Annotated in this window: 99 protein-coding genes, 2 tRNA genes and 2 pseudogenes (1 of these 103 running past the window's edge); 23 read left to right on the forward strand and 80 right to left on the reverse strand. The window is 61.3% G+C overall.

Annotation, left to right across the window (positions count from 1 at the left end; translation table 11 throughout):
• The 36 genes and pseudogenes from B149_RS0113455 to B149_RS18090 all read right to left on the reverse strand — a co-directional run.
• A pseudogene (locus B149_RS0113455) lies at window positions 1-259 on the reverse strand (DUF7483 domain-containing protein) (it extends 2,756 nt beyond the left edge of the window).
• Window positions 259-1,425, reverse strand: coding sequence for a hypothetical protein (locus B149_RS0113460; protein ID WP_018125691.1), 1,167 nt, complete (start codon window positions 1,423-1,425; stop codon window positions 259-261). The pseudogene B149_RS0113455 and the gene B149_RS0113460 overlap by 1 nt, the downstream one beginning before the upstream one ends.
• Before the next feature lie 9 nt (window positions 1,426-1,434).
• The gene (locus tag B149_RS0113465; RefSeq protein ID WP_018125692.1) at window positions 1,435-3,216 is read right to left on the reverse strand and encodes a phage tail protein; all 1,782 of its coding nucleotides are present in this window, start codon (window positions 3,214-3,216) and stop codon (window positions 1,435-1,437) included.
• Window positions 3,216-3,665, reverse strand: coding sequence for a DUF6950 family protein (locus B149_RS17300; RefSeq protein ID WP_018125693.1), 450 nt, complete (start codon window positions 3,663-3,665; stop codon window positions 3,216-3,218). The genes B149_RS0113465 and B149_RS17300 overlap by 1 nt, the downstream gene beginning before the upstream one ends.
• On the reverse strand, window positions 3,641-4,237 hold the full coding sequence (locus B149_RS0113475; protein WP_018125694.1) for a hypothetical protein: 597 nt from the start codon (window positions 4,235-4,237) through the stop codon (window positions 3,641-3,643). Before B149_RS0113475 ends, B149_RS17300 begins: the two co-directional genes overlap by 25 nt.
• A complete protein-coding gene (locus B149_RS0113480; RefSeq protein ID WP_018125695.1) occupies window positions 4,225-4,914 on the reverse strand; it encodes a hypothetical protein in 690 nt (229 codons plus the stop codon). The genes B149_RS0113475 and B149_RS0113480 overlap by 13 nt, the downstream gene beginning before the upstream one ends.
• A 1-nt stretch (window position 4,915) precedes the next feature.
• Window positions 4,916-7,456, reverse strand: a complete 2,541-nt coding sequence (locus B149_RS0113485) for a phage tail tape measure protein (protein ID WP_083909237.1) — start codon at window positions 7,454-7,456, stop codon at window positions 4,916-4,918.
• Window positions 7,431-7,673, reverse strand: a pseudogene (locus B149_RS0113490) (DUF1799 domain-containing protein); the annotation flags it as partial. The pseudogene B149_RS0113490 and the gene B149_RS0113485, both read right to left, overlap by 26 nt.
• A 101-nt stretch (window positions 7,674-7,774) precedes the next feature.
• Window positions 7,775-8,047, reverse strand: coding sequence for a hypothetical protein (locus B149_RS0113495; protein WP_018125698.1), 273 nt, complete (start codon window positions 8,045-8,047; stop codon window positions 7,775-7,777).
• The gene (locus tag B149_RS0113500) at window positions 8,048-9,454 is read right to left on the reverse strand and encodes a phage tail tube protein (protein WP_018125699.1); all 1,407 of its coding nucleotides are present in this window, start codon (window positions 9,452-9,454) and stop codon (window positions 8,048-8,050) included.
• A 9-nt stretch (window positions 9,455-9,463) separates the two neighbouring features.
• Complete coding sequence (locus tag B149_RS0113505) at window positions 9,464-9,901, reverse strand: hypothetical protein (RefSeq protein ID WP_018125700.1); 438 nt, start codon at window positions 9,899-9,901, stop codon at window positions 9,464-9,466.
• Between the two features lie 3 nt (window positions 9,902-9,904).
• The gene (locus B149_RS0113510) at window positions 9,905-10,576 is read right to left on the reverse strand and encodes a hypothetical protein (protein WP_018125701.1); all 672 of its coding nucleotides are present in this window, start codon (window positions 10,574-10,576) and stop codon (window positions 9,905-9,907) included.
• On the reverse strand, window positions 10,573-10,920 hold the full coding sequence (locus B149_RS0113515; protein WP_018125702.1) for a hypothetical protein: 348 nt from the start codon (window positions 10,918-10,920) through the stop codon (window positions 10,573-10,575). The genes B149_RS0113510 and B149_RS0113515 overlap by 4 nt, the downstream gene beginning before the upstream one ends.
• Window positions 10,921-10,924: 4 nt before the next feature.
• Window positions 10,925-11,107, reverse strand: coding sequence for a hypothetical protein (locus B149_RS0113520; RefSeq protein WP_156816836.1), 183 nt, complete (start codon window positions 11,105-11,107; stop codon window positions 10,925-10,927).
• A 22-nt stretch (window positions 11,108-11,129) separates the two neighbouring features.
• Complete coding sequence (locus tag B149_RS0113525; RefSeq protein WP_018125704.1) at window positions 11,130-11,705, reverse strand: hypothetical protein; 576 nt, start codon at window positions 11,703-11,705, stop codon at window positions 11,130-11,132.
• A complete protein-coding gene (locus B149_RS17305) occupies window positions 11,705-12,247 on the reverse strand; it encodes a glycoside hydrolase family 108 protein (RefSeq protein ID WP_018125705.1) in 543 nt (180 codons plus the stop codon). Before B149_RS17305 ends, B149_RS0113525 begins: the two co-directional genes overlap by 1 nt.
• The gene (locus tag B149_RS17310) at window positions 12,244-12,720 is read right to left on the reverse strand and encodes a phage holin family protein (RefSeq protein WP_018125706.1); all 477 of its coding nucleotides are present in this window, start codon (window positions 12,718-12,720) and stop codon (window positions 12,244-12,246) included. The genes B149_RS17305 and B149_RS17310 overlap by 4 nt, the downstream gene beginning before the upstream one ends.
• Before the next feature lie 71 nt (window positions 12,721-12,791).
• A complete protein-coding gene (locus B149_RS0113540; RefSeq protein WP_018125707.1) occupies window positions 12,792-13,124 on the reverse strand; it encodes a hypothetical protein in 333 nt (110 codons plus the stop codon).
• 2 nt (window positions 13,125-13,126) lie between these two features.
• A complete protein-coding gene (locus B149_RS0113545) occupies window positions 13,127-14,128 on the reverse strand; it encodes a major capsid protein (protein WP_018125708.1) in 1,002 nt (333 codons plus the stop codon).
• A gap of 9 nt (window positions 14,129-14,137) precedes the next feature.
• Window positions 14,138-14,509, reverse strand: coding sequence for a head decoration protein (locus B149_RS0113550; RefSeq protein WP_018125709.1), 372 nt, complete (start codon window positions 14,507-14,509; stop codon window positions 14,138-14,140).
• A gap of 8 nt (window positions 14,510-14,517) precedes the next feature.
• Complete coding sequence (locus B149_RS17315; RefSeq protein ID WP_018125710.1) at window positions 14,518-15,774, reverse strand: S49 family peptidase; 1,257 nt, start codon at window positions 15,772-15,774, stop codon at window positions 14,518-14,520.
• Complete coding sequence (locus B149_RS17320; RefSeq protein ID WP_018125711.1) at window positions 15,764-17,239, reverse strand: phage portal protein; 1,476 nt, start codon at window positions 17,237-17,239, stop codon at window positions 15,764-15,766. The genes B149_RS17315 and B149_RS17320 overlap by 11 nt, the downstream gene beginning before the upstream one ends.
• Window positions 17,236-17,460 (reverse strand): hypothetical protein, encoded by a 225-nt coding sequence (locus B149_RS0113565; RefSeq protein ID WP_018125712.1) that lies wholly within the window; start codon window positions 17,458-17,460, stop codon window positions 17,236-17,238. Before B149_RS0113565 ends, B149_RS17320 begins: the two co-directional genes overlap by 4 nt.
• A gap of 118 nt (window positions 17,461-17,578) precedes the next feature.
• Window positions 17,579-18,979 carry an ATP-binding protein gene (locus tag B149_RS0113570; protein ID WP_018125713.1) on the reverse strand — a complete coding sequence of 467 codons (1,401 nt, stop codon included), beginning with the start codon at window positions 18,977-18,979 and terminating at the stop codon, window positions 17,579-17,581.
• A 30-nt stretch (window positions 18,980-19,009) separates the two neighbouring features.
• Window positions 19,010-19,324 (reverse strand): hypothetical protein, encoded by a 315-nt coding sequence (locus B149_RS0113575; RefSeq protein ID WP_040372888.1) that lies wholly within the window; start codon window positions 19,322-19,324, stop codon window positions 19,010-19,012.
• A 136-nt stretch (window positions 19,325-19,460) separates the two neighbouring features.
• Window positions 19,461-19,661: a helix-turn-helix transcriptional regulator gene (locus tag B149_RS18585; protein WP_018125715.1), complete on the reverse strand. Its 201-nt coding sequence runs from the start codon at window positions 19,659-19,661 to the stop codon at window positions 19,461-19,463.
• A gap of 2 nt (window positions 19,662-19,663) precedes the next feature.
• Complete coding sequence (locus tag B149_RS0113585; protein WP_018125716.1) at window positions 19,664-21,649, reverse strand: terminase gpA endonuclease subunit; 1,986 nt, start codon at window positions 21,647-21,649, stop codon at window positions 19,664-19,666.
• Window positions 21,642-22,181, reverse strand: a complete 540-nt coding sequence (locus B149_RS0113590) for a hypothetical protein (protein ID WP_018125717.1) — start codon at window positions 22,179-22,181, stop codon at window positions 21,642-21,644. Before B149_RS0113590 ends, B149_RS0113585 begins: the two co-directional genes overlap by 8 nt.
• A gap of 145 nt (window positions 22,182-22,326) precedes the next feature.
• A complete protein-coding gene (locus tag B149_RS18385; RefSeq protein WP_018125718.1) occupies window positions 22,327-23,124 on the reverse strand; it encodes a BRO-N domain-containing protein in 798 nt (265 codons plus the stop codon).
• Window positions 23,117-23,398, reverse strand: coding sequence for a hypothetical protein (locus tag B149_RS0113600; RefSeq protein ID WP_018125719.1), 282 nt, complete (start codon window positions 23,396-23,398; stop codon window positions 23,117-23,119). The genes B149_RS18385 and B149_RS0113600 overlap by 8 nt, the downstream gene beginning before the upstream one ends.
• A 694-nt stretch (window positions 23,399-24,092) precedes the next feature.
• Window positions 24,093-24,971: an FxLYD domain-containing protein gene (locus B149_RS0113605; protein WP_018125720.1), complete on the reverse strand. Its 879-nt coding sequence runs from the start codon at window positions 24,969-24,971 to the stop codon at window positions 24,093-24,095.
• Between the two features lie 95 nt (window positions 24,972-25,066).
• Window positions 25,067-25,489 carry a DUF2335 domain-containing protein gene (locus B149_RS18080; protein ID WP_018125721.1) on the reverse strand — a complete coding sequence of 141 codons (423 nt, stop codon included), beginning with the start codon at window positions 25,487-25,489 and terminating at the stop codon, window positions 25,067-25,069.
• 421 nt (window positions 25,490-25,910) lie between these two features.
• Window positions 25,911-27,335, reverse strand: coding sequence for a hypothetical protein (locus tag B149_RS18085; RefSeq protein ID WP_018125723.1), 1,425 nt, complete (start codon window positions 27,333-27,335; stop codon window positions 25,911-25,913).
• A gap of 323 nt (window positions 27,336-27,658) precedes the next feature.
• On the reverse strand, window positions 27,659-29,260 hold the full coding sequence (locus B149_RS0113625) for a DNA primase family protein (protein WP_018125724.1): 1,602 nt from the start codon (window positions 29,258-29,260) through the stop codon (window positions 27,659-27,661).
• Between the two features lie 400 nt (window positions 29,261-29,660).
• Window positions 29,661-29,737 (reverse strand) — tRNA-Arg (locus tag B149_RS0113630).
• 60 nt (window positions 29,738-29,797) lie between these two features.
• Window positions 29,798-30,226 (reverse strand): pyridoxamine 5'-phosphate oxidase family protein, encoded by a 429-nt coding sequence (locus B149_RS18090; RefSeq protein WP_018125725.1) that lies wholly within the window; start codon window positions 30,224-30,226, stop codon window positions 29,798-29,800.
• Window positions 30,227-30,320: 94 nt separating this feature from the next.
• Here B149_RS18090 and B149_RS0113640 point away from each other — a divergent pair, with 94 nt between their 5' ends.
• From B149_RS0113640 to B149_RS0113670, 7 genes are all read left to right on the forward strand, one after another.
• Entirely contained in the window at window positions 30,321-30,998 is a 678-nt protein-coding gene (locus B149_RS0113640) for a phosphoadenosine phosphosulfate reductase family protein (RefSeq protein ID WP_018125726.1), read from the forward strand.
• A gap of 229 nt (window positions 30,999-31,227) precedes the next feature.
• Window positions 31,228-33,120: an NADH-quinone oxidoreductase subunit 5 family protein gene (locus B149_RS0113645; protein WP_018125727.1), complete on the forward strand. Its 1,893-nt coding sequence runs from the start codon at window positions 31,228-31,230 to the stop codon at window positions 33,118-33,120.
• Window positions 33,120-33,968 carry a respiratory chain complex I subunit 1 family protein gene (locus tag B149_RS0113650; RefSeq protein WP_018125728.1) on the forward strand — a complete coding sequence of 283 codons (849 nt, stop codon included), beginning with the start codon at window positions 33,120-33,122 and terminating at the stop codon, window positions 33,966-33,968. The genes B149_RS0113645 and B149_RS0113650 overlap by 1 nt, the downstream gene beginning before the upstream one ends.
• A gap of 4 nt (window positions 33,969-33,972) precedes the next feature.
• Entirely contained in the window at window positions 33,973-34,416 is a 444-nt protein-coding gene (locus B149_RS0113655) for an NADH-quinone oxidoreductase subunit B family protein (RefSeq protein ID WP_018125729.1), read from the forward strand.
• 22 nt (window positions 34,417-34,438) lie between these two features.
• On the forward strand, window positions 34,439-34,828 hold the full coding sequence (locus B149_RS0113660; protein WP_018125730.1) for an NADH-quinone oxidoreductase subunit C: 390 nt from the start codon (window positions 34,439-34,441) through the stop codon (window positions 34,826-34,828).
• A complete protein-coding gene (locus B149_RS0113665; protein ID WP_018125731.1) occupies window positions 34,828-35,904 on the forward strand; it encodes a hydrogenase large subunit in 1,077 nt (358 codons plus the stop codon). The genes B149_RS0113660 and B149_RS0113665 overlap by 1 nt, the downstream gene beginning before the upstream one ends.
• A 13-nt stretch (window positions 35,905-35,917) precedes the next feature.
• The gene (locus B149_RS0113670) at window positions 35,918-36,286 is read left to right on the forward strand and encodes a 4Fe-4S binding protein (RefSeq protein ID WP_018125732.1); all 369 of its coding nucleotides are present in this window, start codon (window positions 35,918-35,920) and stop codon (window positions 36,284-36,286) included.
• 1,158 nt (window positions 36,287-37,444) lie between these two features.
• On the opposite strand, the gene B149_RS0113675 is transcribed toward B149_RS0113670, so the two are convergent.
• A complete protein-coding gene (locus B149_RS0113675; protein WP_018125733.1) occupies window positions 37,445-38,476 on the reverse strand; it encodes a DUF1786 domain-containing protein in 1,032 nt (343 codons plus the stop codon).
• A gap of 167 nt (window positions 38,477-38,643) precedes the next feature.
• Between B149_RS0113675 and B149_RS17350 the strand changes: the two genes are divergently transcribed.
• Window positions 38,644-39,393 (forward strand): esterase/lipase family protein, encoded by a 750-nt coding sequence (locus B149_RS17350; protein WP_169332925.1) that lies wholly within the window; start codon window positions 38,644-38,646, stop codon window positions 39,391-39,393.
• Here B149_RS17350 and B149_RS0113685 read toward each other — a convergent pair.
• From B149_RS0113685 to B149_RS0113695, 3 genes are read right to left on the reverse strand one after another with little or no spacing between them, the layout of a single operon-like run.
• A complete protein-coding gene (locus B149_RS0113685; protein WP_018125735.1) occupies window positions 39,384-39,566 on the reverse strand; it encodes a hypothetical protein in 183 nt (60 codons plus the stop codon). The two genes, B149_RS17350 and B149_RS0113685, sit on opposite strands and share 10 nt — an antisense overlap.
• Complete coding sequence (locus B149_RS0113690) at window positions 39,559-40,047, reverse strand: hypothetical protein (protein ID WP_156816837.1); 489 nt, start codon at window positions 40,045-40,047, stop codon at window positions 39,559-39,561. The genes B149_RS0113685 and B149_RS0113690 overlap by 8 nt, the downstream gene beginning before the upstream one ends.
• A 46-nt stretch (window positions 40,048-40,093) precedes the next feature.
• Complete coding sequence (locus B149_RS0113695; RefSeq protein WP_018125737.1) at window positions 40,094-41,413, reverse strand: malic enzyme-like NAD(P)-binding protein; 1,320 nt, start codon at window positions 41,411-41,413, stop codon at window positions 40,094-40,096.
• A 175-nt stretch (window positions 41,414-41,588) separates the two neighbouring features.
• Between B149_RS0113695 and B149_RS0113700 the strand changes: the two genes are divergently transcribed.
• Entirely contained in the window at window positions 41,589-42,341 is a 753-nt protein-coding gene (locus B149_RS0113700; protein ID WP_018125738.1) for an RNA methyltransferase, read from the forward strand.
• 33 nt (window positions 42,342-42,374) lie between these two features.
• On the opposite strand, the gene B149_RS17355 is transcribed toward B149_RS0113700, so the two are convergent.
• The 15 genes from B149_RS17355 to B149_RS0113775 all read right to left on the reverse strand — a co-directional run bounded on the left by B149_RS17355 (window position 42,375) and on the right by B149_RS0113775 (window position 56,432).
• Window positions 42,375-43,127, reverse strand: coding sequence for an FkbM family methyltransferase (locus tag B149_RS17355; RefSeq protein ID WP_018125739.1), 753 nt, complete (start codon window positions 43,125-43,127; stop codon window positions 42,375-42,377).
• A gap of 31 nt (window positions 43,128-43,158) precedes the next feature.
• On the reverse strand, window positions 43,159-44,046 hold the full coding sequence (locus B149_RS0113710; RefSeq protein ID WP_018125740.1) for a DMT family transporter: 888 nt from the start codon (window positions 44,044-44,046) through the stop codon (window positions 43,159-43,161).
• Between the two features lie 127 nt (window positions 44,047-44,173).
• Window positions 44,174-44,437, reverse strand: a complete 264-nt coding sequence (locus B149_RS0113715; RefSeq protein WP_018125741.1) for a hypothetical protein — start codon at window positions 44,435-44,437, stop codon at window positions 44,174-44,176.
• 95 nt (window positions 44,438-44,532) lie between these two features.
• On the reverse strand, window positions 44,533-45,027 hold the full coding sequence (gene yjgA, locus B149_RS0113720) for a ribosome biogenesis factor YjgA (protein ID WP_018125742.1): 495 nt from the start codon (window positions 45,025-45,027) through the stop codon (window positions 44,533-44,535).
• A gap of 94 nt (window positions 45,028-45,121) precedes the next feature.
• On the reverse strand, window positions 45,122-45,592 hold the full coding sequence (locus tag B149_RS0113725; protein WP_018125743.1) for a ferritin-like domain-containing protein: 471 nt from the start codon (window positions 45,590-45,592) through the stop codon (window positions 45,122-45,124).
• Window positions 45,593-46,676: 1,084 nt separating this feature from the next.
• Window positions 46,677-47,513 (reverse strand): FAD/NAD(P)-binding protein, encoded by an 837-nt coding sequence (locus tag B149_RS0113730; protein WP_018125744.1) that lies wholly within the window; start codon window positions 47,511-47,513, stop codon window positions 46,677-46,679.
• Between the two features lie 3 nt (window positions 47,514-47,516).
• The gene (locus tag B149_RS0113735) at window positions 47,517-48,557 is read right to left on the reverse strand and encodes a 4Fe-4S dicluster domain-containing protein (protein WP_018125745.1); all 1,041 of its coding nucleotides are present in this window, start codon (window positions 48,555-48,557) and stop codon (window positions 47,517-47,519) included.
• A complete protein-coding gene (locus B149_RS0113740; RefSeq protein ID WP_018125746.1) occupies window positions 48,558-49,514 on the reverse strand; it encodes a 4Fe-4S dicluster domain-containing protein in 957 nt (318 codons plus the stop codon).
• Between the two features lie 12 nt (window positions 49,515-49,526).
• Window positions 49,527-49,982: a hydrogenase iron-sulfur subunit gene (locus B149_RS0113745; RefSeq protein ID WP_018125747.1), complete on the reverse strand. Its 456-nt coding sequence runs from the start codon at window positions 49,980-49,982 to the stop codon at window positions 49,527-49,529.
• Window positions 49,949-51,931: a CoB--CoM heterodisulfide reductase iron-sulfur subunit A family protein gene (locus tag B149_RS0113750; RefSeq protein WP_018125748.1), complete on the reverse strand. Its 1,983-nt coding sequence runs from the start codon at window positions 51,929-51,931 to the stop codon at window positions 49,949-49,951. Before B149_RS0113750 ends, B149_RS0113745 begins: the two co-directional genes overlap by 34 nt.
• Complete coding sequence (locus B149_RS0113755; RefSeq protein ID WP_018125749.1) at window positions 51,932-52,813, reverse strand: CoB--CoM heterodisulfide reductase iron-sulfur subunit B family protein; 882 nt, start codon at window positions 52,811-52,813, stop codon at window positions 51,932-51,934.
• Window positions 52,810-53,376, reverse strand: a complete 567-nt coding sequence (locus B149_RS0113760) for a 4Fe-4S dicluster domain-containing protein (protein ID WP_018125750.1) — start codon at window positions 53,374-53,376, stop codon at window positions 52,810-52,812. The genes B149_RS0113755 and B149_RS0113760 overlap by 4 nt, the downstream gene beginning before the upstream one ends.
• A 198-nt stretch (window positions 53,377-53,574) precedes the next feature.
• Window positions 53,575-54,279, reverse strand: coding sequence for a hypothetical protein (locus tag B149_RS0113765; RefSeq protein WP_018125751.1), 705 nt, complete (start codon window positions 54,277-54,279; stop codon window positions 53,575-53,577).
• Entirely contained in the window at window positions 54,276-55,661 is a 1,386-nt protein-coding gene (locus B149_RS0113770) for a hypothetical protein (RefSeq protein ID WP_156816838.1), read from the reverse strand. Before B149_RS0113770 ends, B149_RS0113765 begins: the two co-directional genes overlap by 4 nt.
• 33 nt (window positions 55,662-55,694) lie before the next feature.
• Entirely contained in the window at window positions 55,695-56,432 is a 738-nt protein-coding gene (locus B149_RS0113775; protein WP_018125753.1) for an SIR2 family NAD-dependent protein deacylase, read from the reverse strand.
• 138 nt (window positions 56,433-56,570) lie between these two features.
• On the opposite strand from B149_RS0113775, the gene icd reads away from it, so the two are divergent.
• The 3 genes from icd to B149_RS0113790 all read left to right on the forward strand — a co-directional run bounded on the left by icd (window position 56,571) and on the right by B149_RS0113790 (window position 58,987).
• Window positions 56,571-57,710, forward strand: a complete 1,140-nt coding sequence (gene icd / locus B149_RS0113780) for an NADP-dependent isocitrate dehydrogenase (RefSeq protein WP_018125754.1) — start codon at window positions 56,571-56,573, stop codon at window positions 57,708-57,710.
• Between the two features lie 51 nt (window positions 57,711-57,761).
• The gene (locus tag B149_RS0113785; RefSeq protein ID WP_018125755.1) at window positions 57,762-58,391 is read left to right on the forward strand and encodes a LysE family translocator; all 630 of its coding nucleotides are present in this window, start codon (window positions 57,762-57,764) and stop codon (window positions 58,389-58,391) included.
• An 83-nt stretch (window positions 58,392-58,474) separates the two neighbouring features.
• Window positions 58,475-58,987 (forward strand): hypothetical protein, encoded by a 513-nt coding sequence (locus tag B149_RS0113790; RefSeq protein ID WP_018125756.1) that lies wholly within the window; start codon window positions 58,475-58,477, stop codon window positions 58,985-58,987.
• Here the strand turns inward: B149_RS0113790 and B149_RS17360 are convergent.
• From B149_RS17360 to B149_RS0113875, 17 genes are all read right to left on the reverse strand, one after another.
• Window positions 58,966-60,033 (reverse strand): TRAP transporter substrate-binding protein, encoded by a 1,068-nt coding sequence (locus tag B149_RS17360; RefSeq protein ID WP_018125757.1) that lies wholly within the window; start codon window positions 60,031-60,033, stop codon window positions 58,966-58,968. The two genes, B149_RS0113790 and B149_RS17360, sit on opposite strands and share 22 nt — an antisense overlap.
• A 38-nt stretch (window positions 60,034-60,071) precedes the next feature.
• The gene (locus B149_RS0113800) at window positions 60,072-61,700 is read right to left on the reverse strand and encodes a radical SAM protein (RefSeq protein WP_281109918.1); all 1,629 of its coding nucleotides are present in this window, start codon (window positions 61,698-61,700) and stop codon (window positions 60,072-60,074) included.
• A gap of 102 nt (window positions 61,701-61,802) precedes the next feature.
• Complete coding sequence (ftsZ, locus tag B149_RS0113805) at window positions 61,803-63,071, reverse strand: cell division protein FtsZ (RefSeq protein WP_018125759.1); 1,269 nt, start codon at window positions 63,069-63,071, stop codon at window positions 61,803-61,805.
• A gap of 36 nt (window positions 63,072-63,107) precedes the next feature.
• The gene (gene ftsA / locus B149_RS0113810) at window positions 63,108-64,343 is read right to left on the reverse strand and encodes a cell division protein FtsA (RefSeq protein ID WP_018125760.1); all 1,236 of its coding nucleotides are present in this window, start codon (window positions 64,341-64,343) and stop codon (window positions 63,108-63,110) included.
• A gap of 44 nt (window positions 64,344-64,387) precedes the next feature.
• Window positions 64,388-65,215, reverse strand: coding sequence for a cell division protein FtsQ/DivIB (locus B149_RS0113815; protein ID WP_018125761.1), 828 nt, complete (start codon window positions 65,213-65,215; stop codon window positions 64,388-64,390).
• Complete coding sequence (murB, locus tag B149_RS0113820; protein ID WP_018125762.1) at window positions 65,212-66,090, reverse strand: UDP-N-acetylmuramate dehydrogenase; 879 nt, start codon at window positions 66,088-66,090, stop codon at window positions 65,212-65,214. The genes B149_RS0113815 and murB overlap by 4 nt, the downstream gene beginning before the upstream one ends.
• Window positions 66,091-66,092: 2 nt before the next feature.
• The gene (gene murC, locus B149_RS0113825; RefSeq protein WP_051069583.1) at window positions 66,093-67,523 is read right to left on the reverse strand and encodes a UDP-N-acetylmuramate--L-alanine ligase; all 1,431 of its coding nucleotides are present in this window, start codon (window positions 67,521-67,523) and stop codon (window positions 66,093-66,095) included.
• A 12-nt stretch (window positions 67,524-67,535) separates the two neighbouring features.
• A complete protein-coding gene (gene murG / locus B149_RS0113830; protein ID WP_018125764.1) occupies window positions 67,536-68,618 on the reverse strand; it encodes an undecaprenyldiphospho-muramoylpentapeptide beta-N-acetylglucosaminyltransferase in 1,083 nt (360 codons plus the stop codon).
• The gene (gene ftsW, locus B149_RS0113835; protein ID WP_018125765.1) at window positions 68,615-69,742 is read right to left on the reverse strand and encodes a putative lipid II flippase FtsW; all 1,128 of its coding nucleotides are present in this window, start codon (window positions 69,740-69,742) and stop codon (window positions 68,615-68,617) included. Before ftsW ends, murG begins: the two co-directional genes overlap by 4 nt.
• Entirely contained in the window at window positions 69,743-71,026 is a 1,284-nt protein-coding gene (murD, locus tag B149_RS0113840; protein ID WP_018125766.1) for a UDP-N-acetylmuramoyl-L-alanine--D-glutamate ligase, read from the reverse strand.
• 3 nt (window positions 71,027-71,029) lie between these two features.
• Window positions 71,030-72,106 (reverse strand): phospho-N-acetylmuramoyl-pentapeptide-transferase, encoded by a 1,077-nt coding sequence (mraY, locus tag B149_RS0113845; RefSeq protein WP_018125767.1) that lies wholly within the window; start codon window positions 72,104-72,106, stop codon window positions 71,030-71,032.
• The gene (locus B149_RS0113850; RefSeq protein WP_018125768.1) at window positions 72,103-73,467 is read right to left on the reverse strand and encodes a UDP-N-acetylmuramoyl-tripeptide--D-alanyl-D-alanine ligase; all 1,365 of its coding nucleotides are present in this window, start codon (window positions 73,465-73,467) and stop codon (window positions 72,103-72,105) included. Before B149_RS0113850 ends, mraY begins: the two co-directional genes overlap by 4 nt.
• Window positions 73,464-74,969: a UDP-N-acetylmuramoyl-L-alanyl-D-glutamate--2,6-diaminopimelate ligase gene (locus B149_RS0113855; protein ID WP_040372922.1), complete on the reverse strand. Its 1,506-nt coding sequence runs from the start codon at window positions 74,967-74,969 to the stop codon at window positions 73,464-73,466. The genes B149_RS0113850 and B149_RS0113855 overlap by 4 nt, the downstream gene beginning before the upstream one ends.
• Window positions 74,944-76,911: a penicillin-binding transpeptidase domain-containing protein gene (locus tag B149_RS0113860; RefSeq protein ID WP_018125770.1), complete on the reverse strand. Its 1,968-nt coding sequence runs from the start codon at window positions 76,909-76,911 to the stop codon at window positions 74,944-74,946. Before B149_RS0113860 ends, B149_RS0113855 begins: the two co-directional genes overlap by 26 nt.
• An 18-nt stretch (window positions 76,912-76,929) precedes the next feature.
• A complete protein-coding gene (locus B149_RS0113865; protein ID WP_018125771.1) occupies window positions 76,930-77,211 on the reverse strand; it encodes a hypothetical protein in 282 nt (93 codons plus the stop codon).
• Complete coding sequence (gene rsmH / locus B149_RS0113870) at window positions 77,208-78,179, reverse strand: 16S rRNA (cytosine(1402)-N(4))-methyltransferase RsmH (RefSeq protein WP_018125772.1); 972 nt, start codon at window positions 78,177-78,179, stop codon at window positions 77,208-77,210. The genes B149_RS0113865 and rsmH overlap by 4 nt, the downstream gene beginning before the upstream one ends.
• An 11-nt stretch (window positions 78,180-78,190) precedes the next feature.
• Window positions 78,191-78,637: a division/cell wall cluster transcriptional repressor MraZ gene (locus B149_RS0113875; protein WP_018125773.1), complete on the reverse strand. Its 447-nt coding sequence runs from the start codon at window positions 78,635-78,637 to the stop codon at window positions 78,191-78,193.
• Window positions 78,638-78,921: 284 nt separating this feature from the next.
• Between B149_RS0113875 and pyk the strand changes: the two genes are divergently transcribed.
• A complete protein-coding gene (gene pyk, locus B149_RS0113880) occupies window positions 78,922-80,346 on the forward strand; it encodes a pyruvate kinase (RefSeq protein ID WP_018125774.1) in 1,425 nt (474 codons plus the stop codon).
• A gap of 2 nt (window positions 80,347-80,348) precedes the next feature.
• On the forward strand, window positions 80,349-81,365 hold the full coding sequence (locus B149_RS0113885; protein ID WP_018125775.1) for an HD-GYP domain-containing protein: 1,017 nt from the start codon (window positions 80,349-80,351) through the stop codon (window positions 81,363-81,365).
• 120 nt (window positions 81,366-81,485) lie between these two features.
• On the opposite strand, the gene B149_RS0113890 is transcribed toward B149_RS0113885, so the two are convergent.
• Entirely contained in the window at window positions 81,486-81,971 is a 486-nt protein-coding gene (locus tag B149_RS0113890; RefSeq protein ID WP_018125776.1) for a CBS domain-containing protein, read from the reverse strand.
• Window positions 81,972-82,107: 136 nt separating this feature from the next.
• Between B149_RS0113890 and B149_RS0113895 the strand changes: the two genes are divergently transcribed.
• From B149_RS0113895 to bioD, 3 genes are read left to right on the forward strand one after another with little or no spacing between them, the layout of a single operon-like run.
• Window positions 82,108-82,881: a DUF3108 domain-containing protein gene (locus B149_RS0113895; RefSeq protein ID WP_026167618.1), complete on the forward strand. Its 774-nt coding sequence runs from the start codon at window positions 82,108-82,110 to the stop codon at window positions 82,879-82,881.
• A gap of 26 nt (window positions 82,882-82,907) precedes the next feature.
• Window positions 82,908-84,212, forward strand: a complete 1,305-nt coding sequence (gene bioA / locus B149_RS0113900) for an adenosylmethionine--8-amino-7-oxononanoate transaminase (protein ID WP_026167619.1) — start codon at window positions 82,908-82,910, stop codon at window positions 84,210-84,212.
• Window positions 84,209-84,880: a dethiobiotin synthase gene (gene bioD / locus B149_RS17365; RefSeq protein WP_018125779.1), complete on the forward strand. Its 672-nt coding sequence runs from the start codon at window positions 84,209-84,211 to the stop codon at window positions 84,878-84,880. Before bioA ends, bioD begins: the two co-directional genes overlap by 4 nt.
• Here the strand turns inward: bioD and B149_RS0113910 are convergent.
• Window positions 84,869-86,194 (reverse strand): sodium:solute symporter family protein, encoded by a 1,326-nt coding sequence (locus tag B149_RS0113910; RefSeq protein ID WP_018125780.1) that lies wholly within the window; start codon window positions 86,192-86,194, stop codon window positions 84,869-84,871. The two genes, bioD and B149_RS0113910, sit on opposite strands and share 12 nt — an antisense overlap.
• A 244-nt stretch (window positions 86,195-86,438) precedes the next feature.
• Between B149_RS0113910 and B149_RS0113915 the strand changes: the two genes are divergently transcribed.
• A complete protein-coding gene (locus B149_RS0113915; RefSeq protein ID WP_026167620.1) occupies window positions 86,439-87,701 on the forward strand; it encodes a radical SAM family protein in 1,263 nt (420 codons plus the stop codon).
• 15 nt (window positions 87,702-87,716) lie between these two features.
• Here B149_RS0113915 and B149_RS0113920 read toward each other — a convergent pair whose 3' ends face one another.
• The 3 genes from B149_RS0113920 to B149_RS0113930 are packed head-to-tail and all read right to left on the reverse strand — an operon-like array spanning window position 87,717 to window position 91,813.
• The gene (locus tag B149_RS0113920) at window positions 87,717-87,956 is read right to left on the reverse strand and encodes a hypothetical protein (RefSeq protein WP_018125782.1); all 240 of its coding nucleotides are present in this window, start codon (window positions 87,954-87,956) and stop codon (window positions 87,717-87,719) included.
• A 55-nt stretch (window positions 87,957-88,011) separates the two neighbouring features.
• The gene (locus tag B149_RS0113925) at window positions 88,012-89,109 is read right to left on the reverse strand and encodes a glycosyltransferase (RefSeq protein ID WP_018125783.1); all 1,098 of its coding nucleotides are present in this window, start codon (window positions 89,107-89,109) and stop codon (window positions 88,012-88,014) included.
• A gap of 1 nt (window position 89,110) precedes the next feature.
• On the reverse strand, window positions 89,111-91,813 hold the full coding sequence (locus B149_RS0113930) for a bifunctional acetate--CoA ligase family protein/GNAT family N-acetyltransferase (RefSeq protein ID WP_018125784.1): 2,703 nt from the start codon (window positions 91,811-91,813) through the stop codon (window positions 89,111-89,113).
• Between the two features lie 146 nt (window positions 91,814-91,959).
• Here B149_RS0113930 and B149_RS18095 point away from each other — a divergent pair, with 146 nt between their 5' ends.
• Window positions 91,960-92,739: a substrate-binding periplasmic protein gene (locus B149_RS18095; RefSeq protein ID WP_018125785.1), complete on the forward strand. Its 780-nt coding sequence runs from the start codon at window positions 91,960-91,962 to the stop codon at window positions 92,737-92,739.
• A gap of 77 nt (window positions 92,740-92,816) precedes the next feature.
• On the opposite strand, the gene B149_RS0113940 is transcribed toward B149_RS18095, so the two are convergent.
• Together B149_RS0113940 and B149_RS0113945 are read right to left on the reverse strand one after the other, a co-directional pair.
• Window positions 92,817-94,130: a citrate synthase gene (locus B149_RS0113940; protein WP_018125786.1), complete on the reverse strand. Its 1,314-nt coding sequence runs from the start codon at window positions 94,128-94,130 to the stop codon at window positions 92,817-92,819.
• Window positions 94,131-94,370: 240 nt separating this feature from the next.
• Window positions 94,371-95,783: a sigma-54 interaction domain-containing protein gene (locus B149_RS0113945; RefSeq protein WP_018125787.1), complete on the reverse strand. Its 1,413-nt coding sequence runs from the start codon at window positions 95,781-95,783 to the stop codon at window positions 94,371-94,373.
• Window positions 95,784-95,973: 190 nt separating this feature from the next.
• Here B149_RS0113945 and B149_RS0113950 point away from each other — a divergent pair, with 190 nt between their 5' ends.
• From B149_RS0113950 to B149_RS0113965, 4 genes are all read left to right on the forward strand, one after another.
• Window positions 95,974-96,951, forward strand: coding sequence for a 4Fe-4S dicluster domain-containing protein (locus B149_RS0113950; protein ID WP_018125788.1), 978 nt, complete (start codon window positions 95,974-95,976; stop codon window positions 96,949-96,951).
• Complete coding sequence (locus tag B149_RS17375; RefSeq protein WP_018125789.1) at window positions 96,941-97,423, forward strand: hypothetical protein; 483 nt, start codon at window positions 96,941-96,943, stop codon at window positions 97,421-97,423. Before B149_RS0113950 ends, B149_RS17375 begins: the two co-directional genes overlap by 11 nt.
• Before the next feature lie 126 nt (window positions 97,424-97,549).
• Window positions 97,550-97,888, forward strand: coding sequence for a tRNA-binding protein (locus tag B149_RS0113960; RefSeq protein ID WP_018125790.1), 339 nt, complete (start codon window positions 97,550-97,552; stop codon window positions 97,886-97,888).
• A gap of 111 nt (window positions 97,889-97,999) precedes the next feature.
• Window positions 98,000-98,086: transfer RNA gene (locus B149_RS0113965), tRNA-Leu, on the forward strand.
• A gap of 697 nt (window positions 98,087-98,783) precedes the next feature.
• Here the strand turns inward: B149_RS0113965 and B149_RS0113970 are convergent.
• The coding region (locus B149_RS0113970) for an integrase core domain-containing protein (RefSeq protein WP_018125791.1) at window positions 98,784-99,000 on the reverse strand (217 nt) is incomplete at its 5' end.

Raw genomic sequence — 99,000 nt, forward strand, 5'->3', positions numbered from 1 at the left:
CGNTNATCAAGCTGCCGCCGCTGCTGCGATACAGCCGGGTGCGGTTGCTGGCATCCTGAGCCGCCTCAAGGATGGTCACCGCCCCGGATGCGGCAAACTTGAGCAGCGCGCGAAACGTCCACGGCCCGCTCCAGTCCTTGGCAAAGGTCCGGCTCAGATAGTCGTTGGTGCCGACGAGGATGCTCGCGGAGATCTCGCGCGGAAAAACGGGCCGCACGCCGCCCAGACCGGTCAGAGGATGGATGATCGGATCAAACATCAGGCCACCGCCTTGAAATTCTGCAGGGCCGTGCCGCGCAGCACGCCGTCGCGCTCGACGAAGGTGACCACGTCCTCGGCGCCGGGCTCGGGCGTCACCTCAGGGGCCCTGCCGCCGGGCCAGCGGATGGACGCGGGCCACGCAACGGACCGCCAGCCGGTGGCGTCCTGCACCAGCGTCAGTTCGCCCGGTCCGGGGTTGGTGATGATCATGGCCGTCACGTCCTCGGTGAGCGTCAGCAGCGCCCGGGGCGCGGCGGCCATGTCCCACGTCACCGTCCCGGCGTCGATGACCAGTGCGGTCTGCTCGTATTCCTGCGGCGCGGTCCAGAGGTTGGGTGATGCCATGCGGGCCCGTGCATCAAGCGCCGATTGCAGCCCCTGCACGTCCATTATCTGCAACCCCGCACCGGCCTCGGCCAGAGAGTGGGCAATCTGGACGGACTGCTCCGCGGGCGAGAGCACCGTACCGAGCAGACGGGCGAACTCGCGCCAGACCCCGGCAGACTCGTCCCAGCGCAGCACGAGCTTGTCGCCGGGACCCTGCAGAACAAGGTCGGCAGCATCGCGCAGGCTGATGTTCCCCGCCGCGTGCCGGACCGTGATCGCATCCCCGTCGCGGATCGGGGAGAGCAGGACGCGACGGTCGTCCGTCGGCGCGGCGGCGATGTCCGTCAGGGCATCTGTAGTCCGGGACTCGGATGACTCGGGCAACAGGTAGCCCTGCCCGGAGGTCACGGTGATTGCTCCGGCGGCAATGTCCTCGAACGACGCTCCGGCATCGACGAACCAGCCCGGCAGCCAGACGCCCCCAGCGGCCTGCACGGTGCCGGAACCGGAAAAGACCCGCGACTCGGTCCACGCCCCGAACTGTCCCGACACGTGGAGATGCGCGCCGGGACCGATGAACAGGCTCGCGCCGGGCGTGGCCAGCACTGCGCTGGCTGCCGGAATGGTCAGGTCCCCGTTCAGGGCGTAATCGCCTTCTGGCAGGCTGAAGCGCCCGGCTTCGCCCAGCTCGGCAACGGCCGCGAGAAACATGGCTGAAAAGTCCATGGCTGCCAGCTCGTCCCATCCTTGCAGGTTGACCAGATTGAGCAGTCCCTTGCGCAGGGTGTCCTTGTCCGGGCGCTGCCCCACGGTCAGAATGTCCATGACGTGTTTCACGGTATCCTCCTAAGTGACCACGGCGCTGACGGCCACGCCGTACTCGCTGCGGTTTTCGGTTTCGTCCTCGGTGCGGACCCAATAGTAATAGGTTCCGGCGGCCAGCCCGGTGTCGGTCCAGCCGGCGTTTTCGCCGGGCAGGGAGTAGACGAGCCCCGCCAGCTCGGCCGCGGCATAGTCGTCGGCGGTGTGCCGGTAGACGCGGCTGCGCTCGAAGTCCTCGTCCATGGGGCATATCCACGTGATGGTTGCCTGACCGCTGCCGCCGGACACAGCCAGTTCCTCCACCGGCGACGGCGGCGTGGTGTCCGCTCCGTTGGGGGCCTCCACCTCCGGAGCCTCGGGCATGTCCTGTTCATCCACTTCGGGGTCCCACTGGTAGGCGCGGTCGTCATCCTGCTGGAGCGTGAGGTCCACGCCGAGGCCGTCGTCCGCCAGACGCCATTCGGCAATGCGGTACTTGGCGCCCCCTTCCCAGCACTCGGGCAAGTGTAGGTTGACCGGCTCCCCCGGCACCAGCGGCAACAGGGACAGGTTTCCCGGAAAATCGACGGTGGACTGGAGGCGGTGCCGCTCCAGATACATCTTGGCCAGCCGCTGCGCCGTGGCGGGGTAGCGGGTAAACGGCAGGTCGAGCTCGGTGTAGATCACGTGCCCGCCGTCCTGCTGCACGTACTCGTCGTTGGTCACGAACGGGTAGTCCGTGGGCTGCCACTTCTGTTCGACGCAGATGAACGTTCCGCGCACCGCATTGAACAGGTCCGTCCTGTTGCGGCGCGGCTGTACGCTCACGCTGGCGCGCGCCATGCTCTGGCGCACATCGGCCACCACGGGGCTTGCCGAGGCAACGCGCAGATTCCATCTGCCGCCGGCCACGTCGAGTGATCCCCCGCAGGAACTGAGCATGTCGCTCAGAATCTGGAAGGGTTCGCCTTCGGTGTCCACCACGCCGTTGCAGGTGTACCGGGGCTCCGTGCCGCCGTTCTTGAGAGGCACTTCCTCGTCGCAGATGTTGGCGGCCGCGCGGAAGGAATCTTCGTTGATCCGATCCGGAGGTACGCCGTAGCCGCCCAGCTCTTCGGGCGTGAGCAGGTAGTCGCGGATGCACAGGGCCGCGTTCTCGGTCCACAGGGTGGTTCCGCTGCGGGGGTCCAGTACCTTGCGGCCGCGATAGACCACGGTGGGGTTCGGGATGCCGCCGGGAAACATCTTCTGGTCGTAGACCAGCTTCAGCGCCGCGTAGGCAATGCCGCGCATCCGGTGGTCCACGGTCCACTTGCCGTCGCATTCGTCCATGAACCGCTGGTTCGCGGTCTGGTCCGGGGCGCCGAGGTGGAAGTCGCAGAAGACGTGGGCGCTGCCGTCCTTGAGCCACCGGCTGTTGGTAGCGGCGCCGTCCTCGCTGAGTTCCACGAGCTCGTCGTCGAGGTACAGCTCCTCGACCGCGTCGATTTCCCCGGCGGCAAGGGGAAAGATGATGTAGAGGTTCTTGTTCTTGTCGCCGTTGGAGTGGATGAAGGTCATGGGGCCGGACGTCCGCACGCGTCCGTAGGCGTATTTCCAGCTCGTGACGGGCTGGCGCACCATCTGCGACATGCCGCCGCCCCGTTCGTTGAAGCTCGGCATGTCCATGTTCGGCTTCTTGCCGGAGCCGAGCAGGGCGGAACCGGCAAACGTGACCGCCGCCGTGACCACCCCGCCCACAACGGCGGAAAGGACCGCGCCCGAAACCGCGGACGCCGCAGCGGTCCCGGCCACGGACGCGGCCACCGCAATGACTGCACCGCCCATCAGCCGACCCTCCATGCGCGAAGCGTCAGCGCGCCGGGCAGCATGGCCACTCCGGCGGGCAGGGCGGCCACGGCCACCTCAGCCCCCATGCAGATGCCGAAGCTGGGGATGCCGTTTGTCTGCCGCAGAAACACCGCGTCGCCGCGCCGGGCATACGCGGGCGCAACCTCCGGCGCGTTCAGATCATGGGCGATCCGGACCATGGCTTCTTCAAGCCCCCCGTCGCAGAACCGGCGAAGCGACACGACCGCCCCGTGCCTGTCGGAATATCGGCCCCGGAACCACTCGCCCGGGTCCACGCCCGTGATGGCCTCGATGGCGTCGCACGCGAACAGGCAGCAGTCGTGTTCGCCCCATCGGAACTGCGCCGTGCTGCGGGACTCCACGAACGAAACGAGGCGGGCCTCCCAGTCCGGACGGCGAATCAGTCGTACTTCTGTTTTCCCCATAGCACCAATATCTCCTGTAGCGATGAAACAAACTCCAGTCCCTTGTCCCCGGGCGCGCGTTCGCGCAGATCCACGTCGGAGTAGTGGCGCACGCGCGGGCGTGTGAGCGAGGCAAACTCGTGCTCGGCAGACAGGCTCACGGTTATCCCGCTGCCGTCCAACGTGATCGTCGGGGCGTCCATACGTCCGAGCCACAGGCTCACGGGATCCGGCACCAGCGCCCAGTCCTCGGTGAAGACCGCGTAGAAGAACTCCACGGCCCGCCCCTGATAGTGCTGCGTGAAGGTGGTCGAGATCGTGTCGAAGAGCGGAGCGCCCGTTTCGTCCTTGAGCGGGATGCCGCTGAGGCTGATGTCCACGGTCTGGCTCTTGAGGTCCAGTGTGTCGGTGATGCCCGAGACCCCACCGAACTGGCCCACGCCGTGCCAGACGTGTCCGCCCCAGTGCAGGGAGCCGACGCCGGACCATGCGCGGACGGGATCGTCGGGAAAGTCAAGGTACACGAGCAGCGCGGGATACACGGTGCCGCCGGCGAGATGCGCTTCGACCTCGGGACTCATCAGGCGGGGCATGGGACCTCCTGGCGGAATTCGAGTTGGAACGAACTGAACAGGCCGGGCTCGGTGGGGTTGCGCGCCAGCTGGTCGTCCTTGGCGCGGAACACACCCGTGCAGCCGGTCCAGCCGACGACCTGACCGGAGGCCAGCGGGTACGTGGCCGGGATCCTGGGGCGCACATGCAGCAACCCTGCGCCCCATTGGTCGGTATTCAGATCGTGGGTGAGGATGTGCAGTCGGTTCTCCCCGAACTGCACGTAGTCCCCGGCCAGCAGCAGACCGGGAACCGAAGGCATCCAGCCCGCCGTCGGAATCACGCTGCCGTACACGTTTTCGGTGACGCGCGGCGGCCGGGGAGGCGTGTCCAGAAAGTCGGTGTCATCCGCGAACAGCGTGCCGTCCGCAAACGGGAACAGGAACGGGTCACGGATGCGTCCGGCAGGGGTGAAGCGTCGGAAGTCCGGAATCCGGATGCGTCCTGCACGGCCCCCGAGTTCCGCCAGCAACGCGTCGAGCCGGGCGCTTGTCCGCCGATTCTTGCGGGAAAAGCGCATGACGCAGACCCAGCGGTCGCCGGGCAGAACGTACACCTGTTGCTGCCGCGTGAACGGGCTGGTGTTTTCGGCGGTGTGCGGCTCCAGCCAGAACTCGGAGCGGGAGGGGCGCAGGTCTGCGGGCCAGTCTATGATCATCCTATCCTCCCATTGCCCAGCGGCGTTTGCCGGGGTCGGTGCGCAGACGCTTGAGCGCCAGCTCCGCACCGTCCCGGGCGGCCCGATTGCTGGCCGCCTGAATCAGCGCCATGTTTTTTTCGGACACGTCGCCCGCGACATGCACGCTGGAGTCGATGTTGAAGACCACGCCGCCACCGCCGCCCGAGCCGCGAATGGTGACAGGGATGGTGCGACCGTCCGGAAGCGGCACATGCGCCTCCTTGCGGTAGCGGCCTTCGGAGACCCATGCCAGCTGCGGGCCGACGGAGACGCCGCCGTTGGCGTAGGCGGCATCCGCGCCGGCGAGTTTGGTGGACTGGTTGCCGCCCCCGGAGGCGTCGCCACCGCTGAACAGGTCTCCGAAAAAGCTGCCTACGCCGGAGGCAAGGCTGCTGGTCAGCGGCTTCATGACGTTGATGCGAAATATTTCCTGCGCCACCTGCTTCACCAAATTGGTCAGGTCGCTCAGGTCTCCTTTCATATTGAAAACCATGTCGGTGCCGAGCTGTTCAACACGGCGAAACGCTCCTTCGTAAACGTCCGCGATGCTTTCCGCGGCGGTCTGTGAATAGCGTTCGTATCGCGACGCCCCGAGGATGAGCCCGTCAATCATGCTGTCCGACTCCGCCAGCTGCATTTCGTGCTGACGCTTTTGCGCTGCGGCCCGTTCGTCCTCGATCTGGAGAATCTGTTCGGAAGCCCAGCGGTTCACCTTCACCTTGTCGGCCCCGGCCTGCTCAAAGCGCTTGGCTTCATCCTCGATGAGCTTCATTTCGTAGTCGTATCTGCCCAGAGACATGCGCTGATACTCGACATTGAACTCGGTCAGCACCTGCTTGCGCTGCTCCAGTGCGGCCTTCTGCGCGGCCAGCGCGCTGGCGCTCGGTCCGGACCGTTCCACGTTGGTGGGAGTCGGCGACGGATGGGGGGGAGGGTCGTTGGTGGGGGCGGGGGTGTCCCTGTCTGCCTGCCCGCTGCGGTTGTCCAGCACCCGGAAATCATGTTCGGCCTGCCGGCGCTCTTCACCGGCCTTGCGGCGCATTTCGGCCAGCCTGTCGGTGAGGCGCTTGATCCGCGCTTCCGACTCGGCAATCTGTTTGCGGATGGCGGGGCCTTGGGTTTCCAGGGACTGGCCGCTCAGCTCGGCCAGCCGCTTGCGGCGGTTGGCCAGAAAGTTCATCTCCTGCCGCATGACGGCATTGATTTTATCCCGGTCCGTGACCTTCTTGCCTTCATCGAAGGTATCCTTGATCTGCCCGATGGCGGCGGAGACAAGCACAATGGCGGCCCGGGCCTTGGCCCCGCCCACGATGGCGCCGATGAGGCCGATCTCCTGCACCACGTCGGGCAGTTGGTTCCACCCCGTAATGGTTTTGTCGAACACCCTGCCCACGATCTCGGCAAAGTCGCCGGCGTGGCGGGCTGCACCGCCGAGCGTGGTCACGAGCTTGTCGCCGTTCTGGTCCAGCCAGTCGGACAGGCCGTTCAGGGTCTGTTTGAGGTCCGGCGCAATGTCCTCGCCCAGATCAAGCATGGTGGCGTCGAGGGTATTCTGAAAACGTTCGCGGCTGGCGCGAAGGGTTTCTTCAAAGTCGTGGAACGCCCGGGCGGCGCGTCCCTGTCGTCGTTCCATCTGGTCAAGAGCCTGCCCGTAGGTTTCGAAGTCATCGGCAAGCATAGGGGCCATGCCGGTCAGGGCCTCGGACGATTCGAACAGACGGCCCATGCTCATGCCGCTGGCGTCGGCGCGCTGCTTGACCTCCCGCAATGCCCCGGCAAGGCCGTATTGTTGGACAAGCGCCTCGCCGCTGGCCACGTTCATGGATTCGAGCAGATCCCGCATGCGCTCCTGCGGCTTGATCAGTCCCATCAAAATGGCGCGGTACTGAGTGGCGGCCTGCGAGGTGGTTCCGGCGGTCTGGGAGATGGCTGCCAGCGCCGCGCCCATCTCTTCCGCCTTGACGCCGAGCAGGCCGGAGATGGCGGCCACGTCGCCGATGACCGGCACGAGCTCCGCAAAACTGGTCTGCCCCTCCTTCTCGATGGAGAACAGCAGATCCGCCGCGTCCGAGGCATCCCGGAATTCACCTTCCAGGCCCTTCATGACCTTGGTGAGCGCCTTGATGGTCTTGGACTGCGAAACGTGCGCTCCCTTGGAAGACTGCGCCGAAGCGGTGAGCATCTCCATGGCGGCGGCCGGCTCCTTCACTCCCGCCGAGATGGTCTGGTAGTATCCCTGCACCAGCTCGGTCATGGTGCCGAGCGAGTGCGGCAGTTCGCCAAGCTGCGAGTCGATCTCCTGCAGCGACTGGTCGGTGACCTTGGACATGTCGCGCAGGCTCACCTCGTACTGCTCGAACCGCTGGGTCACGTCCCGCAGGAACATGGCGCCGCCCGCAGCCACGAACGCGTTCTGCAACGTCATGGCCCGGCGCGTGAGCGCATCAACGGCCAGCCCCGCCTTGCGGAGCTGGCTCGTTGCCATGTCTTTTGCGCTAATAATTATCTGAGTTTCCGGCATCGTTCCTCCGGGCCATCCGGTTCAGTTCGAATTGCTCAAGGTGCTTGAGTCTGCGAAAAACCCCGGCATCCACGTCCAGTGGCGGGTCCTGCCTCTTGGCCACCCATTCCACGGCGGGCCAGTCCAGCCCGACAGGACCCAGCGGCCCGACCCGCCACTGGTTGTTGCAGTCTATCCAGAGGCGCCAGACCGCACGGTTTTCGGGCATGAGCTCCGGGCTGTCCGCGCGGACCTCGCATTCGGCGCACTCTGCGGCGGTGCCGTTACATGTGTCGCAGTAGGCAGCTCGGTCCGGGTCCGCGACCCAACGCCAGACCGCTAGGAGTTTTCCGCCAGCTCGGGCAGGGTGAACGTGTGGCGCTGGGTCTCGGACACCAGCAGCATGACGTCGCGGTTGGACTGGCGGATCTCCTCGAACAGCTCCTCGCCGTACAAATTCTCCACCATGCGCCGCACGTTTTCGCGCGCTTCGAGCACATCGAGTTCGGCCTCGTCCTCGCGGCGGCGCAGGATTTCCGTGGCCTCGTCAAAGCCGAGCCCCTTGAGTTCAACGGTCTTGCCGCAGTCCGGCAGCAGAATGGTCTTGGGCATCTATTCCTCCCAGGTCTTGATTTCGTTGCGCAGCCGCACCACGAGCCCGCTGCCTTCGGAGGCAACGTCGTGGAAGGCGCTGTAACTGAATTCTTCCTTCACGCCCTTGGGACCGGAGATAGCCGGAGTGTTTCGCTGATACAGGCATTCGGGCAGCAACAGGGACAGCTGATAGCCGTTGTTCACCAGCAGGATCTCCAGCCGCTTGCGGTCGCCGGTGTTCGATGCTTCAAGAAACCGCGTATCCTTGAACAGGGCGGTCATCTGTCCGGACAGCGTCATGAGGCCCTCGGAGAGAGAGCCGCGACGGCCGTCGGCGCCGATGGTGTAGCCGTCCTCGGTGTCCAGATCGTTTGATACGTCCAGCGAAAACGTCTTGAGCCGGTCAGCGAGCAGCACGCCGTCTTCAAGAATCCGCGCCTGACGCTGCTGGAACTTGTGCAGCGGCAGGCGGACGGCGGAGGCGTCATAGGGCTGGGTGGAGTCGCTTTCGCCGCGGCCGACGATATCCAGACTGGCCGACATGGCGCCTGATTCGCCCACGCTCAGGCCCAGCGAGTTGAGCTTGAGGCCTTCGCACACGGCGTAGAGCGGCAGGTCCGGAAAAGCCTTCTCGGCGAGGAAGCTGGGCATGTCGTCAACCACCACATAGGTGTGATCGAAGAAGCCGGCGCTGGCGGTCGGGGTGTCGTCGAACGCTTCTTCGACGTAGGCGGCCGTGATCACGATTGCATCCAGACCGGATCCCCGGCGCACGACGTGCGTGCCGTCATAATTGACCGTGCCGGAGATGACGACTTGCGCGCCGACCGGCAGGCCGTGCCCCTTGCTGGGCAGCGCCACCGTGCCGTCGCCGCGATCCGCCGCATCGCCGAGCAGCGTCACGACCCGGGCCAGCTGGACGGTTTCGGTGCCGTCAAACACTTCGGCGGCATACGGGGCGGCAATCACCAGTTCGTTGTCCGTGGTCTCGGTGGCCAGCGAGTACGCGCCGTCGTAGCCGGTGGTGCCGGAGATGAGTACGGGAGCGCCTGCGGCGAGGCCGTGTCCGGTGGCGGGCAGGCCCACCTTGCCGGAGCCTTTGTCCACGGCGTTGCCCGCGTCCAGCGTCAGGGCTGGGACGGGCTCGGTGGCCGGCAGGCCGAACAGGCCGCGCAGCCAGATGCCGAAGGAATGCGCGTCAACGGGGACGTCGGCGCTGCCGCGCTCGTCGGTGAGCCCTTCGTCCGGCGCCACCGGGTTGCGTGAGCCGGTCAGGATTTCGTCCGGCGTCTGGTCGCGCGACTCGGCCACCTCAAATGATCGGATCGGGACCCGAAACGCCCTCTTGACGCCGGGCCGCACGCCGTAGGTGGCTTCGAAGTCCACCGTCACCGCGCTTTTGTATCCTCTTGCCTGTCTACCCATAGTGTCCTCCTAAATGGTGTTGTCCTCGACCACCTCGAAAATCAGGTGGCGTTCAAAGAGATGCTTGCCCGGGCGCGAGGTCTCTCCCTCCCAGGACGATGGTGCGGCTTCGCACCCTTCCAGCGCATCAAGCGCCAGCGATTCGAAGCGGCGGATCAGGCCGTAGCCGCGAACCTCGTATCCGTTCGCCAGTTCGTCGCGTTCACGGCAATTCAGGCCGAGCGCCATCAGCACGGTCCTGCGGGCCGTGCTGCGCTCGAAACCGTCGCGGTCGGCGAACGGGACCACGGCAATGTACGGCGCGTCTGCGCTGCCGTGGGGCGCTCTGGGATCAAAGCCCAGAATCAACACGGGCTCGCCGCCGAGCGTGTCCCGGCAGAAGTCCTGCAGCGCAGGAGAATCCTGCAATGCTGCGACCCATTCTTTGGCGATTTCGTAGCTGTCCATGCGTTACCTCAAAGCGAAAGCCCGGCTGGATTTGCCGAGGTAGTAGGAAATCTTCTGCTCGATCCGTTCGAAAACCTCGTCGCGCGACCCCTCGTAGACCGGGGTGATCAGATCGCGGGGCGGGCTCTCGATGGTGTCCTCCGCCGGAATAGGCAGCCCGGCCGCGCCGAAGAACCGTCGCATCTTGTCCGTGACGCGCGTGCTGAAACCGCGCTGCAATGACCACGCGCGGCGGGCCGCTGCCGGAGAGAGCCAGCCGACGCGCACGCGCATGAGCCGCTTGTCGCGGCGGTAGCCGACGGCCTTGACCAGCTGGCCGTATGCGTGGGTGGCGGGCTGCCGGAAGTGCCCCTTCGCATCATCGAGAACGCGCTGCTGCTGAATCTCGGACAGTTCGGGCCAGTTCTCGCCGGGCGGATCCTCGTCGTAGACCGTGTTCTTGATTTCCTGCTGCAACCACCAACCCGCAGACCCGAGAGCGCGGTTGAACTCGGACGGGAAGGTGCGCACCAGAAAGGCCATGAACGGAGCCGTGGTGTCCCGGATGGCCACGCGGGCCCCGCCCCGGTGGGACGAGTAAAAGGGATAGGTCCGGAGCACGGTCTTGCCCTGATGGCCCTTGACCGGGAAACGGACCGTGCCTTGGTATCCCTCGAAATCGCTCCAGCTGCTCATGCCGGACTGCTCCCACGTTGTTCGGCCACGCAGCGCAGGCGCCACCATATCGGCGTCGATGTGCGGGGCAGGGCATCCACCTGACGGATTTCGTACAGCCGGGTTTCGAACGCGATTTCGTCGCCGTACACGGGAGGTTCGGGATGATCCGACACGGCGAGGCGAAACGAAGCGTGGTGTCCCAATCCGTCGAACAGGTCGGCGTCGAACCCCGACGGGGCGGAACCGAACCCGAAGACGGTGACCACCGCACGGGTGGGCACCGCTTCACCGGTCTCGGCCACGTAATCGACCGCGCGGCCGCATTCGTCGAGCATGGACCGGGCATGGTCTGACGTCAGCATGGCATCAGTCCTCGCGTTCCGAGGCAGGCAGCTCTTCCAGGTCGGGCAGGGCTTCCAGCTCGCGGGTACGGGCGTTGTATTCCTCGGGCGTTGGCACGGTGTAGCCGTCGTCGGTCAGGGCTGCGGCTATCTGGGCGAACGTGGCCCCGACCCTGAGTGCGCCCTTGATCATCAGCAATACTTCCATGGTCCTGTCCTCCGACATCGTCTTATCCTCCGAGGATTCGGTTCATCGCCGCCTTGGCCTGCGTCAGCAGGGACCGGGCCTTGTCCAGCAGGGCGGGCCAGTCTCCGGGACGCGTGCGGGAGTACCGCCACGTGTCGGTGGCGTTGCGCAGCAGCACGAGGACGGTCTTTGTCCGGTTGAGCAGCGGGGCCACATCCGTCTTGAGCTGTTTGCGGGTGTCGGGTTCGACCTGCGGCAGCAGCTGGCGGTATTGCGTATCGACACTTTCAAAGGCCGTGGTGATTTCGTCGGTCACGGCCACGGCCTGTTCGTGAGGCGGCAGGTTCTTGAGCGCGCAGCCGGACAGGGCGGGCCCCAGCGTGACGATAAGGAGCACGACGCCGAGTCCGGTCTTGTCGGGCTTGCCCGCCACCACCTTGTCCCTGGCCTTGATGCGGCCGTAGATCGTCCCGACGGTGGTCGCCACGGCTGCCAGCAGCGTCAGGATTTTTTCCAGCTCGCCCGCCTGCACATCGAGGCCGAACAGGCTGAACAGCAGCACACCCATTCCGGCGAGGCTGGAAATGACGGTTTTCGATTGCAACAGATTCTTTTGCATCAGACCTCCTGCAGTCTGCGGTTGAGCTCGGTGACGCGTCCCGTCCACCCGAGCAGGTATTTCATGCTTGCGGGCCGCTTCCGGCAGATGTCCCGGTAGTGGTCCATTCGGTTGACCAGAATGTCCTTGGCCAGCAGCAGCGAGCGGGTGCGGGAGCTGCCGACGTAGAAGTCCATGGTGCCAATGGTGCGGGTGCCGGTCACGCCGTCCACCACCAGCGACGGGACTACTTCGCCGTCGATGAACAGGGCGTTGATGCTTCGCTGGAGGATCCGACCGGCCGGACGGAGACCGAGGTTGACCGCCGTGTCGAACATGACCAGCGCCACATGGGCGGGCATCTGGTCGCAATTCTGGGCGTGCCAGTAGTCGCGGCGATATATTTCCTTGGCGCCCGCACGGGTCAGGGCCGCGATATCCACGTCGGGGTACGCCCGCGCGGAGATGCCGAATTTAGTTTCCCCGCCCGGGTCGTCCGGGTCGTTCACGTAGCCGCCCTCGTGCTCAAGCACGAAGGTGAGTGCGTATTCAAGACTGTTCATAAAGCCCTCCTGGGATCGCCGGAGTCCCGGCAGTGGCGCAGCCGCTCCATGAGCCATGCGGGCAGACGGATGCCCAGCGCGGCGAGATGGTCCGCTGCGGAGAGAAATTCGTTGATGGCCAGATACGCGATCATCAGATCCCGCGCGGGACTCTGGAGCCAGCTCGTGGAAATGGCCAGGTCCAGCACGTGGGCAATGGCGACGGCGATGACGTAGAGCAGAAACTTGCCGATGCCCTTGCGCATCTTCGCCAGCGACAGACGCCTTTCATAGAAGGCGCGCGAAAAGCCCAGCAGGTAGTCGGCGCAGAACAGAATCGTAAGGGCGCCGAACGGCAGGTCGAACCCGCCGAGCAGCCAGCCCACGACGCCGAGGCAGGTGCCGCCGATGGCCTTGAGCCCGAACTGATCGGCAACGGGAGCGCAGAGGGCGCGCAGGGTGAGGATGGCGTCGAGGAAACTGTCGCTTTGCATGACCGCTCCGGGGTTGCCCCCGCCTGCGGACCATGGGGGTGGCGTGTCCGCAGGCGGGGATGGTACGGAGGTTAACTCTTGTCGTCGGAGGTCCCGTTGGCGAGCTGGGCTTCCAGCCCCTTGGCGTACTCCACGGCCTCGTCCAGCTTGGCTCTCAGGTCCTCGTTCTCGACCTTGAGGGTTCTGGCGGATTCGTTGGCACTGTCGAGCTTGGCCTTCATTTCAGCCGCCTCGGCGGACATGGGGGGAGTGGCCGGATCGTCCTCGCCGGGCAAAGCGGCCAGCCCTTCCTTGAGCAGGCGGTCGGCCTCGCTGACGGGGATGGGGTGGACCTTACCGGCGGCGTACTTGCGCTCGCCGTCGAACAGGGTCGCGAGCAGCTTGACTTTCTTGGTTTTGGCCATGGCTACACCACCTTGTTGTACATGAACGCGCCGGGGTTCTTGGGCAGCGGCACCGGGCGGGATTCCATCAAGACGAACAGCGCAGAGGGGTCGTTTTCTTCGTACGTCTTGACGAACTTCTCGCAGGGGCCGGGGCACTTGAGGTCGTTGGGCAGGCCGAACTCGATGGAGTTGTCGGAGCTGCGGCTGCCGGCCACGGCATAGTCCGGGTGCAGCAGCTGCTTGGCCACGCCGTCTTCCTGATACGTGCCGCCGTAGACGTAGATGTCCACGCCGTTGACGTTGCCCTTGTACAGGCTCTTGACGCGGGGCGAGAGTTCGCCCACGTCAAGGCGGCGGTTGTCCAGCTTGTCGGCGATGCGGTCGCGGAAATGCTTCCACGCGTTTGTGCCCAGCACCACGGTGTCCATGCCGCAGCTGGAGGCTTCGAGGATCACGTTGTACCAGTCCTCGAACTGGCCCTCGGGATCGGCGCCGGGATCGGACCACAGGGCGGTGCCGGACAGGGCCAGCTTGTTGTCGGCGGGCATGAGGTAGTCGATGTGCACCTTGGCGTCTTCGCCGGAGAGGGTGATCTCGCCGGTCAGGGCCATGGCGCAGTACAGTTCGTAGGTCAGCTCCAGCCGGTCGTCGAGGTTCTTGAGGTCGGCGGCCAGCTTGGCTTCGACGCGGTCCATCGGAGCGCCGGGGCTGCTGGGCGCGGTTCCCGGAACCTTTTCCTTCAACAGGTCCGCTCCGGAATAAGGCAGTTTGGGGCGCAGCCGGGGAGCCTTGACGATGCGGCTTTCCCGAGACGTGGCGTCCACGACCTTACCGCGCGAAACCTCGGAGACGACGGGAATAACTTCCTTGCCGCCGACCACGAGCTCCAGTTCCACGGTATTGGTCTCAAGCGCATTGCGCTTGCTGAAAAACAGTTCCTTGAACAGTCCCGGGAAATGCGGGAACCGCTCCACCACACCCATCATGGTGTAGATGTCGAACGGGTTGTATACAAAAGTCATCGCGTCCTCCTAGATCACGAACAGGCCCACGCCGCGAAGCTGGGCGATGGCGGTTTTCTTCTCGGCTTCGGTGATGCCGTCGGGCCAGATCAGGCCGTCTTCAAGCATCTCGCCGTGGATGTAGACGGGTGCCGCCTCGTCGCCGGCTGCGGGAACCGTGACGTCCATGGCCAGAACGCAGACAGCGGCATCGCTGCCGTCCGCGGCCGCCGGATCGAGCTGCACGTGTTTGTCCTCGGCGGTGATCACTCCGAGCACGGTGCCGGATTCGAGCGTGTACTCGGCTCCGGTGGACTTGAGCTGCACGCTGTCCATGATGGGCTGATGGTCGCCCACGAGCTTTCTGACAACGCGGGATATGGATTCGACGCCGTAGTTCATGTCTCCTCCTAGCGGGTTGCGTGCTTGACCATGCGGTCGATACCGGCCTCGCGGGCCGCCTCTGCGTTGTCAGCGCGTGCGCCGCCCGGGTCCACGTTGTCCTGCATGGCGGCATGAAGGCCCTGCAGGATGGAGGCGCGAGAGTCTTCGGGCTGCTGCGTGTCCGCGTCCTGCTTGGCCGGATCTTCTCCGTTCTGCTGCGGCCCGTCCTTCTGCGGGATGACACCGAGCGCCGTGACCTGTTCAGCGGTCAGGCCGGCTTCGACGCAGGCCTTGATGCGGGCGCTTGCCTTTTCGTCGAGCAGGGCTTCGACAATGCTCATGACGCGTTCGGTGGAATCGGTGGCGGCCTTGGTCACCGCCTCGTCCAGCTCCTTGCGAACCTTGGCCTGTTCGTCCTGACTGACGCTGGCCACGATTTCGCGGACCGCCTCGGGGTATTCGGCCCGCAATTCCTTTGCCGTTTTGCTCATGGTCTCCTCCTTGATGAGTTTGATGAGCTGTTCCTTGGGCATGATGCCCTTCACCAGGCCGAGTCCGAGAGCGTCCTCAGCTCGGAAAACTTGTCCGTCCGCCCAGTCGTTCGCCTTTTCCGGGGCCAGCCCCATGTTCTGGGCGACGGTCTCCACGAACAGGCGGTAGTTGCCGTCAAGGCTGGCCTGCATGCAGTCGCGCGCTTTCTGGCTCAAGGGTTCATCGGGGTTGCCCAGCGCCTTGTATGCACCGGCGTGGAGCCAGGTGGGGGTGATGCCCACCTTGTCGTTGAACTTGCTCCAGTCCATGTGCAGGCGGAGCACGCCGATGGAGCCGACCGAGGCCGTGGGGGCGCTGGCGTAGACGCGGCCGCCGGCGCTGCCCACCCAGTAGGCCGCGCTGGTCATCTGGCTGTTGGCCAGCGAGTAGATGGGTTTGACCGCGTTCGCCTCGCGAAGATATTCGCCAAGCTCGTACACCCCGGCCACGGTCCCGCCCGGGGAGTCCGTGTCGAGCAGAATGGCGTGGACGGAATCATCCCCCAGCGCCGCCGAAACGGACTTGCGAATGCCGCTGTACGACTGACGGAACCACGAGCGCCGCGAGAGGCTGCCCGTGACGGGGATCACGGCCACGCCGCCATCCACCTTGTAAGGCACGGTTTCCGCATCGCTTCCCGGAAAAACCAGCGACGCCGTTTCCTTGTCCCGGACGGCGTGCAGGACTCCGGCAAGAGCGTCTTCGGTGATGGCCCACGACGAGCCGAACAGGTCGGTGGGATCAGGCTGCATTGTCATCTTCCTCCTTCAGACCGGCCTCATGGAGACGCTGTTTTTCGCGCTTGCGCTGGTCCACGGTGTCTTCCCAGTCCTGCCCCTGTTCGGCGGCCACGTCGGCCAGCGTGAAGATGCCGGCATCAAGGCCCTTGACGTAGGACACGACTTCCTTGACCGGATCCACGTAGCCCCGGGCCGGGCCGATCCAGCGGGCGCGCGTCCAGAGCTGACGGGCGTCGTAGAAGTCAGGACCGGAGCCGGTGGACCACATGCCGCGCAGGAAGGCCTCCTCGATCACGCAGTTCCAGCAGATCTGGGCGAAGTGGGCGCCGGCGTGGGCACGGTAGATCTGGAACATGCGCCACGCTTCGAGCATTGCGGCACGGGCGCTGGAATAGTTGGATTCGGAAAAGTCCTTGCTCAGGACCTCGTAAGGGATGTTCAGGCTGGCGCTCATGGCGCGCAGGACCACCTTGGAAAATTCCACGAAGTTGGGGCCGGGAATGTTGGAGGAAAGCGTGCGGGCGTCGTCGCCCGGGCGGCCATAGATGACCTGCCCCGGGGCGTATTCCTGCACCAGCGGATATTCCTCAGCTTCGAAATCCTGTTGACCGCCGAGTGCGGGCAGGGTCGGCGGACCGCTCTGGGACGAGATGAACACCGGGAATGATGCGGCGATGATCTGGCCGATGAGGCTGTAGTCCAGTGCCGTGTCAAGCTGACGATGCAGTTTTGCGCCAGAGGAAAACACGCTGCGGCCTCGGTACATCTCCGGCTGGGTGTAGCGGTAGCAGTGGATGAATCCGGGCCAGTGCCCGCGCCGGGCCGGAACCCGCTCGAAGTCCGGCGAGCTCAGGGTGGCGGCGGGCGTGCCTTTGGGCGGGTTGCCTACCCAGTACGCCACCGGACGGCCGTCGTCGTCGATCTCCACGCCGTCGATGATGTCGGTCCGCGTCTGCATGTTTGCGGGCGTCGCCACGCGCTGAGGGTGCAGGTCGAGCAGGCAGAACCCGAAGGTCCTGCCGGGCGCCTTGGACATGCGCGGCAGGAAAACGGAGTCGCCGAGCGACAGCATGGTGGAGATGTTCATGAACTGCAGGTCGCCGAACGTGGCGAGTCCGCGGCTGTGGGATTCGGTCTGCCACAGCTCGAACGCGGCTTCCATGTCCGCCTGGATCTGCATGGCCTCGTCTTCGGGGATGCCGAGCAGGCGGTAGGGGAGGGAGGACTGTGCCCGCAGCCCCCGGCCGATCACGTTGGCGGCGGTGGACTCGATGGCTCCGGCCGCGAACGGATCCGACTCGACGAGCTCCTCGGCCCGGCGCTGGATCAGGCTGCGCTCCGTAGCCTCTTCATGGGGGGAAATAACTTGATGCGGCGCCCAGCCGGTGTATCCCGTACCGTAGCGGCCTGCGGGACGACGAACCGGACGGCGGCCGCGCGGTCGAATTGCGGGAGATTTCAGCTTGCGAAAGCTCATCGCACGGGCCTCCCCGCAACGATGGTCAATCCGCCAGGCTTGCCGTCGAGCTTGTTCAGCTCGTCCTCGGCATAGTCGAGCATGCTGCGCAGCCCTCGGATGCTGGCCAGCGTGTAGCTCTCGCCCTCGATCTCCACGGTCTGACCCGCCGCCACGCGCCTGAGTGCGCTCTTGTAGACGCCGATCAGCTCAACGAGTTCCTGTCTGGTCCATACGCTCATGCCCCGGAGCTTGATGCTCGCGGCCTGTGATTGTCACGGAACCCATGGAACACACGGAACCCATGGACAGAAATATGAGAAAAGAAAGGCCGGGTTCTCACCCGGCCGTTGAAAGTGATTATTTATCTAAATACTTCTTTATTCCCACCTCTGTGAATCTCCATGCCGCTTTATTTCCCTTGAGGTCAGGGACTTGCTCAAGTTCTCCATTGTCCCTCATCTTATAAAAATGGTTTTTCATGGTGTTTTCTGAACTGATCCCCGTAAGCTCTCGACCAATTCTGTTTGTAATAGAACCATGTTCACAGACATACGCAATAATTGCTTCTATTGGCGACTCCAAAGGTTCATGTTTAATTGTCACCAAGACACTAGTTTCTTTTTCTTCAACCTTTGGAGGTTTTAGTTTTAAATTTTTCATAGCATCAAAGGCAGTGTTTAACCCTTCACCAACGTCTTTATTTGGGGGGTTCGGGAATTTGTTTATAAGTCTAACTATTTTAGGGTTTCTGGAATATTGTTCTGCCAAAATATTCTCAACTGTGATGTATCCAGGAAGTGTCCCCGGGCTTTCCACTTCTATTCTGTTATCAAAAATCCTGACTTGAATGTCTGTCTGAATACTGTAGTCACGATGTATAATCGCATTTGTCAGTATCTCGTGGAGCGTTTCCGAGGGGTATTGAATGGATTCTAGATTTCCGTTTCGGTATACTCTTATACTTTCAACGATTTCTTTTACTTTATTTACAGCCTCATATATTATTTCGTAAAGACATCCCTCTATAGTAATGGGGTCCCCGGCAAGGTGGTCTCTTTCCCCCTTTTCTTCTCGGCTTTTATATTGCAATATTTTTATACCACTTTGTTTAGGTAGAAATGCCTGCGGTTCATCACTAAACAAAAGTACACCAGCAACAGTAGGTTTTTCTTTGATGATTAGTTGCTGTTTGCAAAGCCATTCATCGGGCTCAACGTTTGGGACTGTGTTTAGAACAAACTCCAACGCAACTAGAGAATTGGATATTTCATCAGTGTTGATTGGTACGAGTTCGTCTTCAAATGAGCTGATCCCTTTCGAATATTCTAATTCTTTTATTCTTTCTTCGGTCAGTTTAACGCTTTGGGCGGACCGACGTAGGTAAACATTGCCGTCAGATGCTTTGATTACTTTGGGATTTTTGCGTACTTCAATATGAAGAACAAGATCATTATTTTCAGGGTGTTGAAGGAATTTGCAGTCGTATCCTGAAGGGAAGTTAAAAATCTCATCGAAAGTTTGTATAATTTGGTTGGCGTCTTCTTGCCTTTCAAAACCATCCCATACGAAGCTATTTTCTTGTTCAGCGATTCCTACATAGAGTTCACCTCCTGCAGCGTTGGCAAAGCCAGAGAGGCTTTTGGTCAGTTTCCCAGGAGTTATTCTTTTGTCTTTGAAGTCAATGAAATGCGACTCTTGCTTTGCAAGAATCAACTCTACTTCTTCAGTTGAAAGAATGGTAAGGTTAGGCAAATTCATACTCCACTTAACTGCTTTGAATCTAATATCTTACTTACAATCTACAGCTTCAATATTCGTCCACACAGTTCCGGTCTCACCCGCCGGACGGATTTCGCACATCCCGTCCCAGGTGACGTCTTCACGGAAAACCTTTACGCCGTCGCGGGTGATTCCCACCAGTCCCGTCTTTGCCAGCTTCATGAAAGCGGCGCGATCCTTCTGGGAGATCATGCGCATCGCTTTGTCGAACAGTTCTTCCGAGGCCGCGAAAACGTAGCCTTTTTTTGTGTAGCAGGGGCCACCGGCAAAAGCCGAGGCCGAGAAGATGAAAAGAAGCGCCGTCGAGAGGAGCAGCGTTTTCATGGCAGGTCCGAGGCGGCCCGGTTTCATGCACTGACGGGCAGGCCGGGTGCCTCGACTGTGCGGTGATCCAATCTTGTTGTGGTCGCCTGATAACGTATAGGCGGTAAAAAGTGGATACCCGCAACCTTGTTTTTTTTCAAGGGGGGCAGCAGCCGATTCGCCTCCGCCTCTTGAACCGTTCCACATCCGAGAGCGGCACGCGGATACCCCGGTTTTTGCCCACCCGGAAGGCCTTGGGGAACTCGCCTTCGTTCAGCAGTTCATAGAAGGCGCTCTTGCCGATGTTCAGCATCTTGCAGACCGTCTTGTAGTTCAGAGCCGGATCCTTGTGCGTCATGATTACCTCGAAAACCAGGTTGGGCGCGTCCCCACCAGAGAACCTTGTCTGGCCGGGCGGGCTGTGGGTTGCTTGGGGGCGGAGCCGGGCCGCTTGAGGAAGGGACCGCCGAGCGCATACCATGCGGCCCTCGCGTACACCTCGCAGTCCCAGTAATGGTTGTCCTTGTGGTCCGGGCAGAGCCAGACGCGCTTTTCCTCGTCGAACCATTCCGCGCAGAGCTGCTGGGCGTAGTCCTGAGACGTGTCCGCGTGCAGGTGGAACATGCCCGGATCGCCCGGCTCGATGGCCATGGCCGCAGCGAGGTCGTTCTTGAAAAAGGTCGTGTCGATCTGCATGAGGCTCAGTCCGCCCGGGATGCGGCTCTTGGTGCCGGGGTAGTATTCGATGTCCGAATACTTGACCGGCGTGGCCGCCAGATACTGCTTGCCCTGAATGGGCATGATCTTGCCCCGGTGCCCGGCGCAATACTGGTAGACTTCGCGCGTCCGATCTCCCATGGCATCGATGAGCGTCAGCCGGATGGGGTGCACGTTGCCGTCGGCGTCCCGGTATTCCGAGCCCCAGAGCACGGACGTCAGGTCCTCGAAGGTAACGACCTGACCGGCGCGCACCAGCCAGCTCTCCCAGTTCTCTCCGTAGGCAAACGCGCGTATGGAGTAGTAGAAACCGCGCTTCTGGGTATCCACGCCGGCCACGAGCCCGGCGATCAACGACCGTTCGCCTTCGGGCGTGGCGGGCACGCGGCCGCGTGGGCGGCTGTCGCACAGTGCCAGTATGCGGTCTTCGTCGCGCTGGATCTCGTACTCCTGCCACGGCTCCGCCTTGATGGCGTTCATGAAGTGACGCAGGTGGGCCATGCGCTGCCGGTTCTTCTTGTCGTTTCCCTTGAGGAACCAGTAGACGCATTCGGACAGGGAGACGAAGGTCGAAAGCCACGCCGGGATATGGAACGCCACGGACTTGGGTTCGGCCTGCCGCAGATGCTGCGCCAGCTCCATGCCCGTGGACTGCTCTCGCCATTGCCCGGCGCGCACCGCGCGGTCGCGCGCCGAGTCATCCCAGAATCCGCCGCAGTGGGGACATTCGTACCAGGCAAGGGCCTTGTTCTTGATGACTTCGGGGTTCCGCTCGTCTTCGGGAAATTTGATCTGGTCGAAGGCCATGACATGGAACATGCCGCACTCGGGACAGCGTACCCAGAACTCGAAGCGGGCCACAGCGTTGTTCCACGCCAGCCAGATCGGCCCGTCCTCGGTGGTCGGGGTGCTAATGCGCCAAACCTTCTTGTTGTAGCGATAGGTCGTGGTGCGGGCCAGCGCCAGCGATATGGGGTCGGCCTCGTCTTTGCTGGTCAGGCGCGGATACTTGTCCACTTCGTCCAGCACCAGATAGCGGATAGGGCGGTTCCCGAGTCGGGATACTGATCGCGCCCATGCCATGTAGAGCGGCATGCCCACGAGCTTGAGCTTGATCCCGGTCTTGTCGTTGTCGCTGCCGGACAGCAGGTCGCGGAGCTCCGGGGATTCCTCGAACATGGGGGTGATGCGTTCGCGGTTGTTGTCCTTGGCCGTTTCAATGTCAGGATAGACGAACATGCCCGGGCCCGGGTCGAAGCTGGAGGCGTAGCCGATGCAGTTGTTGACGAACTCCGAACCGCCGACCTGAGGGGACTTGATGACGGCCACGTCCTGCACCGCCGGATGAAAGCTCGACTCCATGATGCCGGTGAGGTAGGGCGTGCGCGAGTTGCGCCACGGTCCGGGCTTCGAGCTCATCGACAGGACGCGGGCGTGCTCGACCCACTTGCTGATGGGCTCCCGCCGACGCTTGCGCATGACCTTTCGCACCTGATGCCCGAGGCCGAACCGGTGGCGCTGCGCCTCTAGGCACAGGGTCCGCACGGACTCGGGCAGCCAAGCGGGCGGAGTGACGCGCACCCGGCGGACCTTGTTCTTCTGCTTCTGCGGGGGGACAGGTTTAAGCATCGCTGAAAATCACCTCCAGACTGCCGCTCGTGGCCAGCTGCGTCAGTTCCTCGTCAAGGATGGAGTCCAGCAGCTTCTTCAATTCGTGCTCACGCTCAAGGTCTCCCCGGACCGCCTCGATGAGTCGGGTCGCGTCGTCCTGAAAACGCTGCTTCACCAGTGACTCGATGGCGGTGACCACGCCTGCCATTTCCAGGTAGTGGTCCTCGCGGGGGATGTGCTTGCCCTCAAGAATCTCCAGTTCCCGCGCCTCTCGCTGCTGCCGCTGTTCCTCCCGGAGCGTGCTGGCGATGAGCTTGCGCTGCTGCCATTCGTCCACCGGAAAATCGTCCGCCTCCTTCTCGGGAGGGACGTCAAGGGGCTTGAGGGTAGTGGCGTACTGGCGCAGCGAGGCGGGAGGGATGGTTTTGTCCGGCAGGACCTCCACGGTCCCGGCGCTACAGTCCTTGTAGAACTTGGATTTTCCTATCTTGTATCGGGAGCTCAGCCAGCGAAGAGCCTCGGCCTTGGTGAGGTGGTCCGGTATGTCCATGCGTCACTCCTTGGGTTCTTCGCGATTCATAGCGGCTGGGCAGGCTGAGACTCAACCTTTCTGCGCATCTGTCGTGAAGAAAACAAAAGGCCGGCGACGCAGGAAGCGTCACCGGCCTGTGAAGGCGTGGGTATGGATTTGGCGGTCAACCGCCACCGGCGGTGGGAACGAGGTTGTAGAATACGCGGCTGGTTGGCGAAACCTGCACCACGCCGGGCACCTGTTTGAGGTGGCGGCCAAAGGTGTTGTGGCTAGGAACGGCGTCATGCTCAATGCCCTGTTCCTCACGACACCAGTCAACAAACCGTTTGTACAGGTGGATGGCCTGAGTCTTGAGTCGTCGCGGCATGGTGCCTCGGACGACGTCTACCACCTCGTAATGTGCGGCTATGAACTCTCGCACCAGTTCTCCCGGACCGTCCGCCGGGCCATGGGGTTCTCCGGCGGGATCGCTCTTGGCGCTGAACAGGTGGCAGAACTCGGCGTACAGGCGTTTCACGTCGTCTTCGCAGCCATCGCCGAGCTTGGCGGTCTGCACGGCGGTATGCATGGCCTGAGCCCGAAGCGCTGGTTTGAGTCGCAGTGATGCAGAAGGGATGGCTCCCGCGTGACCGGCAGCTTCGTATCGGCCCTGTCTGCGGATGGCCGGGAGCACCTCGGAAGTGACCCACTTGCGAAACCGCCTTGCTTCGGGCTTGCGGCTGGTGAAGATCAGGGCATAAAGGCCGGACTCGGAAACGGCGTTGGTGCTTCTCATACGACCGATTGCGTCGGTAATACCGACGCAATCCTTTTCGTCTTCGTCCAAGCGTTGAACAGCGTCACGTGGATTACCAATATCAAGCACCCCACAAACATCCTTCGCCACGAACCACGGTTCGTCCTCGCGCATGACCACCCGCACCGCGTCGCCGTCAAAATCGAACGGAATCACGCTACTCATGGGCAGCCTCCCTTGAACGGGCGACGGGCTTCTCTGATGTGGTGCAGAGGGCGATCGGTCCGAACTGCTCCTCGATGGCCTCGAAGGTCTCCGCAAGCCTGTTCCAGTGCTTGTCCACCATTTCGCCCAGCAGAACGCGAACGCTTTCGACGTCTGCCTCGCTGCCCCGCAGGGTGTCCCCGAGGCATTGCAGCGGCTGGATCAGGCCGTACAGATACATGTCCAAGGATTGAAAACGGTGGTGCGGGCTGTCGTAGATGTCTTTTTCGCCCATGGTGGCAACTCCTTGTGTTTTCTAATGACCCCCACGAAATATGGAAGCCGGGAGTTAGAACCCCACAAGGCAGGGCTGGGTATTTTAGGCCGAAGCCTTGGACATTTCCCCACTCCCGGCAAATATTTTGGATACATTGCGCCCAGTAGATCTGAAAGACAAGCAAGGCAATGAGCTATGGGCACAAAAAACCGCACTCTGACGGGGTGGCGGTGTCCGCCTTGTGGAGTTTCTACGCTCCGTAGCAAACAACTCGCCACAAACCGTCATGGATGTCAAGAGGGAAGGTTCAGCCGTCCTGCACAGGACGGTTTTGCCCCTCAAGTTTCTGATGACAGTGTTTGCAAAGAATAGCGTCCTGTCGAATCGCTTCACGACAGAAAGGGCATCTGTATGTGGGTGGGCCTGTCGTGCTCGGTTTCTTGGCAACCATTGCGCCTATGAGGCCCCAACCGTTCGAGCCGCCCCCCAAATTTTTTCCGCAACGGTCGCATCGCCATGACTTCTTGTCCATAGAGGTGGACCCCCAAACCAGTATCCAAAGCCCGCATGTGAGCACCGAGAGCAAAAGGTGAAACAGATGATTTGGTGTGTGCCGTGTGATTTTTACGTGGTCTTCACATTGCGGGCAGTATGCCGTTGAAGATTCAATGCCCATGGTTACCTCCGTGTCGATTCATTAATCCGTCACCCCTTATTTCTTGTAATACTGCAACTCCACCCCTCTCGTCGCAAACTGTATTCTGGCTGTATGCATTTGAGGGTTGGCGCGCCCCATGAGCTTGAATGGGGATATTTGGTTAGGCATCAGTGTCGTCAGTTCAAGATAGGAATAGTCGGAAGTGATGAATTCATCATTAGAGTTGAAAAAGGATATCAGCACCTTCACGTACTCAAGCCTTCTCCCGGAGATGTTCTTGACTCTCCCGTTGACGTGAAAATACCTGCCTTCTGTGAACCACTCCCACGAAAGCAGTTCAAGGTCGCTGCTGGCTATCCTCGCTTCTCGCCGACGCTTTTCCGCCAGCTTTTTCTGGTAGTGCTGCGTCTTTTTGGCGTAGAGAGGCTTGTCGAAAAGCCGGGATAGTTCCCGGTAGGCTAGATAATTGTCGAGAACATCACTTGCGGGAAGGGCTCTTGCCTTTCGGTAGAGTTGCTTTTCCAGTTTGGCTCTCTCCTGCTCCCACCGTTTCTGGACGTCCTTGTCTTCTGGCAGCAGGAAGCGAAGCTCATCCAGATCGTCCACCCGCTTCTTTGCGGAGGGGGTGTTTGCAATCCGCTTCCGAAGAAAACGAATGCGCTCGGCAGACTCTTGCTGCCAGACACCATGTACCTCTGGGTATTCCTTGGGGTCCGGGTACTGTTGGGTGATAGTATCCCGCACAAGCCGCGCCTTTCCTGCGGCAAGCTCATTCCCGATATTTTCTATGAATCTTGTACGCTTACTCTGACCATGGTCTTGCTGGGAAAAAGACGCGTCCGTGGCTTCACGGGGCTCGTCGCCGAACAGTTGTGGTGCAATAAGGCTGAAGGTGAAAAAGGCCACCAACAGGAGAAACCCGACTATCCGCATGATACCTCCCACGTCGATTGTGTGAAAAACGCATGAAAGATAGAATAATGCGTATTGTTTGGCAATCCGAATTCGGGGGTGCCGGCCAGGTGGGGTTATTGCTGTTCCGATTCAGCCTGTTCCGTCGGTGTCGGTTCGGCAGTATGGTTGGGGGGAGAGTCGTTTTTGCCGTTGCGCCGGGTGATGAAAATACCGACAACGGAAGCAAGCGTTGCGCCGCAGAGAACGACGCCCCATCCGGGATGTCCTGCGTGGATGGAATAAGTTCCGGCCGCTATGGCCATGGTGCAGAAAACTAGCGCGAACCATTGCCCGCGAGCTTCGGCTTTGCGTTCGTCCCGAACATCGCTCGTCTGGGCCGAGACAACCGTGGATTCGATTTCGTGGCGGTGGCTTTGTTCCTTTTCGGCCATGGCGATGATGCGTTCGGCCGTGCCGGGAACTATTTGCTCATAACGGTTCAGGGTCTCCGGGTCGGGGATCGGCCCTTCGTAGTGAGTTACCTGCTGAGCCATCATCAGGGAGCGTTGTCCCTCGCCGCTCGAAGATTGAGAAGACCCCGCCCCGCCTTTCTGGACGGTGGACGGGGCCTTTTGGGTCTTATGCTTTTTGTTACGATTAGACATGGTGTTGCTGTCGTATTGCTTTCCGGATGTCGTTGCCGACCTTCTCGTAGTCTGCTCGAAGTCTCTCGCCATCGGACAGGCTGAGCCGTTCGGCCGCCATCTTGTCAAGCTTGACTCGACTCGGTCCCTTTTTCCTGTGTGCAAGGACAACCATCCCGCCAAGCGCGGCAACGAAAAATCCTAACAGGTTACGGGTAGGCATGGAATCACGCTCCAGATTATGCATGAAAGTTGTGTGTGACGTCCAATGACTATCAAGTAAAGCACAAATTCAAAGGGAGTCAAGTCCGGTTTTCTGTGGACACTTCGCACGCTATTCGTGCGTCAGCGTCATTTCCCGCTTCTCCACGATCAGTTCCGGCCAATAGAATTCGACGACCTCGAAGACGCGGACCGCCAGAGAATCCACTTCCTCAGCCAGCTCCGGGTTCTCGCGGATCCACCGCGCGTCAGTCAGTTCCACCCACTGCATCGACCTGTCGGGCAGTGAGCAGAGCTTGACCGGGCAACGCGGATAGAGCTCGCGGAAACGGATGAGATCGTCAGCCAAAGCGTCGCCCATGAGGCGCCGGACGTCCTCGACAGCCTGACGAAACTTTTTCTCTTTCGGAGACTTTTCTGGATGAGAGGACGAGAGAGCGACGCCGGTCTTGCGCACTCCCGCCTTGCGCTCAATGATGGCGCGAAGTCCCGGCGAAAGGGCTGCGGAGACCCATGCGGCGATGTCTCCGCCATGGTTCGCGAAATACTCACCCGGATCTTTTCCTCGTGGCACCGGCCACCGTTTGACCCGGTCGCCGTACGTGGCTTCCCACCACTCATATGCTTCACGGGCCACGCGCTCTTCGGCGTCCAGAGCCACAAGGATGCGGCGAGCCTGCAACAGCGCTTCGTGCATCTCGCTGTCGGGCTTGATCTTGACGGCCGTCATGGCGCAGACCCCTATGCCGGGGCCGCATCGTTCAGCCACGAGGTAGGCGTCGAGCTCGCTCTCCACCACAACAAAGACAGGAGAGTCCGGATTGATCAGAACCGGACGGTTCTTGCTGCCGTCCACCATGCAGTATTTGGGGCCGCTTTCGTCATCTGCGCGACGGATGCGCAGGCGGATAAGTTCGTCGCCGGCAAAGCGGCACAGGACAAGCCCCTTGCGGATCATCAGCTTCCGTTCGCGTCCGTCCTCCCAGTACTTGGCCGGGAGTCCCCACGCCGCCCTGGGGCGATATGCGCGCTTCGGGTTCCAGCCGATGGCGAACCGTTTGACCGCATTGGCATCCAGACCTCGCTGAGATGCCAGCCATTCCAGCACGTCGGGATGATCCCATATCTTGCGGCGGCAGAACTCGAAGAACTTGTACGCCTGACGCTGCCACCTTCGACGGGGAGATTCCCCCGGCGAAGGTGTCCAGACCTGTCGCTTTGGACGGGGCTTCCGGTCCGCCAGCTCCATGGGCTGATCCGCAGCGTAGCGGTCGCGAAAGGCGCGGAAGCCATCACCGGAATCCTCGTCCATGCCGTTCACCACGTTGAATACGCCGATCAAATCGGAGCTGTGCTGACACCCATGGCAAACTGCGTCGTCACGGTCCGGGTAGTAGCGGAATGCGCCGAGTGTTTCCTCGCCGTGGAAAGGGCATCGGGCAAGGATGTAACTCCCGCAGTCCTTGGAGTCCCGAAGGAGCCCCATGGACACCGACCGGCAACCGTCCGGGCCGAGCCAATCAAGGGCTTTACCCATTGCCGCCCCCCCTTACCTCATAGGATTTCCGCGCAGAGGTCTGGTTCCTCGACCTTTGAGACCTTGGGGTGACGATTCTCACCGCTGGAGTCACTCGAGAAAGTGACGTATTGTTAGTGTTTTGTGGATTTAGAGTGACCTTGCAGACCCTTTTGCCGTGATTTTTCCCTCTTTTGGCTCTCTTATTATTAATAAATGATTTTCCTTTTCTTCTGAAAAGGTCTCTAAGATCATTAGAGTCAAAAGAAGAAAATAAAATCAAAGTCTTTACAGCTGCTTGGAGATTGCTGCCGACAATGACCTTTCTGTGACCATCGATGATCCTATTCATCATGGACGGCCTTCCAGTAGTCTTCGGTCACAGTGAAGCCGAGGTAGTGCACCACGCTCGACTTCTTCGAGTCCGTCTTGCTGATTCCGGGCGTTCGCTGGACGAAAGCGGTCATCTCCCGGCCCCACTTGTTGGAGCTCCACAGGTACCGTTTCTGCTGTACTCCGGATTCAAGCGCCCAGACCTTGAACGCTGTGTACAGATCCGAGGACTGGATTCTGCTCTGTTCGTTTTCAATGCAGACCTCGCGGAAAAACTTGAGGCAAATGTCCACTTCATCCCGGTAGCCCGTGGTGGCTTCCTTGACGGCCTGACTCCACTCAAGATGCCCGTCGGCTTGCCACTTCTGACAGCCGTCAACGATCCATCGCAGGATACCGGGGAGCTCCTGCGTCAGCTCCAGCTTCAGCTTCGGGTTGTATGGACGCTCGAAACTCTGCCGCGGGTTTTCCACGAAGGAGAGATTGAAAGGGACCACCCGGCAGCGTGACCAGAACGCGGTCTCCTTGGCCGAAATGCCCGGGCGATGGTTCGTCAGCAGGAACAGGGAGTGTGTGGGTGGAAACTTGATCGGTTCCTTGGCGTGAGGGGCGCGACACCAGACCGTATCCCCGCCGGCAAGAAACTTGACTGCGGCCGCGCTGAATCGGCGGTTTTCCTCGGTCTCCGATCCCCATATGACGCGCTTGCCGTAGAGATCGTACAATGATGCTGACGGCGCGTCCGGGTTCTTGGGCACGCCACGATCGAGCAGCATTTCGGACTGGATCGGCGAGGCGTAGTCACCCAACACCTGAAACAGCGTTTCCAGCATGGTGCCCTTACCGTTCTGGCCATGCTCTCCGTAGAACAGGTGGAACCGGTTGATGTTCGCCAAGCCAGTAATGGAGTAGCCGAACACCTTCTGGATATATTCGATGGTCTCCACATCACCGTCGAATATTTCGAGAAGGAACTGTTCCCAGGTATCGCACTTTGCGTCCGGGTCATACTCGGCTGGGCTGGCAGTGCGGATGTAGTCCTGTGGTCGCCCCGGCTCCAGCTCGAAGGTTTCGAGGTTGATGACGCCGTTGGCGCAGGCGAAGCGCAGCGGGACCTGATCCCACTCCCCATGGAACAGGAAGTCGTCCATTGTTTTGGCCAGCGAAATGATTGAGCGCTTGCGTGTGATCTTCTTGAGAGAGTCGGCGCGGCTCTTGAAGCGCTTCTCCCATTTTTCGAGACGATCACATTCATCTCCGTCGCTCGTTTCTTGCCGCCGCTTCTGGTATCGCCACATGGCGCGGGTCCATTCCTTGACCAGATCGCGTGTGCACGAAAGGACCTGTTCGCCGTAAAGCCGTCGCCAAGAGTGATCCTCGAAGCGGTACCATGCGTCTTCGCGGTAGTCGTATACAAGACGGCCCTCGAAGATCCTCCGGAACAGGTCGGCGTCGCCGTCCTGATCCTCCCAGAAACATTGCTCATAGAACCGATCGGTGATTGGCTCTTTGCCACTGGGATTCGCACTACCAAACTCGCGCTGCTCGTTTTGAGCGCGTTCTGTGACAGCTTTCTTAATTTCTTCTGGGTGTTGCGGCTGAGAATTAGGCATGGGAAAAGGCTCCTGAGGTAGCACAGGTGGGGAGGGCGGTTACACGAAAGGCACCACGGAAAACGCGATTCCATTTTCCATTCCATTTCGGAGATAACCCCGCGCGAGAAACCCGAGATGAGAGCGACCCCTGCGGGCTCTTCGTGGCGAAGGACCCATAAAGGTCAAATCCAGCACAGTCGGCAGAGTGACCTTTTGCGAAGCTTTTTAAGAAAGGGGGGGAGGGGGAAAGGCTAGCGGCCTGCCCCTGTTTGAAAGTGGATGCGGCCGCTATCGCGCCCGCGAGTCTACCAGCTGCTGTGCAGAGGCATGAGGGCTGGAGGGTGAAATTTGGGTAGCTATAGGGTAGCCCAAAAAAAAGAGGCCACATGCAGTAATGCATGTAACCTCTTGAAATTTGTGGCGCGCCCGGGAGGATTCGAACCTCCGACCTACGGATTCGTAGTCCGGCACTCTATCCAGCTGAGCTACGGGCGCGCAACGGAGGTAATGTCTACGGACGGATGCCCGGATCGTCAAGCGTTTTTTGAAAAAAGTTTACACTTCTTCGAAATCAATCCTGTCGATTCCGGTGAGAAGCTTGTAGCTGCGCGGCTCGGCCCGGATCATCACCGCACCGTGCTCGATGAATTCAAGCATGTGGGGATGCCGCAGCAGGAATATCTCCCTGAGTCGATTTTCCTCTTGTGCGTCGGTGGCCTGATGCACGGCGGTGATGGTGAGGGCTTTGGCCTGCTTGCGATTGCCGGGCAGATCGTCATCCCTGCTGTCGATGAGTAGGCTCAACCGCGGGTCGGCCCGGAGGTTCTCCCACTTGCCGGTGTCCGGATGCGTATACAGGATGAAGCAGCCTGTCTCGGAGTCGCGCACGTAGGCCATGAGCGAGAGGTGGGGGCAGTCGCTTCCCCGGGTGCCCATGACACATATGTCCTTTGCCCTGACAAGTTCGAGCATGTCCTGATTCATGAAAACTCCTTGTTGTTCGTGAAGATTAAACAGCTTACGGAAAAAAGTGCAAGCAGGCTTGCAATTGATCTTGTGCGGGGGCAAAGTAGGAGTCATGAATTGCAACAGTCTTCCGCGGAAGATCGAACGCGCCGAGGGGTTGCTCAAGGAGCAGGCGCGGGAGAACGCTGCGGAAATCGGGGTCGCCTGGACGGGTGGAAAGGATTCCACGGCGGCCCTGCTCCTGTGGAGGGAGGTTCTGCAGTTTCTGGGGGGCGGGCCGGTCCGCGCGATCTGCGTGGATACGGGCTTCAAATTTCCCGAAGTCGTCCGTTTTCGCCGTGAACTGGCGAGCAAATGGAACATCGACGTCCACGTGGCCGAACCCTCCGTGGACATCGGGACCTACCCTGTGGCTTCAGACCCGCTTCAGTGCTGCCGCGACCTCAAGGTCGCGCCGCTTTTGCGTGCGCTTTCCGAGACGGGCCTCAAGGGCCTTGTCACCGGAATCCGGCGCGACGAGCATCCCGACCGTGCCGCCCGAGCTGCGGTGGAGCGTCGCAGAGAGCCGGACCATCTGCTGATCAACCCGATTCTGGATTGGACCGAGACGGATGTCTGGGCATTTCATCACCTCGCGGATATTCCGCATTGCGAATTGTACGCCCGTGGTTACCGTTCCCTCGGGTGTGTGCCGTGTACCGAAAAAGCCGGAAGCGGAGGAGAGCGAGCCGGCCGCGATGCCCGCAAGGAGCGGGTGATGAACGAGTTGACCGCGCTAGGGTATTTCTAGTTTAGGTCAAAAAGACTCGATTGGTATAGGAATACGAAATATCAATACATTCTTGAACCGGGTTGTATTTTCGGGTAAGAAAGACCATTACTCGAATATCACCCTGTGATCTGTGTGATTTCGATTCAGGCAGAGGCTATATCCGACGGTTTTATCCGGTGAAGGGGAAACACGGGTTGCGGTGCCGTGCGGATATAATGAGCCAGAGACCCCTAAGTAAGAGGTGTTCATGACCAACTTGCTGCTTTCACTCATCCTGTTCCCGATCGCAGCCGGTGTGGGGTGTTACGTTCTGAGAATGAGCGTGGCGCGGACCATACTGGTCGCGGCCACCGCAGTAGTGGTGACCGTTTCCGCGGTCGCACTGATGGGACAAGTCCCGTCGACTGTGGTGTTGGGAGACGTGATGGGACTGGAGTGGGGCGCGATAGTCGCGGTGGCCGACTTCGCCCTTCTCGCAACGGTCCTTTATTTCGGTTTCAAATTCAAAAACGTGCTGGTGCAGGCGTTCACTGGAACGCAGCTGGTTCTGCTGGCCGTTTTTGAGTTTCTGATTCTGGACCACGATGCCGTCACGGTACCTATTGCCGCTGACAACCTTTCTCTCATTATGGTGCTGGTCATTTCCGTGGTCGGTTCCATCATTTGCCTTTACGGACTTCCGTATATGAAAAGGCATGAGGCACATCAGAATCTCGCAAAGTCCAAGCAGCCGAGATTCTTCCTGTTCCTCGTCCTTCTCATTGGCGTGATGAACGGCTTGGTGCTGACCAACAACATGCTGTGGCTCTATCTCTTCTTTGAGATGACCACGTTCTGTTCCTTTATTCTCATCGGGCATGATGAAAAAGTGGATTCGCCGCGCAACGCACTGCGCGCATTGTGGATGGGCAGCGCCGGGGGGCTTATGCTGCTCAGCGGAATCGTCTGGCTTTACCTGCAGACCGGTTCCCTCGACATCCAGAACATCATCGCCACCGCCGACTCTTCCGGTCCCATGTTGTTGGCCGTCGGACTGGTCTGCATCGGCGGATTCGTCAAGGCCGCGCAGATTCCGTTCCAGAGCTGGCTTCTGGGTGCAATGGTCGCCCCGACTCCGGTCTCGGCGCTGCTGCACTCATCCACGATGGTCAAGGCCGGCGTGTACATCGTCCTGCGCTTTGCGCCCATCTACGAGGGAACCTTCCTCGGCTACGGCATAGCGCTCTGCGGCGCCTTCACGTTCGTGGCCTGCGCCGCCATGGCGGTGGGGCAGAGCAACGGCAAGAAGATTCTCGCCTATTCCACCATCTCGAACCTCGGCCTGATCATCGCCTGTGCGGGCATCAACACGCCGCTGGCAATGACCGCCGCCATCATGCTCATCATCTTCCACGCCGTGTCCAAGGCGCTGCTCTTCCTGTGCGTCGGCACCATCGAGCAGGCCATCGGCAGCAAGGACATCGAAGACATGCGCGGCCTTTACGCAACGCATCCGCGCACGGCGCTCATTACCATTATAGGTATCGTCAGCATGCTCCTGCCTCCCTTCGGCGTGCTCATGTCCAAGTGGATGGCCCTTGAAGCCGCCTCCGGCAACATGGTGCTGATCATCCTGCTGGCGCTCGGCAGCGCGGTGAGCGTTGTCTACTGGGCACGCTGGGCAGGAATCCTCATGGGATCCCGTCCTGCGAACGCTCCCGCGGAAAAGCAGCCGCTGCTCATAAGCGCGCCGCTGATGCTCCTGTGCCTCATGGCCGTGGGCTTCAGCTTCCTCGCTCCGCCGATCTACAGCGCATGGGTCGCCCCCATGTTCACCCAGGCTCCGTTCTCCGTGCATTACGGCATGCTGAACTCGGCCATGGGCGGATTCATGGTCTACCCGCTGTTCATCGTGGCGGGTCTGGGCCTGCTGTACATCATTCGCCGCACCATCAAGGGCGGCGGCATCAAGGAGTCCCGTCCGTACATGGGCGGCGCCAACATTGGTGAAACCGACTTCAACGGTCCCATGAACGTGGCGGTGCCCTATGCCGCCGGAAACTATTATCTGGGCGAGCTCTTTGGTGAAGAGCGGCTGACCTTCTGGGTCAACGCAGCCGCCTGCGCCCTGATCGTGCTGATGATGGGAGGTGCTCTCTAATGGAAGCAATAATTCTTGCTCTCATCGGACTGGTGCTTGCCCCGGTTCTCGGCGGTCTGCTGGCCGGTCTCGACCGCCGTGTGACCGCTTGGATGCAGTCCCGCAAAGGGCCGCCGGTCATGCAGGCCTTTTATGACGTGGCTAAGCTGTTCGGCAAAGAGTCCATGGTGGTCAACCGCTGGCAGATATTCTGCGCGTGGACCTACCTGCTGGGCGCCGCGTTGTCCGTGGCCCTGTTCTTTGCTCAGGCCGACCTGCTGCTGATCTTCTTCGTGCAGGCGGCAGGGGCCGTGTTCATGGTAATGGGCGCCCTGGCGGCCAAGTCTCCGTACAGTCAGGTGGGCGCACAGCGCGAGCTGGTGCAGATCCTGACCTACGAGCCGCTGCTCATTCTGGTCTTCGCCGGCATGTACCTTGTCACCGGCAGCTTCAACGTCGGCGTGATCTTCGATCATCCCGAGCCGCTCATCGCCAAGATGCCGCTGCTGTTCATCGTGCTGACCTACGCCCTCACCATCAAGCTGCGCAAATCGCCTTTCGACTTCTCCACCTCCCATCACGGGCATCAGGAGCTGGTCAAGGGCGTCACCACGGAATACGCGGGTCCGTTCCTCGGACTTGTGGAAGTGGCTCACTGGTACGAAACCATTCTGGTTCTCGGCATCATCGCCATGTTCTGGTCCACCAGCATCGTCTGGTGCGCCGCTCTGCTGCTGGCCACCTACTTCGTCGAGATTGTGCTCGACAACGCCACGGCCCGCATGACCTGGCGCTGGATGCTCAAGTACGTCTGGAGCATCGGCCTGCTGATGGCCGTCGTGAACCTCATCTGGCTGAACGCGGGGTAGCTTCATGCTGAAAAAGTTCATCAAGAAATCGAGAATAAAGTCGCCGTGGCTCGTCCACTTCGACTGCGGCTCATGCAACGGCTGCGACATTGAAACGCTGGCCTGCCTGACGCCCCTGTACGACGTGGAGCGCTTCGGCATCGTCAACGTGGGCAACCCTAAGCACGCCGACGTGCTGCTGGTCACCGGCACGGTGAACCACCGCAACAAGAAGGTGCTCAAGAACATCTATGACCAGATGCCCGAGCCCAAGGCCGTCATCGCCATCGGCGCATGCGGACTGTCCGGCGGCGTCTTCAGGGACGCCTACAACGTGGTCGGCGGCGTGGACAAGGTTATCCCCGTGGACGTCTACGTGCCCGGTTGCCCGTCCAAGCCCGAAGCCATCATTGACGGCGTGGTCGAGGCCCTGAACAAGTTCGCCGAAAAGGTCGAGGCCGCCGACTAAGGCCTCGCAGGGAGTAATATACGTGCAAGGAAAAGAATTCCCCGTCACCATCGAGAACGTGGTCAGCGAGACCATGCGCATGAAGAACGAGGGGTACCGTCTGGTCAGCATGACCTGCCGCCAGACCGGCGACGGCGAAGCGGAGATCATCTACCACTTCGACAGAGACCTGAGCCTGGTACACCTGCGCATGTCCGGCGTGGATCTGAAACAGAACGTGCCAAGCATCAGCGGCGTCTTCTTCGCCGCCATCATCGGCGAGAACGAAATGCGCGACCAGTACGACATTACCTTCGACGGACTCGCGCTGGACTTCAACCGCTCGCTGCTGCTCGACGAAGAGATATCCGCAGTCACCGTTCCCATGGTTAACAACGTCAAGATCGACCCGAAGGAAGGAGGTGCCGAATAATGGCAAGAACCATCATCCCCTTCGGACCCCAGCATCCGGTCCTTCCGGAGCCCATCCACGTCAAGCTCGCCGTGGAGGACGAAATCGTCAAGGAGGCCCTGCCGGCGCTCGGATACGTGCACCGCGGCCTCGAACGGCTCTGTGAAATCCGCGACTATCACCAGATGATTCAGGTCTGCGAACGCGTTTGCGGCATCTGCTCCATGATCCACGCCGTCTGCTACTCGCAGGGCATCGAAGAGATCATGGACGTTGAAGTGCCCGACCGCGCGCGCTTCCTGCGCGTCATCTGGTCCGAACTGCACCGCATCCACTCGCACCTGCTCTGGCTCGGCCTCTTCGCCGACGCCTTCGGCTTCGAATCCCTGTTCATGCAGTTCTGGAAAGTCCGCGAACGCATCATGGACATCAACGAAGCCACCGCAGGCAACCGCGTCATCGTATCCGTCAACGTCATTGGCGGCGTGCGTACCGACCTGAGCGAAGAGCAGCTCCGCTGGATCCTGTCCGAACTCGAAATCGTCGAAAAGGAAGTCAAGAGGATGGAAGAAGTCATCCTCAACGACTACACCGTTTGCGCCCGCACCAAGGGCGTCGGCGTCATGACCACGGAACAGGCCTACGAACTCGGCGCTGTCGGACCCACCATGCGCGGCTCCAACATCGCCCAGGACACCCGCATGACCGGCTACGGTGCCTACGCAGACCTGGACTTCAAGCCGATCGTCGGCCCCGACGGCGACAGCTGGTCCCGCTCCTACGTGCGCTTCCACGAAGTGTACCAGTCCATCGACCTCGTGCGTCAGGCCATCGTGAAGCTTCCCGAAGGTGAACTGGCCGCCAAGGTCAAAGGCAAGCCCGATGGAGAAGCCTACGTCCGCGTGGAACAGCCCCGCGGCGAGTGCTCCTACTACATCAAGGGTAACGGGACCAAGAACTTGGACAGGCTGCGCATCCGCACCCCGACCTTCGCCAACGTGCCGCCGCTCATCGCGATGCTGCCCGAATGCGAACTGGCCGACGTGCCGGTCATCATCCTGTCCATCGACCCGTGCATCAGCTGCACGGAACGCTAGGAGGAACAGCATCATGATGAACATGACACCCCTCGTCCTCCGCAACCTGCTGACCAAAAAGGCCACGCGCAACTATCCCTTCGAAAAGCGCGAACCCTTTGAAGGATTCAGGGGCGAACTGTACAACGACATTGACAACTGCATCTTCTGCGGCACCTGCTCCAGAAAATGCCCCGCGCAGTGCATCACCGTGGACAAGAAAACCGGCCTCTGGCAGTGCGACCCGTTCCTGTGCGTCTACTGCGGAATCTGCGCCGACACCTGTCCCACCAAATGCCTTCACTTCTACGACGTGCATCGCTCGCCCGCCGTGGAACGACAGATGATCGTCATGCACGGCGAACCGCCAAAGCCCAAAAAGAAAGCGAAAAAAGAAGAATAACCAAAAGCCCCCGCCAACCGGCGGGGGTTTTTTTGTTGGAAGCAGAGAGGTGCCTCCGGCGGGCAGGGCGCTGCCCTGCACCCGGCAAAGGGGCGGGCCCCCTTTGCAATACCTGGCTTGCCCGGAAAGCAACGCCGCGCAGGTAGCTCGAAAGCCATAGAGAGAGCTTGTGGCGTTGCTTTCCGGGCGTGAAAAGAAATGTAAGTTTTGCTTTTCGGCTGACCGTTGGCTTATGAGTGCAGGGACTGGGGACTAGGTGCTTGTAGTCAATAAATGGCTAGGATTATGATTTATAAGCAGAAAGGCCCCTAGTAACCCGTCAGCGGGGTTGCAGCTGGGACGCGATGTATGCGGACGCGTGACCCCAGCAGCTGCAAGCCCGCTGACAACTCAGGGATTCCAAAGGGGGGCCGCCCCTTTGGTCCACCTGAAAGGCCCGCCGGAGGCATCCCTACTTGTACCAGTTGCGGATTTCGGCCTATTGGCCGACCTTCTTTTTTGCTTGCGCAGAAAAAATGAAGGCAAAAACTGCGCTTTTTCGGGTGAGCCGCCGTTCTCAGCGAGAGGCTCTATGACGCGGTCACTGTTTCGGGAGAAATGTTTGTTGTCACAAACATCACCCGGATCTGCGTGACCGGTCAAAAGAGCCTCTATGTTTCGATCGGCATTGCTGTGGTGCTTGGTTGGCGGGAGTGGGTTGTTTGTTGGGAGTCCTGAAGGTGAGCGTGTGCGCCGCGAGAGTCCCCCGAGAGAGAGTTTGGTTAACGAAGTTCGTCAGCCAAGACGCATAGAACCCAAAATCCCCGTCAGCGGGGTTGCAGCTGGGACGCGAGCTGTGCTGTCGAATGTCCCAAACTGCTGTAAGTCCGCCTAAAGGTCCCGCCGGGGGCATTGCTACAGTAATAGTAATAGCCGGAAGTGGATACTTTTCGACGCTATGATGGAAAACATGGGCTGACGAAATGCGATTTAACCGAACTCTGCTAATAGGAGTTCTTCAGCCAAGCCCCGTCAGCGGGGTTGCAGCTAGAACGCGGAGCATGCGGTCGCATGTCCCAAACAGCTGCAACGCCGCTGACAAATTAGGGATTCCAAAGGGGGCCCGCCCCTTTGGTCCCCCTGAANGGGNCCGCCGGAAGGGCCCGCCGGGGGCATCTTTTACATCCCAAGCATTTCCATGCCTTTGACGAGCCCGAAGCAGCCGGTGAGCATCATGTCTCCGCCGGGTGCGGGGAAGGTTGCGTCGAATCCTTGCAGCATGGCTCTTCTTGGTCCGAGGACGACGGTTTCGGGGAATTGGTCGGCCATGTTGCTGATGGCGAGGGTCAGGCAGCCGTGTCCCCATTCGTCGAAGACTTGCTGGAAGGTGAGTTTTCCTTGTCGGAAATCCTGCAGATCCTGCCAGAGTTTTTCGGGTTTGAGACAGCCAGTGTGTTGTTCGTAGACGCCGTGAATGCGGCCACCGTGCAGCAGGAAGGCGATGGTGTGGCTGTTGCCGATGTTCACGAGAGTCATGCCTTTTGTTCTGGCGCGCTCTTCGATTTCCGGGTCGAAGAGTGCGCCGAGAACGGCAGCGGAGCCTGAGTCGGCGGTGATGGCGTTGTCTGCTGATTCGTGAAGATCCTGAAGCCGGGTCATCATCTTGGGCGGGGTGTCGTAGATAAGTGCTGCGGGGTCTCCGTTGTGGGTGGTCAGCAGTTCTTCCCATATCTTGAAGCGGCCCATGCGGTTGGATTCGCCGGGATGGTGCCCGTGATCCTGTGCGCAGGCAGCGATGCGATCCGGGCGGGGCAGTTCGGCGGCGTCGAGAAAGCGATCCCACCAGATGTGGTCGAAGTCGAGCAGTTCGAGCGGTTGATAACCTTTGGGGCATTCTTCTGTGAGGGTGACGCCCATGGCTTCGACTTTGGCGGGGTCGTCGTTGAGCGTCAGGGCCGCCTGCCGGGTGGCGGCCATTGGCAGTCCGGCCTTGAGGTGCTTGCGAACAGCGCCTCCGATGCCGCCGCCCATGATGCGACCGTGCAGCCAGACCGGCTGACCTTGCGCGGTGTATTGCGTGAGGTATTGGGCAAGTCGGACAGAGGGGGTGGGCAGGATGAATTTGGGGCAGTTCTCTATTTCCCGTTCCGGCAGGTGCAGCAGCACGTCCTGTGTACCGGAGCCGATATCGAGGCAAAGTGTGGCGGTCATGTGTGCTCCTTGTTCTTGTATATGCTTGGGAGGTTACATCTCGTGGCGCAGCTGTTCAAGTTGTTGACTCTTTTTTTGATCGGGCACATGATTCCATCATGAGTTATGTCTTGTATATCCTTGTGGGGATTCTTGTTGGCCTGCCATTGGTGAGGCTGTTCATTTTCATGGCGTCCAATCGAAAAGCCGGGCTGTGGGGCGAGGTGCGAAAGCTGTGTGGTGGACGCACGGCGGTGTCCCTGCTTCGGGCATATCTCACCGGGATTCTTAGCGAAGCCACTGCGCCGGCGCTGTTTCCGCTCGGGCTGGGGCGTGAGGAGGTGCCGAACGGGCGCGGAACACCGGTTCTTTTGGTGCATGGACTGTATCACAACCGCTCGGCATGGCGCTTTTTTCGCAGATCGCTTGCCGAAGAGGGATTCACCAGCATTCGCGCCATAACCTACGGCAGTTGGCGTGGCGGTTTTGAGGATGCCCTGACTACGGTTCGCCGGGAGCTTCGACGGACACTGGATGCAAATCCGGGGAGAAAAGTCTTGCTGGTGGGGCACAGCCTCGGTGGCGTGCTGCTACGGGTGGTCGCTTCGGAGGATGAGTTTCGGGAGCGCGTTGGGGCACTGGTCACGCTCGGCTCGCCTTTCGGGGGGAGCGACCTGGCACATCTCGGCATCGGCGCGCTGGCCCGCTCTCTCAAGCCTGATGGTGTTGCCTGCCGAGCACAGCGGGCGATGAAGGACGTGGAGGCACCCAAGCTGGCGGTCTATTCACCGGTGGACGACTTTGTTTTTCCCTTAAACCATCTCAACCCGGGTGCGGGCTGGCAGTTGCACGACTGTGAGCCAATGTCGCACGTCTGGCTGCTCTACTCGCCGCAGGTGGCCGGGACCGTGGCGGCGTTCCTCAAGCACTACCGCTGACGCTCGCGCATATTGCGTTCGCAGTCTCCTAGATAGCCGAGCACGGCCTCAAGGATCTCGTTAAGCGACGCGGGCACCTCGGGGAGCCCGGCGAGTACCGCCAGCAGCTCCTGTTCGTCGATGCCCCGCTCTTTGGCGAGCTGCATCAGTTCGCTTCGTAGTTCCTCATTCATTTTCTATCACCGGGAATCCGGGAAACGGCCCGTCGCCCGAAACCGAGCCCCGGGGCGAACGACTGCCCGCGAGCTTGAGCCTGCTGGCTTTGCCCACGACTTTACCCATCTGTTCGGCAGAAATATCCCAGCGGCCTGGCTCGAAGCTTACTCCACGCAGATCGAGCACGAGTGCGGTTCCATCCGGTGCGGTGGAGAGAACAGAAAATTCCCGCCGCTTGCCGGGCTCGTTGTCCATGGTGCGGAAAACGGTCATGGAATACTGGTAACCGGTCTGGTCATTGTCCCAATGTACCGGAGAGCGGTCCGGGGCCCGGCCCAGTGCGCTGGCTATGCGCAGGGCGTCCGAGCGGGTCAGCCAGCTTCCGGCGAACTGGGGGGCATCGTTCAGGTCCGTCACGCCCATGGTGTGCTGACAGCCGCCGAAAAGTAACACGGCGGCCAGCAGGACGAGCATTGGACCGAAGGAGTTTCGTTTCATTGTTCCTCGCAAGAGGGGGCGGCGGACCGCCCCCAGTTTCCAGCGGTTAAAAGTCGTAGCCGAAGGACTCGACGACGCCCTTGCTGCGAGCCTTGGAGGCTGCCATGCGTTCTTCAAGCTCCTTGACGTAGTCGTCCAGATCAAGCTGCTTGCTTGCCACGCCGGTGTCCATGGCGGCCTTGGCCACTGCCGGGGCCAGCCACGTCAACACGCGGGGATCAAGCGGCTTGGGGATGATGTAGTCGATGCCGTATTCCAGCCCGTCCACGCCGTATGCCTTGCAGATATCCTCGGATACCGGCTCCTTGGCGAGATCGGCCAGTGCCTGCGCCGCAGCGATCTTCATTTCCTCGTTGATGATGCTGGCGCGGCAGTCGAGGGCGCCGCGAAAGATGAAAGGGAAGCCGAGCACGTTGTTCACCTGATTGGGGAAGTCGGAACGGCCGGTGCCCATGATGATATCCGGGCGAACGTCCTTGACCACCGGATACGGAATTTCCGGGTCCGGGTTGGCGCAGGCGAAGATGATGGCGTTTTCGGACATGGTCTTGACCATCTCGGCGTTGATGGCGTCCTTGACCGAGAGACCGAGGAACATGTCTGCGCCGTTCATGACGTCGGCGAGCGTGCCGTAGTCCTTGTCCTGCGCATAGTGACGTTTGAAGTCGTTCAGGTCGTCGCGTCCTTCGTGAATGAGTCCGCGCGAATCGAACATGAAGATGTTCTCGCGCTTTACGCCCATGGCCACGTACAGGTCGGAGCAGGCAATGGCAGCGGCTCCGGCCCCGGAGACCACGATCTTGATGTCCTCGATCTTCTTGCCGGAGATTTCAAGGGCGTTGATGATGCCTGCGGCCGAGATGATGGCGGTGCCGTGCTGATCGTCATGGAAGACAGGGATGTTCATCTCTTCCTTGAGGCGGCGCTCGATTTCGAAGCATTCCGGAGCTTTGATGTCCTCAAGGTTGATACCCCCGAAGGTCGGGCCGAGCACGCGGCAGAAGTTCACCACGTCGTCGGGCGTGGCGGCGTCGATGTTGAGGTCGTACACGTCGATGTCCGCGAAAATCTTGAAGAGCACGCCTTTGCCTTCCATCACCGGCTTGGCGGCTTCAGGGCCGATGTTGCCGAGGCCGAGCACGGCGGTTCCGTTGGAGACCACTGCCACGAGATTGCCCCTGTTGGTGTAGCGGTAGGAGTCTTCCTTGTCCGCGTGGATGGCGCGGCAGGCCTCGGCCACGCCGGGCGAGTAGGCCATGGAAAGATGTTTCTGGGTGTCGCAGGGCTTGATGGAGAAGACTTCGAGCTTACCGCGGCGCTTGTCCTCGTGGTATTTAAGCGCCTCTTCCTTGGTGAACAGTGCCATATGTGCAGCCTCCGGGTTTATGGTACGAGAATTCGCCATTAGTAGAAGGTGCGCAACAGGGAGTCAAGATGGCGGACATTCGGCAGCCGCGACCATTCGGGGAATCCGCCGCGCGGATTGACTCTTTCGCCACGGTGTGACAATCAGCCGTTCATCCATTCATCCGGAGGATTTCATGCTCGATAACGTCACGGTCGTTCTGGTGCGGCCCAAATATCCCGAAAACATCGGCTCGGCCGCCCGGGCCTGCCTGAACATGGGCTGCCCGAACCTCACCCTTGTGGCACCACGAGGTTTCGACATCGAACGCGCCATGCCGCTGGCGACCGTGCATTCCAAACACATCCTCGAAAGCGCCCGCATTACGGATACTCTCGACGAAGCGCTCGACGGCTGCTCCGCCGCCTACGGCACCACGGCCCGCACCGGCGGATGGCGCAAAGGCATCATGGCTCCCGCCACCATGGCCGGGGTCGTGGGCGAGAAGATCCGCATGAACGGTCAGGTGGCGATTGTCTTCGGCCCCGAGGATACGGGCATGACCAATGAGGAGACCCAACTCTGCACCGGGCTGGTGACCATCCCCACCAATCGACAGGGAACGTCGCTCAACCTGGCTCAGGCCGTGCTGATTCTGCTGTACGAATGTTTCAAGGAGGCGCTGTCCGAGCCGTTCAGGCCAGCAGGTCCGCCTGAAGAACGTCTGTGTACCGTGAAGGAGCAGGAGGCACTGTTCTCCAACCTGCGCGAAACGCTGCTGGCCATCGACTATCTGCGCGATACCAACACCGACTACTGGATGATGCCCGTGCGTCGCTTCATGGCTCGCATGAACCTCAAGCGCAACGAGTTCAATCTGCTCATGGGCATCTGTCGTCAGGTCAAGTGGATTGCAGGCCGGGCGTTTCCCGACCGCAAGACCGACTAGTATACCGATCGGCCCCGGTGCAGGGGAAAAGAATCAGGGAAGAAAAAGCAGCGTGCCCTGGGGGACAGAGGCGAATCCCGCCTGCTCCCCGACACGGATATCTCTGGCTTCCGTCAGGGAGTCGCGCCCCACGGAGTACAGCCTGGTGTAGCCGATGAACGCGCTCAAGAGTCGCATCGATTCTCTCTCAGGATCGCATCCCGCCTTGGCGAGCATCTGCGGATGCAGCGAAAGCAGCACCACCGGTCGCTTTGTCGAAAGAAAACCGCGCATGGCCGGGATGGTGGCGTACTCCCCGCCTTCAATGTCCATCTTCAGAAAATCCGTGTCAGCCAGCTCGTTTGCAAACGCAGCGGCGGCATCCACGGCCTTGGCGCGGAAGGTGTTCTCCGCTTCCGGCTCCAGCGAACTGGTCTCGCTTTTACCGGCTTCGCCGGGGGGCGTCAGGGAGATGTATCCCGCATGGTCCGTGAGCGCGCTGTTGCGCAGGGTGCAACGTGAAGCGAGTTCAGGATTGAGCTCCAGATTCTTCCGCAACTCCGCGAAGGCCGCCGGGTCGGGCTCAAAGGCCGTACAGCGCCCAGCGATGCCCGCCGCGTAAAGCAGCGTTGGTCCTATCCATGCCCCTGCGTCCACATAGGAACCGCCAGCGGGAAGATAGGTCTCCAGTGCCTGAAATGTCGCGGGTTCCCAGCGATTCTGTTCCACCAGTCCCCAGAACTTTTCATAGCGAGGCGGTCGTCCGGCGCGGAAGCTCCGACCATTGATGCGGAAGGTGTCGATCATCTTCTCCTGCTACACGTAAAAGCCAAAAAAGTCAGCTTGTTTGCACCGACTTATCCTGGCTTATCCAGACGCCGCCGAGCACCAGCGCCGAGGCCACATACTGCACCATGGTCAGCTGTTCGCCGAGAATGGCCCAGCCCATCAGCAGGGTGATGACCGGAATGAGGTTCACGAACGTGGAAGCCTGACTGGCCGGGACCTGACTCATGCCGACGTTGTAAAGTCCGTATGCCGCCAGCGTGACGAAGACCCCGAGGTAGACGATGCAGCCCACCCCCACCGGATCGAAGGCCGTCGGCAATTCGGTGGTCGGCAGGAAAAGCAGAGGGAAAAAGAACGCCGTGCCGATAAAGGCCTGTATCATTGTCAGGAACCACGGACCGTATCGCGGGCTGAGACGCTTGAGCGTGATCATGTAGCCGGTGGCACAGACCATGGCCAGAAATTCAAGAAAGTTGCCAAGTGCCGGATTGGGTGCCGAATCAGAAGCCTCCGCTGCGGCCGAGAGCAGCACCGCGCCGCCGATGGCCATCCCGAACCCGACCATAGTACGCCTGGAGATGGTCTCCTTGAGCAGCACCGCCGCCGGAAACGCCACCAGAAGCGGCACCATGGCGCAGATCATGCCCGCCTGTGACGCGTCGGTGTATGTGAGGGCGAGGGACTCGAAAACGAAATAGAATCCAGGCTCGCAGATGCCCATGAACAGCAGCGGCTTCCAGTCGCCCTTGCGGTACTCAACCTTGCGGAAGTTTCTGATGACCGCCAGAAAACACAGGCTGGCCACCAGCATACGCCCGAAGATGATGACCATGGGATCGTACGCCTCAAAGCCGATTTTGAGGACGACAAACGAGCTTGCCCACAGGCAAGCGCCGCCGAAAAGAGCCAGATATGCGCTGAAAGGTGCTGTTCTCAAGATGATTCTCCGTTTGCGAAGCGGGTTTAGTAGCACCCTTTCCGGCACAAGAAAACGATGAATCGCGCATAAAAAAACGCCCGAATTCGCAAAAACGAATCCGGGCGTAGTGCTCTGGAAGAATTATTTAGCGGCAGACGGCAAGCAGGTTGATGGGCTTGTATCCGTTCTCGGGGTTCTCCGCATAGCGGCAGCCCAGACGGGAGTCGTCGCGCTTGTTGATGATGTCCTTGTCGGAACCGGCGTAGTGCGGACATTCATTGTTGTTGCAAACCACAATCACTCCCCATCCGCTTTCCGGCGGTGCCAGCCAGGCTTCCATGGGCGTATTGCAGTGGGGACAGACGCGATCTTCAAGCTCGGTTACGATACCGGCATATTCATGTTTCACTTTGACTCGCTCCTTTCGGCCGAAGGGCCGTAGTGTGTTCTCTTCACGCTTATAGAAATAAGGTCGAACGGCTCCGCGTCAAGGCTTGACGATGGTTAGTTCTCCTGTTCGCGCAACATGCGGAACAACGCTCTGGAAGCCTTGGGAGCTTTGCCCTTGGCCTTTTCGTTGCGTGCGTTGCGAACCAGCTGACGAAAATGCTGCCCGTCGATCTCCGGATACCGCTCGTACACTTCGTCAACAGCCGAGTCGTCGCCGTCCACCAACCTGTCGCGAAGATGCTCCACTGCATGAAAGGCGCGAGTGCCAATGCGGTGCGCCTCGTCCAGCCCACCAATGAATTCGCGGATATCACCCAGATCGATATCACGCATCATCTTGCCGATAAGCTGCATCTGACGCCGCCTGGCCTCGTTCTTGGTCAGCGACTTGTAGAACAGCAACTCGTCACGCAAGTCATTCGGCATGTCAGCCTTGCGCAGCGCCTCCTCGCCCAGCTCGGCCAAACGCTGCCCCAGCTTCTGTCTTTCTGTGGCATCACGCTTGAGCTGCGACCTGCTTGGCGGCCTGTAATCATCCTGATCGTGCATACACGTCTCCTGAGCCAAATGCGATACACCACGAATCAAATTGCTTCAAGCGGCATCATTGGCCGATTCTCAATAATCTCCGGAAGGATACAACCTACAACATGGCCGCAAGCTTGCGCAGATGCCGACGCTCTTCCTCGACGCACTCACGAACATGCCCCTTCTCGCTGTCCGGAACCATGCGCTCCATCTCGGAAAAGAACAAAATCGTGTCCCGCTCAAATTTCATCGCAAACCGCAACGCATCCTCATCAGTCTTCAGCTTCTCCTGAAGCGAATCCCCCCAGCTGCCACCAAGCAGAATATGCGTATCGATCAGGTCATGCAGATAACGCGCATACTCCTCGGAATCACTCCACGCAGGAAGCTCAACCTCACCGAGTTCACCCAACATCTCCGAAAAAATCGCCCGGTGCCTGCGCTCCTCGTTACGCAAAAATTCAAACGCCTCACGCGTCCCTGCACTCTGAGCACGACCTGCCAGCTTCTCATACATGGCCTCGCCCTTCGTCTCAATATCCACCGCAGCCTGAACAATCTCATTTGCCCTGAAAAAACTCGCCATAACCGAACTCCTTATCTCTTTGCCAAACATGGTTCGCTACATAGGATTACTCTTCACACAGAATCAGGAAACTACATCAGAAAAGATAGCGGCTCAACCGTATTACTATGCCCCCGGCGGGCCTTTCCGGCGGACCCTTTCAGGGGGACCAAAGGGGCGGGCCCCCTTTGGAATCCCTAATTTGTCAGCGGCGTTGCAGCTGTCTGGGACATGCGACAGCATGCTCCGCGTTCTAGCTGCAACCCCGCTGACGGGGATTTTGGGTTCTATGTGTCTTGGCTGACGAACTCCGTTAACCACACTCTATCTCGGGGGACTCTCGCGGCGCACATGCTCACCTTCAGGACTCCCAACAAACAACCCACTCCCGCCAACCAAGCACCACAGCAATGCCGATCGAAACATAGAGGCCCTTTTGACCGGTCACGCAGGTCCGGGTGATGTTTGTGACAACAAACATTTCTCCCGAAACAGTGACCGCGTCATAGAGCCTCTCGCTGAGAACGGCGGCTCACCCGAAAAAGCGCAGTTTTTGCCTTCATTTTTTCTGCGCAAGCAAAAAAGAAGGTCGGCCATTAGGCCGAAATCTGCAACTGGTGCAAGTAGGGATGCCTCCGGCGGGCCTTTCAGGCGGACCCTTTCAGGGGGACCAAAGGGGCGGCCCCCCTTTGGAATCCCTGAGTTGTCAGCGGGCTTGCAGCTGCTGGGGTCACGCGTCCGCATACACCGCGTCCCAGCTGCAACTCCGCTGACAGAGTTACCGGGGGCTTTTGTGGCTATAAATCATAACCATACCCATTTATTAACAACCAGCACCTAGTCCCCAACCCCAGCATCCATAAGCCAACCGTCAGCCGAAAAGCAAAACTCACATTTCCCTTCTCGCCCGGAAAGCAACGCCACAAGCTCCCTCTATGGCTTTCGAGCTACCTGCGCGGCGTTGCTTTCCGGGCAAGCCAGGGATTGCAAAGGGGGCCCGCCCCTTTGCCGGGTGCAGGGCAGCGCCCTGCCCGCCGGAAGCCCCTCTGCCCACAAAAAAAGGGCTCGCAAGAGCCCCTTTTTGTTCTTGAATAGTAGTGATGAGCTACAGTTCGTTCGGCAGCTCCTTGAGTTCGGCGTAGGTGAACACCGGTCCGTCGGCGCAGACGTATTTCGTGCCGATGTTGCAGCGTCCGCAGATGCCCACGCCGCATTTCATGCGTTTTTCGAGCGTGGTGATGATGTCTTCGTGTGCGAAGCCGAGCTTTTCGAGGGCCTGCACTGTGAATTTGATCATGATCGGCGGACCGCAGGTGACGGCGACGGCGTTTTTGGCGGTGGGTTCCATGTCCAGCAGGACGTGGGGGATAAGTCCAACGCGGTGCTGCCAGTCGTCGCTGCCGGTGTCGGCGGTGAGGACGAGTTCCATGTCGTCGCGGGCCATCCATTCGTCGAGGTCTTCCTGATAGCAGAAGTCTGCGGGCGAGCGGGAGCCGTAGAGTACGGTGATTTTGCCGTAGTCGTCGCGATTGTCGAGCATGTAGAGCAGCAGGGTGCGCAGGGGGGCCATGCCGATGCCGCCGCCGACGAAGACGATGTCTTTGCCTTTCATCTGCTGTGCGGGGAAGGCGTTGCCGAGCGGGGCGCGTACACCGACCTTGTCTCCGGCCTTGAGGCCGTGCAGGGCGCGGGTGACTTCGCCTGCTTCCATGACGCTGAACTGCAGGTAGTCCATGCGCGTCGGGGGCGAATTGATGACGAAGGTGGACTCCCCGGTGCCGAAGACGGAGAGCTGTCCGACCTGACCTGGTTCGAAGGTGAAGGCCTTCATCTTGTCTTCGTCGTCGAGTCTGACGCGGAAGGTCTTGATGTTGGCGGTTTCCTGAACCACCTCCAGAATGGTGGCCTTTTCAGGGAGATACGGATTCTTGCAGTCGCACATGGTCTATCGCTCCTTGACCCGCATGACGATGCGGCGAATATCCACGGAGTTGGGGCAGCGGGCGATGCAGCGTCCGCAGCCGCAGCACAGTATGGTGCCGTCGTGCAGGTCCGGGTAGTAGCCGAACTTGTGGCCCACGCGGTTGCGCATGCGGTGCGCCTTGGTGGGGCGCGGATTGTGTCCGCTGGCTTCCTGCGTGTAGTTGTGGTTCATGCAGTTGTCCCACGTGCGGATGCGTTTGCCGGAAAGGCCCGCGGCTTCGTCGGTGATGTTGAAGCAGTAGCAGGTGGGACAGAGGTAGGTGCATGCCCCGCAGGAGACGCAGGCTGCGGTCATCTCCGACCAGAAGTCGAGATCGTCGAAGGCGTCCATGATCTTGGCGGGGACGTCAGAGAGGTCCGGGGCCTCGCTCATGGCTTCGAGTGCCTGTTTGGCTACCGCGTCGGCTTCGGCCTTGACGCCTTTTCGGGTCGTGGTTTCGGCGAGATCGAGCAGTTTTTTGCCTTCGTCCGTGACGGCGCGGGCGGCGTACCCGCCTTCCACCGGCACGAGCAGCACATCGGTGCCGTCGTCGTCTGTGGGTCCGGAGTCCACCCAGTGACAGAAGCAGGCGTTCATGGGCTTGTCGCAGCCGATGGTCACGAAGTGCGTGCTGTCGCGTCGGGCCTTGTAGTATGGGTCTGTGATGCGCTTGTTGTCGTAGACGCGGTCAAACATGGCGAAGCCGCGGACGCCGCAGGGGCGGGCGCCGAAGACTACGGTGGGTTCGGCTTCGATGGATTCGCGGATTTCGATGTCCAGCGCGTCGGGCGACTCGGCGGTCTTCATGCGCTTGAAGGAGAGCAGAGTCTCGGTCTGCGGGAAGATCGCCTTTTTGGGCGACTCAGTGGCCTGAGTGTCCAGCTCGACGGCGGATGCGTCGTTGACCTGCGCGTAGACTACGGCCTCGTGGTCCCGTACGGGAGCCATCACGCGCCGTTCTGCGGCCATGGCCTTGATCCAAGCGTCCAGATTCTCTTCGGGCAGGAATACGGTCTTTGCCATTTACCAGCCCCTCTCGTTGATGGTTTCCTCGTCTATCTGGAACGTGAACAGCGGCGGGATGGCCGCCGGGTCCACGCCGGACTCGTAGTTGAAAAGCTCTTTGACGGCGGAGCTGAGCTTCTTCTTGAACATGAGCACCGGGATGTCCATGGGGCAGGCGCGCTCGCATTCGCCGCACTCGGTACAGCGTCCGGCCAGATGCGAGGCGTGGATGAGCTGGAACATCCATTTATTGCGGATGTCCGTTTCCTGCGATACCCAGTGCGGGTCGCGCGAGTCGCCGATGCAGTGGTCGCGACAGACGCAGAGCGGGCAGGCGTTGCGGCAGGCGTAGCAGCGGATGCAACGGTCCATTTCACCCACCCAGAACTCGAAGCGTTCCTGAACCGGTTTTTCCTCGAAGGCTTCGATGCGCGCGTATTGCGTTGCCTCGTCGCCTACCGGTTCCAGCGGCTTGCCCGCCATGTGGTCGAATTCGAGCGGGTTGGGGTAGCGGCAGGTGATGCACTTGTCGGCCACCAGCTCTTCGCGCGGCAGTTCCTGCTCCTCGCCGTTGGCGCTCAGGCGAACGGTGGTTTCGTCCGCTTCGAGGCTTTCCACGCGGGAGAGATCAACGGCGCGGCGGAGCTTGGCCTTGTCCAGCACGCCCCGGCAGGGCACGCCGAACACGGTGACGGCCTCGCGGTCGATGAGTTTTTCCTGCATGAGCTGCACCACGGTGCGTGAGTCGCAGCCCTTGACCACCACGCCCACCTTCTTGCCCTTGAAGCCGGTGAGGAAGGACGCAAGGTTGTGTGCGCAGGTGGCGTCGAGGACCATGCGGTCCAGGTCAGCCTCTTCCTTGATATGATAGGGCGTTGCGTGGGCCGGGTCGAAACCCCGTTCCCAGGCGACCACGAAGTCGAGGTCTGGCAGCGCCTCTTGTATCTGTTCCTTGAGAGTATCCAGTTTGGACATGCTTCCTCCGGATCAGCCGAGGTTGGCGGCTTTCAGCTTCTCGGCGGCGTCCGCGATGGCGGGCGAGGGGCCGAGCCGGTGAATGCGCTCGGTGAATTTGGTGACCACTTCCTGCCATTTCTGGCCTTCGGAGGCCGATACCCACGTGTACTCGAAGCGTTCTGGATCGATGCCGGTGACGGGCAGGAACTGCTTGAGCACTTCAAGGCGGCGTCTGGCGTAGAAGTTTCCTTCGGAATAGTGGCAGTCGCGCGGGTGGCAGCCGGAGACGAGGACGCCGTCCGCGCCGGAAAGCAGGGCCTTGACCACGAACAGCGGGTCCATGCGGCCCGTGCAGGGCAGGCGCACCACGCGAAGGTCGGTCGGCTGGTCGAAACGGGCCACGCCCGCGGTGTCCGCGCCGCCGTACGAGCACCAGTTGCAGAGAAAGCCGACTATGCGAAGTTCTCGTCCATCCATGACAGGCATAATGCGTCCACCTCGGCGAGTATCTGGTTGTCTGTGAAATGGCTCAGCTGAATGGCGCCGTGCGGGCAGGTTACGGAGCAGATGCCGCAGCCCTGGCACACGGTGTCGATGACCTCGGCCTTGGTCGAGCCGTCGCGCGCTTCGATTTCCTTGATGGCCCCGAACGGGCACGTGCGCACGCACTTGAGGCAGCCCACGCAGCGGCGCTGGTTGACCTGTGCCACGGCCGGATCGGATTCCAGCTTGTCCTTGGAGAACATGGTCAGCACCTTGGCTGCGGCCGCGCTGCCCTGTCCCACGGAGGACGGGATATCCTTCGGACCCTGACAGGCCCCGGCGAGGAAAATGCCCGCCGTGTTGGTCTCCACCGGCCTAAGCTTGGGGTGCCCTTCCAGGAAGAAACCGTACCGGTCATAGGAGATGCGCAGCTTCTCGGCCAGCTGGGGCGCGCCCTTGCCGGACTCGGCTCCCACGGCCAGCACCACGAGGTCGGCGTCCACTTCCATCTGGGTTCCGGCCAGTGTGTCCGCGCCGCGGACCACGAGGGAACCGTCCCTCGGGTAGATCATGGAAACGCGGCCACGGACGTAACGCGCTCCGTATTCCTCCATGGCCCGGCGGGTGAACTCGTCGTACTGTTTTCCCGGGGCGCGGATGTCCATGTAGAATACGTAGCTCTGAGAGTCCGGCAGGTGGTCCTTGGTCAGGATGGCCTGCTTGGCGGTGTACATGCAGCAGAAGCCCGAGCAGTAGGGCCGGTCCACGGACTTGTCGCGTGAGCCGACGCACTGGATGAACACGACGTTCTTGGGCTCGCGTCCGTCGGACGGGCGCTTGATGTGTCCGCCGGTGGGGCCGGAGGCCGAGAGCATGCGTTCGTACTGCAACGAGGTGATGACGTCGGGGTAGCGTCCGCCGCCGTACTGTTCCAGCCGGGTATGGTCGAAGAGGGAAAAGCCGGTGGCGGTGATGACCGCGCCGACCTTGACTTCGGTCAGTTCGTCCTGCTGCTCGTAGTTCACGGCACCGGTGGGGCAGACTTTGGCACACACCCCGCACTTGCCCTTGGTGAACTTGATGCAGTGTTCCGGGTCGATGGAGGCCTTCTTGGGAATGGCCTGCGGGAACGGGATGTTGATGGCCGTGGTGTTGCCCACCGCCTCGTTGAAGCGGTCCGGCGCTTTCTTGCTCGGACATTTCTCGGAGCACAGGCCGCAGCCGGTGCACAGCTCGTTGTTCACGTAGGTGGCGCGCTTGCGCACCGTGACGTCGAAGTTGCCCACGTAGCCGCTGACCGCTTCGATCTCCGAGGAGGTCATGAGCGTGATGTTGGGGTGCTGGGAGACGTCCACCATCTTGGGGCCGAGGATGCATGTGGAGCAGTCCACAGTGGGGAAGGTCTTGTCCAGCTTGGCCATCGTGCCGCCGATGGTGGATTCGCGTTCAACGAGGATCACGTCGAGCCCGCCGTCGGCGCAGTCCAGCGCGGCCTGAATGCCGGCCACGCCGCCACCCAGAACCATAACGGTTTTGTTGATGTCGAAGGATTTGGCCACCAGCGGACGATTCTTGCGGAGCTTCTCCACCGCCATGAGCACCAGCTCGGTGCTCTTGAAGGTGTTCTTCTCCTTGTCCTTGCCTATCCACGAGACGTGCTCGCGGATGTTGGCCATCTCCAGCATGTATCGGTTCAGCCCGGCCTTTTCAATGGCCCGGCGGAAAGTGTTCTCATGCATGCGGGGCGAGCAGGATGCCACCACGACGCCGTCGAGACGATGCTCGCGGATGGCGTCCCGGATGGCCTTCTGGCCCGGTTCGGAGCAGGTGTAGACTTCGTCCGTGGAAAAGACCACGTCCGGGAACAGCCGCGCGGCCTCGGCCACGCTGACCACGTCCACGGTCCCTGCGATGTTGCTGCCGCAGTGGCAGACGAATACGCCTATTCTCATTTATTCGCCTCCCTCAAGCTTTTTGAGCAGGGGGCGCGGGTCTACCGCGTGCAGGTCCATGCCCAGCTTCTCCGGCGCAATGTCCAGCGCCAGCCCGATGACCTGCGTGATGTAAAGGATCGGGATGTTGAAGCCGCGGCGCTGCTTGCGGTTGACCTGCGACTGCCTGAGGTCGAGATTCATGTGGCAAAGGGGGCAGGCAGTGACCACGGCGTCCGCGCCGCAGTCCTCTGCCGCGTCCAGCAGTCGGGCGGTGAGCCTTGCCGTGACGTCGGAGCGCGGGACTCCGTATGCCGCGCCGCAGCATTCCACCTTGAGCGGGAACGGAGCCGCCTCGGCGCCGAGCGCCTCCACGATCTTGTCCATGGCTACCGGGTTCTCGTGGTGGTCGAAGCGCATGATCTCGGGCGGCCGGTTCATGATGCATCCGTAATAGGGTGCAAGGCTCAGGCCCTTGAGCTTCTTGACTGCACGTGCCTTGAGCGCTTCCACGCCGTAGTCCTCGAAGATGATCTGGAGCACGGACTTGGTGGTGACGCCGCCTTCGTAGGGGCGGTCCAGCAGCTGGTTGGTCTTTTCGCGAAAGTCCTTGCGGGAGAGGCGGTGTTCGGCGGTCTTGAGGTTGGTCAGGCAGCTCGGGCAGGGCGTGGTGACCCGTTTGTGGCCCATGGCCTCCACCCGCTCAAGGTTTCTGGCCGAGAGGGCCGCCGCCAGCGAGTGATCCACGGTGTGGGCCGGGGTGGAACCGCAACAGCTCCAGTCGTCGATCTCCAGCAGCTCTATGCCGAGACCGGCCATGCACTCGCGGGTGCACATATCGTATTCGCGCGCCGATCCGGTCTGGGAGCAGCCCGGATAGTATGGAATCTTCATCAGGTTCATTCGCCCGCCTCCTCGCGTTGCAGATAGCGGCGGAAGATGCGTTTGACCTCGTCGCGTCCCTTGATTTCGTGGGGCCTGAAGTCGAGCTTGCCGATGGAGAGCGCCTTGGGGGCGATGTCGGCGCCGGTCCAGAACCGGCCGGTCTTCAGGTTGTAGTTGGCGGCGACGCCCATTTCGAAGACGCGGCCGTGGCGCTTAACGGATTCAAGAAATCCGTCGTAGAAGGTTTTGACGTTCTTTTCCGCGGCGTATCCCTCCCGCCGGGCCATGTGCCTGAGTACGTCCATGATCAGGGCCACGTCGATGCCCTGAGGACATCGGGTGGTGCAGGACTCGCAAGTGGCGCACAGCCAGAGGGATTTCGATTTGAGGATGCGTTCTTTCTGCCCGGCCTGCAAAAGACGCATGATCTGGTTGACGGGGATGTCGTATACGAACGTGTACGGACATCCCGCGGTACAGTTGCCACATTGGTAGCAGGTGGCCGGGTCCTGTCCCGATTCGCGCTTCACGTCCTCAATGAAGGTCGCGTCGCAGCTTTTTCCCATACTGAGAATTTCCATATGAAAACTCCATCGCTTCCGGCTGGATGCGGAGTCATTCCGAGAAGTCAGCCCGTAAAAATGGTGGTCAACGTACCCCGAAGAAGGATTATTGTCCACATTCGGGGCCGGTGTGGGTGAAATTGCATTGATCGAGAAGTGAGGGCGGGTTTGTGTTTCGAAATCTTGAAAAAGTATCGGTTATTATTTCCAATCGACCTAATTATTGCCGCCATCAATGTGCCCGTGCACCGCTTCGGGCGGCCTGTTGGTGACTGATCCGGTCAGAAATTGGATGTCAACACGCCGATATTTCTGTTCGTCCGCATAAGGGCGCTGTCGGTCCTTGCAGAATGGTTCGCCATCGGAAAGGTCGAGTCCTGCTTCCAGTTCGGACCGGCCTTCCACTATGATGCGGTCCTGATGCTCCTGAAACCAGCTTCGGACCGGCTCTTGCGTTTCGAAAAGGCAGAAGGTGTAAATGGCCATGGCCCGGCGCGCGGACAGTTCGGCGTTGGTGGCGAAGTCCTCAAAATACAGAGTACTGTTGTTGTCGTATGAATCCAGTTTTCTTCTGGCGATTCTGTCCCTGTCGTCATCCAGCCTGCACGAGGCGTGACCGATGAAGGCGATCATGGACGCGCCGAGTTCTTCGTAACGTTTGGGAATCGTGGAGCAGATACGCAGCAGTTTCTGCTTGTCACTCGGTGCGAACCGGTTGTGGCCGAAGCTGGTGCCGCTGCCATAGGTAATGGTAATGGTCGAGTTGGCCTCGTTCTGTTCTCTGCCGCCGTAATCATCGCCTATGCCTGCGAGCACCACCCCTGCTGCCGTGGCGATGCCCACCGCCGTGAACACGAAGAAGGCAGTCAGGCCGCCGAACAGGTCGCACAGGGCTACCCAGTGGTCTTCCGCAGGCTTCATTCGCTCTCCTTCGAGTCCCTCAGGTTTTGCAGCAGGCGTTCAAGCACCGTCTCAAGTTCAACGATGTTATTATCGTCCAAGGTGGAACGTATGCGTTTAAGGTCAGCATCCAGATCATAGCCATGTTTTTTCAACGCTTTCTCCTGCTGCCTCATTCGTATGATGAGTGCGTTGTGCAGCCGGTCCAGCTCTTCCGGGATGCCCCCCATTTTTCTGACAGCATCCCGAAGGTTACGATCATAGTTGATGGTTTTCCTGTAATTGCGGACCATCCCGTGCAGCTTCAGCACCGTTCCTTCGATTTTTTTGCGCATCTGGTCGTAGCTCTGAGTTGTGGCTCTGAGTTGGGCGTTGATGATCTTTGCCTCATGATGCAGCTGAGTGTGATCGTTGCGTGATATTTCGAGGGTCTCGCGGCTGGCCTTGGTGGCGGACTCCATGCTCTTCGCGAGTTCTTCGAATTTCTCCTCCAGCAGATTCAGATCGGCCTGAATGGATTTCTCCAGGTTCGTTGAACCGTTTTGCATTGTCTCGCAGAATGTGCGGGTGCTGTTCCGCATGGATTCCGTGCATTCTCGCGAGGCCTTGGCGCAGTCCGTAGCCGCGTGGCTCAGTTGGGAAAAGTGGTTGGAGAATTCCGCTTTGAGCACAATCGTGATGGCTTCGGCGATTTCCTGTGCCGGGATGATTCGCTGCCCCCTGATGCTGGTATCGATGGATTCAAGTTTGCCGCAGACCGCGTTGGAGTGAGTGTCCATTACGCTGATCATGTCCGTGGGCTGGTCGGCGAGGTTGCTGAAAAAACCTTTGATTATCTTTATCCCGATGGCACCGCCTATGCCCGCAACGCTGGACCAGAAGGCGAGCGAAAGCGTCAGCATGAGCTTCTTTATTTCCTGAAAGTGCTGGCCGAGAAATTTTGTTCTGTCAGACGCTTCCGACAGCTCGACCGCGCCAGTGCCCAGGGCCAGCCCGAGAAATGTGCCGAGGATGCCCAGCGAGGTCATGATGCTTCCCGCGTTCTCGGACAGATACAGCGTGAAGGTTCTCGGAGCGTCGGCCAGTTCCTCCGAGTTCTGCCAGCGGCGAATGTCGTATAGGATGACCGATATGAAGAGGGTCGCGATGAGGGCGATGAAGGTGGCCGTGATGAAGACGGTCCAGAAACCGTTGTCCGGGAAGTCCAGCAACAGCGGGACGAAGAAGTTGGGCCACCAGATCAGCGCCTGCGTGAAGTAGGCTTGCGTCTGATGGCAGTGCAGGCCGAGACAATTTGATGAAACCGTCCACGCGCCCATGAATACGAATAGGGCGGCAACGGTCTGCATCAGGCGTCCGGGATTCGTCTGCCAGAGGGGGAGCAGTGGTGGTATCGGCGTCATGCGAAAACCGATACAGAATTTACCTTATAAAGTCTACCCTATAAGTAGGGGCTGGAGCATGAGTCTGGGGAGGATTTCTCCGGCCTTGCCGTGAAGGGCGAAGTCCATGAATCCGGTGTTGGGCGTGGGTTCAAGGTTGACCTCGACCGTGACGGCGCCGTGCCGGTTGGCGAGGTCCGCGAGGGATGCGGCGGGCTGGACCAACCCGGAGGTGCCTATCACCAACAGAATATCCGCATTGGCTGCGGCTTCGACGGATGAGTGCAGGGTGCCCGGTTCGAGTTGTTCTCCGAACCAGACCACGTCCGGCCTGAGCAGGGCGTTGCATCCGGGGCACTTGGGCAGCGGCGGGAGCACGTCGTGGTCTTCGGTCTTGAAGGTGCACTGGGGGCAGCGCACGCGCCAGATGTTTCCGTGCAGTTCAAGGACGCTCTCGCTGCCTGCCTGCTGATGCAGGCCGTCCACATTCTGGGTGATGAGGTTGAATGAGGGGGTGGCCGCCTCCATGGCGGCCAGCGCTTCATGGGCAGGATTGGGCCGGCACTGGCGCAGCATGTCGCGTCGCCAGTTGTAGAAGTCCCATACTTTCTGCGGATCGCGTGCAAAGGCCTCAGGGTGCGCAAGGTCCTCGGCGCGCAGGCCGTTCCACAATCCGTCGGCCCCGCGAAACGTAGGCACGCCGGATTCCGCGGAAACCCCCGCGCCGGTGAGGACCACGATGCGTTCTGCGCCGTCCACGAGCGCTTTGACTGTTTCGATGCTGGCTATCATTTTTACACGCTATCCCACCCCATAATCCAAATCAATCGACATTTTTAAGAAGACTTGCAAAGCGCAAACGACCTGAGTATGTTTCGCTTCTCGTTTTTGTGAAATATCGATCAAACATTATGACGCGTGGAGGGTGCTTTGACACAGCGCACGGTATATTTCATAGAAGGTGACGGCATCGGCCCCGAGGTCTGGGCATCCGCCCGCCCGGTGCTTGATGCGGCCATGGACAAGGCCTATGGCGGAAGCAACTCGCTCGACTGGGTGGAGCTGCTCGCCGGGGAAAAGGCGTTTGCCGAAACCGGTGAATATCTTCCCCAGACCACCATGGACGCCCTCGCAAAGGCCGAACTGGCCATGAAGGGCCCGCTGGGAACTCCGGTGGGAAAGGGTTTTCGCAGCCTGAACGTAACCATGCGGCAGGCCTTTGACCTGTACGCCTGCATCCGTCCGGTGCGGCATTTCGCTGGCATTGAGTCCCCGGTCAAGCATCCCGAGCGTGTCGACATGGTCGTTTTCCGCGAAAACACCGAAGACGTGTACGCGGGCATCGAGTACGCCTCCGGCAGCGCGGAAGCCAAGAAGCTCATCGCATTCCTGCGTGACGAACTGGGTGCGGACGTTGACCCCAGTGCGGGCGTTGGCATCAAGCCCATGACCGAAAAAGGCAGCAAGCGTCTTGTACGCCGTGCCATCGAGTTCGCCGCACGCGAAGGCCGCGAATCCGTGACGCTGGTGCACAAGGGCAACATCATGAAGACCACCGAAGGCGCGTTCCGGGCGTGGGGCTATGAAGTTGCCGAGCAGGAATTTGCCGGGACCTGCGTCATGGAAGGCGAAGAGGGCAAGGTCGTGGTCAAGGACCGCATCGCCGACGCCATGTTCCAGGAATGCCTCATGCGTCCGGAACAGTATTCCGTGGTCGCCACAAGCAACCTCAACGGCGACTATATCTCTGACGCGCTCGCCGCACAGGTCGGCGGACTCGGGCTGGCCCCGGGCGTGAACATGGGCGATACGCTCGCCATGTTCGAAGCGACCCACGGCACGGCCCCCACCATCGCGGGCAAGGACATGGCCAACCCCGGAAGCCTGATCCTTTCCGGCGCCATGCTGCTGGACCACGCCGGTTTCGGCGAAGCTGCCGAATTGGTGCGCGGCTCCGTGGAAAAGGCGCTGGCCGCTCGCAAGGTCACGGTCGATCTGGCCTCGCAGATTCCCGGCGCCCAGCAGGTCGGCTGCCGTGAGTTCGGCGAGATCATTCTGGCCGGTATCTAATTACGAAACGACCGCCGCGGATCCATCGGGTTCGCGGCGGTTTTTCATACTATGATCGAATTATCCCAACTCGCGCTTTTCGCCGGTGCTGTCTTCGTTCTGGCGCTCACGCCCGGACCGGACATCCTTTATGTTCTGGCCCGTGGTATTTCGCAGGGCCGCAAGGCGGGGCTGTGTGCCGCGGCCGGGTTCAATCTGGGCGTGATCGTGCATACGTTTTTTGCTGCGTTCGGCGTTTCCGCCGTGCTGGCGGCCTCGGCCACGGCCTTTACCATCATCAAGCTCGCGGGGGCGGCCTATCTGGTTTATCTCGGGATCATGATGTTTCGCAGTGCGGCCACGGCGAGTGCGATAGGGGGAGACAAAAGCACGATCCCCACTGCAACCATTTTCCGCCAGTCCATTGTGGCCAACGTGCTCAATCCGAAGGTGGCCCTGTTCTTTCTGGCGTTTCTGCCTCAGTTCACGGACCCGAACCGGGGACCGGTGGTGTTTCAGATGATACTGCTCGGGGCCGTGTTCATGCTCGTTTCTTTTTCCGTTTTCGCGGCGGTTGCCCTGTTCAGCGGCGCAGTCGGCGAACGGCTCCGTACGGGGCCGGAGATGGAGCGCGCCCTCAACCGGACCGCCGGAACCGTTCTGGTGGGACTGGGTGTGACGCTGGCGCTTTCCGACGTCTGAGTTTTCCGCCCTTTGAGATCGACTTTTCTTGACGCTTGAACCGACTGCGGTTAGGGCCTGATCGAAAGGACGGGAAAACGATCATGCGACGTGCCGAACTCGACGCTTCCTTGCGCTATCTGCTCGCCGCTCCGTGGCCGCACGCCACGGCGCTCGTTTCGCTTTGCATTGCGGCCGTGCTCACGGTCTGCGGCTTCACGCTGGAGGCCGAGGGCGAGTTCCGGCTCGGCGGGGCGGTCTGCCTGTGGGCGGTGTTCTGGCTGGTGGTGGCGTTTTTCGCCGGGGCTGATGGCATCTCCCGTAACAGGGAGTATCGCAGGTTGCGGCGGATGTTCATGCGCTACGGGGTCAGTGAGCGAATACTGGAGACCGTCGCCCGTTCCCGCTGCCAGCGCGATGCGGCCCTTCGTGCGGCGGAGGATGTGGGGGCACGTGCTCGGGCGGAAGCCTACTTCCGGTCCCTCGGCTACCGCTGGTATCACATCCTGCCCGATGCCGTGGTGCGCAATCCGTTCGTCTTCCTGAGCCCTTCCTTTCTGCGCACATCGTTCATGCCGGGCAAGCGCGTCCGTCGTCAGCGCATCAGGTCGAAGTAACCCAGATTCGCCATTCTTCCCCATCCCAGCCAGCTGGACATGAACCGCTTGTAACTTTCGTGCACGCGTCTGGCGCGGACGCTCTTGCCAGCTTCGTTTTCCACGGTCTCGTCGGCGACTCGCTGAAAGAGTTCAAGCAGCTTTACGGGGAAAGGGGCCACCGTGATCTCGGGATTGTCGCGCAGGCGCTTTATGGCTCTGCCGTTAAGGACCGCGAACCTGGTGACGATGTGTTGGGTCACGTCCGCTGCGCAACTTCTGACGATCTCCTTGAGGTGCTGGGGCAGGGCGTCATAGGCGTGGCTGTTGATGCCCAGTTCGAGTATCCCTGAGGGTTCCTGCCAGCCGGGGTAGTAATAGTGCGAGGCGACCGTGTCGAGTCCCAGCCGGATGTCGATGTGCGGGCCGATCCAGTCCGCCGCGTCAAGCCGATTTGATTGCATGGCCGGGACAAGGTCCGATGCCGGAAACTGCACTGGTTCGGCGCCGAGTTTCGCGTAGATTCGCGCACCCAGACCGGGGATTCTGATCCGCAGCCCGTTCAGGTCCGCAGGCTCTTCGAGCGGAGCCTTGAACCATCCGCCCATCTGCATTCCCGTGGCTCCCATGGGGAAGGGCACTATGCTGAAACGGCGGTAGATGTCCTGCCAGAGCGAGAGGCCCTCGTCACCGAGAATCCATGCCAGACAGCCTTCCGCGTTCATGCCGAAGGGCACTGATGAAAACCAAGCCGTGGCAGGTTCGATGTCATCCCAGTAATAGGAAGAGGCGTGGTAGCACTGAATTTCGTTCTGGGAGGCGGCGTCGAAGACATCAAGGGCGCCCATGATCTCCCCGGCTGCGTGCAGTTCTATTTCCAGCTCGCCCTGGCTGAGAACATTGACTCGTTCGGCAAAGAGTTGAGCGCCGTCGTGCATTACCGGCATGTTTCTGGGCCATGCCGTGGCCATGCGCCAGCGAATGGGATCACTGCCCGTACCGGAAGTCGGGGTGCAGGCCGCAAGGGTCATTGCCCCGGCGCCGGCGAAAAACTCTCTGCGTTTCATGCCGCAGGCTTAGCAGAAAGCGCCGTGGTGGACAATTATTAGGAAGTGAAGTCCTGCATCCCGCAACGTTTGCAGTCGCCGCAGTCAATTCCCGGGCAGCCCGGTGTCACCACGGCCTTTTGCGCCTGATGCCATTCCCTCAGCATGAACGCGCGTCGCACGCCTATGTCCACACATTCCCACGGAAACGGTTCGTCGTCCGCACGCACGCGATCGAGATACTCGGAAGGGTCGCCGTCCCAGCGTTTGAGGGCCTTTTTCCAGCCGCCGTGCTTTGCGGCGAGCATGATGAAATCGGCAATGCGCTCGTCGCCGCGAGCCAGCAGCCCCTGAAGTCGGGCCTGGAACGGGCTGTCGTGGGTGAGCGTCAATCCCTTGTATGGTTTGACGAGCTTGCGGAGCTGTTTCAGGCGGCGATCAAGCTGTTCTTCCGTCGCCATGGGAGCCCACTGGAATGGCGTCCAAGGCTTGGGGACGAGGCAGCTCGCGCCAAGCGTGATGCGCATGAAGGATTTCTTGCGTCCGCCGGGTTCTTCGGAGCGGATGTCGATGATGCGCTGCATGAAGCTGGAGAGTTCTTCGTAGTCTTCGTCCGTTTCACCGGGCCAGCCAACGATGATGTAGCTCTTGAGGTGGTTCACCCCGTAGCGGGCGCACAGGCGTACGGCCTTGAGAAAGTCGTCCGGGTCGAGCTTCTTGCTTGCCATGTTGCGCAGCCGCTCGCTGGCTCCCTCAAGGGCGAGGGTGATGGTGCGGATGCCGCACTGACGCAGGAACACCAGCAGTTCCTCGGTGATGCCGTCCGCGCGCATGGACGACAGGGAAAACTTGGTCTTGCGTTCCTTGAGCCATTTCAGGAACGGCAACAGGTCGGGCCAGTCCGTGAGCGCGGTGCCCACGAGGCCCACCTTGAGCGGATTGGTGCGTTCCACCACGTCCTTCATGACATCTATGTCGGCGTGACGGGGTGGACGGTAGATGTATCCTGCGGCGCAGAAGCGGCAGCCGTAGGGGCAGCCGCGGTTCACTTCCAGCAGCAGGGTGTCCTTGAAGGTGGCCGTGGGACTGACGAAGCAGGACCACGCCGGATCGGGGAGTTTGCTGCCGAGGGCGGACACCACTCGGCGCACGGGCGTTTTCGATCTGCCCGGAACGTAGACGCCTGGACGGTCCTTGACCGCCTCCAGAAAGTCGGACTTGCTTCCACCCGCGAAAATGTGTTCGCGCAGGTCGAGAAGCAGTTGCAGGTGGTCCTCGTTGGCCTCTCCCACCCAGAAGAGATCCACGAACGGCGCGATGGGCGCCGGGTTCAGGAAGGCGGGCGGCCCGCCTGCGAGAACCAGAGGGAAGTCCGGGCGTTCCGCCGCAAGCGGCGGAACGCCCGAGGCCTCCAGGGTGCGCGCGAGAAGGAGATAATCCTCCTCATATGTCACGCTGAAGGCGAGGACAGGGAATGAGGATAGTGGGTGGGATGCCTCCCTCGATACAGGCTCGCCGCCGTCCGGGCCGTGTCCGGTCTTATCCGGAAACACGCGCTCAACCGCCATGCGCGGTTCCTCCGCAAGGAGGCGGTAGACGGCTTGCCAGCCGAGGGTCGACACTGCCAGCGCCTCACCTCCGGGCACCACGATGGCCGTGGGCAGCCGACCGCCGTGGTCTGGAGCCAAAGGCTCCTCCCGGCCGTAAAACAACTGATGCTTTGCGTTAGCTATGGCGAATCCCTCCGCCCGCCAAGGCGCGGTCTGGCAAATTCCTCATGGACGCCTCCGTTAGTCCGCGTTTCTGCGGATGAATGCGGGGACGTCGAAATCGTCTTCCTCGAAGATGAATTCCTCTTCACCCGGTCCGGCCACGGCGCGGCGGGAGACCTGCTGCTGCGGAGCGGGTTCCTCGGCGGCAGCGGCGCCCTTGCGCAGGTAGGCCGGGATGTTGCGGTTCTCTTCGACGACGCGGCGATGGCCTTCGCGCATGCCGGAGCGTGCGGTCTGTTCCTGGCTCTGTCCGCGGGACATGCCCCGGGGTCCGAGCAGCATCATCTTCTGCTGGTCGGCCTTGGACATCTGCGGCTCGGGCTCTTCCATGGCCTGCTGGATGCCGGTGGCGATCACGGTGATGCGCATTTCGTCGCCCGCGTCCGGGTCGAAAACCGTACCGAAGAAGATTTCCGCGTCTTCGTGGGCTTCCTTGTAAATGATGTCGGCGGCCTCGGAGACCTCGTCGATGAGCATGTCCGGGCCGCAGGTGATGTTGATGAGCACGCCCTTTGCGCCTTCGATGGACACGTCTTCCAGCAGCGGGCTGGTGATGGCCTTCATGGCCGCTTCCTTGGCGCGTCCTTCTCCGGAGGAGATGCCGGTGCCCATGAGCGCCATGCCGGAGCTGGCCATGGCGGCCTTCACGTCCGCGAAGTCGAGGTTGATCAGGCCGTGTACGGTGATGAGGTCCGCGATGCCCTTGACCGCGTAGTAGAGCACTTCGTCGGCCTGCTTGAGCATGTCGGCGAACGCGGCCTTTTTGGCGGCGAGCTGCAGCAGGCGGTCGTTGGGGATGGTGATGATGGAGTCCACCACTTCGGACAGGGCCTTGATACCCTTTTCGGCGGAGCCGAGGCGGCGGCGTCCCTCGAAGTAGAAAGGCTTGGTCACGACGCCCACGGTGAGCGCGCCCATTTCACGGGCGATCTCGGCGACGACGGGCGCGGAGCCGGTGCCGGTGCCGCCGCCCATGCCTGCGGTGATGAAGACCATGTCGGCGCCTTCGAGGGAGGCGCGGATCTGGTCCACGGATTCCTGCGCGGCTTCGCGGCCGATGTCCGGATTGGCGCCTGCACCCAGACCCTTGGTGAGCTTTTCGCCCATCTGGATCTTGTGTTCGGCAAGCGATTTGTGGATGTCCTGCGAATCGGTGTTGGCAACGATGAATTTCACGCCCTTGAGCGCGGACTGAATCATGTTGTTGACCGCGTTTCCGCCACCGCCGCCGCAACCGACGACTTTGATCTTCGCATTGGTGTCGTGTTCGATTTCAAAGTATTCCATTGTTTCCTCCTTCCCTGGGTTTCCCTGTTCTTCCCGTTAAGCGATGTCCGTAAACCACTTGCGCATCCTGCCCAGAATGCGGTCGAACCCTGATTCGTCGCGGATCTTGAACGCCCGCTGACGCGGTCCGCTCTCTTCGCCCGCGCCGTGCATCAGAAGCCCGACTGCAGTGGCGTACTTGGGACTGTTGACTTCCTCAACGAGCCCGCCGATTCCGCTCGGATAGCCGATGCGGACCGGAAGGTCGAAAATCTGTTCGGCCAGCTCCTGCATGCCGTCGATGAGGCACGTGCCGCCCGTGAGCACCACGCCTGCGGCGATCATGTTCTTGTAGCCTGACTTGATCAGCTCCTGATCCACGAGAGCGAGGACTTCCTCGCAGCGAGGCTCGCATATCTCGGCCAGCACGCGCTTGCTCATGGTACGGGATTCGCGTCCGCCCACGCTGGGTACTTCGAGAATCTCGTCGGTGGTGACCAGATCGCTCATGGCGCAGCCGTGCCGGAGCTTGATCTTCTCGGCCGCTACCATGGGGGTGCGCAGGCCGTAGGCGATGTCGTTGGTGAGATTGTGGCCGCCAAGCGCCAGCACCGAGGTGTGCTTGATGCTGTCCTTGTTGAAGATGGCCAGATCGGTGGTCCCGCCGCCGATGTCCACCAGCGCCACGCCGATTTCCCGTTCTTCCGGGGAGAGCACGGCCTTGCTGGATGCCAGCGATTCGAGAACGATGTTGGAGACGTCCAGACCCGAGCGGTTGCAGCTGCGGATGATGTTCTGAGCCGAGGTCACAGCGCCGGTGACAATGTGCACCTTCACTTCGAGCCGCACGCCCGCCATGCCCAGCGGATCGGCGATGCCGCGCTGGTCGTCCACGATGAATTCCTGCGGCAGGGTGTGCAGCACTTCCCGGTCCATGGGGATGGCGATGGCCTTGGCGGCTTCGATGACACGGTCCACATCGCGCTGGGTGACTTCGCCACCCTTGACGGCGATGACTCCGTGGCTGTTGAAGCCCTGAATGTGACTGCCCGCGATGCCCGCGTACACCGAGCGGATGTCGCAGCCCGCCATGAGCTCGGCCTCTTCGAGCGCCTTCTTGATGCACTGCACCGTCTTTTCGATGTTCACCACCACGCCACGGCGCAGTCCCGTGGAGGGAGCGGTGCCGATGCCGATGATGTCCACGCCGCCTTCCGGGGTGGCTTCCCCCACGACGACGCAGATTTTGGTGGTCCCGACATCAAGGCCGACGATCAGGTCGTTTCTGGCCATGGAAATGTCTCCTTTCTTCCCTGTCTATTTATTGCGGCGCGGAGTTATCCGCGCAGTCTCACCCATACTTTGTCGCCGGTGGCCTGCACCGAGACGACCCTTGAAAACTCTCCGCGACGAGCGAGGTCGCGCCATGCGGTGTTGATGCGGGCCAGCTGGGTTTCCCAGCGGTCCATGTCCAGCACCACGTTCACCCCCACCGTGTCCAGCCGGGCCTCGATCTGGTGGCTCGGGAGCACCCGCACCCATGCCACCTGCGTCATGTCGAACGGGGCACGGCCCGATCCGACGAAATTCACGAATCCCTGAAGCGCTTCGCCGCCCTGCACGTTTTCGCCCATGCGAAGCATCGGCATGGAGGCATATTCTCCCGGTGCAGCCGGAGCGATGACGCGGCCTTCGGCGTCCGCGAAGCTCAGTTTTCCGTCTCGCACCGTCCAGAAGGCCGGCTCGCGTTCGGTCACGTTGACGATAAGCCTGCCCGGAAGCTCGCGCCGCACCGTGGCCGATTCGATCCACGGGCTGTTGGAGATGAGCCGTTCCACTTCGGAAACGTTCAGGTCCACGCAGTTCTCGCCAAGCTCCACGTCGCCAAGCGCCATGAGGTCGCCGCGCGTCAGGTGTTGGTTGCCGCTTATGACCACTTCGCCAAGGCCGAAGTACGGGCTGGAGGTCACCCAGCGATACCCGTAGAGCAGTCCTGCGCCGAGAACGGCCAGACCGCCCAGCGCCATGAGGGTGAACAGCGTGTTGCGGACAAAGCGGAACGCGCCGATGCCGGAAGCGGGCTGGCGGCTGCGCTGCCTGCGGCGTTTGTTGACCGTTTTGCCGCCCAGTCTGGGGCGATTCTTGCCGAGCGTGATGGTGCTCATATGATGATGACCTCCGTTTCCAGCTTCACATCGAATCGCTTCGCCACTTCCTCGCGGGCCGCCTCGATGAGTTCGACGGCTTCGCGTGCGGTGCCTTCACCCGTGTTCTCAAGAAAATTCGCGTGCATGGGCGAAAAACGGCAACCGCCGTGCTCCCGCCCCTTGAAACCGGCCTGATCCAGCAGTCTGCCAGCGCTGTCGCCCACGGGGTTCTTGAACACGCATCCGGCGGTCCAGGCGGCAATGGGCTGTCCGGCCTTTTTCCTGTCCATGGTTTCCTTCATGGCGGCCTTGACCTTTTCCGGCGTGGACTCCGAGAGCGCGAACTCCACTTCATGGATCATGTAGCGGCTGATGCGTCCCGGGTCGAAGCTGCGGTAGCCCCATGCACATTCGGCGGCGTCGATCCATTCGAGCCCTTCAGTGGGCGTCCAGACACGCACCCGGCGCACCACCTGCGACATCTCGGTGCCGTAAGATCCTGCGTTCATGGCAACCGCGCCGCCGACGGTTCCGGGAATTCCCGAAAGACCTTCCATGCCGGAGAGTCCGGACTTGAAGGCCCAGCCGAGCAGGGCGGGCAGATGCAGTCCCGCTCCGGCGCGAAAGATGACCTGATCGCCGTCCTGTCCCACCTGTTCGGGCGTGGCCGGGGACTGAATGCGCACAAGGGCCAGATCGGAGACATCCCCGGCGGCGAGCAGGTTGCTTCCCTTGCCGATGACGAAGGGCCGCACGGTCTCCCGCAAAAGGAAGTCCGAGAGTTCGTCGAAATCGGTCTCGCCGCGCACGGTGAGTTCACATGCGGCCTCGCCGCCCATTCTCAGGGTGGTGAGGTCGCTCAGGGAGATATGCCGCCGAATGCCCAGTGCCATGGTTACTCCTCGTCCTCCTGCTTGTTGAGCCAGTTCTCGCCCACGGTCCAGATGGACCCTGCGCCCTGTGTCATGAGCAGGTCACCGGGCTGAAGGATGCGGGGCAGTTCCTTTTCAATGGCCCCGAAATCCGGGAAGAAGCGTACCTTCACGTCGCTGACCTGCTTGATGCCCTGCGCGAGAGACAGACCGTTCACGCCCGGGATGGGCGATTCGGACGCGGGATAGATTTCCGTCAGCAGCAGCATGTCCGCCGCGTCGAAGGCCTTGCAGAAGTCGCCGAACAGGGCCTGCGTGCGGGTGAAGCGATGCGGCTGGAAGGCTACGATCAAACGACGGTCCGGATAGCAGGCCTTGGCGGTTTCGAGGTTGGCGACCACTTCCGCGGGGTGATGTCCGTAATCGTCCACCACGAGCACGCCCTTGCGCTCGCCCTTGCGTTCGAAACGCCGTCCCACGCCGCCGAAGTTGGACAGGCCGCGCAGGATTTCATCCTTGTCCAGTCCTGCCTCGATGGCCACACCGATGGCGCCGAGCGCATTGAGCACGTTGTGGCGGCCGGGTTGGGCCACGGTGGCCTCGCCCCAGAGCTCGCCGTCAAGGTAGACGCGGAACATGCTGCGCAGGTGCGAGGTTATAATCTCGCCGCGCAGACGGTTGTCCGCGTTCAGCCCGTAGGTCATGCAGGGGCGCTTGATGTGCGGCAGCAGACGCTGCACGCCGGGATCGTCGCCGCAGACCACGTTCATGCCGTAGAACGGGATCTTGTTCATGAAATCCGTGAAAGAGTCGTCGATGGCCTGAATGCCGTCGTAGAAATCGAGGTGGTCTTCGTCCACGTTGGTGACCACGGTGATGACCGGGGGCAGGAACAGGAAGGAGCCGTCTGACTCGTCGGCCTCGGCGATGAGATGGTCGCCGTCGCCGAGTCGCGCGTTGGCGCCGTAGGTGTTCAACCTGCCGCCGATGATGACGGTGGGGTCGAGGCCCGCTTCGGTGAAGATGGTGGCCAGCAGGGAGGTCGTGGTGGTCTTGCCGTGCGTTCCGGCCACGGCGATGCCGGTGCGAAGGCGCATGAGCTCGGCCAGCATCTCCGCGCGGGGGATGATGGGAATGCCCAACTCGCGGGCTTTGACCAGCTCCGGGTTGTCGTCCGGAATGGCGGTGGACTTCACCAGCACGTCAACGTCGCGAACGTTGTCTTCGCCGTGGCCGATGTAGACCTGTGCGCCCAGCTGCTGAAGCCTGCGCACGGCCGGTCCGGCCGAGAGGTCCGATCCGGTGACCGTGAAGCCCATGTTGATGAGCACCTCGGCGATGCCGTTCATGCCCGAACCGCCGATGCCCACCATGTGGATGGTGTTCACTCTGGCCTGGAGGGCGGGGCAACTTTCTCCCCGGTATTTCAGCGTAGGTCCCTGTGCTGCTGCCATGTCGTCTCCCGATTATCTGCGGCTTGAGGCGATCGCCTCAAGTCCGTCCACGATGTCCGACGCCGCGTCCGGCTTTGCGAACCCGGCGGCGTTGCGGCCCATTTCGGCCAGTCGTCCGGAGTCGAACATCGATTCCATGTTGTGTTTCAGCCAGCCCTGTTCCAGTTCGGGCTGGGGGACCACCACGCTGCCGCCCGCGGCTTCAATGGCACGGGCGTTGGCGGTCTGGTGGTCGTGTGTCGCGTACGGGAAGGGCACCAGCGCCGAGGGTTTGCCCGCAGCTGCCAGTTCGAAGACCGTGGACGCTCCGGCCCGTGCCAGAACCATATCGGCGTGGCGGTAAGCCTCGGTCATGTCTTCGATGAATCCCTTCACGCTCTGTGGATCGGCCCCGGCTTTCGCATAGGCCTCGCGCACGCGTTCCTCATCCTGCCGTCCCGCCTGATGTGTCAGGGTAATGCCCGCTTTCAGCAGGGCGGGAAGCGCCGCGACAACGGCGTCGTTCAGGGGTTTTGCTCCCTGACTGCCGCCGAGGACCAGCAGATGCCGTCCCGGGCGCTCGGCGTCGTCCTCGCGTGCTTTGAAAATCGTTTCGCGGACCGGGTTGCCGGTCAGCCGCGTCTTGGTGGCGGGGAACATGCCCGCCTTGTCCTCGAAAGACAGGAAAACCCGCTTCACCAAGCGGCCCAGCGCGCGGTTGGTCACACCCGGATAGCTGTTCTGCTCGTGCACGGCGGACGGGATGCGCAGGAGCCATGCCGCCAGTACCGGGCAGAATCCGGCGTAGCCGCCGAAACCGATGACCGCTTCGGGCCGGAAGCGGCGCAGTTCGCCCATGGCGCGGGTCAAGCCCTTTCCAAGCCAGCCGATGCCGCCGAGGATGCCTTTTACGCCGCGTCCCATGACGCCTTTGGCGGGCAGCTCCCGGAATTCGATGTCGGCCTTCTTCGCCAGTTCCCGCTCTGGGCCGGAGCCGCCGAGGAACAGCACGGAGCAGGAGGGATTGCGGCGTCTGGCTTCATGCGCCACGGCAAGCGCGGGAAAGATGTGGCCGCCGGTGCCGCCGGTGGTGATCACGAGCCGGGAGAGCGTCATTTGGAAGCCTCCCGTGAAATATTGAGCAGCATTCCCGCGCACAGCAGGGAGGCGAGCATGCTGGAACCGCCGTAGCTTATGAAGGGCATGGCCACGCCCTTGGGCGGCACGGTTCCGAGCACCACGGCAAGATTGAGCACGAAGCCGAGCGCGAGAATCAGGGTCATGCCGAACGCCGTGAAGCGGTCCTGAAGGTCTTCCTGCCTGAGCGATACGCGGAAGGCGCGGAACAGGAAGAAGCCAACCAGTATGAAGAACAGGCTCAGGCCGATGAAACCGAGCTCCTCGCCGGCCACGGCCATGATGAAGTCGTTGTGCGCTTCGGGCAGGAAGAACAGTTTCTGCTTTCCAGCGCCGAGTCCCTGACCGGTCAGCCCGCCGGAGCCGAAGGCATAGAGCGACTGCACGAGCTGGTACCCCTCGTTCTGTGCGCTGGCGAACGGGTCGAGGAATGCGGTCCAGCGTTTGAGGCGGTAGGGGGAAGAGGCGATGAGCTGCCATCCCGCGAACGCGCCGAAGGCACCGGCCATAACCAGATAGCTCAAGCGGGTACCGCCTACCATGCACATGAAGAACAGGATGGCCGCAAGGAATACCGCGCCGCCGAAGTCCGGCTGCGTCATGAGCAGCAGGCAGAACAGGCCGGTGACCACGAACGGCGGCAGGAAACCGATGGAGAAATGCTTCACCTTGTCCTGCTTCTTGGCGAAGAAGTAGGCGAGGTAGATCACCAGCGCGGGCTTGGCGAATTCCATGGGCTGAATGTTGATCGGCCCCATGGAGAGCCAGCGGGATGCGCCGCCCGCGCTCACGCCAAGCGGGGTCAGGCCGCACAGCACCAGCAGCACCGCCACGGTGAACACCCAGAAATAGGTCAGGCCGTAAATCATCCTGCGGGGGATACGGCTTGCGGCGTACATGGCGACGAGGCCGCCCGCCGCGAACATCGCCTGCTTCTTGAAATAGAAGTACTTGTCCGCATGAAAACGCTCGGCCATGATGCCGCTGGAAGACAGCACCATGATCAGCCCGAAGCCCACGAGCAACATGACCGAGGTCAGCAACCAGCGGTCCATGTCCCCGTTGTTGGGGGCGGGTTTGCGAGCGTTCAGCTTGCGGTTCATCTAGTCCTCCAGCTCCTCGAAGATGCGGCGGAAGTCCTCTCCGCGCGCCTTGTAGTCTGCGTACTGGTCAAAGCTCGACGTGCCGGGCGAGAGCAGTATCACGTCACCGCGGGATGCGGCGGAATACTGGCGCTTCACGGCCTTCTCCATCGTCTTGTCCCACGTCACGTTGAAGTAGCGGGACAGGGGCTTTTCAAACACGTCGCGCGAGCCGCCGAACAGGCCCACGCGGATCACGCGTCCTTCCAGCGCTTTCAGCAGGGCGTCCATGTCGCCGCCCTTGTAAACGCCGCCCATGAGCAGGCGCACCGGGCGTTTGCGAAAGGTTTTTACCGCCGCAGCCACGGCCTCGAAGGTGGTGGCCTTGGTGTCGTTGACGAAGGTCACGCCGCCCTTTTCCCCCACGGTTTCGATGCGGTGGGGCTGGGCCGGAAACTCCCTGACGGCCTTGGTGGCCTGTTCCATGCTTACGCCGAAGTGTTTCACGGCCTGCCAAGCGGCTTCGGCATTGGCGCAGTTGTGCTCGCCCGGCAGCGTCGGGGACTGGAACCGTTCTGTGCATTGAGACCAGACGATCTGTGCCTCGGTGAACTCGCGGTCCGCGAGCAGTTGGCGCAGGGAGTCGCCCAGCACTGCAACGTCGCCGGAAGTCTGGTTGGCGAACAGCCGCAGCTTGGCGTCGAGGTACTCTTCCATGCTCTCGTGCCAGTCCAGATGGTTGCCGGAGAAGTTGAGCATGATGGCGGCGGCGGGGCGAAAGTCGCGGCAGTGCATGAGCTGAAAGCTGGAAATCTCCAATACCAGGGCATCCGCCTTGCCGTCTTCGAGCAGAAATTCCGTAAGCGGGGTGCCGAGGTTGCCGCCGGCAAAGACCGTTTTTCCTGCCGCTTCAAGCATGGCCTTGCACAGAAGCGTGGTGGTGGTCTTGCCGTTGGTCCCGGTCACCGCCAGCACGGGGATGTCGGTATTGGCGTAGCCCAGCTCCATCTCCGCGATGATGCGTTCAGCCGGGACAGCGGCCATGGCCTCGATCTTCCGCACGTCCGCGCCCGGAGAGGGGACCACGAGATCCGCTCCTTCGAACATCTCAGGGGTGTGCGGGCCGAGGATGATGTCCACGCCGTCGAGTCCTTCCGCGGAAAGATCGAGGTCTTCGCGGCGATCCAGCAGGCTGACCCGCGCTCCATGTGCTGCCAGAAAGCGCGCCGCGGCCAGACCGGAACGCTGTGCGCCCACGACCACGGCCCGGATGCCTTCAAGTTGTGTGAGGTCGATCTTCGTCATGGCCTACCTCAGCTTGAGTGTGGACAGCGCGGTGAGCGCCATCAGTATGGAGAAGATCCAGAACCGGATGATGATCTTGGATTCCGGAATCCCCTTGAGTTCGAAATGGTGGTGCAGGGGGGCCATGCGGAAGATCCGCTTGCCGCCCGTCATCTTGAAGTAGCCCACCTGCAGGATGACCGAGAGGGTCTCGAAGACGAAGACACCGCCGACGATGATCAGCAGCAGTTCCTGCTTGGCGAGGACCGCCACGAAGCCCAGCGCGCCGCCAAGGGCCAGCGAACCCACGTCGCCCATAAATACTTGCGCGGGATAGGCGTTGAACCAGAGGAAGCCGAGTCCGGCTCCCACCATGGCGCCGCAGAAGACCGTCACCTCGCCGATGCCTGGCAGCAGCGGGACGGAGAGGTATTCCGCAAAGGCGGCGTGGCCGGAGATGTAGACGAAGATGGCGAAGCAGGCCATGGCTACCACCATGGGGCCGATGGCGAGCCCGTCCAGACCGTCCGTGAGGTTCACCGCGTTGCTCGCGCCCACCATGACCACCACGGCAAAGGGCAGGTAGAACCAGCCCAGATCCGGGGTGATGTCCTTGAAGAAGGGCACCGCCAGTTTGGTGGAGTAGGTGGGTTCGTGGATGAGGACGGCGATGGCCGCGCCCGCCACGAGCAGCTGGCCGAGAAATTTCGCCTTGGCGGAGAGGCCGAGGTTCCGTTTCTTGACCACCTTGATGTAGTCATCTGCGAAGCCCACCGCGCCGAAGCCGGTGAAGACCAGCAGTGCCAGCCATACGTAGTGGTTGGTGAGGTCCGCCCAGAACAGGGTGCTGACGAGCACGCTGAAGATGATCATGACGCCACCCATGGTCGGGGTGCCCTGCTTGCACTTGTGGGCCGCCACCTCGCTCTGGATGGACTGGCCGCACTTGATGCGCTGCAGCCAGCGGATCATCATGGGACCGAATACTATGGAAATGATCAGCGCGGTGAGCAGCGCCCAGACCGAACGGAAGGTGATGTACCGGAAGACGTTGAAAACGCCGATTTCCGTGCTGAGCGGGTAGAGCAGGTTGAAAATCATGCCGCGTCTCCTTCCAGTTTGGCCGCGAGGGCGCGGGAAAAGTCTTCCATGTTCATGGATCGGGAACCCTTGAAGAGCACCACCGCGTCCGTGAGGCCAAGGGTATTCCACTGCGAGATAAAGCCCTCGGTATCATCAATGTCCGAGAGGCCGGCAAAGCCGCGCTTTACGTCGGCGGCGTGCTCGCCGCGCCAGAACACGGCGGCGGGAGTGGTCTCGGCGATGAGCCGTCCGAGTTCTTCGTGTGCCGCGTTTGCGCCGGGACCGAGTTCACGCATGTCGCCGAGCACCAGCACGAGGGGGCGATCCGCAGCAATGCAGCGGGCTGTCTCGATGGAGCGGCGCATGGACAAGGGGTTCGCGTTGTAGGTGTCGTCGATGAGGGTGAAGCAGCCCGCCTGACGGGTGCAGAAGCGCTGCGCATCGGCCTTGAAATGCTGCGCCGCCCAGACCACGTCTTCGGCCGGGACGTCCAGTGCGTGACATGCAGCGGCCACCGCCGCGAGGTTTTCCGCGATGTGGTCACCGCAGACCGGGGCCTGAAATTCGTGCTCCTCCTCGGGCGTGGTGAGCCGGAAACGGCCTTCGCCTTCCGGCCCCGCGCCGAGGAAACAGCAGGTGAAGCCGGTCTTGCCCGCCAGCGTGGAGAAGCTTGTGGGGGACGGGATGATCTTCTGCGCGGCTTCCCAGAGTTCGAAATAATCATTGCTGACGATGGCTTCACCGCCGTCACGCAGGTATTTGAGCAGTGCGGCCTTGGCCTGTGCCACCCCGGAAATATCTCCGAGGCCTTCAAGGTGCGCGGGGCCGATGTTGGCGATGACCGCAACGTCGGGGCGCGCGACCATGCCCAGCTCGTCCATGTCTCCGGTGTGGCTGATGCCAAGTTCCATGATCCACAGGTCCTCGTCGCAGGAGGCGCGCAGCATGGAGAGCGGCAGGCCGATCTGGTTGTTGAGGTTGCGGTAGTTCTTGGCGACCCGGTAGCGGTTCGAGCAGGCCAGCGCGAGCAGCTCCTTGATGGTGGTCTTGCCTGCGGAGCCGGTGACGGCCACGAGTTTGGCCTCGCACTTCTCGCGCCAGCACGCGGCGATTCTGCCCAGGGCGTTCACGGTGTCGCGAACCATGAAAACCGGGGTATCGCGCAGTTCCAGCATGCGGGAGGCGATCACGGCGCAGGCACCGGCTTCCGCGGCCTTGGCCGCGAATTCGTGTCCGTCGAAGTGCTCGCCATCAATGCAGACGAACAGGTCGCCCTTCTGCACGGTGCGGGAGTCGGTGCACACGCCGGTCACGGGAGTGTCGGTCACGTCGGCGCCGATGCCGAGGCACTGTTCTATGTCGGCAAGGGTCAGTCTCACTGCTTCGCCTCCGCTATGGCGGCCATGACCGCGCGGCTGTCGTGATAGTCGATGCGCTCGGTGCCGATTTCCTGATAGCTCTCGTGGCCCTTGCCCGCGATGAGCAGCACGTCGCCGTCGCGCATTTCGAGAATGGCCTTGCGGATGCCTTCGGTGCGGTCCGCCTCGCGAATCACGTGCGGGCAGCCTTCAAGGCCGGGCTCGGCGTCGCGCATGATGGCTTCGGGGTCTTCGGTACGCGGGTTGTCGGATGTCAGCACGGCAACGTCGGCGAACCGGGCCACGGCTTCCGCCATGAGCGGACGCTTGGTCCTGTCGCGGTCGCCGCCGCAGCCGAAAACCGTGATCAGGCGGCTGAAATCAAGCGCCTTGAGGGTCTTCTGCACGTTCATGAGAGCGTCGGGCGTATGGGCGTAGTCGATGAATATGTCGAGGTTCAGTTCGTTTTCCACGCGTTCCAGCCGTCCGGGGACTCCCTTGAACTCGTCGAGCTTGCGGAAGTCTTTGCAGCCGAGGCCGAGGCAGATGCCCACAGCCTGCGCCGCCAGCAGGTTCAGCGCGTTGTGTTCGCCAACGAGGGGAGAGCGGATCTCCCAGCTCTTGCCCTTCCACGAGCATTCGAGCACCAGTCCCTTGACCGTGCTCTCCTTGATGCGACCGCACAGGCTGGGGATGTCCTGCACGGGTTCGCCGAGACCGTAGCCCACGACGTTCTCGCACATGCCCAACAGGCGGCGCCCGTAATGGTCATCGTGGTTGATGACGCAGCATTTGCCCTCGGCCGGATACTCCGTGAAAAGCTTTGCCTTGGACTCGAAGTAGCGTTCCATGCTGCCGTGGTAGTCCAGATGGTCCTGCGTGAGGTTGGTGAACACGGCAACGTCGAAGTCGATGCCAGCCACGCGCTTCTGTTCAAGAGCGTGGGAGGATACTTCCATGACCACGGCGTCCACGTCGGCCTGACCCATGTTGGCCATGAGTTCGTGAATGGCCCAGCAGTCGGGCGTGGTAAGCTTGGCGTCAACGGAGAATCCGGGCCAGCGGTAGGAGACCGTGCCGAGCACGCCGGGGATGAGTCCGGACGCGGACAGCAGGTGTTCCACGATGTAGCTGGTGGTGGTCTTGCCGTTGGTGCCGGTGATGCCCACGGTCTTCATCTGGATATCGTTGGTGCCGAACGCTTCCGCCGCCAGTTCGCCGAGGGCGTCGGCGGTGTCGGGGACGTAGCAGACGGCGGCCTTGTCTTCCACTTCGGGGCCGATGACGTCGCGATCGGCTTCTGCCGCCACGATGCAGCTTGCGCCGTTGTAAAGGGCCATGGGTATGAAATCGATGCCGCGCACGGTGGTGCCGGGCATGGCGACGAAGCAGTCCCCTTCCTTGACATTGCGGGAGTCGGTATGCACGGGCAGGCCCTTTCGGACCAGCTTGGCCAGCTGTGCGAAATTCATGAGGCCGGTTCGCTCCTTGGCGAGTCTAGGAGAGCTGGAGAACAAAAACATCATCCCGAGCCTCCTCTTCGGGTTCGGGCCACGGCTCGCCGGGGGCGGGCGTCTGGCCGGTGACAGTCATGCCGTCCCCGCGCACGGCGGGAACGATGCCTTTTTTCAGAAATACTTCCAGGGCGCGCCGCAGGGGCATGCCTTTCACATCCGGGATGCGTGTGCCGGGCGCCAGTATGACGGGAGCCGGGAGCACGGCGCGGACCGACTCCGGGGTGGGCTCAACCACCTCGGTTTCGGGGGAATTCTTCCGCGCCAGTCGCACGGCGTGGGCGTCGGGAAGCTGACCGCGAAGCGCCAGTGTCTCCACGAGCACGGAGCGAACCACCGGCGCGGCCACGATGCCGCCGTAGTCGATGCCTTCGGGCTCGTCAACCATGCAGAGGATGAGCAGCTCGGGGTCCTCGGCCGGGACCATGCCTACAAATGAGGACATGTACTTGTCCCCGTACCCGCCGCGAACGGCCTTCTGCGCCGTTCCGGTCTTGCCCGCCATGGCGATGCCGGGGATGCGGGCGCGCCGGCCGGTGCCGTCTTTTTCCACCACTTCTTCCATGAGCTTGAGCACGGTGGCGGCGGTCTGACGGCTGAAAATGCGTTCGCCCGAGCGCGAAGCCGGGCTGTCGGGGGTTTGCACCAGACGCAGGGAGCGGGTTTCTCCGCCTGCGGCTATGCACATGTAGGCCTCCATGAGCTGCAGGGCCGTGGAGCTGATGCCTTGACCGAACGAGATGGCGGCCTGATCCACTTCCGTCCACTTCTCCGGGGGGCGCAACATGCCCGATCGCATGGCCGGGAGTCTGGCCTCGGGCCGTTCGAGAAAACCGAGCTTCACGAGGTACGAGTAGTAGGCGTCCGCTCCGAGCATCTGGCCGATCTTGGCGCAGCCGATGTTGCTGGAATATCGCAGCACCTTGCGGGCCGGGAGCCAGCGAGCGTATTTATGGTCGCGGATGACCTTTCGGCCCACGCGCCAGCGGCCGTTTTCGCAGTCGATGAGCGTGTTGGGCTCGATGACGCCTTCCTCGATCGCCGCGGCGAAGAGGATGGGCTTGAGGGTGGAACCCGGTTCGTACAGATCCAGCACCGCGCGGTTGCGCCTGTCCGCGGGGCGGGTGCGGGAGTAAATGTTCGGGTTGAAGAACGGATAGTTGGCCATGGCGAGGATATCACCGGTCTTCACGTCTGCCGCGATGACGATTCCGGCCTTGGCCTCGTGCTTTTCTATGGCGCGATAGAGGGCTTCCTCGGCAGCGTGCTGCACGCGTGCGTCGATGGTCAGGGTCACGTCAAGACCGTCGATATCCACCACTTCACCCTGATCGTTCAGGTAGAGCCTGCGGCCGGAGGCGTCGCGCTGAACCACGAAGCGGGCCTTGCCCGGAGCGAGGCGTTTTTCGAATTCGCTCTCAATGCCTTCCAGCCCTTTGCCGTCGATGCCCGTGAAGCCGAGCACCTGTCCGGCCAGCGGGCCGTTGGGGTACAGTCTGGTGAACTCAGAGGCCATGCGAACGCCGGGAATCCTGGCTTTGCGCACGGCCGCGGCCTGACGGTCCGTGACCTGCCGCTTGATCCAGACGAACTGCCGGTCCGAGGCGAGGCGCTTGTGGATTCTGGGGAAGGATACGCCGAGCAGGCGCCTCAGCTGATGGGCGGTCTTTTCCGGGTCGCGCACCTTGCGGGGATTGGCGAAGACGCTGCGCGCCTCGGCGCTGGAGGCCAAAAGGGTGCCGTTTCTGTCGAAGATGCGTCCCCGGCGTCCGAATTCCAGTTCGGAGGCGAGGCTCTGGCGGGATGCCATGCGTTCGAGGGCTTCCCCCTCGTGCAGCTGCACCCAGCCGGCCCGGACCCAAAGCGCGGACAGCACAAGGCCGAAGAGCACCATGACGATGATGATCTTCGGCTTGCTGAATTCTTTTTTCGCGCCGTTGCGTCCAGTCATAAAAAAATTCCCGTCCCGTCACTGTTCGGTGACGCGCCGTATTTGTCCCGGCTCCGGGACCACGAGTCCGAGTTCCTTCGCCAGTTCGCCCAGCCTGTAGGGCGAGAGAAGGTTGTTGCGCTCCACTTCGAGCTTGGCCGTGACCGTCCTGCGACGATCCAGTTCCTTCTCCATGTTCCGGATGTCGTAGGCCATGTCCATGCGACCTATGTTCAGCCAAACCGAAGCCAGCCCGAAGATCAGCGCGCCTGCAAGCAGGGCGAGAATCAGGCTGAAACGGCTGCCGTCATTGGTCTTCATGCGGTTTTCCCGTCGGGCCCCAACCTCTCCGCGACCCGGAGCTTGGCGCTCCTGCTTCGCGTGTTTACCGCCATCTCCTCTTCTGTGGGGAGGACGGGTTTTTTGGTCAGCACCCGGAACTTTGCCACGCCCTCGCAAGTGCAAAGGGGCTGATGCTTCGGGCAGACGCACGATCGTGCGGCTTCCCGGAAGGCCCGCTTCACGGCCCGGTCTTCAAGGGAGTGGAACGAAATGATCGCCACTCTGGCACCGGGATTGAGGCGCGCGGCTATGGTTTCCAAAAACGTGGAGAGTTCCTCCAATTCCCTGTTGACCGCTATTCGCAGTCCCTGAAAGGTCCGGGTGGCAGGATGGGTCCGGGAGGTGGCCCGCATCTTCGGCGGGTAAGCCCGTTCCACGATGGAGGCCAGCCTGAGCGTGGTCTCGATCGGTTCCTTCTCCCTCTCTTTCAGTATCGCGCTGGCAATCTTGCCTGCCATGGGGTCTTCGCCGTATTGTCGGATGATCCGGGCGAGGTCCCCGTGGCTCATGGTGTTGACCAACGCCTTGGCGGGCGGCATGCCGCTCGCCGTGTCCATGCGCATATCCAGCGGTCCTTCGCGGATGAAGCTGAATCCTCTATCAGCCTCGTCGAGCTGGAGACTCGACACTCCGAGGTCGAGAACCGCTCCGTCCAGCCTGTCCCAGCCGAGGTCGTCGAGGGCGTCCTCGAAACGGCTGAAGGGCAGGTGGTACAGATGCGTCTTGCCGGAGAACTCCGCCAGTCTGCGGGCGGCCAGGTCGAGGGCTTCCTCGTCCCGGTCCAGTCCCAGAAGCTCGGCCTTGCCCGCCGCGGCTTCCAGAATGGCTTTCGAGTGTCCGCCCATTCCGAGCGTTCCGTCCAAGTATCTGCCCTGAGGACGGGGTCTGAGCCACTCGATGGTCTCCTGAAGCAGTACCGTTGCGTGTCTGTCGCCGGGGTCGCTCATCCGCCTCTCCATCAGAAGGGCAGGGCGACGCTGTTGTCGGCGAACTCTTCCGACACGTCGTAGTCTTCGTCGAGCAGTGACTCGAAGCTTTCGGCCGGCCAGATCTCGAAACGCCTGCCCGCGCCCATCACCACCACGTCCTTGTCCAGCTTTCCGCTCTTGCGAAGATGCGCGGGGATGGCTATGCGACCGTTCTTGGCCACAGCCACCTCCTCGTAGCCGGAAAAGAATATCCTGATGACGTTTTGCATCTGACGGCTGGGAGCCTTGATCTTCTCAAGTTCCTGCTCCAGCTTCTCCCACTGCTCGGGGGTTATGCCGATGACGTGTTTCTCCCAGATGGTCAGCACAAGACGGCCGTCCGGGGTGTCCCCCAGTAGCTTGTCCCGGAAAGCGGACGGAAGGATGAGCCGTCCCTTTTCGTCCAGGCTTCTATGTACGTGACCTCTGAATCGCATCGACTTCCTCTTGTGGAACACTTCGTTCCACTTTGTTCCCCTTTGTCATCACTTGGTACCACTTTTTACCACCTTTGAGTGAATCTCAAGAGAATGTCAACACCCCCGTATGATTTATGTGGGAAAAAAACCGCGTTCAGTTGATTTTTCGCTGTCATCGCCCTACACTTCGCAGCGTGGGCGAATATTTTCCGTCCGGCTTTCACCATTCATCCCGAAGAATTGCGGGCACGGATGGCCGTGACGGGCCCGAAAACCCGGCAAAACCACCCCAAGGGGGGACCATGGACAGACACATCAAGATCATCGCCACCCTCGGACCCGGGACGCAGTCAGAAGAGGCAGTGCGCGAACTGGTTCAATCCGGGGCGCGTATCTTCCGCCTGAACTTTTCCCACGGCGACAAGGAATTTTTCACCAAGCTCGTGAACATCATCAGGGGGCTGGAGGAGGAGACCGGCTACACGCTGACCATCCTGCAGGACCTGTCCGGGCCCAAGGTGCGCACCTGCGACGCCGGGCAAGGCACTCTGGAGATTTCCAAGGGCACGGAGGTGCTGCTTGGAACACCTGAAATGGCGGAAGGGGTGGATGAACCGTTCATCTGTCTGGACATGCCCGAGCTGCTGCCCGTCATTCAGGAGGGGGACCCGGTGGCGCTCTCCGACGGTATGCTGCGCTTCTACGCCCTGCGGCGCGAAGGCGAGCATCTGGTGCGCCTCAAGGCCATCAACTCCGGCATTGCTCCACCCAGAAAGGGCATCACCTTTCCCGGCAAGACCACACCGCTGGCCGCGCTCACCGAAAAGGACAAGCGCGACCTGACCGTGGGCATGGAGCTGGGCGTGGACTGCGTGGCCATGAGCTATGTACAGAAGCCCGAAGACATCTGCCAACTCAGGGCCGAGATGCTCCAGTACGGCAGGCGCGTGCCCATCATCGCCAAGCTGGAGCGCACCGCGGCGGTCAACGACCTTGAACGTATCCTCGACGAGGCCGACGGCGTCATGGTGGCGCGCGGCGACCTGGGTCTGGAGATGGAGTTGTCCGAGCTGCCCGCCACCCAGAAGCGGATCATCAAGGCCTGCAACAAGCGGGGCAAACCGGTCATCGTGGCCACACAGATGCTGCTTTCCATGGTCAACGCGCCCATGGCCACCCGCGCCGAAACCACGGACGTGGCAAACGCCATTCTCGATGGTGCGGACTGCATCATGCTCTCCGAGGAAACGGCCATCGGCCAGTATCCCGGCGAGGCGGTCCGGTTCATGCGCAAGATCGCCTACGAGATCGAGGAATTCTACTTCGAGCAGCGCTCCACCGATGCCATGCAGCCCGGGGACGAGGAGCATCCCGCCACGTTCCTTGCCTTTGCAGCGGCCATGCTTGCAGCCAAGACCAAGGCCCGGGCCATCGTCAGCCACTCCACTTCGGGCGCCACCTCACGGATCCTCTCGGCCTGCCGTCCGCGCCAGTCCATCTACGCACTCAGTCGCGACTCCATCGTGCGCCACTTCACCAACCTTTCCTGGGGCGTCATCCCCTACGCACCGCCCGAGGATGTGGAAGGTCACCAGCAGCGCGCAGAAGAATTCGTCCGCCAGTTCAAGGGATTCGAGAGTGACGACACTCTCGTGATCACCGCGGGTCAGCCCGACAAGAAGCAGAATCGCACCCAGACCAACGTCGTCAAGCTGTTCGAGAAGTAACCATGGCCATCAAGCACGAAATCACCGACGGACTCAACGAAGAGTACTACCAGATCACGCCGGACATCCTCGGAAGCTTTCACAAGTACCGTCCGCCGCTCGACATTTTCGTCCTGGACGAGAGTGTGGCCCGCGTGAGCCCCTATTACCGTAAAGGGGGACGCCTCACCGCCGAGCAGGTCGAGGAGCTTCCCGACCTCGCCAACGAAGGAGTCGTCTTCGTCTCGCGCGACGACCACCCGGTCTACGTCAAACACATCAGCTACCAGCTGGATCTGGTGCTTGTGGACAAGAACCTCAAGGAAACCGAGATCGCGGACATTTTCGTGCAGGCCCTTACACGTCGCACCGAGGAACTCTTCGAACAGCCCGTTCCGGCCGTGTTCGACAAATTCTGGCGCGACCTCATGGTGCTCACGGAGTACCTCTCGCAGGACATCCACCGTTCACGGGCGCTGGTGCGCAGGCTGCATCGCGAGCATTCGCAGCCCAACCATGCGGTGAACTGCGGCTTCACCGGCCTTGCCCTGTACGGAAAACTTCAGGTGCAGGACTTCGAGGCCCGGCGCATCGTGCGCAAGAACTTCGACAGGCTGGCCGCCGGACTGTTTCTGCACGACATAGGCATGAGCAAGGTCCCGGCCTTCATCCTTTCCAAGGAAAAGCCGCTCACCGGCGACGAGCGCTCCAAGATCAACCAGCATCCGAACCTCGGGTTCCAGATGCTCACCAAGCTTGATCTGAAGTATCCTGAAGTGGAAGCCTGTGTTGCGGAGCATCACGAGCGGGTCAATGGCTCGGGGTATCCGCAGAAAAAGAAGGGCGACGCCATCAGCTTTCACGGCAGACTCTGCGGGCTGGTGGATTCCTTTTGCGCCATGGTCACCAAGCGTCCCTACGGGGAAGGCAAGGAGTTCGTGGCAGCCGCTTCGGAGTTGCGCAACAACCCGGGCTATGATGAAACAATGGCCGGTGCGCTTCAGATGCTGCTCATGAACGACATGAAGATGAAGCCCTGATTCCTGTCGGGGCAAGCCAACAATAGATAACCCCGCTCTTGAAAGAGCGGGGTTTTTCATGAAAAAGGCCCGTCGCTGGGATGCAGCGCGGGCCTTTGGATTGTTTGAAAGCGGAGCGTGCTAGCAGACGCGAAGCATGTCGCGGGTCATTTCGCGGTACAGGTCCGAAAGGAAGACCACGCCCATGACCTTGCCGCCCTCGGTGACGATGCACCAGCTCTTGCGGGCGCGGGCCATGACGTCGTGCAGCACCAGCGCGGCGTCGTTGGGTTTGACGGTGGGGACGTCGGGCTCGATGAATTCCTCGATGCGCATCTGCGTGCAGGTGAGGCAGGCGTGGCGGACGGCCTGATCCCAGTCGATGTTGTCCACGTTGCGAATGTTCTCGTCACGCAGGACGGATTCCTTGAGCGCGCGAAGCGCTTTCCAGATGCTGACCGCGCCGGCAAGCTTGCCGCCCTTGGTCTTGACCACGACCACGAAGTTGTCGGGGTTCTCGCGGATGGCGTCGCGCAGCACGCGAACGCATTCGGCCATGCTGGCGTCTTCCTGAACAGAGGGGAATTCGTCGCGCATAATGTCCCAGGCGCGCTTTCTGAGCATCATAGGTCGTACACTCCTTGAAGAAAACTGGAAAAAATCACAGCCGTTTCCTCCGCCCATAGCGGCAATCACGCCGGTTGTCCACAGCTGCGGGCAGGGAATTCTTGACATCGGCCCGTATCTCGGGCTGTGAAGAGGAATGATCAGAATGACACTGGCCCTCGCGGCACTGCTATTATTATCAACCCCCTGCCTTGCCGGGGTGAAGATCCCGTTCGGCCCCGGCGAGCGGTTCACCTATGACATCTACTGGACCGTGGTGAAGGCGGGCAGCGCCACGCTTGAAGTGCGCCACGGGCGAGAAATCGAGGGGAAGCCGACCCTGAACATCCACGCCAAGGCGCGGACCACCCCGTTCATCGATTCCTTCTACAAGGTCCGCGACGTCATCGACTCGTGGACGGACCCGGCCATGACGCGCTCCTACCGCCACCGCAAGAATCAGCGGGAAGGGTCGTACAGGAAGGACTCCCTCGTGGTCTTCGACTGGGATGCCATGAAGACCCGCCGCTACGTCAGGGACGAGTTGCGCGACGAGTTGAAGCTGGATGGTCCGTATTTCGATCCGCTGGCGATGCTCTTCAATTTTCGCAAGCACATCCTTTACAAGACCATGCGCTTTTCGGGGCCGGTTACGGACGGCAAGGTGCTGGTGCAGGGCAAGGCCTACGTGGCGGGCAAAAACGTGCTGGACACGCCCATGGGCGAGATAGACTGCTTTCGGGTTGAGCTGGATACCGCCGACCTGAGCGGCGTGTTCAAAAAGAGCGACGACGCCAGTCTTACGGTCTGGTTTTCGGCGGATGAGCGGCGCATCCCGGTACGGGTGAAATCCAGCGTAGTCGTGGGACATTTCTCCTTGGAACTCACGGGATACCGACCGCCCGACGCCCATGTGGCGGCCTTGCCATAGGGCCGTTTCTCTCGTACCTCAGGGGCATGGCTAACAACGACATTATCGCGATGGACAAGCGGCACGCGTGGCATCCCTACGCATCGGTCACGGACCCGCTTCCGGTATATGAAGCGCAGTCCGCCTCGGACGTTCGGATTCGTCTTGCAGACGGAACGGAGCTCATCGACGGCATGGCCTCCTGGTGGTGCGCCGTGCACGGATACAATCATCCTGACCTGAATAGGGCCGCCACCGAGCAGCTCGGGGCCATGTCTCACGTCATGTTCGGCGGCATGACCCACTCCCCGGCGGCGGGCCTGTGCGCGCGTCTGGCGGAGCTGACACCGGGCGATCTGAACCGGGTCTTTCTCTGCGATTCCGGGTCGGTCTCCGTGGAGGTGGCCATGAAGATGGCCATGCAATACATGGCGGCACGCGGCGACCCCGACCGCTGCCGGTTCCTCACGGTGCGGCGCGGCTATCACGGCGACACCTTTCACGCCATGTCAGTCTGCGACCCGGTCAACGGGATGCACTCGCTGTTCTCCGGATCGCTGCCCAGGCAGTTCTTTGCTCCGGAACCGGGCATTGCTTATGACGGCGAATGGGACGACACCGACATCGCCGAGCTGGCAGAAACCCTGCGGGCCAACCGCGACGAAATCTGCGCCGTCATCCTTGAACCCGTTGTGCAGGGCGCGGGCGGCATGCGCTTTTACCATCCCACATATCTGCGTCGTCTGCGTGAGCTTTGCGACGAGCAGGGCGTGCTGCTGATTTTCGATGAGATTGCCACCGGCTTCGGGCGAAGCGGGGAATTCTGGGGCGCGGATCATGCCGGGGTGGCGCCGGACATAATGTGCGTCGGCAAGGCCATCACCGGTGGATACATGACCCTCGGCGCCACCATCGCCACCGACCATGTGGCCGAAACCATCTGCTCCGCTGATCCGGGCCTGTTCATGCACGGGCCGACGTTCATGGGCAACCCGCTGGCCTGCGCCGTGGCCAATGCCGCGCTGGACCTGCTGGAGCAGGATCCGTGGAGACCGCGCGTCAAGGCGTTGGAAGAGCAGATGCGCCAAGAGTTCGCCCCGTGCGCCGAGCTTGATCATGTGACGGACGTGCGTGTACTGGGGGCCATCGGCGTGGTCGAGCTCGATCGGCCCGTGGTCATGGCGGAAATCCAGAAACAGTTCGTTGAACGCGGCGTCTGGGTCCGGCCTTTCGGCAGGCTGGTCTATGTCATGCCGCCGTACGTCATGCAGCCCGATGACCTTTCCAGGCTGACCGCTGCCATCCGTGAGGTCGTGGAGCGCGACGACGATATCCGGCAGGATGCGCCGTGATTTACTTCGTCAGCGGCATCGACACCGGGGTCGGCAAGACGGTCGCCACAGGCCTTATGCTCAAGTATCTGCTGGAGCAAGGGCAGAACGCGTCCGCTATCAAGCTCGTGCAGACGGGGCTGGCGGACGAACAGGGCGACCTGCCGGTGTATGCTTCCATGACCGGCTTGCGAGATTTCCCGCCATGCCCGGCCCGGTTTGATTATCCCGCGGCCCCCGATCTGGCTGCCTCGCTTGAGGGGCAGAGCGTCGATCCCGGCGCGCTGGTGGAAGCCGTGGACCATGCGGCTGGGGAATATGAAACGCTGCTCGTGGAAGGGGCTGGCGGTCTGGCCGTGCCCCTGACGTCAGAACAGACCTTTCTTGATCTTCTGGAGCGCACTCACTGGCCCGTCATCCTCGTGGCGAGCGCGCGGCTGGGCGGGCTCAACCATACGCTGTTGTCGCTTGAGACGCTGGCACGAAGGGGGCTCACGTTGCAGGGGATCGTGTTCAACGAATTGCCTCCGGTGGACTCGGTCATGCGCAGCCACGCCCTAGAAACCATGGGACGCGGGCTGCGTCGGCACGGCTTTGCCGAGCGCATTGTAACAATGCCCGCCCTCGCTTCTGGCGGGGACGGGCATCCTGAATCGGTTGCGGTGGATTTCTCGCCGCTATTTGGTTGAGAATGCGGACTGCGAGGCAGGCATGAAGCATGCGGCCACGCTCAAAACGGTGGAAGCGCCGAGGCCCGCGAGCGACAGCCACGAAGCCTCCGTGGCGCTTGCGGCCAGTGCCATTCCGCCGCCGACCACGGCAGCGGCCAGCAAGGGGCCGTGCGCCGGGGCAAAACGACCGCGTCCGAGCAGTCCCGCAGCCAGCGGGGGAACCAGTCCCGCCGTGAAGACCGAATAAGCCTCCAGAAGAATCCCGATGATATCCTGCCGCTTGAGAGCGATGGCGGTGGCCGCGACGCCGGTGATCACCACAATGCCGCGCACGTTCTTCACGCTTTTGCTGTGCATGAGGTCCAGCGAGACGATGGAGCCCACGGCCAGCAGGCAGGTGTCCGCCGAGGAGACGATGGCCGAGAGCAGAGCGAGCAGGAAGATGGTGGAGGCCATGGGGCCGAGATGTGCGGCGGCGACGGTGGTCAGCACGTCACCCTCGATGCCCGGCATGGCATGGGACGCCCACAGACCCACGGCGGTTATGGCCAGACTCACCGGGATGATCAGCACGCCAGCGCTCAGGGATGCTTCTCGCGCGGCCCGGTTGCTTCTTGCCGTGAACAGGCGGCTGAAGATGATGGGGCAGATGAAATAGGAGCCGCCCACGAGCAGCATGAATTCCATGAGGTCGTAGGAGGAAAAGGCGTCGTTCACGGCCATGGGGGCGAGCGTATGCGCCGGAACCGGCGTGCCGCCGTAGAGGACGTACAGGAGCCAGCCGAGCCCCCCGGCGAGGATGCCGAACTGGAGCACGTCGGTGCGGATGACCGAATGCTGTCCGCCGAGAACCGCGTATCCGGTGATGACGGCCGCAATGGCGAGCGTCATGGAGAGGGTGTCAAAGCCCGAGATGGTGCCGGCGACCTTGGCGGCGGCCACGAACTGCGCGGCCACGATGCCGGTCCAGCCGGCTGCCACGACCACGGCGGCCACCTTGCGCATCCACGGTCCGGCCACCCGTTCGGCGAGGTCGGGCAGGGTGCTGGTCCCCAGCGCGCGCACCTTGTCGGAAAGGAAAAAGCCCTGCATTACCAGCCCAACGGCGCCGACGCCGAGCCACCAGAAGGCCGGGAATCCGGTGCCGTAAGCCATGCCCACCACACCCATGGTGGAGCTGGCGCCCACCACGGAGGCCAGAATGGAAAGCGTCACCACGGGCGCGGATTTGCTTCTGCCCGCAAGTACGTAGTCGTCCCAGTTGCCGGAGCGTCGCCAGTCGAAAATGCCGATGCCCGCCAGAATCGCGAGATAGATGATGAGGGTTTCCATAGCCGATAGGCAATAGCGTCATCCTCTCTGGCGAATCAAGCATAAAATGCTTGTTTTATTGAAGGTCGATGGACTGTGCGGGAATGGTCAATCCTTGCAGAATCGCATGGTGCCTATTTGTTGAAGGGGGTTGGGTCAGGGCTATATCGGCAGGAAAGTCGATTTGGCGCGGTTTTCGGGGCCGAGGATTATTGATCCGCCGAAATCCTTGCATTCAAACGCCGCTGAACCTATACACTAGGGCATGGCTAGCAAGAAGAAACCACAACCGCGGATGCTGTTCGCCGACAAGGACGGACAGATATACGATCACCCTGACCTTCTGCTGCTGTGCAGGCGCGGCGACGAGTTCGGCCTGCCCAGACCCGACGAGATCATTCCACTTCCCGAAGAAAGCGAATTTTTCATGCTGCCGGGCCGTCACGCCATGGGCTACAACGCCGAGAGCGGGTCCGTGGAAGTGATGGAAGATCTGGCGGTGGCGGCGTTCGCCTGCCCCGCGCACACCGTCACCGGGGTCAGCGCCTACGAGAGCGACGAGGACGCCCCGGCGCTGCCTCTGCTTTCCTATGCGGCCATCGGCTATGCCGACGGCCGTTTTTGGATTTGTGCCAAGAAGGTGGACGAGGACCAGCGGCAGGTCTTTTCGAAGATCGCTCCGGACCGCGTCGAGGCGGGTGCGCATCAGCTCATGAAGGATTTTCCGGCGAACCGGCTGGTGAGTCATCTGGCGGGTTGCGCCCTGACCCACGGCTGTCCCGCCGCCAAGAACCTCGCGCTGGGCCGTTTCGAATGCCCGCTGCCCACCGCGCAGACCTGCAATGCCCGCTGCGTCGGGTGCATCTCCGAGCAGCCGGAGGATTCCGGCTTTCCCTCGCCGCAGTGCCGCATCAAATTTCGGCCCACGCCGGAAGAAATCGTGCAGATCATGCAGCGACATGAATCCCGCGAGAGGCGGCCCATATTCTCTTTCGGACAGGGATGCGAGGGTGAGCCGCTCATGGAAGCGGAGCTCATCGCCGAGGCGGTGAAATCCTATCGCGACGAGGGCGGTACAGGAACGGTCAACATCAACACCAACGGGTCCCGGCCCCAGACGCTGCCCGCGCTTAAGCTCGCAGGCGTCAACTCGCTGCGCATAAGTCTGAACAGTACGCGCAAGGACCTTTACGAAGCCTACTACCGCCCCGTGAATTATGCGTGGGAGGATGTGCGCGAGACCATCCGGCGCGCGCACGAGGTGGGCATGTTCGTCTCGCTGAACCTGCTGTTCTTCCCAGGCGTCACCGACACTGAGGAGGAGTTCGATTCCATAGTGGAGCTGGGCGAAGAGACCCGGTTCGACTTCATTCAGCTCAGGAACCTGAACATGGACCCGGAGCTGTACATGAACCTCGCCAAGCCTTTCGTGAACGGGCCGAGCATGGGCTTCAACAACTTCCGCAAGAGACTGCGCAAGGCGTTGCCCTGGATCAAGTTCGGCTACTTCAATCCCTATCTCGGATAAAACGGACCCCGGCGCCTAGGCGTCGGGGTTTTCAAATCTCTGTGAGATGATCTCGGCATCCTCGGGGCGCGCATGCGCGTTCAGTCCCTTGGAGCCGCCGTGGCAGACGAATTCCTTGTCGCGGGTTTGGACGTAGCCTGCAGAAAGCACGCGTGTGTAGGGCATTTGTTCGCGCATGTCCGCGTGGTTGATGCGGCCGGGGAAGATCACCGGGATGGGTGCTCCGGAAAAGTCTTCAAAGATGATGTATTTCATGGGCGTGTCTCCTTGAGTGTAGCGGGAGTGTATCGTGCCGCGAGGACTCCTGCAATCACTCTTGCCTGTTATAGAGTGGCGCGTACTGGGCTGCCATGCGTTTGGCGTCGAAACGTTTGCCGCCCTTCAGGAAGGCCGTGTGTCCCACCCTGCGCGCCTGCGATGCGTGTTCCAGCAGGTCCGAGACCGCTTCGCCGAATTCTTCCGGGTCCGTCTTGACCAGAAAGCCGGTGGTGCCGTCGTCGATCTGTTCGGGGACCCCGCCGACGGGGGAGGCCACTACGGGCTGACCGTGGGACATGGCTTCCAGAATCAGCAGGGAGTGGTTGTCCGCCAGAGTGGGATAGACAAAGCAGTCGCAGGCGTCCATGAGCGTTCCGAGTTTTTCACGGTCCACATAGGGCCACAGTGTCAGGCCGTCCTGTTCTCCGGCGGTGTCGCCGCCCACGGCGAATCCCACCGCGCCGGGCTGGCGCCGTTTGATTTCCCGCCAGTACACCGGCCATGCCTCACCGGATTTGTAGGCCGCGCGCATGCCGCCGTGCGCCGCAAAGAGCACTGCCCGCGCGTTGGGATGCAGCCCCAGAGCAGCCCGAGCAGCCTGTTTGTCCGGCGGCGACTCGGGCCACGGGATGCCGTTGGGAATGATTCGTACCTTGTGGCCCGGCAGGGCTTCCCGTGCCAGTGTTGCCAGCCAGCGCGAGGGGGAGACCAGCGTCGGTTGCAGTCTGTCCAGTCGTTCGCGTCGGATGCGGCGGTTCTCGAAAGATGCCGGAAAGCCTCTGGGGCAAGGGTCCTCGCAGTCCTTTGCAAAGTGCGGGCAGTCCAGCGGAAAGGGGCAGCCGCCCGTGATGAGGTTGCAGTCATGCAGGGTTATGACGCAGCGCGTGTCCCGCGGGATGGATTTGAGCAGCGATGGCCAGTCCGCGCTGGCGTGCAGGTGCGGCACCTGATCCGGCTCCAGCCTGCGGCCGAAGTCGATGGGCTGGGTGCCGGTGAACGCGGTGTCTTCGGGGATCTCGAAGCTCATGCGCGCGTCAATGCCGTCGCCCTGCTGGCAGTCGCGCAGAATCTGGGCCACGCGTCGTGCGCCGCCGCGTTTCTGAAGGGCCGTATGGTGGATGATCTTCGCCTTGGGGTCCGAGTGCGGCACGCTACTGATCCTCCGACAGGTCGAGCGTCATGTCCACCACGTCCCGGTCATCCGGATCCGGGCTGATTTTGAAGCCAAATTTTTTCGCCAGTCCCTGCATGGCCTTGTTCTCGGCCAGCGTCTGGCCCGTGAGCTCCTCGGTGCCGCGCATTCGCGTGTATTCGATGCCTTTGTGGAACAGCAGGCTGCCCAGCCCGGTTCCCTTCTGGTCGGAGCGGACCACGATGGCGAATTCCGCCTCAGAGTTGTCGGGCCGCGTATTGGTACGCATGACGCCGAGAGTCTCCGGGTTGCCACTTTCATCCGGTGCGGTTGCGATGAAGGCCATTTCGCGGTCGTAGTCGATCTGCGTGAAGCGGGCCAGGTCCTTGTGGTCGAAGTCCCGGCGGACCACGCCGAAGAAGCGCATCCGCAGATCCTCGTCGGAAAGCCTTGCCAGAAATTCCCGGTGCGTGGATTCGTCCTCGGGACGGATCGGGCGCAGGGTGACCTTGCGGCCGTCGCGAGTCTGGACGCATTCCTCCAGTTCACGGGGATACGGCCGGATGGCGAGTCGCGACTGGCCGTCCTTGTCGTAAGGGGCGACGCTGATGTCAGCGCCGAGGGCCAGAACCCCCTCGTTGTCCGCGTAGAGCGGGTTGATGTCCAGATTGCTGATCTGAGGCACGTCGATGAGCAGCTGGGAAATCTGAATCAGCGTGAGGCAGATGTCGTCGATGTCGGCGGGCGGCTGCGTGGGCGTGCCGGAGAGCAGGTGGCTGATGCGTGTACGGCGGACCGCCTCGCGGGCCAGCGTCATGGACAGCGGCGGTAGCGCGAGGGCCGAGTCCTGAATGACCTCGCGGGCCATGCCGCCGTGGCCGGTCTTGAGGACAGGGCCGAAGACCGGGTCGGTCTCGGCGGCGACGAACAGCTCGTGCGCCCCGGGCCTGCGTCCCATCTTCTGCACGATGAAGCCTTCGATATAAGCGTCGGGCCGTTCCCGGTTCACCCGGGCCAGAAGCGTGGCCGCGCCTTCCCAGACGCGTTCGGGCGTTTCAAGGTCCAGCAGGACGCCGCCCACGTGGAATGGCTGGGAAATCTGGGGCGAGCGCACTTTCACGGCCACCGGATATCCCAGTTCGTCCGCCGCGATGACCGCCTCCTTGGCGGAAACCGCGAAGCGGGTTTCCACCACCGGGATGCCGTAGGCCGCGAGCACGTCCTTGGCTTCGGTCTCGCTCAGCTCCGAGCGGTTTTCGTTCAGTGCTTTTTCCACCACGTTGCGCGCAGTGGTGGTATCCGGGAAAAAGTCGGTGGGCAGGGAGTCCGGGGCCTCCATGAGCAGGTTCTGGCTCAACCGGTAATCCGCGAGGTGCAGGAAGGCCCGTACGGCTTGTGTGAGTGACTCGTAAGTCGGGATGCCCGCGCTCGCGAATTCCGCACGGGCCGCATCGGAAGCGTCGCCGGAGCCGAGCCATGCGGTCAGCACCAGCTTTTTCACGCGCTTCAGCGCCTTGGCGACCGCAGCCGCGGTTTCGGCCTCGGGCTGGGCGGCCCACGGGACATGCATCACCAGCACCGCGTCCACCCCCTTGTCCTTCACCAGCGCCTTGAGCGCCTCGGAGTAGGTCTCGCCGTCAGCGTTGAAGGGGATGCCCACAGGATTGACCGCAGCGTTCCTGCCTCCGGGGAGCGCTTCGAGCGCCTTGCGTGTCTCCTCGGAGAATTCAGCCATCTCGCCGCCGCCTGCCAGCAGCCGATCGGCGGCCATGACGCCCGCGCTCGCGCCGTTGGTCAGCACTGCAAGACGGCGTCCCTTGGCGTGTCTCGGGGTGGAAACGGTGCGGGCCGCGTCGAAAAGTTCGTCGATGGTTTCCACGCGCAGCATCCCCGCGCGCCGGAAAGCCACGTCGTATATCTCACCCGTCAGGCCGGGGACGCAGGGGCCCTGGTCAAGCGAGCAGGAGGGCAGGGCGTCCAGCGCCTTGCCGGGACGAAGCACCAGCACGGGCTTGTTGCGTGATGCCGCTCGTGCAGCGCTCATGAACTCTCGCGCGTCGTGGATGGCTTCCACGTAGACCATGATGGAGCGCGTCATGGGGTCGGTGCCGAGATAGTCGATGATGTCGGCGAAGGTCACGTCGAGGCGCGCGCCAAGCGCCACCAGATGCGAAAACCCCACGCCCTTGTCGCGCGCCCAGTCCACGACCGTGGCGAACAGACTGTCGGACTGCGAGATGAAGGCCAACTTGCCGGGGGTGGCCCGGGAGTGGGAGAGCGTGGCGTTGAGATTGAGCGAGGGGACCATGAAGCCGAGGCTCTTGGGTCCGAGGATCCGCATGTCCGGGGGGGTGGCGACGCTTCTGACGGTCTTGCGGAATTCTTCCCGCTCGCCGGGAGCCATGCGGGAAAAGCCGGATCCCACGAGCACCGCGGCCCGAGTGCCTCGATCACGCAGGGAGCGCAGCACGTCGGGGACGTCGTCCAGCGGGTCGGCGATGACTGCGAGGTCCGGAGTTTTTGGCAGATCGTTCACGTTCTTGTAGGTAAGCACGCCGGAGATGGCTTCGGCCTTGGCGGAAACAGGCATGACGGGACCGGAAAAGCCGCCGCCCATCAGATTTTTCATGACGAGGCCGCCGGGATCCGCCGGATCGTTGGTGGCTCCGGTGACTGCCACGGACTTCGGATTGAAGAGATGGTCCAGGTTGATAACGCTCATGTGCCTCTCTGCGGGTTGAATGCGTGGGCGAATCAATACTTCGGCAACGTATCCTGTTTTTAAGCTCCTGCGCAACCATGACCGTGCCCGCGGGCCGGAACAGAGCAGGATTGGATTCGGGCTCGCAGTTGTGGTATACAGGATACATGAAATCCTTTTCCATAGCATTGCTGGCTGCGCTGCTGCTGGTGTTTCCCGGAACCGCAGCGCGGGCCGATCATCTGGAAGTGGTGACGCTTGAAGCCCCGCCGCTGGTTTACACGCTTGGCGATTCGGTGCACGGAGCCCTGGTGGATGTAGTGCGCGAAGGGCTCAACCGCATGGGGTATCATTTTGAAATACGCGTGGTGCCGTGGAAGCGGGCCGTGAACAGTGTGCGTACCGGCGAAGCCGACGCCATATTCTATGCTGTGAAGACAGCGGAACGGGAGCGGTTTTTACGCTACCCGCAAGAGCCGTTGTGGGTGGAGCGGACCGTTGCGGTTGTACTCAGCGGAACGGACCATGTGCTGAAAAGCGATCTGTCCAATGCTTCGGACATCAGACTGGGTGTCGGGCGCGGGTATTACTACGGGCCGAGGCTGGAGCGCATTCTCACGGGCGACGTGTTCAAGCGAATCGAACCTGCGGCAAAGGCTGCGGACAATATGGCCAAGCTGCTCGGCGGCAGACTGGATGCCTTTCTGACGGACTACCTGCACGCGACCCGCATCCTGCGCGACTTCGTTCTCGGTGAGCGGTTCGACATCGTGCGGAACGAGGACCATTCTCCGGCGTTTCTGGATACGGTCCCGGCCTATCTGGCCTTTTCGAAACAAGCCGTCACCGAAGAACTGGCGGACGGCTTTTCCCACGTGCTCAAAAGGATGAAGACCGACGGCACGTACGATGCCATCATGAGACGGCACGGTATTGAAGGATTCTGATAGTATTGAACGATCAGGAACAAAAAAAGACCCGCCCGCCGGTAATCCGGCAGCGGGCCTTTTGACGTTGCAGGTATTTATCCGTCTTTCCTGTCACCCATCTTGGTGTAGGAGCGGCGGGTTTCGCCCACATAGATCTGACGGGGGCGGTGGATTTTTTCAAGACCGGCGCCGTAAGCTTCGTACCAGTGCGCGATCCAGCCGGGCATGCGGCCGATGGCGAACATCACCGGGTACATGTTCACCGGTATGTTCAAAGCACGCAGGATGATGCCTGAGTAGAAGTCCACGTTGGGGTACAGGCTGCGGCTAGTGAAGTATTCGTCGCTCTGGGCTTCCTCAGAGAGCTCCATGGCGATGTCGAGCAGGTCGTCCTTGATGCCCTTGGCTTTGAGCAGGTCGTGGGCCGCTTTCTGGAGAATCCGGGCGCGGGGGTCGAAGCTCTTGTAGACGCGGTGGCCGAAGCCCATGAGCCGCGTTTCCTTGCGCTTGACCTTTTCGAGGAAGCCTTTGATGTCTTCCTGACCGCTGCGGATTTCCTCCAGCATGTCGATGACTGCGGAGTTCGCACCGCCATGCAGACGCCCCCACAGGGCGCAGATGCCGGCGGAGACCGAAGCGAAGAGGTTTGCCTGCGTGGACTGGACCATGCGCACGGTGGAGCATGAGCAGTTCTGCTCGTGGTCCGCATGCAGGGTGAAGAACAGGCTCAGGGCGCGCACTTCCTCCGGAGCAGGGTCATACAGGCGGTACGGCTCGGAAAACATCATGTGCAGAAAGTTCTGGCAGTAGGAACGTTCCGGGTCCGGGTACATGAAGGGCAGGCCCTGCGACTTGCGGTAGGCCCACGCAGCGATGGTGCGCACCTTGCTGATGACCTTGGCGGCGGCAAGGGCGAATTCCTGCCTTGTCTGGATTTCGAGCAGCTCCGGGTCGTAGCATCCCATTGCGTTGACCACTGCTGAAAGGATGGCCATGGGGTGCCCGTTGGACGGGAATCCCTCGAAGTGGTGCTTGAGGTCTTCGTGCAGCAGCTCGTTGTCGGTGAGCAGATCGCGAAAGCGCTGGCGTTCCTCGTAATTGGGGAGCCTGCCGAAAATCAGCAGCCATGCGGTCTCGATGAAAGAGCCGTTCTGGGCGATCTCCTCGATGGGATACCCGCGATAGTGCAGCGCGCCCTGCTCGCCGTTGACGTAGGTGATGGCGCTGGCGCAGGAGCCGGTGTTCCCGTAGCCGGGATCGTAGGTGATATGTCCGGTTTCCTTTCGCAGGTTTCGGATGTCGATGGCATGTTCCTTTTCGGAACCGACCATGACCGGAAGCTCATAGGTGGTTCCGTCCAGAATGAGGTATGCCGTCTTGTTGCTGACTTTTTCGTTGTCTTTGAGCATCTATGACCTCCTGAAAACCGCTGGGCGGCAGTGTTCGCACCGGTATGATGGGCTTGGCTGGAAAGGCCCTGAATGTCCGAGAACTGGTGCCGGGATTGGAAACGGGTGGAGAGAATGGTCTGGTACCCGTTGTGAACACCTTTGATATCAGAAAACGGAAAAAAGTAAAGCCCGCCCTTTTTGACAGTTTTGCAAAAATGTTATTTGTGCGGTTCAAGAGGTGCTCTTTGCGCCCTTTTATTATTCAGTAATGATCTTTTTTGTGTCGATTCCGTATTTTCGCATTCTGTTGAGTACTGTTCCGCGGCTTACACCAAGCTTTCTGGCGGTTTCGGACTTGTTTCCGCCACATTTTCTCAGTGCCGCCAAGAGTTCGGTCTTTTCCGGCGGATTTTCGTGGTCGTTTCTTTCTTGAGAAGGGGGCGTACTCATGGTTTCCGGTGACGAAACGTGACGGGGCGCGGTTTCCGGGACCATGAGAGAGGGGAGGTGCTCCGGCGTGATGGTCTCAGCGTCGCAGACCACGAAGGCATATTCGAGCGCGCTCCTGAGTTCCCTGACATTGCCCGGCCAGTGGTGGCGCGTCAGCAAATCCATGGCTTCCGGGGCAAGGCCGTGGATCGGGCGCGAGCGCTGCATGTTCAGCCGTTTGATGAAATGGTCCGTCAGGAGCGGGATGTCTTCTATACGTTTGCGAAGGGCCGGCAGTTCGATGGGGATGACATTGATGCGGTAGAAAAAGTCCTGCCGGAAGCGTCCCTGTGCCACGAGCGCGGGAAGATTCTGGTTGGTGGCGCTGATGATGCGCGCGTCCAGCCGTCTGGGCTGGTTTTCGCCCACGCGTTCGAAGGTTCTGGTTTCGATCACCCTGAGCAGTTTTATCTGGATGGACTGGGGGATGTCCCCGATTTCGTCGAGAAAGATATCGCCTCCGCCCGCTTCCTCGAACCGTCCGCGTCGATGGCTGTGAGCGCCGGTGAACGCCCCTTTGACATGGCCGAACAGTTCCGATTCGAGCAGTGACTCGTTCAGCGCGGAGCAGTTGATCTGCACATACGGTCCGTCGTTTCTCGGGCCGAGGTCGTGGATGGCCCTTGCCGCGAGTTCCTTCCCGGTACCGGATTCTCCGAAAAGAATCACAGGGGCATCGCTCCCGGCCGCGCGCTCGATGAGTTCGAAGGTCCGGCGCATGACGGGACTCCGGCCGATCATGCCGTGGAACGCGCCGTCCTGATCGAACATGCGGGAAAGTTGGCGGATAGTGTCTTCGCGACGGTCTATCTCGGTGACATCGGTCAGGGTCTCAACGGTTCCGAGGACGTTCCCCAACTCATCGCGAAGCAGGGCGGCGTTTTTGAGCACGTGGACGATGGTGCCGTCCTTTCGCCGCAGATGGCAGTTGCGGGAGTTCTCCTTCCCGGACCGGAACAGGGCGCACCAGTGCTTGCTGCCCTTGCGCCGTGCGATGCGGCAGATGTCGCACTCCAGCACGCTGCACGGACTCTCCAGCAGTTCCTCGCGAGAGTACCCCGTGATGCGCGAAAGGGCGTCGTTGACCATCATGATGGTACCGTCCGGGCGCACCAGAAAGAGCCCGTCGTTCATGGTGTTCACGATTTCCGGCAGATGTCTGAGAATTTCCTGTTCAGTCATGTTTTGACCACCTGTTTAAACATATGTCTATGTACAGTTGCGCAAAATGGCAAGGGCTCAGGGGGGACAAAGGGCCGGATGACAATATAATTGCTCGAAATCATGGCTGAGGTGAACTGGCATGGTGTGTGCTTGATATGGGAGCGGCTTCGCGCCGTTTGAAAGCAAGCTACTCAGTTATGGAGAATACATGTCAGCAGCAAAAAAGAGCGGCCTGAGCCGCCGTGGNTTTCTCAAAAGCGTGGGCATCGGGGGAGCGTCGGCGCTCCTTCCCGGCACCGCGAGAGCCGCGCAGAAAGGGGAGGAGCTGGCCACGCTTCTGGACCTGTCCAAGTGCATCGGTTGTGGAGAGTGCGTATACGCGTGTCGCGACGTGAACGCGGATCGTTATCCCGAGCCGAAAAAGCCGTTCCCCGTCATGCATCCCGAGAAACGGGTCAAAGTGGAGGACTGGTCGGACAGGCGCGACGTGGATGACCGGCTCACGCCCTACAACTGGCTCTACATTCAGACCGCCGTGGTGGAGCATGAGGGCAAATCGCATACGGTGCATGTGCCCCGACGGTGCATGCACTGCCGAAACGCTCCGTGCGCCAACCTCTGTCCATTCGGTGCCTGCGGCACGGACGAGCGGGGCATCACCTTTATCAACGATAAGGTCTGCCTCGGCGGGGCCAAGTGTCGATCCGTCTGTCCGTGGGATATCCCACAGCGGCAGAGCGGTGTTGGCCTGTACCGCAGCCTGATGCCCGGTTTTGCCGGAAACGGGGTCATGTACAAGTGTGACCGTTGCCGTGAGCGCATCGCGGACGGCAAGACGCCGGGGTGCATAGAGGTCTGTCCGGTGCAGGTTCAGACCATCGGCCCGCGGAGGGAAATTCTTCGCAGGGCTGAGGCGCTGGCGGAAAAGACGGGAGGTTTCCTGTACGGGGCTGACGAGAACGGCGGCACCAATACGTTTTATGTATCCCCGGTGCCCTTTGAACTGCTGAATGACGCAGTGGAAAAAGGCAAGGGAAGGCCGCATCTGGGACCGGTGAAAGATCTCATGGAAGATGAAAACGCGCTGGCAACGGCTACGCTGCTGGCCCCGGTCGCCGGGATAGCTGCCGGGATGCTCGGGCTTGGGTCCGCACTGTTCGGGCAGGAGGATGACAATGAAGGGTAGGACCTTATTTTCCCGGCGTCTTGGCTGGATTTTCGTCGCATTGACGGCCTTTCTTGGTGTGAGCGGACTGTTGCAGATGCCGCTGGCGCGCCGATACTACCTCAACGAGATTCCCGGACTTGCATGGACCGGGGATGCCTTTGTGGTGCACAAGCTGCATTATATTGCCGCAATGATTCTCATCGCCCTCCTCTCCTATATGGTCGTGCGCTGGGTCAGGGACTGGAGCGCCGAGCTGCGTCTGACGGGAAGCGGACTGATGCGGGCCGTTCTCGTCCTTGCTCTGGTCCTGACCGGCGCGGCCAGAATGTACAAGAACCTGCCCGGGGTTCCGTTTGGGCCGCTGGAGACCATGGTGCTGGATGTCGCGCATCTTGGCCTTGCCGGGCTTTTCGGGATAGCGGCGCTTGCAGTGCGCATGACCGGCCGCAAGTCGTACGTGGTTCTTAAAAATGAAAACGCAAGGAAGTGAAGAGGCTCCTTCCTGTTGGTTCAAACGGACAGGATAACCGTTGGTTGCTGGCCGCCTACGGGCGGCCTTCTCTCTGCTCGGCTTTGCGTCTGGAGTATGCTATCTGGCGGCAATGGAGGGATCGAGATGGATACGATAGAGTGGAGTGATTTCGACAAGGTGCAGCTTAGGTGCGGCACCGTTGTCAGAGCTGAGGCGTTTCCCGAGGCGAGGCGTCCGGCGTTGAAAGTGTGGGTGGACTTCGGCCCCGAGATAGGAGTGCTCAAGTCCAGCGCACAGATTACCGAACACTATGCGGCTGACGCGCTGGTGGGACGCCAGGTGCTGGCCGTGGTCAATTTTCCGGAAAAGCAGGTGGGGCCGTTCATGTCCCAGTGCCTTGTCACCGGGCTTTACGATGAGGACGGAGCCGTGGTGCTGGTTGGGCCGGACCGCGCCGTGCCCGACGGAACCCGTCTTTGCTAGCTCTTCGTGACAGCGACGGAACCTGCCGCAAGCGTTTGTGAAATTCATGGGAAAAAAATTCAGAAAATGCTTGCCAAGCAGGAAGTGAAAATATAAACACAGTCTCCGCGTGCCGAAGTGGTGGAATTGGTAGACACGCTAGGTTCAGGGTCTAGTGGGAGCAATCCCGTGGAAGTTCGAGTCTTCTCTTCGGCACCAAAATTTCAAAAGGTTTGCGTCTAACTAGTCGCAAGCCTTTTTTATTTTTCAAATATCCACTCTTTTGCGCCGCCGTGCGCAACATGATTTGATCCTTTGATGCGAGCAAGGCGGAGATGCAAAAGCCTTGATTTCTCTGCGGTTGGAGAGGCTGCATTGGTCTCCTGAAACTTCTCTCTTGACCACCTCCCCCTCCACGTCCTGCGCTCTCTGTTCAGAGGCTACCGCTGTTTCCGGCAAACGCAGTCGCCTACCATGGTAGCCCCCACACACTCACACACGACGGGTAATTTTTAATATCGGCAGGTTGCAGAAGGCGCATGCCTATAGCCTAAACCCCTGAAAGCCGCCGAGCGCGAAGTTGGTTTCTTCATACTGCAAAAACCAACCGGGCACGCATAATAATCTGCTGCGCCAATGCCTCTGCGAGCTAAAAACTTTGTCGTAAAAGTGTTCAAGCTGTGATATGGAATCAACATTGCGATCTGTCAACCTATACTCATTTACAAGGAGACGTCATGAGGTACCAAGTGAACAACTCGTTTTCGAGGCTTTGGGCTCCGATATTGCTCAGTCTGACCTTGTTTTTGCAGGGTTGCCCGATGTTGATCATACCAATTGTCGCCGCTTATTCTGAATCAGGAATAACTGTCACATGTAGCGGTCCAGGGTTTTCTGGACACAATTTTGTCCTTAATCACGCCGCGCACTCAGTGAGCACGATCTGCCTTTCGCGGACCTGGCTCGGCGTCTTGTAGCCGTGCCTGCCGATGATCCATTGCCGGTTGTAGGTTTCCTTGAATTTCAGCAGGGCCTTCCTCAACTCTTCGACCGTGTTGAATCGCCTGACCCAAAGCAGATTTTCCTTGAGGATGCGAACGAATCGTTCCGCGATGCCATTGCCTTGGGGCTCA

Source organism: Desulfovibrio oxyclinae DSM 11498, assembly GCF_000375485.1.
Taxonomy (GTDB): domain Bacteria; phylum Desulfobacterota; class Desulfovibrionia; order Desulfovibrionales; family Desulfovibrionaceae; genus Pseudodesulfovibrio; species Pseudodesulfovibrio oxyclinae.

What these genes read in the sequence shown, in the direction of transcription:
- B149_RS0113500 (WP_018125699.1), bottom strand. Translation starts at nt 9,454, where the DNA reads ATGGGTAGACAGGCAAGAGGATACAAAAGCGCGGTGACGGTGGACTTC.
- B149_RS0113525 (WP_018125704.1), bottom strand. Translation starts at nt 11,705, where the DNA reads ATGCAAAAGAATCTGTTGCAATCGAAAACCGTCATTTCCAGCCTCGCC.
- B149_RS0113650 (WP_018125728.1), top strand. Translation starts at nt 33,120, where the DNA reads ATGGAAGCAATAATTCTTGCTCTCATCGGACTGGTGCTTGCCCCGGTT.
- B149_RS0113765 (WP_018125751.1), bottom strand. Translation starts at nt 54,279, where the DNA reads ATGAAGCCTGCGGAAGACCACTGGGTAGCCCTGTGCGACCTGTTCGGC.
- B149_RS0113890 (WP_018125776.1), bottom strand. Translation starts at nt 81,971, where the DNA reads ATGATGCTCAGAAAGCGCGCCTGGGACATTATGCGCGACGAATTCCCC.
- B149_RS0113915 (WP_026167620.1), top strand. Translation starts at nt 86,439, where the DNA reads ATGGCTAGCAAGAAGAAACCACAACCGCGGATGCTGTTCGCCGACAAG.
- B149_RS0113690 (WP_156816837.1), bottom strand. Translation starts at nt 40,047, where the DNA reads ATGAAACGAAACTCCTTCGGTCCAATGCTCGTCCTGCTGGCCGCCGTG.
- B149_RS0113750 (WP_018125748.1), bottom strand. Translation starts at nt 51,931, where the DNA reads ATGAGAATAGGCGTATTCGTCTGCCACTGCGGCAGCAACATCGCAGGG.
- B149_RS0113745 (WP_018125747.1), bottom strand. Translation starts at nt 49,982, where the DNA reads ATGCCTGTCATGGATGGACGAGAACTTCGCATAGTCGGCTTTCTCTGC.
- yjgA (WP_018125742.1), bottom strand. Translation starts at nt 45,027, where the DNA reads ATGCACGATCAGGATGATTACAGGCCGCCAAGCAGGTCGCAGCTCAAG.
- B149_RS0113885 (WP_018125775.1), top strand. Translation starts at nt 80,349, where the DNA reads ATGGCCATCAAGCACGAAATCACCGACGGACTCAACGAAGAGTACTAC.
- B149_RS0113570 (WP_018125713.1), bottom strand. Translation starts at nt 18,979, where the DNA reads ATGAATTTGCCTAACCTTACCATTCTTTCAACTGAAGAAGTAGAGTTG.
- B149_RS0113760 (WP_018125750.1), bottom strand. Translation starts at nt 53,376, where the DNA reads ATGGAAATTCTCAGTATGGGAAAAAGCTGCGACGCGACCTTCATTGAG.
- rsmH (WP_018125772.1), bottom strand. Translation starts at nt 78,179, where the DNA reads ATGAGCGACCCCGGCGACAGACACGCAACGGTACTGCTTCAGGAGACC.
- B149_RS0113725 (WP_018125743.1), bottom strand. Translation starts at nt 45,592, where the DNA reads ATGGCGAGTTTTTTCAGGGCAAATGAGATTGTTCAGGCTGCGGTGGAT.
- ftsA (WP_018125760.1), bottom strand. Translation starts at nt 64,343, where the DNA reads ATGGCCAGAAACGACCTGATCGTCGGCCTTGATGTCGGGACCACCAAA.
- B149_RS17310 (WP_018125706.1), bottom strand. Translation starts at nt 12,720, where the DNA reads ATGCAAAGCGACAGTTTCCTCGACGCCATCCTCACCCTGCGCGCCCTC.
- B149_RS18085 (WP_018125723.1), bottom strand. Translation starts at nt 27,335, where the DNA reads ATGGGTAAAGCCCTTGATTGGCTCGGCCCGGACGGTTGCCGGTCGGTG.
- B149_RS0113735 (WP_018125745.1), bottom strand. Translation starts at nt 48,557, where the DNA reads ATGGCAAAGACCGTATTCCTGCCCGAAGAGAATCTGGACGCTTGGATC.
- B149_RS0113590 (WP_018125717.1), bottom strand. Translation starts at nt 22,181, where the DNA reads ATGGACATACCGGACCACCTCACCAAGGCCGAGGCTCTTCGCTGGCTG.
- B149_RS0113520 (WP_156816836.1), bottom strand. Translation starts at nt 11,107, where the DNA reads ATGGAAGTATTGCTGATGATCAAGGGCGCACTCAGGGTCGGGGCCACG.
- B149_RS18090 (WP_018125725.1), bottom strand. Translation starts at nt 30,226, where the DNA reads ATGAATCAGGACATGCTCGAACTTGTCAGGGCAAAGGACATATGTGTC.
- B149_RS17300 (WP_018125693.1), bottom strand. Translation starts at nt 3,665, where the DNA reads ATGGGGAAAACAGAAGTACGACTGATTCGCCGTCCGGACTGGGAGGCC.
- B149_RS0113930 (WP_018125784.1), bottom strand. Translation starts at nt 91,813, where the DNA reads ATGAGCGTTATCAACCTGGACCATCTCTTCAATCCGAAGTCCGTGGCA.
- B149_RS0113785 (WP_018125755.1), top strand. Translation starts at nt 57,762, where the DNA reads ATGATCGAATTATCCCAACTCGCGCTTTTCGCCGGTGCTGTCTTCGTT.
- B149_RS0113755 (WP_018125749.1), bottom strand. Translation starts at nt 52,813, where the DNA reads ATGAACCTGATGAAGATTCCATACTATCCGGGCTGCTCCCAGACCGGA.
- B149_RS0113485 (WP_083909237.1), bottom strand. Translation starts at nt 7,456, where the DNA reads ATGCCGGAAACTCAGATAATTATTAGCGCAAAAGACATGGCAACGAGC.
- B149_RS18385 (WP_018125718.1), bottom strand. Translation starts at nt 23,124, where the DNA reads ATGAGTAGCGTGATTCCGTTCGATTTTGACGGCGACGCGGTGCGGGTG.
- pyk (WP_018125774.1), top strand. Translation starts at nt 78,922, where the DNA reads ATGGACAGACACATCAAGATCATCGCCACCCTCGGACCCGGGACGCAG.
- B149_RS0113640 (WP_018125726.1), top strand. Translation starts at nt 30,321, where the DNA reads ATGAATTGCAACAGTCTTCCGCGGAAGATCGAACGCGCCGAGGGGTTG.
- B149_RS0113575 (WP_040372888.1), bottom strand. Translation starts at nt 19,324, where the DNA reads ATGAAAACGCTGCTCCTCTCGACGGCGCTTCTTTTCATCTTCTCGGCC.
- B149_RS18080 (WP_018125721.1), bottom strand. Translation starts at nt 25,489, where the DNA reads ATGATGGCTCAGCAGGTAACTCACTACGAAGGGCCGATCCCCGACCCG.
- B149_RS0113790 (WP_018125756.1), top strand. Translation starts at nt 58,475, where the DNA reads ATGCGACGTGCCGAACTCGACGCTTCCTTGCGCTATCTGCTCGCCGCT.
- bioA (WP_026167619.1), top strand. Translation starts at nt 82,908, where the DNA reads ATGGCTAACAACGACATTATCGCGATGGACAAGCGGCACGCGTGGCAT.
- B149_RS0113875 (WP_018125773.1), bottom strand. Translation starts at nt 78,637, where the DNA reads ATGCGATTCAGAGGTCACGTACATAGAAGCCTGGACGAAAAGGGACGG.
- B149_RS0113465 (WP_018125692.1), bottom strand. Translation starts at nt 3,216, where the DNA reads ATGGGCGGTGCAGTCATTGCGGTGGCCGCGTCCGTGGCCGGGACCGCT.
- B149_RS0113960 (WP_018125790.1), top strand. Translation starts at nt 97,550, where the DNA reads ATGGATACGATAGAGTGGAGTGATTTCGACAAGGTGCAGCTTAGGTGC.
- B149_RS0113775 (WP_018125753.1), bottom strand. Translation starts at nt 56,432, where the DNA reads ATGATAGCCAGCATCGAAACAGTCAAAGCGCTCGTGGACGGCGCAGAA.
- murG (WP_018125764.1), bottom strand. Translation starts at nt 68,618, where the DNA reads ATGACGCTCTCCCGGCTCGTGATCACCACCGGCGGCACCGGCGGCCAC.
- B149_RS0113475 (WP_018125694.1), bottom strand. Translation starts at nt 4,237, where the DNA reads ATGCCCCGCCTGATGAGTCCCGAGGTCGAAGCGCATCTCGCCGGCGGC.
- B149_RS0113910 (WP_018125780.1), bottom strand. Translation starts at nt 86,194, where the DNA reads ATGGAAACCCTCATCATCTATCTCGCGATTCTGGCGGGCATCGGCATT.
- B149_RS0113480 (WP_018125695.1), bottom strand. Translation starts at nt 4,914, where the DNA reads ATGATCATAGACTGGCCCGCAGACCTGCGCCCCTCCCGCTCCGAGTTC.
- B149_RS0113740 (WP_018125746.1), bottom strand. Translation starts at nt 49,514, where the DNA reads ATGTCCAAACTGGATACTCTCAAGGAACAGATACAAGAGGCGCTGCCA.
- B149_RS0113815 (WP_018125761.1), bottom strand. Translation starts at nt 65,215, where the DNA reads ATGAGCACCATCACGCTCGGCAAGAATCGCCCCAGACTGGGCGGCAAA.
- B149_RS0113645 (WP_018125727.1), top strand. Translation starts at nt 31,228, where the DNA reads ATGACCAACTTGCTGCTTTCACTCATCCTGTTCCCGATCGCAGCCGGT.
- B149_RS0113545 (WP_018125708.1), bottom strand. Translation starts at nt 14,128, where the DNA reads ATGACTTTTGTATACAACCCGTTCGACATCTACACCATGATGGGTGTG.
- B149_RS0113495 (WP_018125698.1), bottom strand. Translation starts at nt 8,047, where the DNA reads ATGCCCAAGACCATTCTGCTGCCGGACTGCGGCAAGACCGTTGAACTC.
- B149_RS0113505 (WP_018125700.1), bottom strand. Translation starts at nt 9,901, where the DNA reads ATGGACAGCTACGAAATCGCCAAAGAATGGGTCGCAGCATTGCAGGAT.
- B149_RS0113695 (WP_018125737.1), bottom strand. Translation starts at nt 41,413, where the DNA reads ATGGCACTGTTCACCAAGGAAGAGGCGCTTAAATACCACGAGGACAAG.
- ftsW (WP_018125765.1), bottom strand. Translation starts at nt 69,742, where the DNA reads ATGAACCGCAAGCTGAACGCTCGCAAACCCGCCCCCAACAACGGGGAC.
- B149_RS0113585 (WP_018125716.1), bottom strand. Translation starts at nt 21,649, where the DNA reads ATGCTTAAACCTGTCCCCCCGCAGAAGCAGAAGAACAAGGTCCGCCGG.
- B149_RS0113655 (WP_018125729.1), top strand. Translation starts at nt 33,973, where the DNA reads ATGCTGAAAAAGTTCATCAAGAAATCGAGAATAAAGTCGCCGTGGCTC.
- B149_RS0113565 (WP_018125712.1), bottom strand. Translation starts at nt 17,460, where the DNA reads ATGAGCGTATGGACCAGACAGGAACTCGTTGAGCTGATCGGCGTCTAC.
- B149_RS0113675 (WP_018125733.1), bottom strand. Translation starts at nt 38,476, where the DNA reads ATGACCGCCACACTTTGCCTCGATATCGGCTCCGGTACACAGGACGTG.
- mraY (WP_018125767.1), bottom strand. Translation starts at nt 72,106, where the DNA reads ATGATTTTCAACCTGCTCTACCCGCTCAGCACGGAAATCGGCGTTTTC.
- murB (WP_018125762.1), bottom strand. Translation starts at nt 66,090, where the DNA reads ATGGCACTGGGCATTCGGCGGCATATCTCCCTGAGCGACCTCACCACC.
- B149_RS18585 (WP_018125715.1), bottom strand. Translation starts at nt 19,661, where the DNA reads ATGACGCACAAGGATCCGGCTCTGAACTACAAGACGGTCTGCAAGATG.
- B149_RS0113685 (WP_018125735.1), bottom strand. Translation starts at nt 39,566, where the DNA reads ATGAATGAGGAACTACGAAGCGAACTGATGCAGCTCGCCAAAGAGCGG.
- murD (WP_018125766.1), bottom strand. Translation starts at nt 71,026, where the DNA reads ATGACGAAGATCGACCTCACACAACTTGAAGGCATCCGGGCCGTGGTC.
- B149_RS17350 (WP_169332925.1), top strand. Translation starts at nt 38,644, where the DNA reads ATGGCGTCCAATCGAAAAGCCGGGCTGTGGGGCGAGGTGCGAAAGCTG.
- B149_RS17315 (WP_018125710.1), bottom strand. Translation starts at nt 15,774, where the DNA reads ATGCAGCCTGATCCCACCGACCTGTTCGGCTCGTCGTGGGCCATCACC.
- B149_RS0113515 (WP_018125702.1), bottom strand. Translation starts at nt 10,920, where the DNA reads ATGCTGACGTCAGACCATGCCCGGTCCATGCTCGACGAATGCGGCCGC.
- B149_RS0113540 (WP_018125707.1), bottom strand. Translation starts at nt 13,124, where the DNA reads ATGGCCAAAACCAAGAAAGTCAAGCTGCTCGCGACCCTGTTCGACGGC.
- B149_RS0113770 (WP_156816838.1), bottom strand. Translation starts at nt 55,661, where the DNA reads ATGACGCCGATACCACCACTGCTCCCCCTCTGGCAGACGAATCCCGGA.
- B149_RS17375 (WP_018125789.1), top strand. Translation starts at nt 96,941, where the DNA reads ATGAAGGGTAGGACCTTATTTTCCCGGCGTCTTGGCTGGATTTTCGTC.
- B149_RS0113920 (WP_018125782.1), bottom strand. Translation starts at nt 87,956, where the DNA reads ATGAAATACATCATCTTTGAAGACTTTTCCGGAGCACCCATCCCGGTG.
- B149_RS0113700 (WP_018125738.1), top strand. Translation starts at nt 41,589, where the DNA reads ATGCTCGATAACGTCACGGTCGTTCTGGTGCGGCCCAAATATCCCGAA.
- B149_RS18095 (WP_018125785.1), top strand. Translation starts at nt 91,960, where the DNA reads ATGAAATCCTTTTCCATAGCATTGCTGGCTGCGCTGCTGCTGGTGTTT.
- B149_RS0113860 (WP_018125770.1), bottom strand. Translation starts at nt 76,911, where the DNA reads ATGACTGGACGCAACGGCGCGAAAAAAGAATTCAGCAAGCCGAAGATC.
- B149_RS0113895 (WP_026167618.1), top strand. Translation starts at nt 82,108, where the DNA reads ATGATCAGAATGACACTGGCCCTCGCGGCACTGCTATTATTATCAACC.
- B149_RS0113940 (WP_018125786.1), bottom strand. Translation starts at nt 94,130, where the DNA reads ATGCTCAAAGACAACGAAAAAGTCAGCAACAAGACGGCATACCTCATT.
- B149_RS0113625 (WP_018125724.1), bottom strand. Translation starts at nt 29,260, where the DNA reads ATGCCTAATTCTCAGCCGCAACACCCAGAAGAAATTAAGAAAGCTGTC.
- B149_RS0113550 (WP_018125709.1), bottom strand. Translation starts at nt 14,509, where the DNA reads ATGAACTACGGCGTCGAATCCATATCCCGCGTTGTCAGAAAGCTCGTG.
- B149_RS0113865 (WP_018125771.1), bottom strand. Translation starts at nt 77,211, where the DNA reads ATGAAGACCAATGACGGCAGCCGTTTCAGCCTGATTCTCGCCCTGCTT.
- B149_RS17305 (WP_018125705.1), bottom strand. Translation starts at nt 12,247, where the DNA reads ATGAACAGTCTTGAATACGCACTCACCTTCGTGCTTGAGCACGAGGGC.
- B149_RS0113670 (WP_018125732.1), top strand. Translation starts at nt 35,918, where the DNA reads ATGATGAACATGACACCCCTCGTCCTCCGCAACCTGCTGACCAAAAAG.
- B149_RS0113665 (WP_018125731.1), top strand. Translation starts at nt 34,828, where the DNA reads ATGGCAAGAACCATCATCCCCTTCGGACCCCAGCATCCGGTCCTTCCG.
- ftsZ (WP_018125759.1), bottom strand. Translation starts at nt 63,071, where the DNA reads ATGGAATACTTTGAAATCGAACACGACACCAATGCGAAGATCAAAGTC.
- B149_RS0113600 (WP_018125719.1), bottom strand. Translation starts at nt 23,398, where the DNA reads ATGGGCGAAAAAGACATCTACGACAGCCCGCACCACCGTTTTCAATCC.
- murC (WP_051069583.1), bottom strand. Translation starts at nt 67,523, where the DNA reads ATGGCAGCAGCACAGGGACCTACGCTGAAATACCGGGGAGAAAGTTGC.
- B149_RS17320 (WP_018125711.1), bottom strand. Translation starts at nt 17,239, where the DNA reads ATGAGCTTTCGCAAGCTGAAATCTCCCGCAATTCGACCGCGCGGCCGC.
- B149_RS0113945 (WP_018125787.1), bottom strand. Translation starts at nt 95,783, where the DNA reads ATGACTGAACAGGAAATTCTCAGACATCTGCCGGAAATCGTGAACACC.
- B149_RS17355 (WP_018125739.1), bottom strand. Translation starts at nt 43,127, where the DNA reads ATGATCGACACCTTCCGCATCAATGGTCGGAGCTTCCGCGCCGGACGA.
- B149_RS0113855 (WP_040372922.1), bottom strand. Translation starts at nt 74,969, where the DNA reads ATGTTTTTGTTCTCCAGCTCTCCTAGACTCGCCAAGGAGCGAACCGGC.
- B149_RS0113510 (WP_018125701.1), bottom strand. Translation starts at nt 10,576, where the DNA reads ATGAGCAGCTGGAGCGATTTCGAGGGATACCAAGGCACGGTCCGTTTC.
- B149_RS0113730 (WP_018125744.1), bottom strand. Translation starts at nt 47,513, where the DNA reads ATGTGCGACTGCAAGAATCCGTATCTCCCTGAAAAGGCCACCATTCTG.
- B149_RS0113605 (WP_018125720.1), bottom strand. Translation starts at nt 24,971, where the DNA reads ATGCGGATAGTCGGGTTTCTCCTGTTGGTGGCCTTTTTCACCTTCAGC.
- B149_RS17360 (WP_018125757.1), bottom strand. Translation starts at nt 60,033, where the DNA reads ATGAAACGCAGAGAGTTTTTCGCCGGCGCCGGGGCAATGACCCTTGCG.